This window comes from Erythrobacter sp. LQ02-29, assembly GCF_022576075.2.
Taxonomy (GTDB): Bacteria; Pseudomonadota; Alphaproteobacteria; order Sphingomonadales; family Sphingomonadaceae; genus Alteriqipengyuania.
Genome location: NZ_JANCNT010000001.1, coordinates 2247828 through 2363170 on the forward strand (window position 1 = coordinate 2247828; position 115343 = coordinate 2363170).

Here is a 115343-nt window from a genome sequence, read left to right on the forward strand (position 1 = left end):
ACTTGCTCGAAACCCAGGTTCGCCAGGGCGGCAATTCCGACAACTATCCCCCGTTCAACATCGAGAAGCGCAGCGAAGACGATTATCGCATCACGCTGGCGCTTGCGGGCTTTCGTCCCGGCGACATCGACATCACTGCCCAGCAGAACCTGCTGGTGGTCGCGGGCCGCAAGCGCGACGAAGAGAACGAGGGCGAAATGCTGCATGTCGGCATCGCCAATCGCGGGTTCGAACGTCGTTTCGAACTGGCCGATTTTGTGCGCGTCGATAGCGCCGACCTGGCCGACGGGCTCCTGACCATCGATCTGGTGCGCGAAGTGCCCGACGCGATGAAGCCGAAGAAGATTGCGGTGAACGGCCAGAAGCCGTTCGACGTCATCGACGGCTCGGGTGACAACGAAGCCGACGCCGCCTGATCTTTCTTACCTGGCTTCGATGAAGTCACCGATGCACCCGCTCCGTTCCGACGGGGCTGGCGTTTTACTTTTCGATCGGTAACAGATTTCGAGGAATTGGGGCGGCTCCCGAAAGAACCGCCCCGCGGCCGAAGCCGCCCTGATCGGGCAAGAGTCGTCCGGGTCGCAGAAGACGATTCTTGCCCGGATCAAGCCTTTAAGTCGAAATTGCCGCCCGGGCCCCAAGGGCTCGCGTCTTTCATGACCGGAAATGACAAAAAGATAAAGGGCCCCTTGTGCAGAAACGTCTCTTTACTCGGCAACTGCGTCCAAAAGTTCTTTCAGATCAACTAGTCATATCCAAGAGCTGGAATATTGTTGCGGGCGGTCTTGTTCAGACAAGACGCGACTGGTGCAACGCGGCGGCGATAAAGCCCGCGAACAGCGGATGGGGATCGAACGGTTTCGATTTCAGCTCCGGGTGGAACTGCACACCTACGAACCACGGATGGTCGGGTCGTTCCACGATTTCGGGCAAGAGCCCGTCGGGCGACATGCCCGAAAACACCAGCCCACCCTTTTCCAACGCGTCACGATAATGGGCGTTTACCTCGTAACGGTGCCGGTGCCGTTCGGAAATGGAGTGCGCACCGCCATAGATGGCGCTGACATGGCTGTTCCCGTCCAGCTTCGCCTCATAGGCTCCCAGCCGCATCGTGCCGCCCAGGTCGCCGCCCGCCTCGCGGGTCTGCAGGCCATCCTCGCTCATCCATTCGGTGATGATGCCGACCACCGGCTCGTCGGTCGCGCCGAATTCGGTCGAGGAAGCGGTAGGCAATCCGGCATCCCGGACGCCTTCGATACAGGCCATCTGCATGCCCAGGCAGATGCCGAAGAACGGCACCTTGCGCTGACGCGCGAACCGAACGGACGCGATCTTCCCCTCGCTGCCCCGCTCGCCGAAGCCGCCGGGCACCAGGATCGCGTGCAGGGGTTCGAGCTTCGCCGCGAGCTCCTCGTCGTCGCCTTCGAACAACTCGGCATCGATCCAGCGGATATTGACCTTGGTCCGATTGGCGAGCCCGCCATGCACCAGCGCCTCGTTCAGCGACTTGTAGGCATCGGGTAGGCCGACATACTTGCCGACCACGCCGACGGTCACCTCGCCTTCCGGGTTGAAATAGCGGTCGGTGACATCTTCCCAGGCCGACAGGTCCGGATCGCGCGCGTCGGTGATCCCGAAGCCGCGCAGCACCTCTGCATCCAGCCCCTCGCGATGGTATTGCAGCGGCACCGAGTAGATGGAAGGCGCGTCGAGGGCGGGAATGACCGCCTCCGCCCGGACGTTGCAGAACTGCGCGATCTTGCGCCGCTCGCTTTCGGGGAGCGGGTGCTCGCACCGGCATAGCAGGATATCGGGCTTAATGCCGAGACTGGCGAGTTCGCGGACCGAATGCTGCGTCGGCTTGGTCTTCAGTTCGCCCGCGGCGGAAATATAGGGCACCAGCGTGACGTGGACCGAGAGCGTCTGCATCGGCTCCAGCTCGTTCCGCAACTGGCGGATCGCCTCCATGAACGGCAGCGATTCGATGTCGCCCACCGTGCCGCCGATTTCGCACAGGATGAAATCGTGATCGCCCTGGTCGGCAAGCGCGAAGGCCTTGATCGCGTCGGTGACGTGCGGGATCACCTGTACTGTCGCGCCGAGATAATCGCCGCGCCGCTCGCGCGCGATGATGTCCTGATAGACCCGGCCCGAGGTGATGTTGTCGCTCTGCCGCGCGGATACGCCGGTGAAGCGCTCGTAATGGCCGAGGTCGAGATCGGTCTCGGCACCGTCGTCGGTAACGTAGACCTCGCCGTGCTGATAGGGGCTCATGGTGCCCGGATCGACGTTCAGATAGGGGTCGAACTTGCGGATGCGGACCTTGTAGCCGCGCGCCTGCAGCAACGCGCCGAGCGATGCCGCCATGAGACCTTTGCCGAGCGAGGAAACCACGCCGCCGGTGATGAAAATATACCGCGCCATGGGAGTTGGGCCTTAAGCCCCGCAATGGATTCGTGGCAAGCGCGAAGGCGCCTGCTCAGCCGGAAATCCACATCAGCGGGAGGAAATATCAGTTGGTGGCGTCGCCAAGCGGGTCGTTCGAAGCAGGCGTGCTCTGGTCCGCCGGAGCCGCCGGAACGCCTGCACCGGCCGACGGGGCCAGCGGATCGCTGCCGCGCACAGGCACGTTGCGGTCGAGAGTCGATTCGATCTCGTCGCCACCGCTCGTCTTCACCGCCACCGCCGCCAGGGCGATCGACAGGACCACGAACGCGATCGCCAGGGTACGCGTGGTTCGCGTCAAGAAATCAGCCGCGCCGCGCGCGCTCATCATCCCACCGGGCGAACCGCCCACGCCGAGGCCGCCGCCTTCGGAGCGCTGCATGAGGATGACGCCGACGAGAGCCGCGGCGACGATCGCCTGAACCACGGTGAGGAAGATAAATAGCGACATGTAAATTCTGCCCGGTATTTGGAACGGGATGGATATGCGCGCGATCTAGGCGCACGCACGGATGATGACAAGGTCGCTCGCCCCGCACGCGGGTCCGAGCTCGGGCGGGCTTATTCGCCTTCGGTCGCTGCCAGGGCGATGTTCATGAAGCTGTCCGCCGTCAGACTCGCCCCGCCGACCAGCGCGCCGCCCACTTCCGGCACGGACAGAATCTCGCGCGCATTGTCCGGTTTCACCGATCCGCCATACAGGATCCGGATCGCCGCCCCAGCCTCTTCGCCGAAACGCTCGATCAGGAACTGGCGGATGGAGGCGTGCATGGCCCCGATCTCCTCCATGGTCGGGGTTCGACCGGTGCCGATGGCCCAGACCGGTTCGTAGGCGATGGTCAGCCGCTCGCCCGGATTGTCGATCTCGTCGGGCAAGGAATTCTCGAGCTGGTGCAGCACATGGTCTTCCGCCCCGCCCGCGTCGCGGACGCTGTCGGTTTCGCCGCAGCACAGGATTACCTCCAGCCCGGCGCCCTGCGCCGCGACCAGCTTCTCGCGCACGATGGCGTCCTGTTCGCTATGCTCGGCACGGCGTTCGCTGTGGCCAAGGATAACGAACTTGGCCCCCGCATCGGCCAGCATGGTGGCCGAGACGTCGCCGGTATGCGCCCCGTCGGGATCGCGATGGCAATCCTGCGCGCCGACGGCGATCTGCTCCGCCTCGCGATGCACGGCATGGATCAGCGTGAACGGCGGGGCCAGAGCCACTTCCACCTTCATGTGCCGTTGCGCCGCGCGGTCGATCGCGCGCGCTTCCGACAGCATCGCGCGGGTGCCGTTCATCTTCCAGTTGCCAACGATGTAGGGTCGTGTCGTCATATCTTCACTTGCTTTTCGGATGGCTGCGAGCGCCAGCGGCTACAGCGCAGGGTCCGCTAGCCGCCCGCGGCGGCGAGGTCAAAACCCTTATCCACCTGTTGCGGGGATGTCGCAGCCTCTCTAATAGGTCCCCCGCCCGACCGGAACGACTTTCATTCGCGTTCCTCGCCGGTTTCGTCATCGTCCGCCTAACGGAGCGTTACGCCCGCCATGATCCACGCCATCCGTCGTATGTTCCAGTCCAAGCTGGGCGTCGCCATCACGCTCGGCTTCCTAGCACTGATCGCTCTGGCCTTCGCCAGCGCCGATGTGTCGAGCACCGGCACCTTCGGCGGTGTCGCAGGGGGCGACCGGGTCGCGGTCGTGGGCGACCAGAAGATCGGGACCGCGGAGCTGAGCGGCGCGGCGCAGAGCAATCTGCAGCGTGCGCGGCAGGAGAACCCCAACCTCTCGATGCAGGCTTTCCTGGCGCAGAACGGCCTGGCCCAGACACTGGACGTGCTGGTCGATCGCACCGCGCTGGCCGAGTTTGCGCGTAAGATCGGATTCACCGCGGGCGACAATCTCGTCAATAGCGAAATCCGCAAGATCCCCGCGTTCTCCGGCCCGGACGGCAATTTCGACGAGAGCGCCTATCGCGCGGCGATCGCGCAACAAGGGCTGACCGATCGCGAAGTGCGGGAAGATCTCAGCGCGGGTCTCCTCGCCCAGCAGGTGCTGGTGCCGGCGAGCTTCGGTACGAAGATGCCGCAGGCGCTGACGCAGCGCTATGGCGGGCTGTTCCGCGAACGGCGCAAGGGTTCGCTCGGTATCCTGCTGAGCCAGGCCTATGCGCCGGAAGGCGACCCGACCGACAAACAGTTGCAGGCGTTCTACAATGGCCACCGCGACGATTACATCCGGCCCGAACGCCGTGTGATCCGGTACGCCACCTTCGGACCCGATGCGGTCAAGGCCGATATCGAGCCGACCGATCAGGAAATCGCGGCGCGTTACAAGGAAAACGCCGCCAACTACGCGCCGAGCGAAGAGCGCACGCTGTCGCAGCTGATCGTCCCCAGCCAGGCCGCGGCAAAGGCGATCGCCGACAAGGTCCGTAATGGCGGCTCGTTCGAGCAGGCGGCGCAGGACGCCGGGCTGGAGCTGACGCAGGTCGGCCCGATCACCCGCCGGGACTTCGCCGGCCGGGCGTCGCCCGCCGTCGCGCAAGCCGTGTTCGAGGCCGATCGTGGTTCGGTCGCGCCGCCCACCCGCAGCAATCTCGGCTGGTACGTGGTACGGGTCGATTCCGTGGAGCAGAAGGGCGGGCGCTCGCTGGCCCAGATGCGCGACCAGATCGCGGATGCGATCCGCGCGGAGAAGAAGCGGGCGGCATTGGGCGACCTTGCGGCGAGCATCGAGGACCGCTTCTCCGATGGCGAGTCTCTCGCCGACGTTGCTAAGTCCCTCGGCGCGCAGGTTCAGGCGACGAGGCCGATCACCGGGTCAGGGCAGGTCTATGGCGCTGCCCCCAATGAAACCGCGCCCGAAGTCCTTGCGCCAGCGCTCCAGACCGCGTTCCAGATGCAGGAAGGTCAGCCGCAACTCGCCGAAGTCCGTCCGGGCGAGGAATTCCTGCTGTTCGAAGCGGGTGCGATCACGCCCTCGGCAAGCGCACCGCTGAAGGAAATTCGCGACGACGTGGTAGCCGATTGGCGCATGGCCGAAGGAGCCGCGGGTGCCAGGAAGGCGTCGGAGCGCGTGCTTGCCCGCATGAAGAAGGGGCAATCGCTGCAACAGGCGATGGCGGCCGAGAACAAGCGTCTGCCGCCGCCGGAAAATCTCAACGTGACGCGCGAGGAGCTGCTGCGCAACCAGCAGGGCGTCATTCCGCCGCTCGCCCTGTTCTTCAGCATGGCACAGAACACCACGAAACGCCTCGCTGCCCCGCGGGACGGGGGTTGGTTCATCGTCGATCTCGATTCGATCGAGCCCGGCAAGTTCTCGCAGGACGACCCCCTCTTCGCCCAGGTGAAGAGAGAGCTCGGTTCCACGCTGGGGCAGGAATACGCCCAGCAGCTGCGCACCGCGATCCGCAAGGATGTCGGCGTGAAGCGTAACGAGGATGCGATCGCGGCCGTCCGCAAGCAGCTCGCCGGCGAGAGCTGAGGCCGCTTGCCGTCTGCCGACCGTCTCGAGAATGCCGACGCGGCGCGCCGTGCGATGGCGGGTGGAGAACCCGCCCTCGTGTGGCGGCGCGTCGTCGCGGACACCGAAACGCCGGTAGGGGCGGCGCTCAAGCTGATCGAGCCCGAACGCGGCGACTTCCTTCTCGAATCGGTCGAAGGCGGCGAGGTCCGGGCGCGCTACAGCCTGCTGGGTCTCGATCCCGATCTGCTGTTTCGCGCCGATGCAACCGGTGCCGAGATCAATCGGGAATGGCGGCACGATCGCGCGGCCTTCACTCCGTGCGAGGCCAATGCCGCGGATGCCCTTCGCGACCTCGTGGCGGAGTGCCGCTTGCCGGTGCCGCCGGGCCTGCCGCCCGCCCTCGCCTTCCTGGTCGGCTATTTCGCCTATGAAACCATCGCCCGGATCGAGCGGTTGCCCCGCGCACCGACGAGCGAGCTCGAGTTGCCCGACATGGTCTTCGCGCGCCCGACGCTGCTGCTCGTATTCGATTCGCTCAGCGATGCGCTTTACCTGATCGCGCCGCTCTGGGCCGATGGGGGTGATCCCAATGCTCGGCTGGCGGCGGCCGGCGAACGGATCGACGAGGCCGAGCGGCGATTGGCCGGGCCGGTTCCACAGTCGGAAGCCGCTGCCGACCTGCCTGAGGCTGCGCTTACGCCGCGCCTGGCGAACGACGACTATCGGACGATGGTAGAACGGGCGAAGGATTACATCGTCGCGGGCGACATCTTTCAGGTGGTGCTGGCGCAGCGTTTCACCTGCCCCTTTCCCCTTGCGCCGATCGCGCTCTATCGCGCGCTACGCCGGGTCAATCCGTCGCCGTTCCTCTATTTCCTCGATCTGCCCGGTTTCGCGGTAGTGGGATCGAGTCCGGAAATCCTGGTTCGCCTGCGGGACGGCGAGGTCACCATCCGACCGATCGCCGGTACGCGTCCGCGCGGCGCAACCCCCGCTGCCGACAAGGCCGCGGAAGACAGCCTGCTGGCCGATCCCAAGGAGCGCGCCGAGCACCTGATGCTGCTCGACCTCGGCCGCAACGATGTCGGCCGCGTGGCGGATCGGGGGAGTGTCGAGGTCACCGACAGCTTCGGCATAGAGCGCTACAGCCATGTCATGCACATCGTCAGCAACGTCGTCGGCAGGCTTGCGCCCGGCAAGGACGCGCTCGACGCGCTGTTCGCCGGCTTCCCGGCGGGGACCGTCAGCGGCGCGCCGAAGATCCGCGCGTGCGAGATCATCGCCGAGCTGGAGCCCGAGACACGCGGACCCTACGCCGGCGGTGTGGGATATTTCGCGCCCGATGGCAGCTTCGATTCCTGCATCGTCCTGCGTACGGCGGTGGTGAAGGACGGGACGATGCATGCGCAGGCGGGTGCGGGCATCGTCGCCGACAGCGATCCCGCCTACGAACAGCGCGAATGCGAAGCGAAGGCGGGCGCGCTCCTCGCCGCCGCGCGCGAGGCGATCCGCATCGCCGCCGAGCCGGGGTACGCGCAATGAGGGGGCCTGAAATCCTGCTGCTCGCGGCGCTCGCGCTGACGGCTTGTGACCGGCAGCCCGAGGGCAAGCCGGTCCTGAGAACCGAGATCGGGAGCGGCAAGGCGCTGCCTGTCGGGGGCAAGGCGTCCGGGGCGGCCGCTTCGGCGTCGCCCACTCCGGCCGCGATCCCCGGCGATCCGTGCACCCGTAGCGAATTCGAAGGCGTCGCGATTACCGACTGCATCGCCGATCCGGCGAAGCACGTCATCCTCGCCGCGCTGGGCCAGCCTCCCTATCGCGGCTACGCGAAGCTCAAGGCCGCCATGGGCGATGAAGCGGCCAAGGTCGCCTTCGCGGTCAATGCCGGGATGTTCGACGGCGAGGGTAAGCCGATCGGCTATTTCGTGCGCAACGGCGACCGTCGTCAGGAACTCAACCGCGCTGACGGGTCGGGCAATTTCCACATGAAGCCCAACGGCGTGTTCTACGGTGCCAAGGGCAAGTGGCATGTGCGCACCAGCGCGGACTTCTACAGCAACGTAACCGATCGCCCCGATTTCGGCACGCAGAGCGGGCCGATGCTGGTGATCGCGGGCAAGCTGCATCCCGAATTTTCCGAAGACGGCCCGTCGCGCAATATCCGCAACGGGGTGGGTGTCGACGCGCAAGGCCGCGCGCATTTCGCGATTTCGGAAGGGCCGATCAGCTTCGGCAGCTTCGCCCGCTATTTCCGCGATGTGGCGAAAACGCCCGACGCGCTCTATCTCGACGGTAACGTGTCGTCCCTGTGGGACCCGGTGGCAAAGCGGATGGACGCGCGCGCACCGATCGGGCCGATGCTGGTCGTCGAGCGAAAGGATTGAACGCATGATCGAATACGCGCGCACCCTCTACCCGCCGATCGAACCCTATGACAGCGGCATGCTCGACGTCGGTGACGGCCACTCGCTCCATTACGAGCGCGTCGGCACCCCCGGGGCGAAGCCCGCTGTGTTCCTTCACGGCGGCCCGGGCGGCGGCTTCGGCCCCGACCACCGGCGGCAGTGGAATCCCGATCTCTACGATGTGCTGCTGTTCGATCAGCGCGGTTGCGGCAAGTCCACGCCCTTCGCCGAACTGGCGCATAACGACACCTGGACCATCGTCGCCGATATCGAGCGGCTGCGCGAGATGTGCGGGCATGAGAAATGGCAGGCGTTCGGGGGCAGCTGGGGCTCCACTCTCGCGCTCGCCTATGCCCAGAAGCATCCCGAGCGCGTCAGCGAGCTGGTACTGCGCGGCGTGTTCCTGGCGCGGCAGAAGGAGCTCGACTGGCTCTACCGCTATGGCGCGAGCGAGATCATGGCCGAGGCGTGGGACGATTTCGTCTCCGTTATCCCCGAGGAAGAGCGCGGCGAGCTGATCGAGGCCTATTACCGCCGCCTGTCAGGCGACGACGAGGATGCGAAGCAGGAAGCCGCTCGCGCCTGGTCGATCTGGGAGGGGCAGGTCGCGACCCTGCTGCCCAAACCCGCGCTGATCGAGGACTATGCCGATTCGGCCAAGGCGGTACCGATGGCGCGTATCTCCGCGCATTTCTTCCGCGAGGGGTTCTGGCTGGAGGATAACCAGCTCCTGCGCGACGTGCACAAGCTTCGCGGAATTCCCGGCATCATCGTGCAGGGCCGCCACGACATCTGCACCCCGCCCACCTCCGCCTGGGCGCTCAAGCAAGCCTGGCCCGAAGCGGACCTTCGCATCGTCCACGATGCGGGCCATTCCGCGAGCGAAGCGGGCATTATCGACGGATTGGTACGAGCGACGGACGAGCTGGCGGGCAAGACGCCGTGATCCTCGTCATCGACAATTACGACAGCTTCACCTTCAACCTGGTCCATTACCTCATGGAACTGGGGGCCGAGGTGCGCGTGGAGCGCAACGACGCGCTGTCCGCGCGCGAGGCGCTCGCGACAGGGGCGAAGGGCGTGCTGATCTCGCCCGGCCCCTGCACGCCGAACGAGGCGGGGGTCAGCCTCGAGCTGGTCTCGGCCTGCGCGGATGCGGCGATGCCTCTGCTCGGCGTATGTCTCGGCCATCAGGCGATCGGGCAGCATTTCGGCGGGCGCGTGGTGCGCGGCGGGTTGATGCATGGCAAGACCAGCCCGGTCGATCATGACGGTACGGGCGTGTTCGCCGATCTCCCCTCTCCCTTCACCGCGACGCGCTATCATTCGCTGGTGGTGGAGGACATTCCCGCGGTGCTGCGCGTCAACGCGACAAGCGAGACGCTGGGGCTCGACGGCACCAGTGTCATGGGTTTTTGCCACGCCGAGTTGCCGATCCACGGCGTCCAATTCCATCCCGAAAGCATCGCGACCGAACACGGCCACGCCCTTCTCGCCAATTTTCTCCACATTTGCGGGATAGAGACCGCGACCCCGACGGGCAAGGCGGCATGATTGCCCTCCCCGGCGCAGAGCCCCACCTGACCGAAGCGGAGGCGGAGCAGGTCTTCGGCGCGATCCTCGACGGCGAACCGTCGGAGGAAGAGATCGCCCGCTTCCTCACCGACCTCTCCAATCGCGGCGAAACCGCGGACGAAATCGCGGGCGCGGCGCTCGCGCTACGGGCGCGCCTTATCCCGATCGAGGCTCCGGAAGGGGCGATCGACGTGTGCGGGACCGGCGGCGACGGACACCACACCCTCAACGTTTCCACCGCAGTCAGCCTGGTCGTCGCGGCCTGCGGCGTGCCGGTGGCCAAGCACGGCAATCGCGCGGCGAGCAGCAAGTCGGGTGCGGCGGATACGCTGGAGGCGCTCGGGCTCGACATGGAGGCGGCCGGACGCACCGCGGAAAAGACGCTGACCGAAATCGGCATCTGCTTCCTCTTCGCGAAGAACCACCACCCGGCGATGGCGCGCATTCAACCCATCCGCCAGCGGCTCGGCCGGCGCACGATCTTCAACCTGATGGGGCCGCTGTCGAACCCCGCGCGCGTCACGCGCCAGCTGATCGGCATCGCCCGGCCCGCCTATGTTCCGATCTATGCCGGGGCCAAGGCACGGCTCGGCAGCGACTGGACCATGATCGTCAGCGGCGACGAGGGGCTCGACGAACTGAGCCTGGCGGGCGGCAACGAGGTCGCGATCGTGCGTGGCCACGATTACGAGATGAGCCGCGTCGATGCCGCGCATGCCGATCTGCCCCATGCCCCGATCGAGGCGATCCGCGGCGGCGATGCAATCCACAACGCGAAGGCGTTGAAGTCGCTGCTGGCAGGCGCGCCAGGCCCCTATCGCGACGCGGTGTGCCTGAACGCCGCCGGTGCGCTGCTCGTCGCCGGAGCGACATCGGACTGGCGCGAAGGCGCGACCCGCGCTGCCGAGGCGCTCGACAGCGGCGACGCCGAGGCGCTGCTCGACCGCTGGATCGCGATGGCGGCCTGAGATGAACAAGCTGATCGAGATATGCGACGCCAAGCGTGACGAAGTCGCACGGCGCAAGGGTGAAACTTCGCCCGACCAACTGCGCGAAAAGATCGCCATGCAATCAGCACCGCGCGGGTTCGAACTGGCGCTGCGGGAAAAGTCCACAACCGGCTTCGGCCTCATCGCGGAAATCAAGAAAGCTTCGCCGTCCAAGGGGTTGATCCGCCCCGATTTTCGCCCGGCTGATCATGCCCGCGCCTACGCCGCCGCAGGCGCGGGGTGCCTTTCCGTCCTCACCGACGAACCCTATTTTCAGGGGCACGCGGACTACCTCCTCGAGGCTCGCGCGGCTTGCGATCTGCCCGTGTTGCGCAAGGATTTCATGGTCGATCCGTGGCAATGCGTGGAGGCGCGCGCTATGGGGGCCGACGCGATCCTGATCATCGTCGCGGCCCTGTCCGATGGGCAGATGACCGAAATCGAGAATGCGGCCACCGAACTGGGAATGGACGTGCTGGTCGAGGTTCACGACGAGGATGAATTAAAGCGCGCGCAGCTGCTGAAAAGTCGCCTGATCGGGATCAACAACCGGGACCTGCGCACCTTCGAGACCGATCTTGCGGTTACCGAACGCCTCGCCGCCCAGGCACCCGAAGGTGCCGTGATCGTCGGGGAGAGCGGGATCGCTACCCACGCCGATTGCCAACGCCTTGGCGATGCCGGGGTGCGATGCTTCCTGGTCGGGGAAAGCCTGATGCGGCAGGACGATGTAGAGGCGGCCACGCGCACATTGCTGCATGGCTGAGCGCGCAAGCTGTCCTACTGTGGCGTCATGGAGCAATATCGCCGCCATGATCGCCCGTTCGATCCTGTCCGCACCGCGTCCGAATTGCGCAACCAGCGGTAGATTTTCCGAGCCCAGGACTGTGTTCCAAGTGTTCCATCCTGTAGGACTTGCCGGATCCGGAGAGACACTATGAAGTTACTCGGTACGCTCGTCGGCCTGCTGATGATGGCCATGGGGACGGTGTGGATCCTTCAGGGTCAGGGCATCGCCTTTCTTGGCAGCTTCATGGCCTACGATCGCCAGTGGACAATGTGGGGCGCGGTCCTGCTGCTGGCCGGTCTCGCAATCGCCATCTGGTCGAACAGGCGGAGGCGTTAGGAGGCCGATGGCCGAACTCACCCATCTCGATGAGCATGGCCACGCGCGCATGGTCGATGTTGGTGGCAAGTCCGCCACCGCGCGGGTCGCGGTCGCCACCGGTCGCATCCGCATGTCCCCCGAAGCGCTGGCGGCCGTTCGCAACGCCGACGCGCCCAAGGGCGACGTTCTCGCCGCGGCCCGGATTGCCGGGATCATGGCGGCGAAGCGGACCGGTGAGCTGATCCCGCTATGCCATCCGCTCGCGCTCGACGCGGTGGGCGTGGCGTTCGCGTTCGACGACGATGCGATCCGGGTGGACGCGACCGCTTCGCTGACGGGCAAGACCGGCGTGGAGATGGAGGCGATGACCGCCGTCTCCGTCGCGCTGCTGACGATTTACGACATGGCCAAGGCGATCGACAAGGCGATGGTGATAGAGGGCGTACGCCTGCTCTCGAAGCGCGGGGGAAAGTCGGGCGAGTGGCGCGCGCCGGAATGAAGACTCCGCCGATCCCATTGGAAGAAGCGCAGTCCCTCCTGCTCGAGCTGGTGAAGCCGCTCGGGACGGAAACGCTCGGCGTCGATGACGCGCTGGGGCGCTATCTGGCGAAACCGCTGGCCGCGCGCCGGACTCAACCTTCCGCCGACCTCTCCGCCATGGATGGCTACGCCGTCGCCGGAAACGGTCCATGGCGGATCGTCGGTGAAAGCCGGTGCGGCGCGCCGTTCGACGGCTCGCTGACCAGCGATCAGGCCGCGCGGATATCGACCGGTGCGATCATGCCGCGCGGCGCCGATGCCGTCCTGTTGCAGGAGGATGCGGCCCGCGAGGGCGATACCCTGTCGGCCAACGACCGACCCCATGCGCGCCATATCCGCCGGCGCGGGTTCGACTTCGCGGAAGGCGACACGCTGCTGCACGCCGGGTCGCGCATCGGTGCCGCCGCGATCGCCCTCGCGCGCTCCGGCGGTCACGCGACCCTCGAAGTCGGAACCATGCCGAGGCTCGCGCTGCTCGAAGGCGGCGACGAGCTTGCGAGCGATCCCTCGCAATGCACAGAGCACCAGATACCTGCCAGCAATGCCGCCATGCTGCGCGCCATGGCATCGCACGTTCCCTGCTCGGTCGCGGTCGAGGATCCGATCCCCGACCGCATCGATGCTCTGGTCGAAGCTTTCGAACGCCATTCCGATGCCGACCTGCTGGTGGTTTCGGGCGGTGCCTCGGTGGGCGACCACGACCTGGTGCGCCCCGCGCTGGAGCGAGCCGGGGCGCAGATCGCCTTCTGGCGCGTCGCCATGAAGCCGGGAAAGCCCCTGATGGTGGCGCAGCGCGATCGTCAGCTGGTGCTCGGCCTGCCAGGCAACCCCGTCTCCAGCTTCGTCACCGGCCTCCACTTCATGCTGCCTGCTGTGCGCAAGCTGGCCGGTGCGGCGCATCCGGTTGCCAAGCCGCTATTGCTGCCCCTCGCGGAAGAACTCGCCGGTGGCGGCCCGCGGCGCGAGTTCCTCCGGGCACGATGGGATGGCGAGGCGCTTCATCCGCTCGGTCAACAGGATAGCAGCGCGCTGGAGGCACTGGCCGGCGCCGACGCACTGATCGACCGCCCGATCGACGGCGAACGTCTGCGCGCCGGATCGCTGGTGCCCGCCTATTGGATCGGAAATGGCGCTTTTGCTTGACGGCGCTCTATCTGTTTCCTAATTGTTCCACATTCGTTCGCCGATAGGCGGATGATTGGAACAACGATGCAGGAGCCTGTCCATGCTCACCGCCAAGCAGCACGAGCTGATCCGCTTCATCCAGCAGCGGCTGGAGAAGACCGGGATTTCCCCGTCGTTCGAGGAGATGAAGGAAGCCCTCGACCTCAAGAGCAAGTCGGGCGTGCATCGCCTGATCTCCGCCTTGGAGGAACGCGGCTTCATCCGCCGCCTGCCCAATCGCGCGCGGGCGCTGGAAATTCTCAAGCAGCCCGAGGATGCGGTTGGCGGTGGTACCCCGCAGGCGGCGAACGATGTGGTCACTTCGGCGAAGGCCGCGTCCGCCAAGGCACCCGAACCTGCTAACGACGTCATCGAGATTCCGCTGCACGGGCGCATCGCGGCAGGTGCGCCGATCGAGGCACTGGAAGATTACCAGAGCCTGCCGGTCCCGGCGGCGCTGCTCGGCCCCGGCGATCACTACGCGCTTGAGGTATCGGGCGATTCGATGATCGAGGCGGGCATCTTCGACGGGGATTACGCGTTGATCCGGCGGACCGACACGGCCCGCGATGGAGAGATCGTGGTTGCACTGGTCGACAACGAGGAAGCGACGCTGAAGTATCTCCACAAGGACAGCGGCCGCATTCGGCTGGATCCGGCAAACTCCGCCTATCAATCGCAGGTTTACGATTCGGCCCAGGTCCAGGTGCAGGGTCGGCTCGCGGGGCTCCTGCGGCGCTATCACTGAGGGTTTCCGGCCGAGCGTGCGTCTACGCGGTACGCGCTCGGGATCAGTTGTCTCGCGGCGCGCGCCACCAGCCATGTTCGCCCTGCCCGTCGGCCACCGTGGCCACGCGGCGGTCGTCGAGATAGAGCGCCAGACCCCCGCTACGGCTGAGAAAGCGCCGATCGGCCAGCAACCAGCGGGGGCGGCAGGTATAGGGCAGGTAGCGGTCGGCCACGACGATATCGGCTCTCTCGCATGCGGCGGCCAGCGCTCTTTCGGACACCAGATCGCGACTGCGCGCCATGAGGATGCTCCAGTGCCGGTCCCCTCGGTCGAGCTCGACGGTGCAGAAATCGCGGCTGCATCGCGCCAGGGCCGAATGGTCGATGCCGACCGTCTCCGCTCCCCTGCCGCCGAGTTCCACCAGCGTGTCCCGCGCATACCCGGAGCGCCCCTCGCGCAGCATGACGAGCCTGCCCTCCTCGTCCGCGATGCCCACATTGCGGCCATCCCGCCCGATCAGGATATCGGGCGCAGGCGTCATCACAAGAAGACCGAGCGCCAGGGTCACGGGCAGGAGGCCAAGCAATCTGCCGCGACCGCTCCACAAGGCGAGCCACAAGCCGCCCAGCACGAACAGCGCGATCGTGAGACCGCTCATTTGCGGGGCAAGCTTGACCGCCCCCGGCTGCGAAGCGGCAAAGTTAGCAATCGCCAGCAGCAGGTCGAGCGACCAGCCCGCCAGCCACCACACCGGTCCGCCCAGCCCCACCAAGTCAAGCACGAGCGCGAGCGCGATCAGCGGCATGCTGACGAAAGTGGTCAGCGGTATGGCGAGAACATTGGCGAACGCCCCGTACAGACCGGCCCGATGGAAATGGAACAGCACGATCGGCATCAGCGCAATCTCGATGACGAAGCCCGTCAGCAGCAGCATGGCAAGGTGCCGCAGGAACCGCCTCGCCATGCCCTCGTCGCGCGGTGCGAGGAAGCGCCGGACCGGTCCCGTATTGTGAAGCGCGACGAGGGCAATCACCGCGCAGAAGCTCATCTGGAAGCTCGGCCCGACCAGCGCCTCCGGCCATGCCAACATGACCACACTCGCGGCGACCGCGACCATGCGCAGGCTCAGCGGTTCGCGCCCCAGCGCCAGCGCCAGCAGCACCAGCACTGCTCCGACGCAGCTGCGCACCGTGGGCACCTCGGCCCCGGTCAGCAGGGTGTAACCGATCCCGGCCGAGGCCCCCACGGCGGCAGCCATCACAGGGAGACGCACGCGCAAGACGAGCCACGGCCACAAGGCCAAGATGCGCAATGCGAGGAAATAGGCGGCAGCGATCACCGCGCTCACATGCAGACCGCTGATCGAGAGCAGGTGCGTCAACCCGGCATCGCGCATCGCGCTCTCGTCCCGCTCGGCGATCGCACCGCGATCACCGCTCGCGAAGGCCGCTGCGATCGCTCCTTCCGATCCGCTCAACTGCCCCCTCACATGCTGCGAAAGATGCCGCTGCGCGCGGCTGAACGGACCGGCCTCGCTTTGGCCCACCGACAAGATCTCGATCTCCCCTATCACCGAGCCCGTCGCGGCAAGCCCTTCGAACCAGGCCGTTCGCGCGAAATCGTAGGCTCCGGGCACGAGCGGTGGGGCAGGCGGCATGAGGCGCGAGCGAAGGCGAACGATATCTCCCTCGTCCGGCGGCGCATTGTCGGCGAGCAGCGGCACGTTCACCCGGACCTTGCGAGCGTGACCGTCCTGCGCGTCGCGATATGCCAGGGTAAGACGGCTTCGATCGCGGGCGGGCTGGTCTTCACGTTCCAGCACCCGGCCCTGTAAGGTCACCACCCGCGGGTAGGCGAGAGGCTCGGCGCCTACCGTTGCGGAACGCGCCCAGACCAGGCCGATACCCAATGCGAAGACCAGCGTAGCGATCATTACCGCCCGTCCGAGATACTCGCGCGTTTCGTTACGCGAAATCGCCCACCCCCACAGCGCCATCAGAAGAGCCGCTGCGATGGCCGCGCCCCATTCCCATCGGCTGTGAAGCGCAAACCAGCTCGCAATCCCACCGGCCAGAACGACGGCCAGCCACGGTGCACGATCGAAACCAGCATTGGCCAGGGCCGAATCGAGTCTCGTGGCGATGCTGGACAAGTGCACGCGCGAATGCCAAGGCACGTGCTGCGCTGCAGCATCCCCCGGGCCGGGGCCCGCCCCCATCGGCACATTCGGTACGTTGCTGCTGGCCATTACGTGATTTGAAAGGAAGGCTCGCCCCATGGCAAGCGACAGCAGCGCCTCAGCGAGCCCGGTGGTGACGCGGTTCGCCCCCTCACCGACCGGCTATCTGCATCTGGGCGGTGCCCGTACCGCGCTGTTCAACTGGCTGTTCGCCCGCCATCATGGCGGCAAGGCGTTGTTGCGGATCGAGGATACCGACCGCGCCCGATCCACCCCGGACGCGATCGAGAAGATCCTCGACGGGCTGGAGTGGCTCGGGCTCGATTACGACGAAGCGCCGGTGTTTCAGTCGGAGCGCGCCGAGCGTCATGCGCAGGTGGCGAACCAGCTTCTCGCTGCAGGGCACGCCTATAAATGCTTCGCGACGCCCGAGGAACTGGAGGCGATGCGCGCCGAGCAGCGCGCCAACAAGCAGCCCTTGCGCTATGACGGGCGCTGGCGGGACCGTGAGCCGGGCCCCGAGCAAGACGGCATGCCCTACACCATCCGCATCAAGACGCCGGTCGACGGAGAGACCGTGATCGAGGACGCAGTGCAGGGCACGGTGCGCGTCGCCAACAGCGAGATCGACGACTACATCATCCTGCGCGGCGACGGCACGCCGACCTATATGCTGGCCGTGGTCGTCGACGACGCCGATATGGGCTGTACGCACATCATCCGCGGCGACGATCATCTGAACAACGCGTTCCGCCAGCTGCCGATCATCCGCGCCATGCAGGAAATGGGAGAGGACTGGCGCGAGCCGGTCTATGCGCATGTGCCCCTGATCCATGGCAGCGACGGTGCCAAGCTGTCGAAGCGGCACGGGGCCGTCGGGGTCGAGGCGTACCGCGACGAGCTGGGCGTGCTGCCCGAAGCTTTGTTCAACTACCTCCTGCGGCTCGGTTGGGGCCACGGCGATCGCGAGGAGATCACGCGGCAGGAAGCGATCGAGCTGTTCACGCTCGAGGGCGTTGGCCGGAGCCCCTCCCGCTTCGATCTCAAGAAACTCCAGAACCTCAACGGGCACTATATCCGCGAGGCGGACGATGCCCGCCTCGCGAAACTGGTGGCCGAACGGATCGGACCTGAAGCCGATGCGGAGCTGCTTCGGCAGGCGATGCCGTTCCTCAAACCGCGAGCGAAGGACGTGAACGAACTGGCCGCCTCGGCCGCGTTCCTTTTCACCTCCCGACCGCTCGAAATGACCGAGAAGGCGGAAGGGTTGCTCGACGCCGAAGCGCGCGCCCGCCTGAGCGAGGTGTCGCAGGCCTTAGCAGCGGAAAACGACTGGACATCCGAGGCGCTGGAGGCCACGACCAAATCGCTTGCCGAACGGCTGGAAATCGGCCTGGGCAAGTTGGCGCAACCCATGCGCGCCGCTCTCACCGGCACGACCGTTTCGCCCGGAATTTTCGATGTGCTCATTCTGCTCGGCAAGGAAGAATCCCTTGCCCGGATCGACGCACAGGCCCGAGCGTTGAGCGAATAAACCAGACTAAGGAGGCCCAATATGGCGGACAAGACCGCAACACTGGAACTGGCAGGCGAAAATCATGACTTTCCCGTTCTGAAGGGGTCTTGCGGCCCCGACGTGGTCGATATCCGCAAGTTGTATGGCTCCACCGGCTGTTTCACCTTCGACCCGGGCTACAAGTCGACCGCGGCTTGCGAGAGCGCGCTGACCTTCATCGATGGTGAAGAGGGCGTGCTCCTTCATCGCGGCTATCCGATCGGCGAACTGGCCGAAGAATCCAGCTTCATGGAAACGGCCTATCTCCTGCTGAATGGCGAGCTGCCGGTGCAGGACGAGCTGGACGATTTCACCTACACCATCACGCGCCATACGATGCTGCACGATCAGCTGCGCCAGTTCTATCAGGGTTTCCGGCGCGATGCGCACCCGATGGCGATCATGTGCGGCGTGGTGGGTGCGCTGTCGGCGTTCTACCACGACAGCACCGATATCTCCGACCCGGAGCATCGCAAGATCAGCTCGCATCGCCTGATCGCGAAGATGCCGACCATCGCCGCTTGGGCATACAAGTATTCGATCGGGCAGCCGTTTATGCAGCCCCAGAACGACCTGTCCTATACCGGCAACTTCATGCGCATGACCTTCGGCGTGCCGGCGGAGGAATACGAGCTGCACCCGGCGGTGGAAAAGGCGATGGACCGAATCTTCATCCTCCACGCCGACCACGAACAGAACGCCTCGACCTCTACCGTCCGGCTCGCGGGCTCTTCGGGAGCTAATCCGTTCGCCTGTATCGCCGCGGGCATCGCCTGCCTGTGGGGTCCTGCGCATGGCGGCGCGAACGAGGCAGCACTCAACATGCTGCACGAAATCGGCACGCCCGACAAAATCCCGCATTATATCGAGCGGGCCAAGGACAAGAACGATCCGTTCCGCTTGATGGGCTTCGGCCACCGGGTCTACAAGAACTACGATCCGCGCGCGACGGTGATGCAGAAGACCGTGCGCGAGGTCTTCGACGCGCTGAAGGTCGACGATCCGGTTTTCGAAACCGCATTGCAGCTCGAGGAAATCGCGCTGAACGACGACTATTTCCGCGAAAAGAAGCTATTCCCGAACGTGGACTTCTATTCCGGGATCATATTGTCGGCGATCGGTTTCCCGACCACCATGTTCACGGCGCTGTTCGCCCTCGCCCGTACCGTTGGCTGGGTCGCACAGTGGAACGAAATGATCTCCGATCCAGGCCAGGTCATCGGTCGCCCCCGTCAGCTCTATACCGGTCCGACGCAACGCAAATACGTGCCGGTGGATCAGCGCAGCGGCGACTGATCGAGCATCTTGCCGCCGCCCCTGTTGGTTACTCTGGCGGGGCGGCGGTCAACGTCAGTGTGAAGATCGCGCCTTTGCCAGGCTCGCTTGCCACTTGCAGGGTACCGCCCATCGCCTGCGCAAGCTTGCGCGAGATGTATAAGCCCAGGCCTGAGCCGCCGTCTCCGCTGCGGCCAAGACGTTCGAACTTTCGGAAAACGCGCGCCTGCTGGTCGGCATTCAGACCCGGTCCGCTGTCGCGAACGGCGACGTAGGCGGTATCGCCCTTCGCACCAATCCCGATATCGACCGTTGCCCCCTCGGGGGAGTATTTGATCGCGTTGCCGACTACGTTCAGGAGTACCTGAAGCACCCGGCGAAATTCACCGACGGCATACTGGCTTTTCTCGGCTGGCGGCACCCGCAGCACGATCGCCCGCTCCTGCGCACGAACGCCCAGAATGCCCGCCGCGCGGCGCACCACGTCCGATAGTTCGATACGGTCGGGCGCGGTTTCGAAATCTGCGGATTCGACCACCTCCAGATCCGCGAGATCGTCGACCAGCGAAAGCAGGTGCTGTCCCGCCGCCGCTATGTCCGTCGCATAATCGGCGTACTCGTCGCGTAGCGGCCCCGCCAGACGGGACCGGATGGTCTCCGCATTGGCGATGATGCGGGAAATCGGCTGTCGGAGCACCGGCGCAAGGTCGCGCGCTATCGCCCGCTCGTCGATCGATCGCCTGTCCTTTTGCGGTTCCTGCCGCTTTACCCATGCCCGATCGGCAACCAGCAGGAGTTCGAAGCCGTCCGCTCCCGCAATCGGCGCGCCCAGTGGAAGCAGGCGCACCGTCCAGCTGCGCGGACTGTCTTCGATCCGCGCGGTCGTCCGGTCCAGCAACCGCCAATGAAGCGGCTGAACCTGGGGACTGCCGGGCAGTTCGACGAAATCCGTCCAGACGCGCCCCGGACCCTCTCGCATGCGCTCAGCCACGGGCGAGAGGTCGGGGGCGTCGGTTTGTACCGACAGAATTTTCTGTTCGTTGTCGAGCCGTGCCCGGAATTCCGCCAACGCCTCGTCGACGAGATCCCTGCGATTGGACGAGGCACCGGCGTCGCGGATGTCCTCCCCTCTCTTCTGCCAGCTCGAGACGGTCACGGCGCATCCCGGCTCGTCATCGTCGCGCGGACCGATCTCCACCCAAGCTACTACTTCCTCTTCGCCATCGAAGATGCGGATATGGCGGGCCGACCGCAGCTTCATTTCGCGCGCCTTGGCGATCGCTTCGCGTAATGCGGGCAGAGCGATCGCACCGGGCAATTCCCCGCCGCATCGCCTTTGCAGGCTGGCGAGCGGCTCTTCGGCACAGACCAGGCGATCGTCGCCATCGGTCACCGCGGCGGCCGCGACGAAAGAGGAATGCCCCGTCATCGGTGGTCGGCACCCGCGATCATCATCTTCGCTTCCTCGGGATCGACATTCTCCACTGCAGGGGGAAGCGATGCGGACGGCGCAACTAGCGCGCATTGGCGGCCGATATCGGCAATATCCATGCCGCTTGCCCGCATGGCGAGCGCAAGGCGGGTGAAGCTGGGCGACCCCCAGGCCAGGGAGATCGAGGTTCGGTCCAATCCGCTTCCATCGGCGAGCCTGGTGAGGAACAGGGCCAGTCCGCTTTGGCGGCAATCCATGGCAGGACGGTCGAAGGCAAGTCGGGACGTCGCGAGGCGGGACAACAGCGTCAGTCGCGTCTCGCCCTCTTCATAGCCTGCACGTAGCGGGCCTGCGGCATCGAAAACGTCCAACCTGGATACGAGGCGATCGAACATCTCGGCGGGCAGTTCCGCCAGCGGCAGCCTCATCGCTATCATGTCGCCTAGGTAGCGCGCCTGCGCGGCGATCGCCGAACTTGCCAGACGGGACGGCGCTGGAGAATCGCTGCTGCTCAGCGCCCGCAGTTCCGGTGGTGCCACCATGTCCAGCCCGGCATCGCGACTCAGCCGTGTGGCGGCCCGAAATTCCATCGCCAGCGAATGAAGGAAGGCAACCAGTTCGGTATCGAAGGCGAGTTCGGCCCGAATTTGCGCGGCAAACTCCTGCCGATCTTCGGCCCGCAGCGCATCTGCCAATTGATCGGCCAGCGATGCCACCATCCCTTCGACCCGGGCGACGATATCCTGGCCCAGCAGTTGATCGCCCCCGGCGACCAGGACTGGGAGCGCCTGCGCCGCCCATTCCGACGCACGCCTTTCCTCACGCAGCGCATCGCGCAGCGCGGCCTGCGGATTGCTAGCCGAAGAGTTGGAATCGTCCATGGGCGCGTAGCTTTCGAACATGCAAAGGCCATACCGCCGTGTGGTTAATCTCGTGTTATATACGACGTTACGCCGAGCGCCCTTGCGAGTGCGACGAGCGCCGCCAAGCTGGCAACGCTCGCCCCTATCAACCAGCGATCGAACAAGCCCGGCAACACCACTATCAGCCAGAGCCATTCCCGATCATGGAAAAATCGAAGCTGTCCAAGATTGGAAAAGGCTGCAAGATTCCACACCAGGACCGGAACGAGAGCGAGAAAGGCGGCGATAGCCATCCGCGAGTCCTCGATAAATCCTGCGCCCAGCGCCAACGTCGCGACTATATTCGGCAGCACTTCCAGTACGACCAGGGGATCCCGGCGCTTATCCGCCAGAGTGGCAGGATCGCCGGCACGGCGTAGCAGGATCGCCAATCTCGACAGGAATAGAGCCGCCAGGGCCGATACGATCGCAGCGACCGGATGGAGTGTGACCAGCGCCGCCACGGAGGCGAGACCCGCCGCGATCGCGCCAGCGAATGCGGGCTTCAGCGTTCCGGCGCTGCCGGCCAATCGCCGGGCCGCGGGGATCAGCGCCCTGCGCTGCAACGGGGACGCCGCCCCGTCCGCCATGATTTCGTTGAGCAGCGCCCCGTCTGGCGCCGGGGTTTCCGGCGTGATCCAGCGACGATCGGCGATCAGCTCTACGGGAACGTCTCTCTCGGCGATGCCGCCGGCGCGCGCGATACGCAGCAGCGCGGAACCCGGCTCGTAGCCTTCGCCAGCGTCCGACAGACGTTCCACCATCGCCCCGTTTGCGACCAGCACTCCGCCCCACCGATGATTGCCGTCCAGCCTTTCGAGCGCCCTGCCCCGACCGGCCTCGGTTTCGCCGCGACCGCCGGGTATGCGCCACAGGAGGGGTCCGCTCCCCAGCAGGTTGGCAGCCGCTGCCCCCACCGGCAATACGCCCTCGCCTAGGACGATAAGCTCGTCCTGGCGGGACAAGCGCCCCAGCAGGCCGTGCACGTGGTGGATCAGGCGAAAGGACGCTCCGCCCCGCTCCACCATCTTTTGCACGGAAAGCACGCCTTCCTCGGAAGGATCGCCATCCGGAGCGAACAGGATGACCGCCTCGCAACCCCAAGCGAGCGCGAGACCGGCCTGCCATTCGGTAAAGTCACGTCCCAACAGGCGCGAAGGATCGCTTTCCGATCCGAAACGCCTTTCGGGCAAAGAGAGCAGAGCGGCACGCACGCGAGATTGATTCCCCCATCGATCCTCCGCACACAGATAGAGGAGCGGCTGGGGCAAACCAAGGCGGTTACCGGGTGCCGAGAGCTTCCAGGAAAGCTTCCAGCCTCGTGACGATGACCGGATCGCCGGGCGCGGCTCTGCCGGCCTCTGCCGCGAGGTCCATCAACTCGTCCGCGCAAAAGCTGGCTGCCAGGCTGCGGATACGCTGGGCACTCGTCACCCAGTTGGCATCGCATCGCGACCGGCGCAGCAAATCGATGTGATGTTCGAGGCTGTCGCGAAACGCCTGCCGCAACTCTGCCCTCAGCACGGGATCATCACCGGCCGCCGCCGCCAGCGTGGCAGAAAAGGCACCGTCTTCGAAGGTCATGGCCGACGTTAGGACCGATACCGTTAATTCCCGGTTTCATCGCGGCGCTTTCCTGATAGCGTTCCGAGAATGAACAGGGGGCAGGTCATGGCGGCGACGGAAGCCAGTGCATTCGATGGCGAACTCGAACCGGAGGCCGAGTCGGCGACCACGACCCGTGATGCCGAACAATGGTATTCGGAGGTAGAGGACGAGGGCGAACCCCCTCGCCCCCACGGATGGCTGGCACCTGCCGTGGCATCGACCGCGATTCTGGCCTGGACCGCCTTTTTTCTCTGGTCGCATTATCCCGCGATGCGCGACGGCGCCGCGCCCGCAGCATGGAGCGACTGGATCGTTTCCTGGGCGGTTCCGTGCGTGCTGGTAATCAGCATCTGGCTCCTGGTGATGCGCAACAGCCGGCGGGAGGCGTCGCGCTTCGCCGACGTCGCCCATGCGCTGTCCCGCGAATCCGAGATGCTCGAAGCGCGCCTCTCGACGGTGAACCGCGAGTTGAGCCTCGCGCGTGAATTCCTCTCGGCCCAGTCGCGCGACCTCGAATCGCTTGGCCGCGTGGCGGGAGAGAACCTGTCCCGCCACGCCGAGCGGCTGCAGGAGCTGATCGTGGACAACGGCGAGCAGGTGGACCGCCTGGCCGGCGTAAGTGCCAAATCGGTCGAGAACATGGAACATCTGCGCAGCGACCTGCCCGTAGTCGCCAGTGCAGCCCGCGATGTCGCCAATCAGATCGGACAGGCGGGCGATGGGGCGGATCGCCAACTGGAACGGTTGGTTTCCGGGTTCGCGAAGCTGGAGGGTCAGGGCGCCAATAGCGAGAGGCGGGTCGCTGCCTTGCAGGATCGGATCGATGCCGCCCTCGCGGCTTTCGAGACCCAGATCGACAATCTCGAAGGACGAGTGGCGGCGCATTTCGCGGCCCTGCGACAGCGTTCCGAAGAGCAGGGCCGCGTGTTGCAGGAGGGGGCTTCCGCTTTCGAGGAGAATCTCGGGGCCCGTGAAAACCGCCTTGCCGAGGCGCATCGCGAAATGCTGCACGAGGTCGAAACCCGCACCACCGCCCTGGATGGCAATCTCGCCCACTTCCGCGAACTGCTGACCGAGACCAGCGCGCGAATGACCCGAGACGGCGAATCGGCCTCTCGATGGATGGCCGATCTAGCCGAGCGATTGCAGAACGCCCGCGAGAGCGGCGAATCCGCCAGCAGTGCCTTGGCCGAACATGGTCGGACCCTTTTGCGCACCCTTGGCGATAGCAACGAGCGGGTCGGCGAAACGCGGGAAGTCGTCGCTGGCCTGACCGACGAATGTGTGCGGCTGCTCGAACTGATCCAGGCAGCGGGGGAGCATAGCCGGGAGGCACTCCCGCAACCGATTGCCGATGCGGAGAACCGCCTCAAGCGGCTGCACGAGCTTGGTCGCGAAATCGAGAAGCTGCTCGCAGCGAACGTTTCGCACGCCGGGGAGCTGGCCGACCATATGGAGAGCGCGCACAAGGACGGCGAGACGATGCTGGGCCATGCCGATGGTGTGGCACAGCGCATCGACGCGCTTCGATCCGACATCGCTGCGCTGGGACTTGATAGCCGAGAGACGGTGGACGCCGTCGACGACCGTCTGTCACAGGCCATCGCAGGGCTCGAAGAGAAGCTCAGCCCTGCCATTGCCGCCGCCGGGGAGCGTGGTCACGAACGCATCGTGCAGCTTGCCGAGCGGTTGTCGCGCGAGAGCGGGGAAACGCTTCGCAATTCGCTTGAAAGGGATGCGCGCTCCGCGATCGATGCGCTGGCAGACGCGTCTCACTCGGCCGGCTCGCAGGCCCGCGACGCGGCGGACGCGCTTAAGGAACAGCTTGCCGAGGTCGAGCGGCTTACCGCCAACCTCGAGGCCCGCGTCGAACAGGCGCGTGCTCGCGCGCAGGATCAGGTCGATGCAGATTTCGGGCGCCGCGCCGCTATGATCGCGGAAAGCCTCAATTCCAACGCCATCGATATTGCGCGATCGCTATCGGCGGACGTGTCGGACACAGCCTGGACGCGCTATCTTCGCGGCGATCGTGGGGTGTTCACCCGGCGGGCGGTCACGCTGCTGGAGCCGGTAGAGGCACGGGAGATCGCCGAACTCTACGATTCCGACGGCGAGTTTCGCGATCACGTCGCGCGTTTCATCCACGATTTCGAGGCGATGCTGCGCACCATGCTCTCGGTGCGGGACGGCAACGCATTGGCCGTAACCCTGCTCGGGTCGGATATGGGCAAGCTCTACGTCGCTCTGGCGCAAGCTATCGAGCGTTTGCGCGACGCGTGAACCTCTGCGTCAGCGATCCCGGAATTGCTCGGGAATCGGAATGAAATTGATATCGTCCAGGCTGATCCAGCCGTGGTTCCAGTTGAGAACCCACAGCGCAGTCAGAACGGCGGCGATGATGCTCGCCCGGATCACCAGTCGCCAGGGGCGGAAATTGGCCGGTGCGCTGTCGGCCTGTCCACGTATCTTATCATGCCCCAGTTCGTCATGCGTGCGAACGCCGAACGGCAGCAGGAAGAACGCGGAGAAGACCCAGATGATCAGGTAGATCGCAACGATGGAGAACGGTGCCAAGGTGTCAGGCCCCGATCTCGAATACGCGAACCTGAGGCCGCTTGCCCGACCAGCGACCGGCCGCACGGCGGGCGGCAAGGCGGGCTGCCTCGCACTGCTGCGCCGAATCACCACGCTCGCGCCGCCCCAGCTTGGCGATGGCGGAGGCAATATCGCGCTCAGCCTCTTCCACAAATGCAGCTTGATCCTCGTCCAGCGGCAGGCCGAAGCTCTCCACTCGCGCCGAGCCATCGGCTTCGAGAAGCACGATCACGATGCCGTCGCGCGACAGGCGGCGGCGCATGACGATGCTATCCCCATCCGCCGGTACGATGATATCGCCATCCAGGACCAGACGGCCCGTTTCGACCTGCGCGATGCGGCCCGGCTTACCGGGAGCGAGCCGTACGATATCGCCGTTCGACTGCGCCACGGCGGACGGGATGCCATGCTCCAGACCGAGCCGCGCCTGTTCCTGCATATGCCGGACTTCGCCGTGAACCGGCACGAGAACATCGGGGCGGATCCACTCGTAAAGAGCAAGCAGTTCGGGACGCCCCGGATGGCCAGACACGTGGATCATGCTCTGCCGGTCGGTCACCATGACGATGCCGCGTTCCGCCAGGCGGTTCTGCACCCGACCGATGCTGATCTCGTTCCCGGGGATCTGCCGACTGGAAAACAGGACGACGTCGCCACGGGTGAGCTCCAGTGGATGGTTCTCTTCCGCGATGCGCGATAGCGCGGCGCGCGGCTCCCCCTGCCCGCCGGTCGCCATGATCAGCACCTCGCCCCGCGGCAGGCCCATGGCGGTATTCCAGTCCACGACGTCGGGAAAATCGTCGAGATAGCCATTGTCCCGCGCCACTTCGATAATCCGGTCGAGCGAGCGCCCGGCGATGCACAGCTGGCGACCGGTAGCCTTCGCCACTTCGCCCAGCGTATGCAGGCGTGCCACGTTGGATGCGAAGGTGGTCACCAGCACCCGCCTGCCCGACCAGCGCTTCACCTCGTCCAGGATACCGCGATAGACCGCGCCTTCGGATCCGCTCGGCTCGGGATTGAAGACGTTGGTGCTGTCGCACACCAGCGCCAGCACGCCCTCGTCTCCGATCGTACGCAGTTCCTCCTCCGTGGTCGGAGCGCCGATGATCGGATCCTCGTCCAGCTTCCAGTCGCCGGTGTGGAAAATGCGCCCATGCGGCGTGTCGATCAGGAGGGCGTTGCCTTCCGCGATCGAATGGGCAAGCGGAATGTAGGTGACGGTGAACGGGCCCAGGGCGATCTCGCCGTGATCCTCCTCGATCACGTTCAGTTCGACATCGCCGGCGATACCGGCCTCCTCCAGCTTTCGCCGGATCAGGTCCGCGGTGAAGGGCGTTGCGTATAGCGGCACGCCCAGGTCGGCGGCGAAATACGGCAGGGCACCGATGTGATCCTCATGCGCGTGGGTCAGCACGATGCCGAGCAGATCGTCGACCCGCTCCTCGATGAAATCGAGATCGGCGAAGACCAGCTCCGTCCCGGGATACTCGTTGGCACCGAAGGTCATGCCCAGATCGACCATCAGCCATTTGCCCTGACAGCCGTAGAGATTGACGTTCATGCCGATCTCTCCAGACCCGCCCAGGGCCAGGAACAGCAATTCGTCTTCGGGCGTGTAATTTTTCTTCAAGCGGCGCTCCGTTCGGCCAGGATGGCAAGGCCTTCGAGGGTAAGGTCGGCTTCGACGGCGTCGAAGATACTGGTGTGGCGATCGAACAGGATGGCGAGGCCGCCGGTCGCGATAACCTTCGCCGGACGGCCGATTTCGCTGCGCATGCGGGCGATCAGCCCTTCCATCATCGCAACGTAGCCCCAGAACACCCCGATCAGCATCTGGTCCTCCGTGTTGCGGCCGATGACACTGTCGCTCTCCGGCGAGGCGATGGCGATCCGTGGCAGTTTCGCGGTGTTGTTCACCAGCGCATCGAGCGAGAGATTGATCCCAGGCGCGATGATACCGCCCTTGTACGCCCCGTTGTAATCCACCGCGTCGAAGGTGGTCGCGGTGCCGAAATCGATCACGATCAGGTCGCCGTCATGTCTGGCATGGGCCGCGATTGCGTTGAGCGCGCGATCGGCACCTAGCGAGCGCGGCTCCTCCACATCGACGGCGATGCCCCAGTCGGCTGAACCCTGACCTGCGACGATGGGATCGATGCCGAAATACTTATCTGCCAGCACGGAGAGGTTGTGGACCGCTCGCGGGACGACCGACGCGAAGATGATCCGGTCGATATCGCTCTTCGACCAGCCCTCGATCGCTAGCAGTTGCAACAGCCACACCGCATACTCGTCGCCCGTGCGACGCGGATCGGTGGCGATGCGCCAGCGCGCCAGGATTTCGCGCCCCTTGAACAGGGCGAAGACGACATTGGTGTTGCCGACGTCTATGGCGAGCAGCATATCCGTTCAGTTCCTTCAGGCGAGGATCACGTCGCCCGCGTGAATGGCACGTTCTCGCCCGTCATCCAAACGCATCATCAATGTGCCGTCGCTATCGAGTCCGGCGAACTGCCCCGTCAGCTTGTCGCCGGACGGATCGTGTACCGTAATTCTCTGGCCGATCGGAGTGCCCACGGCCAACCAGCGCCGAATTTGCGGATCGAGCCCGTAATTGCGCCAGCGCCCAAGCTCCTGCGCGAACGCCTGCGCCAGGGTGGCGGCAAACGCATCCCTGTCGGGTGCCGGTCCGAATGCGGACAAGGCGACCGTCTCCCGATCGGGAAGAGCGGGAACAGCGGCCAGGTTCACCCCGATCCCCACAACGATCACGTCGCCCGTCCGCTCGAGAAGAATTCCCGCAAGCTTGGCGCCGCCCAGCAACACGTCGTTCGGCCATTTCAGGGTGCTGGGAATATGCGGCGGACATAGCGGTGCCACCGCCTCGTGCAAAGCGAGCCCCGCCATCAGCGAGAGCGAGTGCGCGGCTGGGTCGGTGGGGAGCAGGCGCACCACGGTGGAACCCATGAAGTTACCACGACTGTCGAACCATTCGCGGCCCTGCCGCCCCCTGCCCGCCTTCTGACAGTCGGCCAGGAGCCAGTCGCCTTCCCGGACCATTTCGCCTGCGGCGACCCGCGCTAGCAGATCGGCATTGGTCGAGCCGGTTTCGGCTACGACCTCAAGCAAGGAGGGCGTCGCTCGGCAGCATTCTCGTCACGCCGCAGGGAAGATGGCCGCCGCCGCACCATCCGCAAGACGCCCCAGCAGAACGGTGAGGAAATAGCCGAACGGCGAAATGAACAGCGTCGCGAGGATCAGCACGACCCATTCCGATACCAGCGCCTTCTCCTTAACGCGGTCGACCGGCTCATCGAAGAACATGACCTTCACGAACTTCAGGTAGTAGAACGCGCCGATCACGCTCGCCGCGATGCCGATTGCCGCCAGCGCGACCAGATCGGCCTCGACCGCTGCCTGGAATACCACGAACTTCGCCCAGAAGCCGAACAGCGGCGGAATGCCCGCAAGGCTGAACATGACCAGCAGCAGGCACCAGGCCACGGCTGGCTTCGTGGTTGAAAGCCCCGCGATGTCGTCAAACGTCTCCAGTTGCCTACCATCTGCGTCGCGCAGCATGAGGAGGGCCACGAAGCTGCCCAGCGACATCGCGACATAGATCACGAGATAGACTAACATCGCGCTCATGCCCGCTACCGTCGCCGCTGCGAGGCCGATCAGGATGAAGCCGACATTGTTGATCGAAGAATAGGCGAGCAGGCGCTTCAGGTTGTTCTGCCCGATCGCGCCCAGCGCGCCGACCACGATCGACGCCAGCGCGGCGAAGATCACGATCTGCCGCCATGCATCGACCTGGCTGCCGAACGCCTCCAGCGCCACACGGGCGGTCAGGGCGATGGCGGCCACTTTCGGCGCGGTGGCGAAGAAGGTGGTGACGGGCGTGGGCGCGCCTTCGTAAACGTCGGGCGTCCACATGTGGAACGGCACGGCGCTGATCTTGAACGCCAGGCCCGCCAGCACGAAGATCAGGCCGAACAGCGCACCGGTCGACAGGCCTGCCGCCTGAGCCGCACGGATCCCTTCGAAGGTGGTGGTGCCGGTGAAGCCGTAGGTCAGGCTCATACCGTAGAGCAGAATGCCCGAGGCGAGAGCGCCCAGCACGAAGTATTTCAGCCCGGCCTCGGCCGAGCGGCTGTCGGCACGCAGGATACTGGCGAGCACATAGGCCGACAGGCTGTTGAGCTCGAGCCCGATATAGAGCGTCAGCAGATCGCCCGCCGACACCATGATGCCCATGCCAAGCGTCGCGAACAGGATCAGGATCGGGTACTCCGCGCGCATCGTATCGACGCGGGCGAAGAAACGCGGCGCGATCATCAGACAGGCGATGCCCGACAGGTAGATCAGCAGCTTCGCGAACCCGGCGAAGGCATCCGCGCGGAACTGGCCGCCGAAAGCGATCGTGTCCGGCCCGGCGGCACCGGTCCACACCGTTGGAAAGACGATGACGAAGGCCGCGCCCAGCGCGGTTGCCGCCAGTATGCTGACGAGGCGGCTCGCGCCGTCACCCGCCCAGGCCGCGACGAGCAGCAACGCCAGGCCCGAAAGGCTCAGCAGCAGTTCCGGCACGATCAGCGACAGGGAAGAACCGAAATCCATCAGTGCGCCCCCTCGCCCGCAGCTTCACCGGCCGCTTCGCCTTCGCCATGCGCGGCGACGTAATTCGCATTGTGCGGTTTCGGAGGTCCCGCTGACAGTTCAGCATCGCCGGCCGGAGTCGTACGGGCAAGCCGCGCCTCGATCGCGGCAATGTCGTTCCGCATGGGCGCGATGAAGCTTTCGGGATAGATGCCCATCCACAGCACCGCCGCCGTAATCGGCGCCAGCATCACCCATTCACGCACATTCATGTCCTTCATTGCCGCCGCATCGGCGTTGACCTGTTCGCCGAACACCACGCGACGGTAGAGATAAAGCATATAGGCCGCGCCCAGAATGATGCCGGTCGTCAGCACCAGCGTGGTCGTGCTCGACATTTCGTAAACGCCCGCGAGGCTGACGAATTCCGCCACGAAGCCGCTGGTGCCCGGCAGGCCGATGCTCGCCATGGTGAAGAACAGGAAGAACGCGGCATAGCGCGGCATGTTGATCGCGAGGCCGCCATAGCGCGAAATCTCACGCGTATGCAGGCGGTCGTAGATCACGCCGACGCACAGGAACAGCGCGCCCGAAACCAGACCGTGGCTGAGCATCATGATCATGCCGCCTTCCAGCCCCTGCACGTTGAACGCGAACAGGCCCGCGGTGACGATCGCCATGTGCGCGACCGAGGAGTAGGCGATCAGCTTCTTCATGTCGGGCTGAACCAGCGCAACGAGGCTGGCATAGACCACCGCGACCATCGACAGCGCGAAGATCAGCCACATGAACTGCGCGCTCGCGTCCGGGAACATGGGCAGGCTGAACCGGATGAAGCCGTAGCCGCCCATCTTCAGCAGCACGCCTGCCAGGATGACCGAGCCAGCTGTCGGCGCCTGCACGTGCGCGGCGGGCAGCCAGGTGTGGACCGGGAACATCGGCATCTTCACCGCGAAGCTGGCGAAGAATGCCAGCCACAGCCAGGTCTGCGCCCCCGCTGGGAAGTCGTACTGCATGAGCGTGGGAATGTCGGTGGTACCCGCGACATTCGCCATCCACAGCATCGCGACCAGCATCAGCACCGATCCGAGCAGCGTGTAGAGGAAGAACTTGAAGCTCGCGTAGATGCGGTCGGTCCCGCCCCAGATACCGATGATCAGGTACATCGGGATCAGGCCGGCTTCGAAGAAGATGTAGAACAGGAACAGGTCCTGCGCCGCGAACACGCCGATCATCAGCAGTTCCATGACCAGGAACGCAGCCATGTATTCGCCGACCCGCTTCTGGATGCCATCCCAGCTGGCGAGGATGCAGATCGGCATCAGGAAGGCGCTCAGCACGATCAGCAGCAGCGCGATCCCGTCGATCCCGAGGGCGTAGGAGAAGCCCGCGAACATATCGTGCCGCTCCTGAAACTGCCACTGCGCGCCGCCGATATCGAAATTCGCCCACAGCGCGATAGCGAGCAGCAGATCGAGCGTCGTCGCGGCGAGAGCGACCCAACGCGCCGTACCCGCGGAAACGAAGAAACAGATGATCGCCCCGACCAGCGGGACCAACAGCATCAACGAGAGAATGGGAAACCCTTCCATTAGCGCAGCGCCCACGTCACCGCGGCAATGACGCCGAGCAGCATCACTAGCGCGTAGCTATAGAGGTAACCGGACTGGATCCTCTTCGCGTAGACCGAGCCACGCTGAACCACCCAGGCGGCACCGTCGGGGCCGAAGCGATCGATCGTGCCGATGTCGACCCAGTTCCACAGCTTGCGACCGATCCAGAACGCGGGGCGCACGAAGATCGCGTTGTAGAGCTCGTCGAAATACCACTTGTTGAGCAGGAAGCGATAAACCGGGCCGAGCTGGTCCGCCGCACGCTCCGGCAGCGAGGTGTTGCGGATGTAGCCGGTCCATGCAGCCAGCAGGCCGATCAGCATCGCGATCGTCGCCGACCATTTGATCAGCGTCGGCACGTTGTGTGCGGCATGGATCAGGGCTTCGTTGTAGAAGATCGACCCTGCCCAGAAGCCTTCTCCCTCCACGAAGGGATGCGTGAACACGAAGCCGGCGAATACCGCGCCGATGCTCAGCACGATCAGCGGGATCAGCATGACCCACGGGCTCTCGTGCGGAGAGTACCCAGCCGTACCGTCTCGCTCCTCGGGTTCGGGAACGTGGTGCTTGGGAGAGTCCCCGGCATCTTCCTGGATCGGCGGATTGCCGTGTTCCGGCTCGTCGTGTCCATGGTGGACGGCGTGCTGGATATGCTCGCTGTCCGCCCAGCGCGGCTTGCCCCAGAAGGTCAGGAACATCAGCCGCCAGCTATAGAAGCTGGTCAGCAGCGCAGCGACCGCGCCCGCCCAGAAGGCGAAGTTGGACACGCCGGTGCCGCGCGCGAAGGCGACCTCCAAAATCGCGTCCTTCGAATAGAAGCCCGCGAAGCCGAACACGCCCGCGATACCTACCCCGGTAATCGCCAGCGTACCGGCCATCATTGCCCAGAACGTGATCGGGATACGCTTACGCAGCGCGCCGTAGTAGCGCATGTCCTGCTCGTGGTGCATCGAATGGATGACCGAGCCTGCGCCCAGGAACAGCAGCGCCTTGAAGAAGGCGTGCGTGAACAGGTGGAACATCGCCACGCCATAAGCACCCACACCTGCGGCGAAGAACATGTAGCCCAGCTGCGAACACGTCGAATAGGCGATGACCCGCTTGATGTCCCACTGCGTCGTACCGATCGTGGCCGCGAACAGGCAGGTCGCGCCGCCGATGAAGGTGACGAAGGCAAGCGCGGTCGGCGCGGTCTCGAACATGGGAGACAGGCGGCACACCATGAAGACGCCTGCGGTCACCATAGTCGCGGCGTGGATCAGCGCGGAGACCGGGGTCGGGCCCTCCATCGCGTCGGGCAACCAGGTGTGCAGGCCGAGCTGAGCCGATTTGCCGATCGCGCCGATGAACAGGAGGATGCAGAGGATGTCCATCGTCTGCAGCCGCATCCCGGCAAAGGTTATGCTGCTCCCGCTCATACCCGGTGCGGCGGCGAGGATTTCAGGGATCGAAGTGGTCCCGAACACCAGGAAGGTGCCGAAGATACCGAGCATGAAGCCGAGGTCGCCCACGCGGTTGACCACGAACGCCTTGATCGCCGCGGCGCTGGCACTCGGCTTCCGGAACCAGAAACCGATCAGCAGATAGGACGCCAGGCCGACCCCTTCCCATCCGAAGAACATCTGGACGAGGTTGTTAGCCGTCACCAGCATCAGCATCGCAAAGGTGAACAGGCTGAGATAGGCGAAGAAGCGCGGCTGATCCGGGTCCTCCTCCATATAGCCCCAGCTATAGAGGTGAACGAGCGCCGAAACGCTGGTCACCACCACCAGCATCACCGCCGTCAGCGTGTCGACGCGCAGGGCCCAATCGAACGACAGGTCGCCGGACTGGACCCACGACAGCACCGGCACGACATGCGCGGTCATCGATCCGCCGAGGAAGCCCAGGAAGATCGGCCAGCTGAGGCCGCACGCCACGAACAGCGCGACGGTCGTCACCAGCTTGGCGAAGGCCGCGGGCAGAGCCTTGTTGGCCAGCCCGGCAGCGATCGCTGCCAGCAATGGCAGGAAGACGATGATCTCGATCACGGGCCCCTACCCCTTCATCTCGTTGACGTCGTCGACCGCGATGGTGCCCCGGTCACGGAAGAAGATGACGAGGATCGCCAGACCGATCGCCGCCTCGCCCGCGGCGACGGTCAGCACGAACATCGCGAACACCTGCCCGGTCAGATCGCCGAGGAAGCTGGAGAACGCAACGAGGTTGATGTTCACCGCCAGCAGGATCAGCTCGATCGCCATCAGGATGACGATCACGTTCTTGCGATTGAGGAAGATCCCCAGCACGCCGAGCACGAACAGGATCGCGCCGACGACGACATAGTGTTCGATCCCGATCATGCGCGGAGTGCTCCTGTATGGCGCTCGCCCTGAGCCTGTCGAAGGGTCACAGCTCGACTCCCTTGCCCACTTCGGGGTTCTTCATTTCGGTCGCGTCCTGCGGGCGGCGTGACACCTGGCGACCGATGTTCTGATGAGTCTCGCGGCGACCGTGGCGCGCCCGCTCGCGGTGGGTCAGCACGATCGCGCCGATCATCGCGACGAGCAGGATGATTCCCGCGCTTTCGAACAGGAACAGGTACTTGCCGTAGAGCAGCGCACCCATCGACTGGATGTTGCTCGCCCCGGCGATCGGCGCGGCTGTGCCGTCCGGCGTTCCGAGCTCAAGCGAGCCGGCCCGGTACGCGCCGATACCCAGCACCAGCTCGGCAAGCAGGACCAGCGCGATCGCAATCCCGATCGGGAAGTTCTTCACGAACCCGGCACGCAGCTCGGCGAAATCGATGTCGAGCATCATGACGACGAACAGGAACAGCACCGCGACCGCGCCGACATAGACGATCACCAGCAGCATCGCGATGAATTCGGCACCGAGCAGGATCATCAGGCCCGCCGCGTTGAAGAAGGCGAGGATGAGCCAGAGCACCGAATGCACGGGATTGCGGCTCATGATGGTGAGCACGCCGCTGGCGACAACCAGCACCGCAAACAGGTAAAAGGCGAGAACGTGAATCATGGGGCCCCGGTTCGGTCTGCGGCGCGGTTAACGATACGGCGCGTCGGCTTCAAGGTTCGCGGCGATCGCCCGCTCCCACTTGTCCCCGTTCGCCAGCAGTTTCGCCTTGTCGTAGAGGAGTTCCTCGCGCGTCTCGGTCGAATATTCGAAGTTCGGGCCTTCCACGATCGCATCGACCGGGCACGCCTCCTGACAGAAGCCGCAATAGATGCACTTCGTCATGTCGATGTCGTAGCGCGTGGTGCGGCGGCTGCCGTCGTCGCGCGGCTCGCTCTCGATCGTGATTGCCTGCGCCGGGCAGATCGCCTCGCACAGCTTGCACGCGATGCAGCGTTCCTCGCCATTGGGATAGCGGCGCAGCGCATGCTCGCCACGGAAACGCGGGCTCAGCGGGTTCTTCTCGTAAGGGTAGTTGATCGTCGCCTTGGGCTTGAAGAAATACTTCAGCGTGAGGGCATGCGCCTTCACGAATTCCCACAGGGTAAACGATTTTATGAGCTGGGCAGCAGTCATGCCGCGCCTCCATAACGGGTGAGCATCAGCCATCCACTGACGACGACGACGAAGAACAGGCTCAGCGGAAGGAACACCTTCCACCCCAGACGCATCAGCTGGTCGTAGCGATAGCGCGGAACGGTCGCCTTCACCCAGCTGAAGACGAAGAAGAAGAACAGGATCTTCGCGAACAGCCAGATCCAGCCCGGGATCCAGTAGAGCGGCGCCCAGTCGAACGGGGGCAGGTAGCCGCCGAAGAACAGCACCGCGTTGAGTGTGCACATCAGCAGCACGTTGGCGTACTCGCCGAGCCAGTAGAGCGCGAAGCTCATCGAGCTGTATTCGGTCTGGTACCCCGCGACGAGTTCGCTTTCCGCCTCGGTCAGGTCGAACGGCGCGCGCGCGGTCTCAGCCAGACTGGAGATGAGGAACATGACCCAGACCGGAAACAGCAGGATGTTGAAGAAGAACCCGTTGACGAAGCCGAGGCCATAGCCGCGCTGCGCCTCCACGATGCCGAGCATGCTGCTGGTATTGGCGTAGAGGATCACGCAGATCAGGATGAAGCCGATCGAGACCTCGTAGCTGATCATCTGCGCCGCGGCGCGCATCGCGGAGAAAAACGGGTATTTCGAGTTCGACGCCCAGCCCGCGATGACGACGCCGTAAACGCCCAGCGAACTGATCGCGAGCACGTACAGAAGGCCGACATTGATGTTCGCCAGCACCGCACCCGAATTGAACGGAATCACCGCCCACGCGGCCAGCGCAACGGTGAAAGTGATGATGGGTGCGAGCAGGAACAGGCCCTTGTTCGCCGCGCTCGGGATGATGGTTTCCTGCAGGAACACCTTCAACCCGTCGGCGAAGCTTTGCAGCAGGCCGAACGGCCCGACCACGTTGGGCCCCCGGCGCAGCGCCATGGCAGCCCAGATTTTGCGGTCGAAATAGATCACTATCGCCACCGCCAGCATCACCGGCAGCGCGATCAGCAGGATGCCGGCGATGGTCGCGACGAACCACGCCCATTCGTAGCTCATGCCCCAGCCCTGGAAGAACTCGGTCATTCCGCGGCCTCCAGCACTTCATCGCCATGGAGCAGTTCCGCGGAGCATTGCTGCATCACCGCGCTTGCCCGGGCGATCGGATTGGTCAGGTAGAAGTCGGCGATCGGGTAGGTGATCCGGCCCTTCGCCTTCGTCGCCTTCGCTTTCGGGAGTTTGCCGAGGTCGGCTAGGCCTTCCTCGCCCAAAGCTTGTACTTCGCGGATCATTGCGGCCTGCAATTCGGCGAAGCTGTCGAACCCGACGGAGACCTCCAGCGCGTCGGCCAGAGCGCGCAGGATCGTCCAGTCTTCCCGCGCGTCACCGGGCGCGAACACCGCTTTTTCCGCGAATTGCACGCGCCCTTCCAGGTTGACGTAGGTCCCGTCCTTCTCGGCGTAGGACGCAGCGGGGAGGATGATGTCCGCCGCATGCGCGCCTTTGTCGCCGTGGTGGCCGATATAGACCTTCAGGCTGTCGGCGAAGGGGGTGTAATCCATCTCATCCGCGCCCAGCGAAAGCAGGACCTTGGGTGCTGCTTTCGCAATATCCGCAATACCGCCCTTCTGCGCGTAGCCGAGCATCAGCCCGCCCATCCGCGCGGCGGAGGTGTGCAGGACGTTGAACCCGTTCCAGTCCTCGCGAACGAGGTTCCACTCCGCGACGAAGCCCAGCGCTGCCTGCAGCGCTCCCGCCGCAAGCCCGCCTGCCCCGACGATCACGGCCGGACGCTCCGCCTTGGCAAAAGCTTCGCCGACATGCGCGGGCAGATCGTGGAGCATGGCGGCATCGTCGCCGAGGAATTCCGCGTCGTAGGTCGTGTCCCAATGCGGACCGACCACGAACACCTTGGCCCCATGCTTGACCGCGCGGCGCAGCCGGACGTTCAGAAGCGCCGCTTCCCAGCGGACATGGCTGCCCACGATCAGCACGGCGTCGGCGGTTTCGATACCCTGCAGCGTCGAGTTGAAATTGACCGCCGCGAGGTTGTCGGTCGGGTAGTCCATTCCGGTCTGGCGACCTTCCAGCAGATCCGACCCCAATGCGCCGAGCAGCTTCTTTGCCGCGAACATCGTTTCGCAATCGAGCATGTCGCCAGCGACCGCCGCGATGCTGTTGCCCGGCTTCGCCTTGGCGATCGCTTTGAACGCCTCGTCCCAACCGGCGGGCTGCAGCTTGCCGCTCTTTCGAATCCAGACCTGGTCGAGCCGACGCCGGGTCAGGCCGTCGACCATGTAGCGGCCCTTGTCCGACAGCCACTCTTCGTTGACCTCGTCGTTCACGCGCGGAAGCGCCCGCATGACCTCGCGCCCGCGGCTGTCGAGGCGGATGTTCGCCCCGACCGCGTCGGACACATCGATGCTGAGGGTCTTCTTGAGCTCCCAGGGCCGCGCCTCGAACGCATAGGGCCGCGAAGTCAGCGCCCCAACCGGGCACAGATCGATCACGTTGGCCGAGAGTTCGTGCTTGGCCGCCTGCTCCAGATAGGTCGTGATCTGCATATCCTCGCCGCGATAGAGCGCGCCGATCTCGTCCACGCCCGCGATCTCTTCCGAGAAGCGCACGCAGCGGGTGCAGTGGATGCAGCGGGTCATGATCGTCTTGATCAGCGGGCCCATATATTTCTCGGTCACCGCGCGCTTGTTCTCGTGATAGCGCGAGCCGCCGCGGCCATACATCAGGCTCTGGTCCTGCAGGTCGCACTCGCCGCCCTGGTCGCAGATCGGGCAGTCGAGCGGGTGGTTGATGAGCAGGAATTCCATCACGCCTTCGCGCGCGGTCTTCACCATCTCGGTATCGGTGCGGATTTCCTGGCCGTCGGTCGCAGGCAACGCGCAGCTCGCCTGCGGCTTGGGCGGCCCGGGCTTCACTTCGACCAGGCACATGCGGCAATTTCCCGCGATGCTCAGCCGCTCGTGATAGCAGAAACGCGGGATTTCCTTGCCCGCCATCTCGCAGGCCTGCAGCACGGTCGCGCCGTCCGGAACCTCGATTTCCTGTCCGTCTACGGTAACTTTAGGCATTATTCGGCCGCCTCCGGCAAGTTCTCTTCGATCCGCCGCTCGAGCTCGGGGCGGAAGTGGCGGATCAGCCCCTGGATCGGCCAGGCCGCCGCGTCGCCCAGCGCGCAGATGGTGTGGCCTTCGACCTGTTTGGTAACCTGCTGCAGCATGTCGATTTCGTCGATCGCGGCGTCGCCGGTGCGCAGGCGCTCCATCACGCGCCACATCCAGCCCGTACCCTCGCGACACGGGGTGCACTGGCCGCAGCTCTCGTGCTTGTAGAAATAGCTGATGCGGCTGATGGCGCGCACGATGTCGGTGGACTTGTCCATCACGATCACCGCTGCAGTGCCCAGGCCGCTGCCCAGATCCTTCAGCCCATCGAAATCCATCGGCGCGTCCATGATCTGCTCGGCCGGGACGAGCGGGACGGAAGAGCCGCCCGGGATCACCGCCAGCAGGTTGTCCCACCCGCCGGTGATGCCACCCGCGTGGCGTTCGATCAGTTCGCGGAAGGGAATGCTCATCGCTTCCTCGACCACGCAGGGACGCTCGACATGACCGCTGATCTGGAACAGCTTGGTGCCCGAGTTCTTCTCGCGTCCGAAGCTGTCGAACCAGGTGCCGCCACGGCGCATGATGGTCGGCGCGACTGCGATCGATTCGACGTTGTTGACCGTCGTGGGGCAGCCGTAGAGGCCTGCGCCCGCCGGGAACGGCGGTTTGAGCCGCGGCTGGCCCTTCTTGCCCTCCAGGCTCTCGATCATCGCGGTCTCTTCGCCGCAGATGTAGGCGCCCGCCCCGCGGTGCAGGAACACATCGTAATCATAGCCCGAGCCGCACGCATCCTTGCCGATCAGCCCGGCGTCGTAGGCCTGGTCGATCGCGGCCTGCAGCACTTCCGCCTCGCGAATATATTCGCCGCGAATGTAGATATAGGCCGCGCGCGCGCGCATCGCGAAGCCCGCGACCAGCGCGCCTTCGATCAGCTTGTGCGGGTCGTGGCGGATGATCTCGCGGTCCTTGCACGATCCAGGCTCGGATTCGTCGGCATTGATGACGAGGAAGCTGGGGCGACCGTCCTTCGATTCCTTGGGCATGAAGGACCACTTCATGCCGGTCGGGAAGCCCGCACCGCCGCGCCCGCGCAGGCCCGATGCCTTGATCTCGTCGATGATGGCGTCCTGGCCACGCGCGAGGATGGCCTTGGTATCGTCCCAATCGCCCCGCTTGCGCGCGGCATCGAGGCCCCAATCCTGGAAGCCGTAGAGATTGGTAAAGATGCGATCCTTATCGGCCAGCATCAGGCGAAACCTCCGAACACGAAAACGGCCGCGACCACCAAGATCGCGAGCAGAGCGAGCGTCTTCACGACGCCGCTAAAAACCTTCCACGCGATGACCACCAGGATCAGCGCGACGATGAGCGTCAGGACCGAGGCGGGCATCAGTTACCACCTCCGGTCTTCCTGGAGCGGAAGATACCGAGCCCGCCGAACACGACCCCCAGGATCAGCCATACGATCCAGTTATCGCCCCGCAGCATATTAATGGCCGCCAGGACGAGAAAAACAACGCCGATCACGGGAAAGCCAGCCTTCGCCATCACCATTCACCCCGGTAATCGTGATTTTCCTCGACCATTTCCTTCAGTGTGGTCGGCCCACCGACCGGCTCGCTGGTGTGGCGGCCCGGCTCCTGCGTGCCGGTCTTGGGCTGCTCGCCCGCCGCCAGGGCGTCGAGAATGGCGTCGAGCCGCTCGGGCGTCAGGTCCTCGTAATTGTCGTCGTTAATCTGGGCCATCGGCGCGGTGGCGCAATTGCCCATGCACTCGACCTCGGTCAGCGTCCACAACCCGTCTTCCGAGACGTGCCCCTTCACCATCCCGCGCTTGCGGCAGGTTTCGAACAGGGCATCGGAGCCGCGCAACATGCACGGCGTCGTGCCGCAGACCTGCACGTGGTACTTACCGACCGGCGTCATGTTGTACATGAAGTAGAACGTCGCGACCTCGAGCACGCGGATCACCGGCATGTCGAGATAGGCGGCGACGTACTCGATCACCGGCAGCGGCAGCCACCCTTGCGTATTCGTCTCCTCGCCGACCTGCCGCTGAGCAAGATCGAGCAGCGGCATTACCGCCGACCGCTGCCGCCCCTCTGGATAGCGCGCGATCGCGGTGTCGGCCTTCGCCTTGTACGCATCGGTGAACGCGAACGAGCCCCAGCGTGCGCGCAGCTCGGGTGTGTCGGGTGCGGGTGTGCGGTCAGCCATTATCGATCACACTCCCCGAACACCACGTCGATCGCGCCGAGGATGGCGGTCGCGTCAGGCAGCATGTGGCCCTCGCACATGAAGTCCATCGCCTGCAGGTGCGAAAACGCGGTCGGGCGGATCTTGCAGCGATAGGGTTTGTTCGACCCGTCGCTGACGAGATAGACGCCGAACTCGCCCTTGGGGCTTTCGGTCGCGACGTAGACTTCGCCTGCGGGCACGTGGAAGCCCTCGGTGTAGAGCTTGAAGTGGTGAATGAGAGCTTCCATCGACTGCTTCATCTGCCCGCGCTTGGGTGGGACCACCTTGCCATCGTCCGCCGCGATCGGCCCTTCGGGCATTTCGGCGAGGCACTGCTTGATGATCTTCGCGCTTTCGTAAACTTCCTTCACGCGCACCATGAAACGGTCGTAGCAGTCCGAATTGGTGCCGACGGGGATGTCGAACTCCATCCGGTCGTAAACGTCGTAGGGCTGGCTCTTGCGCAGATCCCACGGAATGCCCGCGGCTCGGATCATCGGACCGGAGAAACCCCAGGCCAGCGCATCGGCCTTGCTCACCAGCGCGATATCGACATTGCGCTGCTTGAAGATGCGGTTGTCCATGACGAGGCTCATCGCATCGCCGAACAGTTCGGGCAGGCGATTGTCGACCCAGTCGCCGATATCGGTCAGCAGCTTTAGCGGCACGTCCTGATGCACGCCGCCGGGGCGGAACCATGCGCTGTGCATGCGCGCGCCACTCGCCCGCTCGAAGAAGTTCATGCAGTCTTCGCGCAGCTCGAACACCCAAAGGTTGGGCGTCATCGCGCCGACATCCATCACATGGCTGCCGATGTTGAGCATGTGATTGGAAATGCGCGTCAGCTCTGCGAACAGCACGCGCAGATATTGCGCGCGGATCGGCACCTTGAGATTAAGCAGTTTCTCGATCGCAAGGACGTAGCTGTGCTCCATGCACAGCGGGCTGCAATAGTCGAGGCGGTCGAAATATGGCAGCGCCTGGAGATAGGTCTTGTGCTCGATCAGCTTTTCGGTGCCGCGGTGGAGCAGCCCGACATGCGGATCGACGCGCTCGATGATCTCGCCGTCCAGCTCCATCACCATGCGCAGCACGCCGTGCGCCGCTGGATGCTGGGGACCGAAATTGATCGTGTAGTTGCCGATCTCCTCCCCTTCGGTGGTGGGGGATCGTTCCTGTACCAGTCCGCTCATACGCCGCACGTCCATGTTCCATCGGCATAGCGACGCTCGTTCGCCATGTCCTTGCGCACTATCAGGTCGGCCGGCCACTGGCTGGATTCGGCCCCGACCGATTTGCCGTCGCCAGATCCACGCTCGACCGTCACGGTGTATTCGCCATCGGTCATCGTCGGCCCCGCGTCGATCGCGGGTGGGCCGCCTGGCGTGGTCCCTGTCATCAGCCGATCGACGCCGCCGACCTTGATCACGCCCATGCCGCGCGCATTCGTATCGTCGGGCGCACCCGCGATCAGCAGCACCGCATCGTCCTTCTCGAACTTGCAGCCACCTAGGTTCGGACCGAGATCGACATCGACGTTCTTCCCGATCGGCTGCAACACGGCGACCGCCGGCTCCGAACCCGAAACCTTGGGCTCCACGCCGGGCACGACATTCGTGTCCTGCCCAGCCTCGGTCTGCGCCGGCTCGCCACCGGGCAGCTTACGGTCCGCGGTCGAATCGCCGCAAGCGACGAGGCCGGCCATCGCCAGACCGGCGAGCAACAGGGATGTGCGAGAAGCCAACCTCATTGGTCGCCTTCCTTCGGTTGAGTCGCCTGCTTCGTTTCCTGCGTCTTGCCCTTGCGCTTGGGCCGGTCTTCCCGGCTCTGCGTCGGCTCGGGCGCCTCCTCCTCGGTCGTGCCCCCGTTCTTCGCTGCGGGCGGATCGTCGCCGACCGGTTCCTTCGCTTCCGCGTCGGCCTTCGGTCCCGCGCCGGTCTTGCCGGGCTTGTCGGTGGTGGAAGGTTCGTCGACCGGCGGCGTGGCCGCCTTTTCATCACCCGGAAGCACGTAGTCGGCGCCTTCCCAAGGGCTCATGAAGTCGAATTGCCGCAGATCCTGTGCAAGCTCGACGGGCTCGTACACCACCCGCTGTTCTTCCTCGGAATACCGCAGCTCGATATAGCCCGTCAGCGGGAAGTCCTTGCGGAAGGGATGCCCTTCGAACCCGTAATCGGTCAGGATGCGGCGCAGGTCGGTATTGCCTTCGAACAGCACGCCGTAGAGGTCGAACACCTCGCGTTCCAGCCAGCCTGCATTCGGCCAGAGTGTGGTAACCGTGGGGACCGGGGTGCGTTCACCCGCGCGCACTTTCACCATGACGCGATGGTTCTTCGTTACCGAAAGCAGCATGTAGACGACTTCGAACCGCTCGGCCCGGCTGGGGTAGTCGACCCCGGCGATCTCCATCAATTGTTGGTATTCATGCTCGTCGCGAAGCAGCCGCAGCGCGTCCTCGATCCGGTCGCGGGCGACATGCAGCAGGATCTCGCCATGCTCTTCGCGCGCTTCGACGAGCATGTCGCCGAGCGCACCGGAAAGCGCATCGCGCACGCCTTCGTTCGAGGCGATCTTGGGGGCGGAATGAACCACGGTCATCCGATATCTCTCGCTACCAGCCGCTTCAGTGCGAACAGAGCCAATCCCCCAGCCACGGTCACGACGAGCAAAGCCAGCGCCGCCTCGGCCACGGCCGGTGCCGACCGCAGGAAAAACTCCCTCGTACTCGGGCGAGCGAGCGCATTGAGAACCGAAACCAGAGCTACCGCAAAAACGGCTATCCGCCCGGAGAAGGTCACACGCGCGCTCATCGTTCGATTGTCCCGACGCGGCGGATCTTCCGCTGGAGCTGCATCACGCCGTACAGAAGCGCCTCGGCCGTCGGAGGACATCCGGGAACGTAAATATCGACCGGCACGATCCGGTCGCAGCCGCGCACGACCGAATAGCTGTAATGGTAATACCCACCGCCATTGGCGCAGCTGCCCATGCTGATGACGTATTTCGGGTCCGACATCTGGTCGTAAACCTTGCGCAGCGCCGGGGCCATCTTGTTGCACAGGGTACCCGCCACGATCATCACGTCTGACTGGCGCGGGGATGCGCGCGGGGCGACGCCGAACCGCTCCATATCGTAACGCGGCATGTTGACGTGGATCATCTCGACCGCGCAGCAGGCCAGGCCGAAGGTCATCCACCAGAGCGAGCCGGTGCGCGCCCAGTTGAACAGGTCCTCGGTGCTGGTGACGAGGAAACCCTTGTCGTTCACCTCGGTCTGCAGCGCGTGGAAATAATCCTGGTCCGGATGGCGGACCTCGCCCGGCTGGGCGGCGGGGGGAAGCGTGGTTTGGTCGGTCATGTCATTCCCAGTCGAGCGCGCCCTTCTTCCACGCATAGGCGAGACCGATGGCGAGTTCGAACAGGAACACCATCATCGTTAGCCAGCCGGGCCAGCCGGTCAGGTTCAGGCTCACCGCCCAGGGGAAGAGAAACGCGGCCTCGAGATCGAACACGATGAAAAGGATAGCGATGAGATAGAAGCGCACGTCGAACTGGCTGCGCGGCTCCTCGAACGCAGGGAAGCCACACTCGTATTCGGAAAGCTTGGCGGCGGTCGGATTGTGCGCGCCGGTCAGGCGCGACACGCCCATCGGCAGGAACACGAACAGCGCCGAGATGCCGAGGGCGATGCCGAGGAAAAGCAGGATGGGAAGATATTGAGAGAGATCGACCAAGGACCGGACTCGCGCGGATAAGGAAAAAGGTTTCGGGCGCGCACTAGTCCCCTGCTCCCACGGGTGCAAGGGGCTGGGCCCTGCGAATCGCTCGCAATACGGCGGGATTCAAGCCTTTTTCATTTCCCGCGCGATCGCCTTCTTAGTGGCGCTGCCATAGGGTGGGCGCAGCCCGGCGAGCTTCGCGACATCGATCTTCGGCTGCGTATAGATCGCGCGCGCATGGCTGAATTCGCGAAAGCCCTCGGGCCCGTGATAGGACCCGATGCCGGAAGGCCCCACACCGCCGAACGGCAGATCCTCCATCGACACGTGCATGACCACGTCGTTGACGGTCACCCCGCCGGAGATCGTTCGCGAAAGCACCTGCTCACGCTCGCCCGAATCGCTACCGAAATAATACAGGCCGAGCGGACGGTCGTGCGCATTGATGTACCCGATCGCCTCGTCGACGGACTTGTAGGTCTTGACCGGCAGGACGGGGCCGAAGATTTCCTCGCGCATCGCCTGCATGTCGTCGGTGACGCCTCGCAGGATGGTGAGGGGCATCTTGCGCGCATTGGTGTTGGAAAAATCCTCTCCCGCGGGATTTACCTCGATGACTTCCGCGCCCTTTTCGCGCGCGTCTGCGACCATCGCCTGGAGCCGGTCGAAATGGCGGTCGGTCACCACCGATGCGTAATCCTCGTTCTCGAGCAGGGTGGGATACATCGCGTGCACGCCCAGTTCGACCGCCGCGATGGCCCCCTCTTCCTTGTCCTCGGGCACCAGCAGGTAATCGGGAGCCAGGCAAATCTGGCCGGCGTTCAGCATTTTCCCCAGCGCGACGCGTTCGCCCGCGCGGGTCAGGTCGGCGCTTTCCCCCAAGACCACGGGGCTCTTGCCGCCAAGCTCCAGGGTCACCGGAACGAGGTTTGCCGCCGCCGCCTGCATCACCTTGCGCCCGGTATCGGTCGAACCGGTGAACACGAGATGGTCGAACGGAAGCGAAGAAAAGGTCTGCGCCACCTCCGGCCCGCCCGTCACGACGGCAATCTCGTCGCTCGCGAAAGCGCCCGAGACCAGTTCGGCCAGCAGGTCGCTGGTGCGTTCGGTAAATTCGCTCGGCTTGATCATCGCGCGATTGCCCGCCGCGAGAACCTGCATCAGCGGACCGAAGGACAGGTTCACCGGGAAGTTCCACGGGCTTAAAATCCCCACGACCCCCTTCGGCTCGTAACGGACTTCTGCCTTGGCACCCAGGAGAGGCAGCGGGAAACGCAAAGACCGCTTGTCGGTCTTCGCCCAACCCTCGGCATGTTTCAGGCAGTATTTGCCAAAGCCGATCGTGCCGACGATGTCCGTCATCATGCTGGCATCGTGGCTGCGATTGCCGAAATCGGCGCTCATCGCTCGTGCGAGATCTTCACCATGATCGACGAGCAGCGCGATCGCCTTGCGAATCCGCTCCTTGCGAACCTCGATCGGTTCGGGCCGCGCGGCGATGAAGGCCGCGCGCTGCGTCTCGAGCGTGGATCGCAGGTCGGCTTCGCTCGTTCCGGTCATGTATCGCTCCATTGCTATCGCAGGGACAGAGTCCTAACTCGCCCCCAACCTAACCATTTCCGTAGCCAGTCGAAAGGTATCCTTACCCATGACCCAGTTCGCCGCATCCGATCCGATCGTCATCCTCTCCTATGCGCGCACCCCGATGGGCGGCATGCAAGGCGCACTGGCCGATGCGAGCGCGACGGATTTGGGTGCAACGGCGGTCAAGGCGGCGGTAGAGCGGTCAGGCGTCGCACCGGAAAGCTTCGACCGCACCTATATGGGCTGCGTCCTTCCCGCAGGGCTCGGCCAGGCACCCGCACGGCAGGCGTCGATCAAGGCGGGCTTGCCCAAATCGGTTCAGGCGACCACCGTCAACAAGGTGTGCGGCAGCGGCATGCAGACCGTGATCATGGGTGCCGAAGCACTCGCGAGCGGCAGCGTGAACTACGTGGTCGCTGGCGGGATGGAGAGCATGACCAATGCCCCCTACCTGCTGAAGAAGCACCGCTCGGGCGCGCGGCTCGGCCACGACACCGCCTACGACCACATGTTCCTCGACGGGCTGGAGGACGCCTACGAGGAAGGCCGGGCCATGGGCACCTTCGCGCAGGAAACGGCGAACGAATACCAGCTCACCCGCGAGCAGATGGATGATTATTCGATCGAGTCGCTGCGCCGCGCCAATGCGGCCATCGAGAGCGGAGCGTTCGCCGACGAGATCGTTCCGGTCACGGTGACGAGCCGCAAGGGCGAGACCGTGGTCGATACCGACGAGCAGCCGAGCCGTGGCAAGCCGGACAAGATCCCGACCCTGCGACCTGCCTTCGCCAAGGACGGCACCATCACCGCCGCGACCTCCAGCTCGATATCGGACGGTGCGGCGGCAGTCGTCCTCAGCCGGGAAAGCGTGGCGAACGACAACGGTCAGAAGCCGGTAGCGAAGATCGTGGGTCTCGCCGCCCATGCGCAGGAGCCTGCCAAGTTCACCGTCGCTCCGATCGGCGCGATCGAGAAGGTGCTGGAGCAGGCCGGGTGGTCGGCGGACGATGTCGATATCTGGGAGGTGAACGAAGCCTTCGCGTGCGTCGCCATGTTCGCAATGCGCGACATCGGCATCCCCCACGACAAAATCAACGTCAACGGCGGCGGCACTGCGCTCGGTCACCCCATCGGTGCCAGCGGCACGCGCATCCTCGTGACCCTGCTCAACGCTTTGAAGCAGCAGGGCAAGAAGCGTGGCGTCGCGAGCCTGTGCATCGGTGGTGGAGAGGCCACGGCGGTCGCGGTGGAGATGGCCTGATCGCCCGATCGCTTTCGGGCTATCGACAGGGAGTATTTGCGACAGCATGCGATGAGGCGTAGTCTGGGTTCACCAAGGGGAGAGGAACCCATGAAAATTACGATACTTTTCGCGGCAGGTCTGTCGCTGTCGGCCTGTTCGGCCACTCCGGATGCCGACGCGGAGGCGACCGACACGGCGCCAAGCGTCGAGCCGGCGGCCGTTCATGCACCGCAAGATCGGTCCGGGGCTTATGAAGTAACGGCGGCGGACGGTACGAAGTGGCGCACGACCATCGGCAAGGACGGCACGTACTCGGCCGACTATGACGATGGGAAACGGGAAGACGGCACGGTGGCCGATAGTGCCGGTCAAACTTGCTTCGACAAGGATGGCGATGGCGAGCCCCGTTGCTGGACACTGTCCGAGCCCGATGCCGCGGGCGCATTCAGCGCCACCGACCAGCGTGGCGAGAGGGTATCAGTGGTCCGATCCGGGGACTGAGAAGCCCCGTCGCACCGGATGTCTTACGGTGGGCCGGCGCCCCATAGCGCGTCGGCTCGCACGTATCCGCCACGATCGCCGATCATCATCCGGCACCAGCCTTCCTCGCAAGACCCCAGCCGCCCGATCACACCCGGTTCGAGCTGCCATTTCACGCGAGCGGTCGCCGCCGGCTCGCTTCGCATCGCCACGCTATCGTCGCCCACCACGATTGCGGAGCGATCGCGCGTCAGCAACCGCGAGACCATCCAGCCCTGTGCACCTTCCGCATCGCGCACCAGGCGCCATCCTTCGTGTTCCCTGACGACCTTCATCGGCAGGCCGGGCCGATGATAGACCCATAGGATGCGATAGGATTCGCTGGGCCCCACGCGCAGATTCGCCTCCGTCGCGCGCACGCTGACCCAGTACGGTGGGGCGTCGTCGTCCCGGTCCAGCAGGGAGCACCCGCCCAGGAGAGCAGCGAACAAGACAAGGGAAGCGATCGAAGCGCGCATCGCGAATCGTCATACGGCGATCCGGCCAGCACCGGCAACCGCCAAGCCGCGCTTGACCATATCGAGACGAATGGCCAATCAGCGTGGCACATGCAGAGCGATGATCCGAGAGGCAAACGGGAACCGGGCCGCCGGGTAGAGGGCACGCCACGCGTGGTGGTGACCCGCCATCTCATGCCGGGGATCGAGGCGCGCATGGCTGAGCTCTTCGACGCGAAGCTGAACCCGGAAGACCGGCCGCTTACGCGAGCCGAGCTGATCGCGGCGATGCGCGATTGCGATGTCCTGGTTCCGACCGTCACCGATCGCATCGACGCGGCGATGATCGAGGAGGCGAAGGGCCGTCTCGGGCTGATCGCCAGCTTCGGCGCGGGTACCGACCACATCGATCTCGCCGCGGCGGCGCGGCACGGGATAATGGTCACCAACACGCCGGGCGTGTTCACGGACGATACGGCGGATCTGGCGATGGCCCTCATCATCGGGGTTCCGCGGCGTCTGCGCGAAGGGGTGGCGCTGACGCGCGGGGGCGACTGGACCGGATGGGCTCCATCCGCGATGCTCGGCCGCCAGTTGGGCGGCAAGCAATTGGGAATCGTGGGCATGGGACGCATCGGGCAGGCCGTGGCGCACCGCGCCAAGGCGTTCGGCCTGCGCATTGCCTATCACAATCGCAAGCCTCTGCCCCGTGCGATCGAAAGCATGCTTTCCGCCGATTATGTTGCGGATCTCGACGAGCTCGTCGCCAGTTCCGATATTCTCTCGCTCCACTGCCCATCGACCGACGAAACCCGCCACATGATCGACGCGGCTCGGCTCGCGATGATGAAGGACGAGGCCGCGCTCATCAACACGGCTCGCGGCGATCTGGTCGATTACGACGCGCTGGTCCGCATGTTGGAGGAAGGCCGATTGATCGGTGCGGGACTGGATGTCTATCCCGACGAACCCGCGATTGATCCCCGCCTGCTCGCCCATCCCAACGTCATGACCCTTCCTCATATAGGTAGCGCCACGGTCGAGGGACGCGAGGCGTCCGGCGAGAAGGTCGTGGCGAACATCCGCTTCTGGGCCGACGGGCATCGGCCTCCCGACCAGGTACTCGACGCGCTGGTCTGAACGCCCCTCTATCCGAGCACAGGCATGTCTTAACGGCAGCCGCGTTATCAATGCTCACGCGGCCGGGGGCGCTCTTGGCCTGGTCGGCGCGATTGTTTGCCGCTCCGCGAACCGTATCAATCGCCCGTCAGGATGCGGTCGACCAATTGCTTTACCGTCGGGGTGAAGTTGTTCGAATAGAACGGGTCCTGCTTGAACCGATAGGCGGCATGGCCCGCGAACATAAGGTTCTCGTCGACCGGGCCACCGTGGGCGATGTCCTGCAACGTCTTCTGGATGCAGAAGCTGCGCGGATCGGCGAGACGGCCGGTGGTGAAATCGTCGTGATCCTTCCAGCTGGAGAACTGGCAGTGCGACAGGCACCCCATGCAATCCTTCTGGTCCTTCCGGATGATGTCGCGGCTTTCGGGGGTGACGTAGACGATGGTGTCGTCGGGCGTTTTCAACGCCTCCGTATAGCCTTCCCCGAACCAGCCCTTCGCCCGTTCGTAGTCCTTGGGCGCGACCCAGAAGTTCTTGCCGCGCACGCCTACGTCGAGCTGCTTGGTATGCTCGCCCGCCTCTACCTTGCTGTAAGGTATCTGGCGTTCGGACCGGTGAATCAGGTCGTAGAGGAAATCGTTCTTCACCGCGCTCGAATAGAAGCCCGTCGGGCTGAAGCGGTGAAGGAGGACATCGCCCTCATCCAGGTCGCGCAGATTGTCTTTCCAGTCCTGCGGAATCGGGCTTTCTTCCGTCAGCAGGGGGCGCGTACCGAACTGGAAGGCGATCCGCCCGAGTTCGGGATTGTCGATCCAGTGGTCCCATTCGCGCAGATACCAGACCCCGCCGGCCATCACGATCGGCACATCTTCCGACACGCCTTCGGCCCGCATCGTTTCGCGCAGCGCCTTGACCCGTGGATAGGGATCTTCCGGTTTGCGGGGATCTTCGGCATTGGAGAGCCCATTGTGCCCTCCGGCCAGCCACGGGTCCTCGTACACCACGGCGGCCATCAATTCGCCTACCTTGTGATAGCTGCGCTTCCATAGGGCGCGAAATGCCCGGGCCGAACTGATGATCGGCAAATAGCAGACCTCGAACCGGGCGGCGATCTCGGCCAGCTTGTACGGCATACCCGCCCCGCAGGTGACGCCGGTGACGAGGCCTCGGGTCTGTTCGAGAACGCCTTCCAGCACGGGCTGGGCCCCGCCCATTTCCCACAGCACGTTGATGTTGATCGCGCCGTTTCCATTGGCGATATCGTGAGCGCGGCGGACCTGCTCCACCGCCCCGTCGATCGCGTAGCGGATCAATTGCTCGTGCCGTTCCTTGCGGGTCAGCTGCTCGTAGACCTGGGGAATGATCTTCCCCTCGGCGTCGTAGCTATCGGCGTTTACCGCGCTGACGGTGCCGATACCGCCCGCTGCGGCCCATGCGCCGGAGCTGGCGTGATTGGTGGCCGAGACGCCTTTGCCGCCTTCTACCAGCGGCCAGACTTCGCGTCCGCCGTATAGGATCGGGCTGAGCCCCTTGAATGCCATTGATCAAAAATTCCGTTTCTAAAGCGACTTAGCTCGCCGCATCCGTACTCCCAGCGGCGAGTCCGCCCCGGCAGGGTTCGATATCCTGCGGTCGAGGTCTTCTAGCCGCTCTGCGGAACTGTGCATAGTACCCGGAAATTTCAGGTGCGTCGCGAAAGGCGTCGAGCTGGTAACCCGCCTGCCCGAACTCGCAGGCGAGGAGGAGCGGAGCGATCCCGTGCTGATCGGCGGGCCGATCGACATCGACGACGATGACTTGCCCGCCTTCCTTCAGCGACGGCCACATGCGCCACAGAAACGCGTAGGGCTGCGCGATCTCGTGGTACATGTGGATCATGAAGACCCGGTCGAAGCTCCCCTCCGGCAAGCGCGGATCGGACGGCTGACCTTGCTTGATCGAGACGTTGTCGAGACGTTCGCGCTCGATCCGCTTACCGAGGCGATCCAGCGCGTCGCGATCGATGTCCTGCGCCAGGACCCGCCCCCCCTGCCCGACCCGTTCGGCCAGGCGAACGGTGTAGTAGCCCTCCCCGGCTCCGATATCGGCGACGGTCATGCCGTTTTCGATGCCGGCAAGGTCCATGACCTTCTGCGCTTCGTTGACGCTGTCGCGCTTCACCTCGGTGCTGAACTGGTTGGACCCGAGCGCTGATACCGGACGATCCGGGTCCGGAAACGGGGATCGCTTGGTGTTGTGCGAATCCGCGTTCGATGCCCCGCACGCCGCGAGCACGCCGATCGACGATAGCAACGCCGTGCGAACGACCATTCCGAGACGCGGCGAAAGAAGGGAAGAGCAATGCAGCATGGGGTGGCAACCTCTCGGCCGCGCCCTAGCTGTGCCGCCGAAGCCGGTAAAGACCCGCAAGCGGTGTCTGCCCCGCGTTCTAAAGGAGATAGGCCCGGACGAAGCGCCCATTGGGCGACGGCTCCAGCCGCATCGTGCCTCCTTCGGGCAGGTGGAAATCCTTGATCTGCGATAGCGGGCCGTGATGCGCCAGATGCCCTAGAACACGCTGCGCCAGCCGGTCGGCCGTCGCTGGATCGGGGCTGAAGCCCCCCTCCAGCCGTAATTCCTGGCCATTGAAGAACGCCATCCCTTCGCTTTGCAGCGCTTCACCGAGCGAAGGCGTGAGGACGCTCACCACCGACGCGGGAAACATCCCTCCGCGAATCCAACGGCCGATGTGCGAGCAGAAATAGTCCCGGTCCATCAGCAGGCTGGCGGGGGTCCATCCCACTGCCGCCACTTGGGGCATCGATGCAACCAGACGCGCCGCCAGTCCCAACCATTCGCGGATCACGGGCATGCTCCGCTTACCGGAGGCGACATGCGGCGCGGGAACGAGAAACCGGGCCGATTGCGGCGTTACCCGTACCGCATTGGGCACTTCGATACGATGATTGAAGGCAACGTCTTCGTATCCCGCATCGGCCAATGCCGGCACCAGGTCGAAGGCCATGCCACCCAGGCGCAGTTCGATCCGAGAATCGGCGCAAACGGTAATGAAGATATCGTCATGCCGGTCGAGTTCAGCGGGGATGTCTTTCGTTTGCAGCGGACTGCGAGGATCGGAAACGAGGACCACGGCCGCGCCGGAGGACCCGTCGTCCCGAGCGGCTCTCTCAACGGAAATGGTCGTTCCCCCATGGCAGCGTGACAAGTGCTGTTCCGGCTCCATGCCAATTTCCGACAATATAGTCGAGTGCGTGCCGCGCGAATTGCTCCATTATGGAGAATTTTCTAGAATACTCCCAGTGCTATACCTTCGCTGAGGGCCTCACCCAATTCGGCAGCGTTCGCCAATTGCAGTTCGGTTGGTGCCTTCGGCGCCAGTATTTCTTCTGGACTTTGCGCATCGGTCTTGACGATCAACGGGTCGACCACACGTCGTAAGCGCCATCCCTTCGCGATCCGGTCGATCTGGCGCTGCGCCCCTTCGCCATCTGACCCCGCGGCGATTATCGTCGCATAGGGGCGCCCCTCGATCCTGCCCAGCACCGGGTAGTAGCAGCGGTCGAACATCTCCTTCATCATTCCGCTCATGGTGGCGAGGTTCTCCGGACAAACGAAGAGATACGCTGCGGCGTCCAGCAGGTCGGACGACTGAACATCGCTTGCCTTCATGAGCCGAGCTCGTTCGCCACCCGCGTCCGCGGCCGCCCGGGCCAGCGCTTCGCTCGCTCCGGTGCGGCTATGCCAGGCGATCAGTAGGGTCGATGTTGCACTCATCATGCAATCCGGCCTTCAATGCTGTCGAAAGTCAACCGGTACGCGATTGCGCAATAACCCCCAGCCATTAGATTCAGGGGCGATGCGTTCACCACCGGCCTCCCACGTCTTCGGCGTCTCCCGCTCGCTCGCCGGTCGCGCCTGGACCTGGCGCGGCGGCAATATGGATCTTTCGGGCGGCGCGATCGGGCTGGAGGACGATGTGGTCACCCAGTTGCTGCTCGCCCGCGGTGTCGCGCGCGAGGATGTGGAGCGGAACCTCGCACCGACCCTGCGCACCTTCCTCCCCGATCCCTCGATCTTCAACGACATGGACGTCGCGGCGGAACGGATCGCTCAGGCGGTCCTTTCGGGCGAAAAGGTTACGATCTACGGCGATTACGATGTGGATGGGGCGACCAGTGCCGCACTGATGATCCGCCTGCTCGGCATGCTGGGGCATCGGGCGGACTATTATATTCCCGACCGCCTGCTGGAAGGTTACGGCCCCAGCGGGGAAGCGCTGGTCAAGCTGGGAGAGGCGGGTTCGAGCCTGGTCATCACCGTGGATTGCGGTGCCATGGCGTACGACGCCCTGTCGATGGCGCGCGATGCCGGCGTCGACGTCATCGTCGTCGATCATCACAAATGCATGGCGGAACTGCCACCTGCGGTCGCCATGGTGAACCCCAACCGGCTGGACGAGAGCGACGAGGCGGCAGCCCACGGCCATCTCGCGGCGGTGGGTGTCGCGTTCCTCCTCGCCATTGCGACGGTGCGGACGTTGCGGCGGCGTGGGTACTTCGAAAATCGGCCCGAGCCCGACCTGATGAGCCTGCTCGATCTGGTCGCCCTGGGCACGGTAGCGGATGTCGCAGCGCTGCACGGTCTCAATCGCGCATTCGTGGCGCAAGGGCTGAAGGTGATGGCGCGCCGCGCGAACACCGGCATGAGCGCCCTGATCGATGCGAGCCGACTCAAGCGGGTGCCGGCCTGTAGCGATCTGGGCTTTGCACTGGGGCCACGGATAAACGCAGGCGGGCGGGTCGGCGAATCGAGCCTGGGCGTACGGCTCCTGACGACGGCGGACGATGCGGAAGCGAATGCGATCGCAGAACAGCTGTCGCGCCTCAACGAAGATCGCCGCGCGATCGAGGCAGCCGTACAAGAAGCGGCGGAGGAACAGCTCGCCGCGCAGCACAACCGCGCGGTCCAGGTTGTTTTCGGGGCCGGCTGGCACCCCGGGGTAATCGGCATCGTCGCCGGGCGAATCAAGGAGAAGACCGGGAAACCCGCGCTCGTCATCGCGACCGACACGGAAACGGGCGAAGGCAAGGGGTCGGGACGATCGATCGCCGGGGTGGACCTGGGGGCCGCGATCATCGCGGCTCGCGAGGCCGGGTTGCTGGTGGCCGGTGGCGGCCACGCGATGGCCGCGGGCCTCACCATTGCCGCCGACCGCGTGGAACAGTTCGCCTCCTGGCTCGACGAGCGCCTCGCGGCGTCCGTCGGCCGTGCCATCGCGGGGCAGGAGGCTGCGATCGATCTGGCGCTTGCGCCCGGTGGGTTGCAGCCGAGCCTGATCGAGACGCTCGACCGGGCTGGTCCATTTGGCATGGGCTGGCCCGGCCCCCGAGTCGCGATCGGTCCGGTATCGCTCGTGAAGGCAGACATCGTCGGGCACGACCACCTGCGTCTGATCGTGTCGGGCGGGGACGGGCAATCGCTCAAGGCGATCGCGTTCCGCGCGGCGGGCCAGGATTGGGGTCAGCAGCTGCTCCACGCGGAACGCGGTCGCCGCCTGTGGCTGCTGGGCCGGGCCAAGATCGACGATTGGGGGGCTCGTCCGCAGGCCGAACTTCACCTCGAAGACGCTGCCTGGGCGGATCGCTGAGGGTTTCCACGCTGGGGCTTGACCCGTTCGATTCGCACTTCTAAACGCGCGGCTCGCTTCCGGATGGCGTATCTCCGGCCCCTTCGTCTAGCGGTTAGGACGCGGCCCTTTCACGGCTGAAACACGGGTTCGATTCCCGTAGGGGTCACCATTCGAAAGCGCGATGCCTTGGGGCGCGAGCCCCCGCGCATGGCCCCTTCGTCTAGCGGTTAGGACGCGGCCCTCTCACGGCTGAAACACGGGTTCGATTCCCGTAGGGGTCACCATCTCTCTCTATCCTCGCCTCTCCCGAATGGCTGCGATACCGCGGCTGGTGGCCCAGACGGAAAGTCGCTAGTGGCGCTGCGATGGATTCGGAACACCGCATCCCCGTTGCCGGTCTGCTGCTGGCGGTGATCGGCTCTGCCGCGCTGTTCGCGGCGGGATTGTCGTGGGAGCTTTCCCTGGGTCTGCTGCTCGTGTGGGGCTGTTCTCTCTTCATCCTGCCGCGCCCGGAAACCCGCACCCAATCGACCGCGCCGACCGCCGAAGCCATGCGCGCCACGTTCGCCGAAATCATCGAACATTCCGCGACACCCCTGATGCTCACGGTCGGTAACCGGGTGGTCAATGCCAACAATGCCACCCGCACGACCCTGGGTGCGCACGTCATCGGTCAAGACGTCCGGGTCGCGTTGCGCCACCCCAATGCCGTGGAATTGCTCGACTCGGGACGTAACGGAGAAACGGTCGTGACCGGCCTCGTGCGGCGCCAGGACATATGGCGCATCAGTCAGGTGCAGAGCGACCTCGGCTTCAACGTGGTCGAACTGACCAATCGCACGGCCGAGGCGGATGTGAGCCGCGCGCATACCGATTTCGTCGCCAATGCCAGCCACGAACTGCGCACCCCCCTTGCCTCCATCCTAGGCTATATCGAGACGTTGCAGGAGGCGCCGGGGTCGATCGACAGCAAGACGTCGACCCGGTTCCTGGAAATCATCCACCGCGAAGCGCAGCGCATGCAGAACCTGGTGAGCGACCTGATGTCGCTATCTCGGGTCGAAGCGGAAAAGCACGACCTTCCGGAGACGAATGTGGATCTCGGTGCCTTGGTACGCCGCGCTGCGGTCGAAGGTGCAGGCCATGAACGCCGGAACCGGCTGACCATGCATTGCGAGCCTGACATCGTCGTGCGCGGCGATGCGCAGCAGCTCGAACAACTCGTTCGCAACCTCGTCGACAATGCGCTGAAATACGGTGCCGCCGATGGCCCGGTCACCGTCGAACTGACCCGGTACGGTGTCGGAAACGCGCAGTTGTCCGTGGCCGATACCGGCGACGGGATCCCGGCCGAACATATCCCGCTGTTGACGCGTCGGTTCTATCGCACCGATCCCGGGCGAAGCCGCGCCGCGGGTGGAACCGGGCTGGGACTGGCGATCGTGAAGCATATCGTCGAGCGTCATCAGGGACGACTGGATATCGAAAGCACACCCGGCGAGGGAACGCGCGTCTCGGCCCGCCTTCCGATGGTCGAAACCGATCCGTCGCAAGCGCTCCCGGAACAGGCGGGCACAACCGGGGGGCTTCCGCCGGAGGAGGACGTGGGGGTCCACGGGTAATAATGCTGTCACATTGCTCGAACACAGAACGGTCTATAGGCGGACGATTCTCCGCTGGCGGTGAACAGCCGCCTTTCTCTGCCGCCCACCCGTTTCGCCATTCTTGTTCTCCAGCCGCAGGGTTCTGCTGACCTTCATGTCGCCAGCTTTTCTCTTCATGCTCGTCGTCGGCCTGGCGCTGATCGGCTGGCTTTCCGCCCGGGCCAAGGCGAAGCGTTTCCTCGCCGAATCGCAGACCAAGCGGATCGTGGCGCGCCCGACCTATCACGCCTGGTTCGTCGCCCTGTGGATCGCCCTGCCTCTGGCCGTATTCGCCCTGGTCTGGGGGATCGTTTCCCCGATGCTGATAAACCGCTCGGTCCTGGCATCGCCGGCGGCGTCGGCCCTGCCCGCCTTCGGTTTCCAGCGCGACACCATGCTGGCGGAAGCGTATGCGGTGGCTACCGGCAATTCGCGGGCGGTGTTCAACCCCGATGCGCAGGCGCTGGTTCAACCGTTTCGGGAAGCGATTCAGTTCTACGGCACGGCCGGCGTCCTCCTCGCGCTCGCGATCGCGGTGATATGCGGGCTGTGGGCGTGGACCCGGCTCAACCCGCGCTTCCAGGCGCGCGTTCGCGTGGAACGGACCGTGATGCTGGTCTTGCTGCTCGCCTCGCTGGTGGCGATCCTCACGACCTTCGGCATTCTCGTCAGCCTGGTTTTCGAGACGGTGCGCTTCTTCGGGATGGTTTCCCCGATCGATTTCCTGTTCGGAACCCACTGGGCACCCGACCCGATGGCCTCGATTTCCGCCACCCAGCCCGACCGTTTCGGCGCGATCCCGCTATTTTGGGGCACAATCTTCATAGGCGCGATAATAGCGATGATAGTCGCCATTCCGCTCGGCCTGATGAGCGCGATATATTTGACTCAATATGCCAGCTCCACTTGGCGCAGATGGCTCAAACCCGCGCTCGAGATACTCGCGGGCGTGCCCACGGTGGTCTACGGCTATTTCGCCGCGCTGACGGTCGCCCCGCTCATTCGCGACGGGGCGCAGGCGGTCGGCATCGCGAATGCTTCGAGCGAAAGCGCGCTCGCCGCCGGGCTTGTGATGGGGGTGATGATCATCCCGTTCGTTTCCTCCATGGCGGACGACAGTATCGCCGCCGTGCCCGGCGCGATGCGCGACGGCAGTCTGGCGATGGGCGCGACCAAGTCGGAAACCATCAAGCGCGTTCTCATCCCCGCCGCCCTTCCGGGCATCGTCGCGGGTGTGATGCTGGCGGTGAGCCGCGCCATCGGGGAGACGATGATCGTCGTGATGGCTGCGTCCACCGCCGCCAACCTGACCGGCAATCCGCTGGAAGCGATGACCACCGTCACCGTTCAGATCGTCGCCCTGTTGACCGGCGAGGCGAGCTTCGACCATCCCGCCACGCTCAGCGCCTTCGCCCTCGGCTTCGTCCTGTTCATGGTGACGCTGGCGCTCAATTTCATTGCGCTGCGCGTCGTCAAGCGCTTCCGGGAGGCGTATGAATAGCACCACCGCCCCGCCGCCCCGGGCACCGACCCGCAGCGCCGCGTTCGAGAACCGGCTGAAGCGCCGCTACGCCGCGGAACGCCGCTTCAAATGGTTCGGCCTAGCCGCCATACTGTTCTCGATCCTGGTGCTCGGCCTGCTGCTGGGCAACATGATCTACAAGGGGGCGAGCGGCTTCCAGCGAGCCGAGCTGGAGGTCTCGATCGATTTCGCCAGTTCCGGCCTCGCCGCCGATCCGCGCACGCTCCAGCAACCCGGTGCCGTGCAATTGCTGGAGCTGCAGGGCCTCCCGCAGATCGTGGAAGCGGCGGCCGTGCAATCGCTGGGCGAGCAGGGTGCCGCACAGCTAAGCTCGGATGCCTGGCGCGAGGTCGCGAATGACATCGTCGACGATCCCGAGCTGCTGCAGCGTACCACCTCCGTCTGGCTGCCCGCCAATGGCGACCTCGCCGAAGCGATGACCGGTGAAGTTGCTCCCGAAATGCGCGCGCTGGCGAATCGACTGGAAAGCCGGGGGCTTCTGTCGGAGCGGTTCGATGGCGGGTTCCTTACCCGTTCGGACGCGACCGATCCGCAGCAGGTCGGCATCTGGGGCGCGTTGAAGGGCTCGATCCTGACGATGATCGTCACCCTGGCGCTGGCCTTCCCGGTAGGCGTCCTTTCTGCCCTCTATCTGGAAGAATACGCGCCCAAGAACCGGTGGACCGACCTCATCGAGGTTTCGATCAACAATCTCGCCGCGGTGCCATCGATCATCTTCGGCCTGCTCGGCCTCTCGGTCTTCCTATTCATTTTTCCGAACATGCGCTCGGCCCCGCTAATCGGGGGCATGACCCTGGCTCTGATGACCATGCCGGTGATCGTCATTTCGGGCCGTAACGCGATCAAGGCGGTGCCCCCGTCCATTCGCGACGGAGCGCTAGCGATCGGCGCGTCGCGGATGCAGGTGGTGTTCCACCATGTCCTGCCGCTCGCCCTGCCCGGCATTCTGACCGGCACCATCATCGGCATGGCCCGTGCACTGGGCGAGACCGCGCCGCTCCTGATGATCGGGATGCGCGCCTTCGTCGCGACGCCGCCCGATGGTTTCACTTCCCCGGCCACGGTGCTTCCGGTACAGATCTTCCTGTGGTCCGATGAAATCGACACGGGCTTCGTCGCCCGAACCAGCGCCGCGATCATCGTGCTGCTGTGCGTCCTCCTCCTGATGAACGGCCTCGCCATTTACCTCCGCAACAAATTCGAGAAGACCTGGTGACCCTAGTCCACGACAATCTCGAGCCGCTCGAGGCCAAGATCCGCACCCGCGACGTCGACGTCTATTACGGCGAGAAGCAGGCGATCGATTCGGTCTCGATCGATATTCCGACCGAATACGTCACCGCGTTCATCGGCCCGTCCGGGTGCGGTAAGTCGACTTTCCTGCGCTCGCTCAATCGCATGAACGACACCATTCCCTCCGCGCGGGTCGAGGGGTGTATCGAGCTGGACGGCGAGGATATCTACCGCACGAAAATGGACGTCGTACAGCTGCGCGCGCGCGTAGGCATGGTGTTCCAGAAGCCCAATCCCTTCCCCAAATCGATCTACGAGAACATCGCCTACGGCCCCAGGATCCATGGCCTTGCGGAAAGCAAGTCCGACCTCGACGAGATCGTGGAGCGCTCCCTGCAACGCGCCGGCCTGTGGAACGAGGTAAAGGATCGCCTCGGCGAATCCGGCACCGCGCTATCGGGCGGGCAGCAACAGCGGCTGTGCATCGCCCGCGCGATCGCGGTCGATCCCGAGGTTATCCTCATGGATGAGCCGTGCTCCGCGCTCGATCCGATCGCTACCGCGCGCGTGGAGGAGCTGATCGCCGACCTGACCGGGCGTTACGCGATCGTGATCGTGACCCATTCCATGCAGCAGGCGGCGCGCGTGTCGCAGCGAACCGCCTTTTTCCACCTCGGAAAGATGGTGGAATATGGTCGCACTAGTGACATATTCACCAATCCGCTCGAAGAGCGGACCAAGGACTACATTACGGGACGATACGGATGAGCACCGAACACACGGTCAAATCCTTCGACGAGGACATCACGCGGCTGCGCGGGCTCATCACGCAGATGGGCGGCCTCGCCGAATTGGCTACGCAGCAGGCGCTCGATGCGCTCGTCAACGGAGACGAGGAACTGGGCCACCGGGTCGTGGCCGGCGACAAGAAACTGGACGCACTGGAAGCGGATGTCGACCGGATGGCCGTTCGCATCATCGCGCTGCGCGCGCCGATGGCGGACGATCTGCGCGAAGTCATCGCGGCGCTGAAGATCGCGGGCGTGGTGGAGCGGATCGGCGATTATGCGAAGAATATCGCCAAGCGCGTGGGTCGCATCGAAGGCCGGACTCACTTCGAGCCCCTGACGCTGCTTCCCGCCATGGCGGAACTTGCGATCGAGATGGTCCACGATGTACTTTCCGCCTACGCGGCCCGCGATCCCGAGCTGGCGCGCGAAGTGATCAAGGCGGACGAGAAGGTCGACGCCTTCTACAACAGCATATTCCGCAACCTTGTCAGTCACATGGTGGAAAACCCTTCCACTATTTCGAGCGCGGCGCAGCTGCTCTTCATCGCGCGCAATCTGGAACGCATCGGCGACCACGCCACCAATGTGGCGGAGATGGTGCATTTCGCGGCCACCGGGTCCTATCCCACCGACGACGACTGACACGAAACGGTCTTGGAAGCGTCATAGAGGGCTCGGGTAGCCATAGCGAGTTTGCCAATGTCCCCCGCCAAGCTGATCCTGGTCGAAGACGACCCCGCCCTTGCCGAATTGCTGGAATACCGTTTCCAGAACGAAGGCTATCAGGTCCGCGCCACGTCCGACGGTGACGAAGCGCTGTTGATGGCACGCGAGGATGTGCCCGATCTGGTCATCCTCGACTGGATGATAGAGGGGACCAGCGGGATCGAGGTCTGTCGGCGGCTGCGCCGCGACAGCGAGACGGCCCATGTTCCCATCATCATGCTGACCGCGCGCGAAGCCGAGGACGATCGTATCCGCGGGCTGGAAACGGGGGCCGACGACTACCTGACGAAGCCCTTCTCCCCGCGCGAACTGCTCGCACGGGTGGCCGCGGTCATGCGCCGCATCCGGCCTGCCCTGGCCGGCGAGACGATCGAAGTCGGCGATATTCGCCTCGACCCGGTTGCGCACCGGGTCGAGCGCAAGGGACGCGAACTGCATCTGGGTCCGACCGAGTACCGGCTGCTGAAATTCCTGATGGAGAGCCCCGGCCGGGTTTTCAGTCGCAACCAGCTGCTCGACGGGGTCTGGGGTACCGAAAGCGACATCGAACTGCGTACGGTGGATGTGCATATCCGCCGCCTGCGCAAGGCGATCGACATAGAGGGCACGGAGGATCCGATCCGGACGGTGCGGAGTGCGGGCTACGCCATCCGCGGCTGACCCTTAGCGACAGACGCCGCCGAACCCGCGCGCTTCCTGATCCAGGTGGAAATGGTCGCGGTGAGCATCGTTGTAGTCCGGCGAGAGGACCGTCCCGAAGACGTCGCACGCGCGGTCGCGGGCGGCATGCAGGAACCGGTCGGCCCGATCCGGTTCGGAAGCGGTCGACTCCCAGTCGCGCAGCACACTGATGCGCGTTCCATCCTCCAGCACGAAGGCGGCGATATCGATCGCGTTGCCGGTGGCATGTTCGCTCCACGGGCCGCTGCCGCGTCCATAGAGCCGCCGGCAGCTATAGGTGCCATAATGCTCGATGCGCGCCACCTTCGACCCGTAGATTTCCTGTGCGGCGGGGTTCAGGCCGTCTCGCAACCATAGCTCCAGCGCCGCGGCGACGGCGCAAGTGGTGGGCGGCCGCGCCGGGCTGAGCGGGAAGTCGGTCAACTGCGTGCGATCCTCGCGGCGGCAAGCACCCTCACCCGCCGGTTCCAGCTGGCTGAAGGCTATCGCGCTGCGCTCCAGCACGGCGCGGCACTGGGCCGGATCGTCCCGAAGGGCGGTTATCTTGCGCGCGGTCGCCCAGCCCGGCTCCTCTCGCAGATCGAGCGGAGTCCAGGGGTCGTCCCCAGGATGGTCTGCCAGCCAGGCCCGACCGGCGACGAACAGCCCCAGCAACACCAACAGCCAGAACAGCGCCCGGTCGCGCCGGAAACGGCCCAGCCTGCGCGACAGGCGGGAACGGGAGCTCAATGGAAGTCGCGCGATTTGGGAATGACCCGCACGTTGCGCGGGTGCCCGCCCCCCTGCGGCCCATGATAGCCGCAGTCGCGATTGCCCGGCGGCGGCTCCTGCCACGGCTCGACCGGCTGCGCGCTGGTATAGGGATCGTCTGCCCCCTCGCGCAGATTGTCGCGCGGGTTGACCTTGTTGCCCGGCAGGGGGTTCTTCACATGGTCCGCCCTGGCAAGTGGTGCCTGCAGCAGATCGTCCGACAGTTTGGAAAGCTGGTGCGTCGCGTCGGTCATCTGATGGGCGATGACATGGATCACCTCGTCATCGTATTCGACCCTGCCGCGCACCTCCATCATCCGCGCACCCATCACCACCTTGCGCTGGCGCTCCTTCACGTCAGGCCAGACCACCAGGTTCACCACCCCCGTCTCGTCCTCCAGCGTGATGAAGCACACGCCCTTGGCCGATCCCGGCTGCTGGCGGATCAGCACGACGCCCGCGACCTGCACGATGGAACGGAACTTGCGCGACCTGAGGTCGCTGGCCCGCACGAAACCGCGCCCGTCCAACTCCTCTCGCAGGAAGGACATGGGATGCGCCTTCAGGCTCAGCCGTGTGGTCTGGTAATCGGCGACCACTTCTTCCGACAGGGGCATCACGGGAAGCATGGTAGCACGACGCTCCGCCCCCTCGTCGCGTTCCGCCGCCGCACGGAACAGCGGCAGGTCGGGCGCGGTCACCAGGCTGCGCGCATCCCACAACGCCTGCCGCCGCGACAGGCCCAGCGACCCGCACGCATCGGCGCTGGCGAGCCGCTCGATATGCGAAGCTGGGATGCGGGCACGGTCGTGCAGGTCGTGCAAATCGCGATAGGGACCTCTCGCCTGCCGCTCCCGCATCAGCTCGGCCGCCGCCCCCTCGGGCAGGCCATCGATCTGGCGCAGGCCGAGCCGCAGCGCGACGGCACCGTCTTCCTTCTGCAGCGTGCAGTCCCAATTGGACAGGTTCACATCGGGGGGCAGCACCTCCACCCCGTGCTCGCGCGCGTCGCGTACGATCTGGGCCGGTGCGTAAAAACCCATCGGCTGCGAATTGAGCAGACCGCAGGCGAAGGCGGCCGGATAATGGCATTTGAGCCAGCTCGAGACATAGACCAGGTGGGCGAAGCTCGCCGCGTGGCTCTCGGGAAACCCGTATTCGCCGAAGCCCTTGATCTGGTTGAAACAGCGCTCCGCGAATGCGGGATCATAGCCACGCGCGATCATCCGCCCGACCATCTTGTCCTGATGTTCGTTCACCATTCCCCGGCTGCGGAAAGTGGCCATCGCCTTCCGCAGCTGATTGGCCTCCTCGGGCGAGAACTTCGCCGCATCCAGCGCGATCTTCATCGCCTGTTCCTGAAAGATAGGAACGCCGTATGTCCGCCGAAGAATGGATGACAGCTCGTCCGGCGGACCGTGCTCAGGCGCGGGACTGGGCAGTGTGAAATCGGTCTTCCCTTCCCGCTTCAACCGCCGCTGCTTGAGGTAGGGGTGGACCATGTCACCCTGGATCGGACCGGGACGCACGATCGCCACCTGCACCACCAGATCGTAGAATTCCCGGGGCCGCAATCGCGGCAGCATGTTCATCTGCGCCCGGCTCTCGACCTGGAACACGCCCAGCGAATCGCCTTTGCACAGCATGTCGTAAACGGCCGAATCCTCCGCCGGCACATCCGCCAGCCCAAGCTCGCGGTCGTGATGATCGCGCAGCAGATGCAAGCACTTGCGGATGCAGGTGAGCATGCCGAGCGCGAGAACATCGACCTTCATAATCCCGAGCTCGTCGATATCGTCCTTGTCCCATTCGATGAAGCTGCGCTCTGGCATGGCGCCATTGCCGATCGGCACCGTCTCGGTCAGTGGTCCGTCCGTCAGGATGAAGCCGCCGACATGCTGGCTGAGGTGGCGCGGCATGCCGATCATCTGCTCGGTCAGCGCCAGTACGCGCCGCAGATGCGGATCGGTGAGGTCGAGACCGGTTTCCCGCCGGACATGCTCCGGGTCGATGGTGCGCCCGTGGCCACCCCACACAGTCCGCGCGAGCAGCGCGGTAACATCTTCCGTCAGCCCCATCGCCTTGCCGACCTCTCGCACGGCCATGCGCGGGCGGTAATGGATCACCGTGGCGCACAGCCCGGCCCGATCGCGCCCGTAATGTTCGTAGATGTGCTGGATCACCTCCTCGCGCCGCTCGTGCTCGAAATCGACGTCGATATCGGGTGGCTCGCGCCGCTCCTTCGAAATGAAGCGGTCGAAGAGCAGCTGGTGCCGGGCGGGATCGACACTGGTGATGCCGAGGCAGAAGCATACCGCCGAATTCGCCGCCGAACCGCGCCCCTGGCACAGGATGTCCCGACCGCGCGCGTAATCGACGATGTCCTTGATGGTGAGGAAATAGCGGGCGAGGTCGAGTTCGGCGATCAGCGCGAGCTCTCGCTCGAGGGTCTTCCTCACATTGGAAGGTAAGCCTTTGGGATAGCGCCACTCCTTCGCGCCCTTCCAGACCTGCTTTTCCAGGTGTCGTTGGGGCGAGATGCCGCCGGGATATGCTTCCTGCGGATACTCGTATTGCAATTCGTCGAGGCTGAAGGTGCACGCGTCGGCAACCGCGCGTGCTGCCGCGATCGCGTGCGGCCAGCGCTCGAACAGGCGGACCATCGTGTCGGGCGATTTCAGATACCGCTCCGCATTGCCGTGCAACAAAGGCCCGGCCCGCGCGACCGTGGTCTTGTGCCGGATAGCCGTCATCACGTCCTGCAACGGACGCTTGTCGGGCGTCGCGTAATGCACGTCGTTGGTGGCGAGGATGGAGAGACCACGCATCTGCGCCAGCGCATCGAGTCGCTCGATCCGGGCGATATCGTCGCCGAGATGGAGGAAGCTGGCGGCGATGTGGCGCAGGGTGGGAAATTGCACGGCGAGGTGCGGGAGGAGGTGGTCGAGCGATCCGGAAAGTTCGATTCTCTCGAAATCCTCACCCTGACCTCGGGAGGTGAAAGGGACCACCGTACTGGGAACGGCGATCGTGAACTGCGCCTCCAGATCGGGCGGCGGGATCAGGATGAGTTTCACGCCCTCGCTGTGCTCGGCCAGCATGGCGAGGTTTATCTCGCACACCCCCTTCTCCTGCCATTCGTCGTCGAGCGTGGCGCGGCGACCGGCCGATATGAGCCTGCACAACCTCCCGTAAGCGGCGCGGTCGCGCGGGTAGGCGAGGAAGGAGAGCCCTTCGACCGTCTCGATCCGGCAGCCGATGACCGGCCGCAGCCTGAGCTTCTTCGCCTCGGTATGGATCCGCACCACGCCTGCCATCGTGTTGGCATCGGCAATCCCGATCGCGTCGTAGCCGCGATGGTACGCCGTCTCGACCAGATCGACCGCATCCGATGCGCCCCGCAGGAAGGTGAAGCATGAGACGAGGCCGAGTTCGACGAATGGCGCGCGTTTGGGGGCAGCGATCGTGCCTGGATCGATGCACAGCGTACGGCGCGGGACACCTTCATTCTCGGGCATCCGAAGACGCTTGCCCCGTCATTCCCGCGCAGGGGGGAATCCAGCTGCGATCTTCGTAACATCGCTCTGGATCCCCGCCCGCGCAGGTACGACGATGTTCATGACGCCAGTTCCGCCAGTCGCTCGCGCACGGCAGCCAGATCGGCATCGAACAGGCGCGCCTGCTTTTCCGCCGCTTCGCCGTCGAGGCGCAGGAGGTAGGATGGGTGCGCGGTGATCCACAGCTCACTGCCCTCGTCGAGCGCAATCGGTTCGCCCCGCGCCTTGGAAATGCTGACCGTCTTGCCCAGTATGCCGCGCGCCGCGCTCGCTCCCATGGCGAGGATCAGTTTGGGTTGCACGATCGCGCGCTCGCTCTCGATCCACCAGCGACAGGTGTCGATTTCCTTCGCGGTCGGACTCTGGTGGAGCCGCCGCTTGCCACGCTGCACGTATTTGAAATGCTTGACCGTGTTGGTGACGTAGACGCTGGCGCGGTCGATCCCGGCGCGCTCCAGATGCCGATCGAGCAATTGCCCGGCAGGGCCGACGAAGGGGCGGCCCGCCTCGTCCTCCTGATCGCCCGGTTGCTCGCCCACGATCATCAGCCCTGAAAAACCCTGGGACGCGTCGTGTGGCCCCTCCCCCATCACCGCCCGGTTGTCGAGCGAGCCGATCGGGCATTTGCGACAGGCATGGATCGCCTTGTCGATCGCGTCGAGGGTCTCGGGCCGATCCTCGAATTCCAGCGTTCCCGCTTCCACCATCCGCGCCTCTCGCGATTGCGCCCCGGCGATCAGCTCGGGAATGAGCGCCGCCTCGGGCATGTTCTTCCAGTATTTCTTGGGCATTTCCGACAGCATCGACCCCACCTTCAACCGCGCGGGGTTAAAGATGGATGCGTAATAGCTGCGCCACAAATCCTCGACCGGATCGCCCTGCGGCGCATCGGATCGCTGCGCCGGCGGCCCCTCGCGCATGGTCTCGCCATCCCAGTGCAGCGTGCCGCGCGGGGTCAGGATCGACCAGCGTATGTTGGCGAACCGGCGCATGAAGAAGCCCGCATTGGCGCGTACGATATGATGATCCGGCTCGAACCAGGCGACGTAGTGCATCTCCCCATCCGCATCCTCGATCTCGCGAAAGCGGACGAAGGCGTGCATCTTGTGGCTGTCGCGGCGCACGTTCTTGTCGAGTTCCTCGACGCGGCGAACGTCGTCATCCGTCTTGTCCTCCATGATCCGTGGATTGGACTGGAGCCGCCACAACAGGCGATAGAGCAGCGCGAACCGTTGCGGGTCCGAATGAAGCGCGGCGTTCTTCGCCAATTGCACGAAGCGCCGGTTGGCGCGGACCGGCCGCGTATCGTCTTCTGGCACCGGCAGGCTTCGGCCCTGACCCGCGAACAGGTCGCCCGAACCCCCGGGTTCGACCCAGGCAATACGATCCGGCGCGATCCCGCATTGGACCAAGGCCCGCGCCCGTTCGCGCCAGAGGTCGAAATCGTCCGGTCGCTCCAGGTCGACGACGTAATAAGCGCTGGGTTCGATTTGCCGCTGCGCGCTCATGCCGCAAACAGCTCCAGCTGTTCCTGCCGGGGGGAAAGCAGCGTGCGCAGGTCGGCGCGGTCGGTCAGCAACGTCGGACGCCAGTCGAGCGTGCAGATGAAGGGACGCACCTTCGTGATGGAAACGGTCAGCTTCGCTACATCGTCGAGCCGTAGCGATCGATGCCGCCGCGCGACGACGATCCGGTTGACCGCCTTCACCCCCAGCCCCGGCACGCGAAGCAATAGCTCGCGGGTGGAGCGGTTGACGTCGACCGGAAAGTTCTCGCGAAACTTCAATGCCCAGGCGAGCTTCGGATCGATGTCGAGGGGCAGGTTTCCATCCGCCTCGGTCGCCTGCATCACGTCGGCGGGGCGATAGCCGTAGAAGCGCATCAGCCAGTCCGACTGGTAGAGCCGGTGTTCGCGGATCAGCGGCGGGCGCTTGAGCGGCAAAACCGCGCTGGCATCGGGAATGGGGCTGAAGGCGGAGTAATAGACCCGGCGCAAGCCGAAACTGTCGTAGAGACGGCTCGCCCGCCCCACGATATCGCTGTCGGTCGCGGCATCCGCGCCCACGATCATCTGGGTCGACTGGCCTGCGGGGGCGAAGCGGGGTGCGTGGCGGAACCGCTTTTTCGCATCCTTCGCCTCGACGATATCGTCCTTGGTCTTGCCCATCGCGCCTTCGATCTGGCGCGCGTCCTTGTCGGGAGCCAGACGGGTCAGTCCGCTATCGGTCGGCAGTTCGACATTGATCGAGACGCGGTCAGCGTAGAACCCCGCCTGATGCACCAGTTCCGGATCGGCCTCTGGAATGGTCTTCAAGTGGATGTAACCGCGAAAATCGTGCTCTTCGCGCAGGATGCGGGCGGTCTCCACCAGTTGCTCCATCGTGTGATTGGAACTCTTGATGATGCCCGAGGACAGGAACAGCCCCTCGATATAATTGCGCCGGTAGAAGGCGAGCGTCAGGTCCGCCACCTCCTGCGGCGTGAAGCGCGCCCGACGTACGTTGGAGCTCTTGCGGTTGATGCAGTAATGGCAATCGAACACGCAGTGATTGGTCAGCAGGACCTTGAGCAGGGAGATGCACCGTCCATCGGGCGCATAGGCGTGGCAGATGCCCATTCCCTCGGTCGAACCGATCCCGCGCCCGTTGGTGCTGGTCCGCTTCGCGGTGCCCGACGAGGCGCAGGACGCATCGTATTTCGCCGCATCGGCGAGTATTTCGAGCTTCTCCAGGATGGTTTGCGACGCCATATGTTCTTTATATGTTCCAGACCTCCCTTTGCCTAGCCCTTATCGTCAGCGCGGCGCAGGCCACCGAATATCATACCGGCGATCAATCCGGTGACGAAGAGCGCGGCCTCCAGCGCCCCGAAAACCGCGCGGAGTGGCACGCTCTCGTCCGCCAGGCGGAGCGTGGAGCCGGGGAACGCTTCTGCCAGCGCGGCCAGGCTGCCGCCCAAGAGAAGCCCCCCGGAAAGGATCAGCCCCGCGCCGATCCCCACCCCGATGATCGCACCGGGCAACAGCTGTTGCAGCAGGCCGCGTCGTCTCGTGCCAAGCCATACGCCGCAACCGCACGCGAGGCCTGCGATGGCGCCCTCCGTCGCGCCCGTAATGTCATGCGGACTGTGGCCGAGAAGGAGCGAGAACGCGTCCATCCCGATCAGGCGGCCGATCCCTCCGGTCAGCAACCCGCCCAGCGCTCCGCCCAGAGCCAGGGCCGCAAGCCCATCTGACAAATTGCGCCACGCAAGCCCGATCCCGCCCGCTATTCCCAGCCCGGCGACCAGACCCGCGAGCGCCCCGACGCAGATCATGACCAGCACCAGCGAGAGGCGTCCGCCCGATGACCCCGCAGAAGCCGTCGCCAGGGACAGGCCGTAGATCATCCCCACCAGCGCCCCGGCCGTTCCGGCACCCAGCGTTCCGCCGCCGACCGGACCAATAAGGGACGATGAAACGACAGGTTTTGCATTCGCGGCAGATGGTGCGGGGTCAGCCGCGACCTGGTGCGGATCCGCCACGAAGCGATAGCCGTGCTTGGGCACCGTCTCGATGAAGCGCGGCTGCGTCGCCGCATCGCCCAGCGCCTTGCGCAATGTCCGCACGCACTGGGTCAAAGCCTCGTCCGTTACCGGGACGCCGTGCCACACCTCGTCGAAGAACCGTTCCTTGGTGATGAGGGAGCCCGGGTGACGCGCCAGCAGGACCAGCGCATCGAAATAGCGTGCGCTGAGCTCCACCACTTCGCCCTCGCGCAGCAGCAACCGCGCCTCGGGATCGAGCGTGTAGCTTCCGAACTGCAGTCTTCCCGTCGATTTCAGCGATTGCTCAGCGATCGCTCATGCCCCTCATCTTCTTCGTCGCCATGGTTTGCCCGTCCAATACCGAGAAAGGCAAGCTCATGACTACCAAGGCAGGAAATTTCGACCGGGCCCGCGCCCTCTGGCGCATCGTCATCTGGGGCGGCGCGGCACTGTTGTTGCTGATCCCGGCGCTGGCGATGCAGGTAACGCAAGAGGTCGACTGGACTGCGGGGGACTTTGCGGTCGCCGCGGTATTGCTGGGAACGGTCGCCTTCGCCCTCGATCTGATCGTGCGGATACGCGGAAGCCTGTGGCGGCGCGCCGGGCTCGTCCTGGCGACGGGCGTCGCCTTCTTCACCGTGTGGAGCAACCTGGCGGTCGGCATCATCGGGAACGAGAACAACCCATTCAACCAGCTATATTTCATCGTGCTGCTGATCGCGATTGGGAGTGCGGGCGTGGTTCGCTTTCGGTCCCGTCCGATGGCGATCGTCTGTCTCGCGATGGCGGCATCGCATGTCGTGCTCGGTGCGATCGCGGCGGCGATGGGGGCGTATCCGGTATGGCCGATCGCGGCATTTTTCGCCGTGCTCTGGATCGCCGCCGCGCTGCCGCTGTGGCTCGGCTCCCGCTCAGGCGCATAACCCCTGCAGGAACCAGTCGGGCGCGCCGCCGCGTCCATCGCCGATCAGACCGTTGCGATAGATCCAATAGCGGCGGCCCTCGCGATCCTCGATCCGGTAGTAGTCGCGCAGCCGCGCGGTGGAGCGTTCGCGCCACCATTCGGGCGCGATCCGCTCCGGCCCCTCTACCCGGACCACATCGTGAACCGCGCCGCGCCAGCGAAAACGCTGGGGATAGCCATCGGGCGTCGCATACAGCACCGCGATGGGCTCCGCCCGGTCGAGCAGCTTCAGCGGGCGCGCGTGGAACCGCAGCTCGCCCTGGCTCGGCGGTTCGGGAGCAAGCGGCGGTTGCCAGCGCTGCGCGCGTTCAGGCAGGTGGCTGCCGTAAAGAACCGGCCGCGCCACCGCCTTCGCCCCGAGCCGGGTGGTCAGCCGATCGATACAGGCGGCGAGCGAGGTGCCGTGCGTCTCGGCCGTCGTCTCGATATCCCCCTGCGTCAGCGATCGGGTTTCGACCCAGCTGGCACGCAGGCGCATGGTCTCGATCCCGAAACCGGCATCGACATCGTCCAGCTTCTCGCCGAACAGCTTGCAAATATGCGCGGAATCGCGCGTCGCCGCGGCCAGTTCGAGCCGCCGCACCAGCACCTCTCCATCCACGCGCCACAGCCCGAGCTCGAGCCGTCGCGCACCCTCGCCCCGCCCCTCCAGCACTCGCGCCATGTCCGCAGCGAGATCGGCGAGGACATGGTCGAGCGGATGGCGATGGCGGATCGGCTCGGCCAGGCGACGCTGCACCAGCGGCATGTCGCGCGGGACCACCGGCAGCAGCGGCTCCGGTACGCGGCCCGCGATCTGGTCGAGCCGGAGCAGTGGATTGGCGCTGGGCGACTTGCGGTTGCGGAAGCGGCGCTGGAGCGCATCGCGCCCTTCGCCCCCGTCCTCCACCCCGGCAAGTTGCCCCACCGTCTTGAGCCCCAGCCGGCGCAACACCAGCAGGACATCGTCCTCGAGCCGGAGCGCCGCGACCGGCAGGCCGGAGAGGCGCGCGACGATATCGTCATCGGGCGAGAGGATGGCATCGTGCGGCGCCTTCGCCGCGCCATGATGCGCGAGCGCCCACGCGGCCCCCGCCGTCGGCGCGATCGCCGCGCGTACGCCCAGCCCTCGCCGGGCGAAAATAGCTCTCACATCGGCCAGCAATTTCGGCTCGCCGCCGAACAGATGCGCTACCGCGGTCACGTCCACCAGCAGTCCGTCCGGCAGGTCGAGCGCCGACCACGGGCCCCAGCGCCGCGCCCATATGGCAAGCTTTTCCAATGCGTCGCGATCGCCCGCAGGATCGACCGGAACCGCACGAAGCGACGGGCATAGCGTACGCGCATCGGCCAGCATCATGCCCGGCTGCGCACCTTGCGCGCTGCCCACAGCGTTCGCAGCCTCGATACGGGGCCCATGCGCGGTTTCCGCGATCAGCACGACAGGAGCCGCATCGGCCCCCTCGCCCAGGCGGCAGTTCTCAGCGAGCCGCCAGCGATCGATCGCCAGCTGCGCCAGCCACAGCGACAGGATTCGCCGCGGCGGCGGCCCCTGAAGGCTGCGCGGCGGGAGCGATGCGTCCCGTACCGTCATCGTACATTATCCATTGGCCCGGTGCATGGGAGCGAGAGCGGAAGAGAACGGCCCGCCAGGTCGGCAAGCCGGGCGCGGCGGCATTCCATGGTGGAGCGTCCGATGGAGCGCTGCCCACTTCCCACCGCATCCGGGCGGAAGACAGGTCGTGCGCGGCATCCAGCCGTACCAGCCATAATGCCACTCCGTGCCGCTCGGCCGCCAGTGTCAGACGACGCGAGGCCGTGAAGTCCAGTGCACGAGGATTGCCCGCTACCTCTCCGATGACGCAGGCCAGTTCGCGGCATCTCACCCCCTCTTCCAGCGCGAAGAGCGCATCCTGCGCGTTCTCGGTGAGAACATGGATCAGGCGATGGCGCAGGCTTTCGGGAAGGCCGGGACGATAGGGTCGTCCGGTCAGCTTCAACGCCGTGCGGTCCTGAACCCACAGCACCGCGCGGCGGTCATCTGTTTCCGCCCCCGCTTCTTCGGCGCGGGTGGCCAGATCGTCCAGCGCGAGCGCCAGTGCGAAGCCCGCCCCGCTCGCTTCGGCCCCACTGGCGAAAATCTCGCTATGGCGCGTGCCACGCAGCGTCTGACCCGGCTGCCAGGATCGGTGTCGGGCAGCCGATAACGAAGCGAGTTGCCCTGGCGAAAGCGTATGCGCGAAAGGTATGGGACGGGATGGGTTCATAGCGAATCGACTCAAGTGTTCTTATTATGTTCCTAAACTTCGCGATGCAACGCCCCCCTCCTTCCCGGAACCGCAACGCCGTCCAGCGCTTATGGGATAAAGGAAGGAGCACCACATGAATCACAAAGAAGGCGATCCCGAAGAGCTCAAGAAGAAATTCTGGAAGGCGCTGGCCGACAGCCCATTCCTCTTCCTCCAGCTCGATGGCGATCCCGAAACAGCGGTCCCCATGAGCCCACAGCTGGACAAGGACGCCAACAGCACGATCTGGTTCTTCACGCATAAGAACAGCAGTTTCGCCAAACTGGGCCAAGCCACGGCCACATTCCAGGGCAAGGGGCACGACATGTATTGTCGTTTCCACGGCCAGCTCTCGGTCGAGGAAAGCCGCGAACGGTTCGAGCAGTTCTGGAACAACTTTATCGAGGCCTGGTACGATGGCGGTAAGGACGATCCGAATCTGCTGTTCCTGCGTATGGACCTAGGCCACGCGGAAATCTGGGACGGCGACTTCGGCCTTCTGACCACCGCCAAGATGGCGCTGGGTAAGACGGTGCACGACGACAAAAACGTCCGTGAGAGCCACACCGAGGCCTCGCTCTAGACGCCAGATACCTTCAAACGAAAGGGCCGCCCTCCATCACGGAGAGCGGCCCTTTTTCGTTGCAAGCCGATCGCTTCAGTCTTTGGGTTCGTCGATCGGAAGCAGGTCCTCATCGCCTTCGATATCATCGACCACCTCGACGATACCCTGCCCCAGCAGGCTGTGACGGCGGCTGTAGAGGAAATAGACCACCAGCCCACCGATGCCCCACACGGGCAGGAACAGCATCGCTGCCGTCGGCAGGTTCACGAACAGGAACACGCAGCCCGCGATCGTGAGCGGTGCCACGATCCACACCGCGGGGGTACGGAAGCTGCGCTTGCGCTCCGGATCGGTGCGCCGCAGCACCATCACCGCGACCGCGACCATCAGAAACGCGTACAGCGTCCCAGCGTTGGAGATGTCAGCCAGCTGCCCGACGGGGAAGAACGCCGCACCCAATGCGACCGCCCCGCCCGTGATCATCGTCACGATGTGGGGGGTGCGATAGCGCGGATGCACCGTGCTCAGCACTTTGGGCAGCAGACCATCGCGGCTCATCACGAAGAAGATGCGAGTCTGTGCGAAGATCAGCACCAGGATCACCGAGGGCAACGCCAGGAATGCCGCGACGCCGATCAGATTACCGATGCCGGAGAAGCCGATCATGCGCAGGACGTGGGCCAGCGCCTCGTCGGAGCACACCAGCGCGTCGGCATATTGCGGCATCGCGCACTGACGCGCGAGCTCCGCCGAACCGGCCTCGATCGGAAGTCCGCCGCTCATGATCGGCTGACCACCGATAGTGCCGATCGCACCGGCGGCCACGAGAATGTAGAACACGGTGCAGAACAGCAGCGACCCGATCAGCCCGATAGGCACGTTGCGCTGCGGATTCTTGGTTTCCTCCGCCGCGGTAGAGACCGCGTCGAAGCCGACATAGGCGAAGAACATCGTCGCCGCCGCACCGACCGCGCCCGTGCCCGTGCCCCATTCGCCGAAGATCCCGGCGGGCAGGAAGGGATTGAAGCGATCGGCGTCGAAGTCCGGACTGGTCAGGGTGAGTGCCACGAACACTGTCAGCGCCGTCACCTTGATCGCGACGAGGATGGTGTTGACCTTTGCGCTCTCGCTGGTGCCGATCACCAGCAGGCCAGTCACGAGCAGCGCGATGATCGCGGCAGGCAGGTTGACGAAGCCACCCTCTTCACCGCCCAACGCAAGCGGGCCGTGGGCCAGCCAGGCCGGTAACTGTACGCCCAGGAATTCGTTGAGGATCGTCCCCGCGAAATAACCCGACCAGCCCACCGATACGGCGGCGGCGGATATTGCGTATTCCATGATGAGCGCCCAGCCGACGGTCCAGGCAAAGAATTCACCGATAGTCGCATAGCTGTAGGTATAGGCAGAACCCGCCACGGGTATCATTGCCGCGATCTCGGCATAGCAGAGGGCCGCGACGATACAGACCGCACCGGCGATAGCGAAGGCCAGCATGAGGCCCGGCCCCGCCTTCTGCGCCCCGACCGACGTCAGCACGAAAATGCCAGTGCCGATGATGCAGCCGATCCCGAACAACATCAGCTGGATTGGACCCAGCGTACGCTTGAGCGATTTCCTCTCCGCCGTTGCAAGAATGGCGTCGAGCGGTTTCACGCGACCGAATAGCATAGACTGTGATACTCCCCTCGGCCGTATCGCGGAAACCCTCCCGCGCGGTGGCCAGCAAACGCGGTGTCTACGCAGCAAATAGGGCAGCGGCAAATGGGAATTGACGAACGAGAGCCGCAGATCGTTGTCGATACGCGGCAGGTCGCTCCGGCAGGCAAGCAAGTCCAAGCGTCGCTTCCCCTGCGCTTTCCTGCTTGCTAGGCGTGCGCACATGTCAACGACCTTCCAGATCAATACCGCGACCAGTCGCGCAAATCCGACGCCGGCCCCCATGAAGCGGTTGACGGTACCGAAGATCCGCGCCCGCAAATCGGGGGGGAAGGTGGACGATCCTCTCGTCATGCTGACCGCATACACCGCCCGCCAAGCGCAACTGCTGGATGCGCACTGCGATCTGTTGCTGGTCGGCGATTCGCTGGGTCAGGTCATCTACGGCCTCCCGTCCACGCTCCCCGTCACGCTCGACATGATGGCCAACCATGCCGCCGCCGTGGTGCGGGGTAGCTATCACGCGGTAGTGATCGTCGACATGCCTTTCGGCAGCTACGAGCAATCGCCGCAGCAGGCCTTCGAAAGTGCGAGCCAACTTCTGAAGGCCAGCAACGCCGCCGGCGTGAAGCTGGAGGGCGGCGAAGCCATGGCGGAGACAGTCGCTTTCCTAACCCGGCGCGGCATTCCCGTTATGGGTCACATCGGTTTGACACCCCAGGCGGTGAATGTGCTCGGCGGCTATGGTGCGCGCGGGCGAAGCGATGCCGAAGCGGAGAAAATCCTTGCCGACGCGCGCGCGCTCGACGAGGCAGGAGCCTTCGCGATCGTTGTAGAGGGTGTGGTCGAACCTATCGCCATCTCCGTGACCGAGGCGGTCCAAGCGCCCACAATCGGGATCGGCGCCTCTGCAAAGTGCGACGGGCAGGTGCTGGTGACCGAAGATATGCTGGGGATGTTCGAACGTGTTCCGCGCTTCGTAAAGAAATACGGTGATATGGCTGCCATGATCACGCAAACGGCGGAAAGATACGCTGCGGAAGTCCGAGAGCGCAGCTTCCCAGGCGAAGCCCAGACCTACCAGCCCAAAGATTGAGCGGTCGGGGTAACATCATCATGTCGGGCTTCATTCGCTTCTACGGCTTCTCGATCGTATTCACCCTCGTCTGTCTGGCGCTGGGCGGATGGTACGGGTGGGAGAGCACCGGTTCGGTCCCGGGGGTGCTCGGGCTTCTCTGGATCATCGCCGTCCTGTCGGTGCTCGAGATCTCGCTCAGCTTCGACAATGCGGTCGTCAACGCCACCGTTTTGCGGAACATGGACGAGATCTGGCAACGGCGTTTCCTGACCTGGGGAATGTTGATCGCCGTGTTCGGCATGCGTATTGCCTTCCCGCTGGCAATCGTCGCGATCGCCGCGGGCATAGGCCCGGTCGAGGCGGTGCGGCTGTCCCTCGCGCATCCGCAGGATTACGAACGCATCGTCGCATCGGCGCATGTCGGCATCGCCGGGTTCGGCGGAGCATTCCTAACGCTGGTCGGTTCGCGCTTCTTCTTCGACAAGAACAAGGATGTCCACTGGATCCGACTGGTGGAACAGCGCCTCGCTTCGGTATCCCGCGTGCCCGCGATCGAAGTCGCATTCGTGCTTCTGCTACTGGTCGGGATATCCACCCTGATACCTGACGAGGAATCCTTGACCTTTCTCATGGCGGGCATATTCGGCATCGTCGCCTTCGTCGCTGTCGAAGGCATCAGCGCATGGCTGGAGCATCGCGAGGAACGGCAGCAACGCCTTGGCAAGGCGGTAAAGAGCGGCCTCGGCGGATTTCTCTACCTTCAGGTTCTCGACAGTTCGTTCAGCTTCGATGGCGTCATCGGTGCCTTCGCCCTGTCGAACAATATGATCGTCATTGCGCTCGGCCTGTCGATCGGCGCGATGTTCGTACGCTCCATGACCATCCATCTCGTGCAGCGCGGCACCCTGGCGGAATACCGGTTCCTCGAACATGGCGCGTTTTGGGCCATTATCGCGCTCGGCATAATCATGCTGCTGTCGGCCCGCTTCGCCATTCCGGAGGCGATCACCGGCCTGATCGGAGCCGTCTTGATCGGTCTGTCGCTATTATGGTCGGTGCGCTTCAACCGGCGCGAAGCGGCGGCTGCGATATAGTCGATCTGGCGAGCCGTCCGGCGATCGGTGCCGCGATCACCAGTTGCGCCAGATGATAGAGCAGGAGCGGCGCGATCACGAAGCCCGCCCGTTCCGGCGGAAAGATCAGCGCCGCAAGCGGCGCACCGATCGCGATGCTTTTCTGGGCGCCCGCAAACAGAAACGCCACCCGATCCGGTCGCGGGAGCCCCAGCAAGCCGCCGGCCAGCCAGGCTCCGGCATGTGCGCTGGCGAGATAGAGCGCCACCAGTCCTGCGAGCCAGACCCAGTCCTGCGCAGCCAAAGCGCCTATCCCTTCCTCCACCGCACCCGAGAATGCCACGTAGACGGCAATACCGATCACGGCGCGGTCTAGCCATTTGCTCGCATCCCGGTGCCGCGCGGCAATTCCTCCCAGCCAACCCTGGGCGATCTGGCCGAGCGCGAATGGCAGAATCAACAATTGGGCGATGCGCCAGATCGTGTCGGTACCGACCGCGACCGAGGCCCCACCCTCCAGGAGCGCGAACAAAGGCGCGCTGACGAAGACCCCGGCGATGTTGAGCACCGCCGCACCGATGACCGCGACCGCGATGCTACCACCTGCCAGCGTCGTATAAGTGGTCGCCGATTGCACGGTCGACGGCAGCGTGCCGAGGAACAGGAACCCCAGCGCGATCTCAGGCGGAATGCGTGTTCCGCATAACATCTGCAACATCATTCCCAAGGCTGGCATGACGAGGAAGACCCACGCGAACAACGGCAGAAAATAGCGCCAGTGGCGCAGGCCGCGCGCCACCTCCGAGCGGGAAACGCGGAGGCCGCTCACGAAGAACAGGACGAAGATCGCGCCGTTCGCCACATCCTGCCACACGTCGCGCGCGGGTCCTGCGGCGGGAACGATAAGGGAAAGGAAAACCGCCAGGGCCAGAACGCCGATCATGGGGTCGGCGAAGACGGAAAAGAGTTTGCGCATCGGCGCGCTCTTGCTGAAACCCGGCATTCTGTCGAGGTTCGGCGAGATCAAGAAGTGGGAGCGAGCAACTTCGCCTTTGGAGTCACGCGCGTCGATCGATCCAAAAGCTCCGCCAGTATCGCAAGCGCGGCACGATTGATTGGCTGAATATCCAGAGCGTCCAGCGCCTTTTCCTTCGGCGTCAGGGCATCAGGCGTGTCGCCGCAGGATGGGAGCGCGAAGGCGACAAAGTGTCACAATGACAAAGCCTGACCGGCGCACCAGCTCAAGCAGAAAGGTCGTATTGCCGCAACAAGTCGTAGAGGGTCGGCCTGCTGATACCCAGCAGTCGCGCGCTGCTCGATATATTCCCTTCGCACCGCGCCAGCGCATGCCGAATGACTCGCCGATCCGCCTGTTCGCGCGCCATTTTGAGGTTCAAGACGGTATCGGGCTCCAGCTCGACATCGTCGAAGTCGAGATCGGCCTTCGCAATGAGCTTGCCTTCCGCCATGATCGTCGCGCGCTTGATCCGGTTCTCGATCTCGCGGACATTGCCGGGCCAACTCCATGCATCGATCGCGGCCAGCGCATCTGGCGAGAAGCCCTTGACGGCAGGATTGAGATCCGGCCCGTGGCGGTTGAGGAACGATTTCGCCAATAGGGTAGCATCACCTGGCCGTTCGGACAGCGAGGGGATGCGAACGACGATCTCCGCCAGCCGGTAATAAAGGTCCTCACGAAAGGAGCCCTGGGCAGTCATAGCCTCGAGGTCCTGATGGGTCGCGCACACGATACGGGTATCGACCGCGATCGCCGTGCGTCCGCCGACCCGTTCGATGGTTCGTTCCTGAATGAAGCGAAGCAGCTTGACCTGAAGCGGGAGCGGGATGTCGCCTACTTCGTCGAGAAAAAGGGTGCCGCCATGCGCCAGCTCGATCTTGCCCTCGCTCGTTTTGACCGCGCCCGTGAATGCACCTTTCTCATGCCCGAACAGTTCGCTCTCCAGGAGCGTTTCAGGGATCGCGGCGCAGTTTATCGCCACGAACTTTCCCTCGCGACGCGGGCTCGCATCATGAAGCCCGCGGGCCAGCAGCTCCTTGCCGGTTCCGCTCGCACCCAGCAGCAGGACCGACACATTCGTGTGCGCGACCCGCTCGATCGTTCGGGCGACCTTTGCCATCTCCGGCGCGCCGGTAATCATCGCGCCGAGCACAGTCTTGTCTTTCGCGACCCGGCTGGCGAGAAGGCGATTTTCCGCTTCTATGGCATGAAGGCCGAAAGCGCGCTGGATGATTAACATCAGTGAATCGATGTCGAGAGGCTTCTGGTAGAAGTCGTAAGCGCCGCGCTCGATCGCCTGAAGCGCGCTGTCGCGGGCACCGTGTCCCGAGGCGACGATGACTTTCGTGTCGGGCTTAAGTGACATGATCGCATCGAGGACTGCGAAACCTTCTGTCGTACCGTCCGGATCGGGGGGCAGACCCAGGTCAAGGGTAACGACCGGCGGTTCATGCACACGCAGCGCGGCAATAGCGCTCTCGCGGTCGCCCGCAAGAACCACCTCGAAGCCCTCGAAGGCCCACTTCAACTGGGCCTGCAGGCCGGGATCGTCCTCGATGACCAGGAGAACAGGTTTTTCATCCTTGCTCATGCCGCTGCCGCCTCGTCGCGCTGGTTCGTGACTTCGTCCGCCTTCGCGAGAGGCAGAATTATGGAAAACCTGGTGCCGGTTCCGGTACGCGACTGAACCTCCAGCCGTCCGCCCATGGCCGCGACGAGTTCACGCGCCTCGAGCGCGCCAATACCAAAGCCTCCCTGTTTGGAGCTGACGAAAGGTTTGAACAGCCCGTCGCGAACGAATTCCGCAGTCATGCCGGAGCCTGCATCGACGATCTCCAGTATCCCGCCCCGGTCGTCGCGCTGGATATCGAGCAGTACGGGTTCCCCGGGCTCGCTGGCGTCGATCGCGTTCTGGCAGATGTGAACGATCGCTTGCTCCAGCGCCGCGCCATCGGCCATGACCGCACAGGATGCCTCTCCCGCAACCACCACCGGATGAATGGCGACAAACCGGCTTGCCACATTCCGGGCCACGGAGACCAGATCGAGCAGTTGGCATTCGGCCTGCCCACCGGTACCGTAGCGCCCGAGCCGGGCGAGCAGCAGCTCAAGGCGGTCCGACCCAGTACGCAGCGTTATCAGCATGTCCGTGCGAAACGCGGGATTGTCGGCGTGCCGTTCGGCATTACGCGCAAGCAGGGAAAGCTGGCTCGCCAAGTTCTTTATATCGTGCATCACAAATGCAATCCGGCGGCTGAAATCGTCGAACTGTGCTGCCTCTAGCAAGGCCCTCTGGCCCGCCTCCTCGGCCAGATAGCTTGCGAGCTGGCGACCCACAATCTTGAGAAGATCGAAATCTTCCCAATCCAACTTGCGGGGATAATCCGGGCGCGCCAACAGCACGGCCCCCGTGAGCCGGCCGAAATGCAGCAGCGGAACGACGGCCCAAGCGCGCTGCTCGCTGCGAAGCCAATCGGGCAGAACCATTGCTTCCGCGCCTTCGGTCTCACTGACGACGTCGATGATGAGATTACGCCGTTCCATGGTGTCGCACAGCGGCTCCGGTAACGTGGCGCCACCATCTGCCAGATTGCTCCAGCGCCAGTTCGCCGTCTCCGCCAGGCCCCCCTGATCGTTCGGGAGGAATAGCACGGAGGCCGGACTTTCGGTGATGTCGGCGAGCGCTTTCGCCACACGCTCGTGCAAGGAACGGCCCCCGCCTTCCCCCGCATTGCCGATCGTTTCGGTGAAGCGAAGCCATTCCGCACGGTAATCGTAGCGATGGCGGAAAAGATGCTTCAGCAGCATCACGCGTGTCCATCCGCGAAAACGGCGCGAAGGGAGCAAGGCAACAGACGCGGCAATCGCCGCCACCAGAGAACCAATCTGGACGATCCTGGCGATGTCCCCACCGAAGCGCGTGGCGAGCCAAGCCAATCCCACCATAGCGGCGAGGTAAAGCCCGATGAGCGTGAGCGACAGCAGCTGGAATGTTACCGCCCGCGACGTGCGGAGCCGCATATTTTCCGCCCCTGCCGTCGCTCCCACCCCTACGCAGACGGCGAGCGGGAGCAACACGATCCCGCGCAACACATTCAGCACCGGATCGGTCTGCGCCGACAGAGCGGCTGAGAGGAACAGGTTGAGCTCGAAGATCCAGTACATGCCGATGCCGGCGATCGTCCATTGGAGCGCGACGCGACTTCGCATCGCCGCACCCAGATAGAGGTTGTGCAACAGCACCAGTGCACCGATCGCCACGATCAGGTGGAACGACCACGACACCCGCAACGCCGTGGGCGAACTGGCCGCGAGGATGATTACGGCCGGCTGAAGCATGGTGACGAAGGCGAGAACGGCGGCAAGCATGGGAACGGCCACTTGCGTATGCGATCGCCCATCGTTGGCGAACAGTCGATAGATCACGAACAACCACGCCAGGTCGCGAAGTGTGCCGAGCAATCTTGCTTCGAGGGAATTGGGTCCCAGCGCGGCGCAGAGCGATGCCCAGCCCGCCGATAGAGCCAAAGCCAGCAGCATCGGTCGCTTGTCGCGCCGACCGGTTTCTCCGTTGCGGGCAATAAATACCGCACCGACACAGGCGGCGGCCGCCCCAATCAGGTAAGCGAGAAAGCTCAACAACTGCGCGGCGGGAAAGGCGAAGGTCACCGCGCGACTTCCGACCAGAGAACTACTCTGAGCGTTTGCACCAGAATCAGCAGATCAAGGAAGGGAGCGTAGTTCTTCGCGTAGTACAGGTCGTATTCCGGCTGTTGCCGCGCATCCTCGATGCTGGCACCGTGGGGATAACTGATCTGCGCCCATCCGGTTATGCCGGGCTTCACCATGTGCCGCTCGCCATAATAGGGGAGTTTGAGCTCGCGATCGGCGACAAAGCTCATTTCGCCTTTGCGCGGAAGGGCGATGCGCCGCCGGAAAGCCGCTTGGCCCAGCTCCGCTCCCAGCGCGACCCGGCCCGCAATCAGCGACAGGATGGCGAGGAGCATCGAGTAGAACAAGGTCGACCGCCAGAAGGTCGAACCTGGGACGACGAAGTCCAATACGAAGAGCGCGATGATCAAAAGGCTCATCGCCTTTAGCAGTCTTGCCTCGGCATAGCGCATCGATCGCAGCGATTGCGACCGATAGACACCGACCGATACCATCGCCAGCCATACGGTTATCGCGAAGCCTGCCACGGGGAGCACGTGCTCGCTCAGCGGCCCTGGGTTCATCCCGGTCTGGTTCGCGCGGATCGTCCAGACGAAATCGCCCGCAACCAAGAGGAGCCCGAGATCGCACAGGCCGAGAAAGATTACGGCATGGGGGACGTAGTGCTTGAACAGGCGTATCATGCGCTCGGGTCCGGCCATCCCCTCTGCGGGATGTCAGCGGCCTAGCACGCATAGATGAAATGTCGGTAAATCTTACAACTTGGGAACGGGCTTCAGGAGGGGGCGGCGCTCGGTCGCGCCCCCTCCCCATTGGGCCAATTCAGTTGCCCGAGCCGGTAGCTTCGTTCGCAGCGGATTCGGCAGCATTGCCGACCTGCTCCGCAGCGGTTCCGACCTGGTTGGCGGCATCGGCGATGGCGTTGTCCTTGGCCGCTTCCGAATTGGACATGCCCGAGAAGAAATAAAGCCCGGCGACCACCGCCAAAATCAATATGATGAGGAGCACCCAGGTGCCTGACCCGCCCCGTCGCCGTTCGCCATCGTCGATGACGGTGGTGTGGGTCGTGTGGGTGCGGCCATCGAGGTCTTCGGTGGTGGTGATGCGTTCTTCGGTCATTGGAGTTCCTCCTGCGAATGCCGCGAAAACATCGCACGCGTCGATCCGGTTCCCTCGAGCGTGGTTAACGCACGTCCGACCCGGGATCGGACAGGAGATATGGGGTGAGCGGGCGCGTGGTCCGATCCATCGCCAGCGTGGCACCTGCGGGCGGTAGCGATCGCTGTGTGCAGGAGGTGCGGTGACAGCGCGCACAGCCCGGGCCGATCGGTGTCGCGGAGGCCGGATCGAGCGACAGCGCGCGCGCGGGGGCAAGCGTTTCGCCGAAACGCGCCTCGATCCCCAGCACTATCGCGTACTCGCCCGTTCCAGGTTCCCCCGCCGAGCGGGCTGCATGGCTGAAGGTGATCCAGTGCGGCCCCGCCGAACCGCCCTCCTCCTGCATCACCGCTTGTGGCCACCAGGATAAGGGTCGTTCGAAAGCGTGGTGGACGTGCCACAACGGGCAGCCGAATGGACTGTCGAGCAGCGTCGTACCGCTCGCGCCGACGAGCCGGGCCGAAAACTGCCCCGCCCGGTCCACCTTCGCCATGAAGAACGGCAGGCCCCGCTGCCCCATCCGCTGCAGCGTCGTGAGGCGCCGGGCCAATTGCTCCACCCCGACGCCGAACCGCCGCTGCAAGATGGCGAAATCGTAGGACGTCGCCTCGCAGGCGCGCAAGAAGCGGCCATATGGCATGATCAACGCGTCGGCGAAGTAATCGGCCAGATGGCGACGGAAGAGCACCCGCACCGTTTCATCGTCCACGCGCGCGCCCTTGGCCACGCTGGTGAGTTCGTCGCCCTTTTCCAGTTCCACCAGCTGCAACGCCATCTCGAACTGCCGTGCCGCCGGATCGAGCATCTCCGACAGCTGAACCTGGCGAGCGTGCAGGTCGAGCCGCCGCGCCAGACCGGGCATCACGTTTTGCGGAAGAACCCGCAAGGTGAGCTGGTGCCGCTCGCGCAAGCGGTCGGTCAGAGCGGTCGCGATGTCGGCCCGCGAGAGCCGCATCTCGTCCGCCAGCTCCTCGGCGGCGAGGTCGAGATCGGCGAAGTGGTTGCGCCACCGTTCCACCTCCTGCCGCAGACCGTCTAGCGGAAGCGATCGCCCCGGCGTCGCGCCGCTGCCCTGCTCGCCCGCCTGATCGAACAGCCGCGCAAACGCCGCGGCGGCCTGCGGAGCGGCGGACAGGAACTCCACCGCCTCGTCCCGATCGATACCGAGGTCGGAGAACCGCTCGTCGGCCAATCGCCTGGCCAGGCCCTGGACACCACCGATCGATTCCGCCTCGCGCAGATGGAGCGGGTCGAACTCGAATTGATCGACCAGTTCGACCAGCACGCGCGCGGAGACGGGGCGTTGATTGCGTTCGAGCAGCGCGAGGTAACTCGGCGAGATACCTAGGCGTTGGGCCATGGCGGCCTGGGTCAGCCCCTCCCGCTTACGCAATCGACGTAGCGCCGGACCGGGTGACAGGGGGGCTTCGGGCATTTGTAAATATCCTTACATCTTTACAGCGTTAGTCACTTATCCCATCGCAGGATAACAAGAAAGTCTGTAAAGAATGATAGCACCGCCGGCCCCGTTCGCTATTTCAGTCCTGCGAACGGGAGAAACCGAAATGACTTTTCAAGATAACTTCACCGAACTGCAGCGCACCATCGAAGACAACGGCGCATCCTGGGCCTCCATCGATCCGCGCAGCGCAGCACGGATGCGGACCCAGAACCGCTTCCTGACCGGGCTCGACATCGCGCGCTACACCGCGAAGATCATGCGCGAGGACATGGCCGCATACGACGCGGACCCAGCCAATTACACGCAGTCGCTGGGCTGCTGGCACGGCTTCGTCGCGCAGCAGAAGATGATTTCCATCAAGAAGCATTTCGGCTCGACGAAGCGGCGCTACCTCTACCTCTCCGGCTGGATGGTCGCCGCCCTGCGCAGCGAGTTCGGTCCGCTACCCGATCAGTCGATGCACGAGAAGACGAGCGTGCCCGCCCTGATCAAGGAACTCTACACCTTCCTGAAGCAGGCCGACGCGCGCGAACTGGGAATGCTGTTCCGCGACCTCGACCGGGCGCGCGAGTCCGGCGACGAGGTCGAGGCGCAGCGAATCCAGCACACCATCGACAGCCACGAAACGCATGTCGTGCCGATCATCGCGGATATCGACGCCGGTTTCGGCAATGCGGAGGCGACGTACCTGCTTGCCAAGAAGATGATCGAGGCCGGCGCCTGCGCGCTTCAGATCGAGAATCAGGTTTCCGACGAGAAGCAGTGCGGCCACCAGGACGGCAAGGTCACCGTGCCGCACGAGGACTTCCTCCAGAAGATCCGCGCGATCCGCTATGCTTTCCTCGAAATGGGCGTTCCCGATGGGATCATCGTCGCACGCACGGACAGCCTGGGGGCCGGGCTTACCAAGCAGATCGCCTATTCCAAGGAGCCCGGCGATCTTGGCGACCAGTACAACGCCTATCTCGACTGCGAGGAGGTCGATCCCGCCGACATCGGCAATGGGCAGGTCTTCATCAGCCGCGACGGCAAGGTGATGGCGCCCAAGCGGCTGCCGAGCAATCTCTACCAGTTCCGGCCCGGAACGGGTGAGGACCGCTGTGTGCTCGACTGCATCACCGCGCTTCAGAACGGAGCCGACCTGCTGTGGATCGAAACCGAGAAGCCGCATATCGGCCAGATCGGCGGCATGGTCGACCGCATCCGCGAAGTGATCCCGAACGCGAAGCTGGTATACAACAACTCGCCCAGCTTCAACTGGACGCTGAACTTCCGCCAGCAAGTGTATGATGCATGGGCAGAAGAAGGTCGCGATCTGTCGCAATACGACCGCGACCGGTTGATGAGCATCGACTACGACGGGACCGAGCTGGCTCAGGATGCGGACGAGCGCATCCGGACCTTCCAGGCCGATGCGGCGCGGGAGGCGGGTATATTCCACCACCTCATCACCCTGCCGACTTACCACACCGCCGCGCTCAGCACCGACAATCTCGCCAAGCGCTATTTCGGCGAGGAAGGCATGCTGGGCTACGTCAAGCAGGTCCAGCGCGAGGAGATCCGCCAAGGTATCGCCTGCGTGAAGCACCAGAACATGGCCGGTTCCGATATCGGAGACGACCACAAGGAATATTTCGCCGGTGAAGCCGCGCTGAAGGCTGGCGGCACGGCGAATACGATGAACCAGTTCGCCGCCTGACCAAGGAGAAAGAGGATGACCACCATGACCGAAGAGAAGCCCCAGACCGAGCGGCCACGCGAACCGGGCCGCGCCCGCGCCCTGTTCTCGACCGCCGATTTCCGCCTGCTGCGCGCGGCGCTGACCAGCCATGCGCGCGCGACGGAAGATCGCGAGGAGCTGGCACGGATCAACGCCCTGCATCACCGCCTCGGCACCTACGTGCCGGACGCCGAGTAACCCACCGTCAGAGTTGGGAGAGGATGGCCGCCGGGAGCAATTCCGGCGGCCATTTCATGCGCTCGCGCGAAGCACTCGGTCAAATCAGACGCATGCCGTAGGTCAGAACCAGCAGGACGGACAATGTCGTCACCATCAGCAGCACCAGGGGCACGCCCGTGCGGATATAATCCGAAAACTCGTACGACCCTTCCGACATGATCAGCATGTTGGTCTGATATGCGATCGGGGTCGCGTAGCAGAGGTTGCAGCCGAACAGCACGGCGAGGACCAGCGGCTCTGCCGGCAGGCCGAGTTGCTGCGCGATGCTGAAGGCGATCGGCGTCCCGACCGTGGCCGCGGTCGCATTCGATGCGAAATTGGTGAGCACCGTCACACACAGCATGATCGCGGCGAGCACCAGCGCGGGGCTGAGATATTGCAGGCCGGAGGACATCACCTGTCCGATCCAGTCCGCCGCCCCGCTGTCGTCGATGATCCGCCCGATGGCGATGCTGGCCGCGACCAGCACGATCACCTTTGCCGACAGCGCTCGGCCGACGCGGTCGAACTTCACGCACCCGGTTACGAACATCACGATCGCGCCTGCCAGCGCCGAGATCGCGATCGGGAACAACCCGATCGAGGCGGTCCCGATCGCCCCGACCATGATCGCGGCGGCTAGCGTGGCCTTCGAACGGCGGGGCAATTCCCGCGCGCCTTCGAGCATCAGCAGGCTGTCGTCCCGAGCGAAGGCATCCAGCCCCTCCGGCAGGCCCATCACCAGCAGGACGTCCCCTTCCGCAATCCGCAGATCGCCGCCTTCGCTGTAAACCTCGCGTTCGCGCACCAGTCGTTCCGGCCGATGAATGCCGAGAATGACCACGCCATACAGATCCGCCACGCCGGACGTGGGCAGCGTGCGATTGATCAGCCGGGAATCGGCGGTGACCGACATTTCCCTGACCAGGATGGTCTCGTTTTTCTGGTCGGCCTGGCGCCGGATACGGTCGAGCACCCAGGTGGGCGCGATCGCACCCTTCAGCGTGCGCAGGGCCTCCTCCAGCGCCTCGTGCGTGCCCGACATGCGCAGGCGCTGCTGGGCTTGCAGCGGGCCACTTGGGGTGCCCTCGAACTCGATTTCCGACGGCATGCGCGACATGATCGTCGCAAGTTCCTGACCGCGCAGCCCGCTTTCCTCGTCGATCCGCAACCGTGTGTGAAACCGCCGCCGCTGCGCCACTTCCTCGACGCGGTTGTCACCGAGCAGGCGCGGCATCACCAACCACAGATAGGGCAGCGCGATCGCGCCCGCGAGCAGCACGATGGGCGTATAGTGGAACACCCCCATGCGCGGCATTCCCAGGTCGTTCGCGATCGAGACGACCAGGATGTTCGTCGAGGTGCCGATGGTCGTCGCCATTCCGCCAATCAGGACCGCGGCGTTCAGCGGGATGAGAGTCTTCGACGCCGGCATTGCGCCCCGCGCGGCCAGCTGGACGAATATGGGCAGGAGCAGGACGAGCACGGGGGTGTCGTTCACCGCCATGGACAGGAAGACTGCCATCAGCAGCGAAATGAGCAGGCCGAGTTGCAGGTTGTATTTGAACAACCGCTCCAGCGCTCTGGCGACCGGCTCGAGAGCGCCGGTGACGACTAGGCCGCGCCCCATGATCATCAAGGCGCAGATCGTAATGAGCGCGTAATGCCCGAAGCCGGAGAAGGCGAGTTGCAGCCCGTCGGTCTGCTGCGTGCCCGGCAGCGGGAAGAAATACAGGCCCACGGCAATGACCGCGATCGTGAGCAACGACACGATCTCGATCGACATCTTCCCGCGCGCGAACGCCACGAACATCGCGATGGTGACAGCCATCGCGGCAATTGCGTGAGGGGATGGGACCGGGATCATTGTGCGGGTTCCGAATTCCAGAAACCCGCGTCGATCACAAGCGGTTCGTGACTGGTAGTGCGTGTGTGGTGCCCAGAAGAGGACAAAGATGGGCACTCAAAACATTGGAGAATTTCGACTGACTTGCCTTAATTGGTTCCGCTTTGCGCTTCAGTCTCGGTCATTAGCTAAATCGCCCGCCACTCTCGAAATTCAGTCATGGGCTCAGACTTCGGTGACGTCCGCTTTCAGGAAGTTCCGAGCGGCCCCGGAATGTCCGAAGTTAGGGTGGATAATTGCCATCTATGTGACGCTGGAACAGAAAGAGTTTGTCCCGGTTTTTTCCGCATGGTTCGCAACAGTCGAGTTCGCGCAGTTTCTGTCATGGTAATGACGTGGCTCACGCTTGCCTGCTCCACGACCGATCAATTCAGGCCTCAATATGTCGATAACGGAGTGCGTTTGTCTGGTAAGCTCGCAGGTCACATCGAACTGAGAAACGGATGCTTTTCAGTCCAAGATCGGGGCCAATCTACTCTGCTCATTTTTCCGGCAGGGACCCAATTCGCAAAGGAGGGATTTACGTTACCGGCTCCGAACGGAGGCTTGTCTGTCAGAACCGGAGATAGAGTCTCAAGCACTGGTGGTTATCTGGTGTTGAACGGAGAAGGGCATGAAAAATTCCAGCATACAAAATGCCGCGGAGATGCCTTTCTGCTTAACTCCATGAAGCGGATTTCATCCGAATTGTCATAGCAAGATACTGTTCCGCTAACGGCGTGACCAATGCTCGGCCAGAATGGCGGGAATGGGGTGGAAAGCTTCCGGTCCGCTTTCAGGAGGCTAAGCCGCGAAAGCCGCCGTCGAGGCAAGTAGCAAGCCCCGGCAGCTACGCGCCCTCATTCCGGAAATTGAAGATACAGATCCAGATTTCGAAAGCCGACATTCTCCAAGGGCAAGGCAGACTGTTCGCGTAAGGCTTTTGACAACACCAGATCAATGATCTAGCAGTTTGACTTCGGGCACTTATTCCGGCGCCCGGTAAGGCAATGCGCCCAAGTCCGGCTCGATGAGCTGTGTGCGAAGGACGCGTTGATGAATTCTCCCGCTAATTCAGGTTCCGTAGAACAAACTCCGATCCCGTTTTCCGATGGGGTGCGTGTCTGGGCGCGCATAGCCGCGTTGAGCTTTGGTGGGCCAGCCGGCCAGATCGCGGTGATGCACCGCATTCTAGTCGATGAAAAGCGCTGGATCGGCGAGAACCGGTTCCTGCATGCGCTCAATTACTGCATGCTCCTGCCCGGACCGGAAGCCATGCAGCTTGCCACCTATATTGGCTGGTTGCTCCACGGCGTTCGCGGTGGCCTCGTCGCAGGATGCCTGTTCGTCCTTCCCGGCTTCCTCAGCATTATGGCGCTTAGCGTGCTCTATGCCAGTTTTCAGGAGGCCAGCTTCGTCCAGGCGATTTTCTTCGGCATTAAGGCGGCGGTGCTCGCCATAGTCATCGAGGCCCTGCTGCGCATCGGGAAAAGGGCATTGAAAACTTGGCCCATGTATCTGATTGCCGCCGCAGCCTTCGTGGCGATATTCGCATTCGATGCACCTTTCCCGCTGATTATCGCGGCCGCCGCGCTGGTCGGTTTTCTTGGAGGGCATTTCGATCCTGCACGGTTTCTGGTCATTCGCGCCCGTGAAACGACCGAGGACGGGGAGAGCGAGCCGGAAGCCGTGCTTCATACAGGTGGCATGGCGAAAGCGCAGCCTACATGGCGCGGAGCAGTCCGCACGGCCTTGATCTGGGGCAGCATCTGGGCAGCTCCCATAATTGCGCTGATCCTTCTTGTTGGCCCAAATCACGTGTTCACGGAACTGGCGGTTTTCTTCTCCAAGCTCGCGGTCGTGACATTCGGGGGCGCGTATGCCGTGCTGGCCTATATGGCGCAGGAAGCCGTGCAGACGCATGGCTGGCTTGCCCCCGGTGAAATACTCGATGGGTTGGGCATGGCGGAGACCACGCCGGGTCCACTGATCCAGGTCGTCCAATTCGTGGGGTTCATGGGGGGATATCGCGAAGCAGACATGTTAGGCCCGGTGGCTTCGGGCATCGCGGCTTCGGTCATCGTCACGTGGGTCACGTTCGTGCCGTGCTTCCTATGGATTTTCCTTGGTGCGCCATTTATCGAAAAACTGCGCGGCGTGAAGCTTCTGACAGCGGCGCTTTCGGCGGTGACGGCAGCAGTCGTCGGTGTGATCCTAAACCTTGCCATCTGGTTTGCGCTGCACGTTGCCTTCGCACGGCTTGACGAGGTTCGAGGTTACGGCGCACGCCTGCTCGTGCCGGACTTCGCCACGATCGACGTCGCCTCCGTCGTCATTGCCGCTGCGGCCCTGATCGCTATGCTGCGCTTCAAGATCGGGATGTTGCTCGTTCTCTTCGTGAGCGCACTCATTGGGTCGCTGTATTACCTCGCAACGATGGCTGGCACCTGAAATCACATCCAAGGAGAACTAAGATGAAGCAATTACGCAGAACATTGTTCGTCGGCGGCTTGGCTCTATCGCTATCAGCGATGTCGGCGGCTCTTCACGCGCAGGATAATCTCGGCAATCTCGAGGCGCTAATTTTCGAGGCATCGCACTCGGAGGTCACCATGACCGACGATGGGGTCGCACGCATCGGTTGGACGCGCGCCGACGTGCCGGTGATGGTCGACGGCATGCGCCTCGATCCCCCGGCAGGTCTCGGCTCATGGGCTGCCTTCAAACCCGTCGATGGCGGAGTGATGGTCATGGGCGACACGGTCGTATTCGAGGATGAGATAACAGCCGCGATGGACGCTGCCCTCGCCAACGGGTTGACCGTCACCGCGCTGCACAATCATTTCATATTCGACGATCCGCCGGTCTATTTTATGCATATCGGCGGGCATGGGGAAACCGCCAAGATGGCAGCGGGTGTAAAAGCCGTCTGGGATGCCATCAAGGAAGTGCGCGCCGCCTCGCCGACGCCGCAGCGCAGTTTCGGTGGCATGACGCCGGATGCAAACGGCACGATCGAAGCCCTGGCGCTGAGCGAAATCTTGGGCACCGAGCCAAGCATCGCCGATGGTGTCGTGAAATACACCTTCGCTCGCCAAGGCCGCATGCACGGCGTTGAGATCGGTGGTTCGATGGGGCTTACGACCTGGGCGGCGTTCTCGGGCACCAACGACCTTGCCGCCGTGGATGGTGACTTCATCATGACCGAGGACGAAGTCCAGCCCGTGCTCCGCGCACTGCGCGAGCGGGATATCCATATCGTAGCATTGCATAACCACATGATCGGCGGTGAACCGATGTTTTACTTCCTCCACTACTGGGGAGTGGGTCCAGCAAAAGAGCTTGCAGCGGCGATTGCTGCTGCCCGTAACGCACAGGCCGAAACCGGATAGGCGCAACCATTCCGATAAAAATCAGTAAGGCAGCGATCGCTTGCACCTCATTGCGACAGGCATTGTCTTCGAAATGGCCGGGACGTGAGTTATGTCGTTATCTTTACGGGGTTGCCTTTGAATGCGATTTGGGTTGCGAACGGATTGTCCGTTTCCTTAGGAAAACGCCCGAAACCAGACTGTCTCGAAGCGGCCCCAAAATGGCTGAAGCGCATAAGCTGAGTCGACGGCAGATATCGGGAAGCAGGAGGCTGTCTCACATGGCCGCTTTGGCGTCGTTAGCCGCCAGGCCGCTTTCTTGCATCCGAGTTCCAAAAGCAGACACAACGCTTACGGCCCCGAAAGCTTCTGACCAGCCCCCCTGATTTTCTACAAGTTGGATCAGAGTCATGCCCTACGATAGAGACGGACAGACTAGGCAAACAACACCACAGATATCTTTAACCAGGTTACCGCTCAGGCAGTCTATTCCGGATGGCCGAAGCAAGATCGAAAATGAACTGAGGAACACGACTCGAGGCGACAAGCCGTTCAGCTATAAAGCGCGCAATTAATGGTTTGCGGCCGTCCTGAATTTGAAGGCCCATTCTAGCGTCCGTTGTCAGTTGAGCATAGGTGCCAGCGCCCCATTCGGCATCCACATCAGTCGCCATCTGGTTTTCCCAATCGCCGTCCATCACGGCGTAATTCGCAGCGACGATGGCAAGTGGCAAATCGGTTTCGGGCAGACCGAGCATTCGACATAGCGTTTTGTTAAATGCTCGTTTGGCCGGCGGCTTCGCCTTATCGTTGTCGAAGATCGTGTAGACGGGAATCTCATGCGCGGAGTAGAGATGAACGAGCGTATCAACAACGGTCTTGCCGCCCGCAGACACAATGGAAATGCCTTCTTGATCGAGGTTCAGCCCCGCCTTTTGCAGTAAAACCGGAAGGGCCTCGCGCTCAGACGGCCCCTCCACGATAATGACCAGCCGCGCGAAGAACGGTTCAGCCATTTCAGAGCTTCGCACGTTGCGTAGGAAGGCCCTCACCGTTTCTTCGGTCATTTGGGAGTTGGGATAGAGACTTTGCCGCAAGCCGAGCAGCTTCGCCATAGAACTCGTCCGGACTGAGGTGCAGACTTCCTCTTCATCGTCTGCGCAGCGATCCACCACTACGATACGCTCGCTCATAGTGACATCAAGGAATGTAGAGCTGTGACTGGAGATGAAAATCTGGTTTCCGAGCGCGGCTAGCTCTTCAAACTGACCGATCAAGCTCCGTTGAGCGTGGGGATGAAGATAAAGCTCTGGCTCCTCAATCCCAAGGATTGCACCTCCGCGGAAGCTCTCGGCAAAAGCCTGAAAGAGGGCTAAGACGAGGAGATTACGGACGCCGCTACCCACTTCCTGCGGGGACTTCGCCTCTCCGTTCTCCACCAACATCGGATAAAGGCTCCGGTAGAGGTTGGTCTCGTCGATGGTTCGAAACTCGAAGGAGACGTCATAGCCGGACGATCGCAATTGAGCTGCGAAAGCATCGCGAAGCGAATTCTCGAATTTCACATATAAGTCGGTCTTGAGGATTTGGTGGGCTGAATTGAGTGCGGCTTTCAAGGGGCCGAGCTTATCTCCACTATCGTTCCGTTTCAGATCGTTGTGGAGATGCCGAACGGCTTGGCCAAACATAGTCCAACGTGAAACGCCGAATTGACGGTCAAAGCTGCGGGCCGCATCGACATATGCGAACGCAATCTCTTCTCTTTGGGCACCGGTAAAAGGGCGGATCGGAATTCCATTCTGATCGAAGCACGACAATGCGTATTGCGGTTTGCTCGTGTCGAATTCTAAGAATGAATAATTAGGGTCATCTAGATGAAGGCCGATATAAACGTCCCTTGTGCGGTCACCGGCATAGAAATCCTGATCGGCTAGGTTCGCGGGCATCGGCCAGCGGTCACCCATAATGAAGTTGATCGCGCTAAGGATATTGGTCTTCCCAGCGTTGTTGGGACCAACAAGCACCGTGATGTCCGAGGGATAGAAATCCACGTCCTTGATAGAACGCCAGTTTCGAATTTGAACTCGCGTGATCCGCATCTTGGTCTCTACTCCTTAAACCACCTGCGCCGCTGCCAGCGTATCTCAGTAGACGGCTACCACCAGTCTTGGCGATCGCGAGGGCAAATACTCTCCCGTGCCGAGATCATAGCCGTTGACACCATCTCGCAAAGCTCCCCGCACCCTCAGCGGGACTGTTCCATCATCAACTTCCTGCCGAAGCTGCAAGAGCGGTCAGAGGATATTGTCACCCGCTTGGCTTAACACCGTTCCCGATCTATTCCTTCTGGGGCATGCTTTTGAAACGCCGGTGATTCTTAGGGGGAAGTAATTGTTCATCGAGGAGTTCGTAGTCGATGATCCAGTGGCTTTGGGAAAGGGGCTCGAGGCTTTCCTAACCAGTCTCGACCTGAAGCACGAGTTTGCATGGTCGAGCGGTGCTCGCGACCTTCCTACCGGAGTGCCATCGCGTTTTCTTGACATTTATCCCGACGGCATCGTCGATAAGCATGACTCCTTCGGCATCGTCTACGTTCGCTTGTGGCTGGTGGGACAGAATCCCACAAAGTTGCTCATGGGCATATTTCTCGGGGCCGCACGTGCTGAACAAGCCGAACCTCGTCGCGCCGCAACCTACGTCCGGCACGAGCTCGAGAACTTGCTGAACCCGCTGGAGCGCGAACGTGGCTTTCAGTATAAGACGTGGGCCGACGCCGATATCTGGTGGCGTGAGCAAGAGATGTCGGTTCGCGCGGTCACGCGTCAATTCGAACAGTTCATGACTTACAAAGCTGTGACGCCAAACGCGGAGAACTACGATAGCATCGAATCGGACATAGGAAAGCTGATCGCGACGGTCGACCAGGCGATGGATGAACTTGAGCCGATCCGCGAGTTCGGCAAGAATATCCTTCTCCTCTATTATGGTGAGAATCTGCCCGCCGCTCCGGCTACAAGTGGCGATGGATTCGCGGCCGATGCCGCAGCTGGCGCCGCGCCTGCCGTCGCAGAGCAAGCGCAGCCTGAAATCGCCCAGGCGGACCCGGAGCCCGACTGGTTCGCGAACCTGCCCGAAGATCCCGATCTAGGTGACCTTCGCGGCATGGAGGACGCATACGAAAAGGTGGTCGCCGCGTTGGCGGCCGGCAAACACGTTCTGCTAATGGGTGCGCCCGGCGTAGGCAAGACCGAACTGGCCGAGGCCGTGTGCCGCTCTGTCCCCCAACCCTACGATGTCGTGACCGCGACCTCGGACTGGACATCGGTCCACACGATCGGCGGCTACATGCCGGTGCCGATAGCAGGCAGCGACGCAGAACCGCTCGACTTCATCCCTGGCGTCTTCACCGAGGCGATGGCGGCCAACAAGTGGTTGATCATTGACGAGATGAACCGCGCGGACATCGACAAGGCGTTTGGCGAGATGTTCACACTTCTGGGCGGCAAGCGGAAAAGCATTATGCTGCCTTACCGCAAGCGTCAGGACGACGGCGGCTACCGGCGCGTGGTCCTAGGCATGGCCAATGCTCAGGAGACCGACACACACGTCTATGGCCTTGATCCGTCCTGGCGGCTGATCGGCACGATGAATACTTTCGACAAGGCCAGCCTTTTCCAGATGTCATTCGCATTCTCGCGCCGAGTAGCGGTGATTGAAATAGCGATCCCGAACGAGGCCGATTACCGTGTGATTATCGAGGCGGCTGTTGCCGTCCTTGACGATCAGGCGCTGCGCGATGCAATCGTCGAGCTGCTCGTTGCCATCTTCGCTGTTGAGGGCGGCACTGGTCTCGGCGCGCTGGGCTTGCGGGTTGGTCCCGCCATCCCTCTCGACATCGTTCGCTTCATCGACCGCATGCGGCGATACGAGGACGATCCCGCGAAGCTAGTCTTGACGGCGCTTGAATCCTTCCTGTTCCCTCAATTCGAGGGCTTACACGAACAAACCGCCGACATCGCAGCCAGCATTGCTGCCGGACTTGGCATGCAGGAACTGCCTGTCGAGAGCATCGCGCGTCTGCGTACCTTTACCGGCGCGATGGAATAATCATTGGCGTCGCGGCGCGAGACTTGGGCGAGAGCAATCTGCGACACGGGCAGTGCGGGCCGCTATCTGCTGCCGGGGCGCGATCTCGAGTTCATGCCAGCGTTCAAGGACGGCAGCGAGGTCGACGTTCAGTTATTCCTCGAGCGGCTCGACGATCGCGGCGGCAGCGTCGAGCTTCTGGCTAGCGCGTATTGGCTGTCGCAGCCGGAGGTCGAGCAATTCATCTTTCGCGATCTTCCCGTGCTGCTCAAGAATCTCGGCCACGGATCGCGCTCCTCGCCGCCTTCGGTGGAGCCATCTTTTAAGGGCCGCGTGATGTGGCAGGATACCACCCTCGGTCGACTGTCGGGCGCAGTGCCGCGCGGTCGCTACTTGGTCCAGCACATCGAGAAGTCTGCCGACATCCCAGAGAACCGACTGCTGAAGCTGTTCCTGACGCGGGTGGTAAGGGCGTCGAACGAAATGTCACGGCGCGGCACAGGCGCTCTGCCACAGCGCTTCGCTGGCCTCCGCGACGCCGCGACGCGCGGCTTGGCGAACACATACTTGCAGAGCGTCGAGCTCGAGCACCGAATCAGCGCGCGTATGTTGTCGACCGCGGTGCGCCACCGCGACCATCGCTATTCGCGGCTTGCGCACTTGGCCCGCGACTTCGACCAGTCAGTGGTCCGCGGCAAGTGGGCGCAGGTCCTCGAGCTTCTCCGTAAGGGCTGGCTGGCGCCGGTGTCGAGCGAGGATCTGTTCGAGCTCTACTCGCTCATTCTGGTAATGCAGGCAGTTCAGGATGCCCTCGGTTTCGGAGAGCCCAAGGGATATGGCCTCATCCAGCGCGGCCGCCAAGCAGTGGCGACATATCAGCGCGCCGATGGCGTGAAGGCCGACGTCTTCTACAACCAGGTGCCCAGCACCATCTTTCCTGGCTGCGGATCCGAATACCTGCAGCTTGTTGGATCGCACGACGGAGTGACAGGCGGCGAACGGCGGCCGGACATCACGGTCCGCTTTCGCGCGGGTGTGATTGATCGAAGGGTGATCGTCGAGGTAAAAGAAACGGAGGATCCGACATATATCCGGGACAGCGTTTACAAGGTCCTCGGCTATATGCGCGACTTCAATGGGATTTGGGCGAATTTGGCAGACCAAATGCCGAAGGCCGTCCTTCTGTTACCGACCAACGTGGTGCCGAAAGGTGCACCGGGCGATGTCGTCATGGTGTCGTCGGACCGCACTGCAGACCTCGCATCAGCCTTGTCGACTGTGCTCGGCGATCTCGGCCAAGGGACTGCCGAGGACGGCGACCAGGCGGTCGCGTAACGCGGCTTCGTCGACGTTTCCTAGGCATCCACCTTCTTGCGGCCAGCAGACTTCGCCTTGACCCTGAGTGCGTCGACCTTGCCGAGCAGCTCGATCACCGCGCGGCCCAGGCCCTCACCCATCAGTGGCGGCACGGCATTGCCGACCTGGCTGCAACGGGCGACGTCGAACCGGCGACGCGGGCCATTGATCGTGTAACGGCCATGGAAAGTGAACAGGTCTGGGAAAGATTGTAGGCGCGCCATTTCGCGGACGGTTATGTTCCTGGGATGCTTGTAGTGGATGTATTCGTCTGGGTGTGTGGTAATCGTCGCGACCACCGCCGCCGGATCGAGCAACACCTTCTTGTCCTTCTTCGTGCCGTTTTCGAGCAAGAACTCTTTAGAGAGACGACCTGGCGGCTGAGTGCGGTGCGCTAGCTCGTATAGCGTGCGAACGCGCTCACCGTGAACCGACATACGATGTGAGTCCGGGATTGCGCCGTCGGCAACACCTTCCCTCATCAACTTGGCATAGGCGCTTTTAGCCGTCGTGTAGGTGCCAGATTTGAAGCGCGGGCTGTCCGGGCTCGGCACAAGGCGCGCTCCGGACAAGTCATCGATCGCCTCCTTCACGCTGATGAAGCCGTCCTCAGGCAGGCCATGTTCCATGCGCACAGCTTTTGCACCGCGCTCGACAGCGAGCGCCGTCAGGTCATGCAGCGCCTGACGCGTCATGCCGGCCGCCATTACCCCAATTATGGCGACACGCTTGCGGGCCTGCGGCACGCCGAATTCGGCCGAGTTAATGAGGTGATAGCTGGCGATGTAGCCGAGATCTTCGAGCTTAGCGATCACGTCTTCGGCGACCGACGTGCCAGCTGTTCCAGGCTTGGACACAAATCGGCGTGCCATGCCTTCGACGTTCTCGATCAACACCGCTCGCGGCTGCACCAACTCAACGAAATCCAGCATACGGTAAACCAAGCTGTTCCGCTCGTCCTCGCCGTCGCGCTTGCCGCCGACCGAAAAGCCTTGGCAGGGCGGGCCGCCGGCGATGAGGTCCACCGTGCCGCGAAGGGCCCGCAGATGGTCGCAGAAATCCTTGTCGCCAAGAAGCGCAACCAAGTCGGTGCTCTGGCGCGGCATCCAGTTCGGCCATTGTGCGAATGCGCGGAATGGCGCCTTTGCGTCGACAAGGTTAGCCTCGAGCGTCTCGAACGCCATCGGGTCCCGTTCGACAGCGAAAAGGCCGTTCCAGCCAGCACGGTGCATGCCGAGTGCAAGCCCGCCACATCCTGCGAACAGCTCGATCGACCTCAGTTTCGGCGCTTCGGCTACTTGGCTCATGCTCGCGTCCCATTCATTATCCGTTCGCGATCGACGCTGGGTGGATTCTTCCCGATCCGTGCGTCACGAGGACGCACGGGGAAATTCGACAATATGTAGGTCACGGGCGTTCTGGCGTTGTGCGTGTGGAGCCGATGGCGCTTACAGACTCAGGGGCGAGGCTGGCTTCGACTGAAAATCCCATTGTCAAGGCCGTTCTCCCGTTGTTCCTGTCTGTCTAGTGCTTGAGCGGGCGACCGATGTCAAGAATTCGGGGGCGCGACTAGGCGGCGCGCCCCACGAAAGTGACAGTCGTCAGGTTGGTATTGCCAACTCGCGCAAACCGGTCTCCAACTCCACCGAATAATCGGCCAGGATCGGCACCAGCGCATGATCCGGCCGTCGACGCAGGAAGCCTGAGATCAGACCAATCGCTGCGGCCTTAAACCGCAAGCCGTCGTGTCCTTGCGCAATAAGCCATCCAATCTTCGCAATCGCGAGCAGCAGGCAATCGAGTTCGACATGATCACGCAAAACCCGCCATTCGGCGCTTTGCCTTGGACGCGAGACGCTAGGCTTCGCAGCGATCAGCTCTTCCGGGATACCGAGGCGAAGAAGCACTTGGCTCAAATGCGACCATGTTCGTCCACCTCCCCTCAGCATCAAGCACAGGTCAAGATGAGGCCGCGGTCCCTTGCGCCCAGGCTGGTCGATCAGCTGCGGGGGTAGCCGCAAACCATGAGCCATACTTGCAAGCACGAGCACGGGAATATCGGTGGCCAAGCCACCAAAGGTGAGCACGGGCGTATCGGCCCGGGCGCGCAAGTAATCGAAAAGCTGCGCAACGACCGCTTGTTCGTCACCCCAATCATATTCGGTCCAGGATGCGACCTCGCCCGTGGCGACGCGGCCCTCGGCATCGACGGAGAACTCGAACACGGATGCCGCCATTACGCGTTTGACCGCGGTAGCCCGCCGGTCGGATTTCGGATCAATCGCGCGGTGAGCTTCAAAGAGGTGCTCGTCCCAATACATTTCGAGATCGAGCGCGAGGTAAGTATGCGTTTTCATGTGCCTTTTCCTTTCAATTCATCCTCGGCACTTTCAACTTCTTCAAAAAGGGAGCGGTCGTGCTCGCTCCAAGGCCCGCCAGGCTTCCCACGCAGCGTAGAGATAGGCTCGCTCCTCCTGATTGCGGACAAACCCAAGCGCCATCAGCCAGGCCGCCTGTGCGCGATCGGCTGCTTCGCGCTGGGCCTGCAGAAGGTGGGGAGGTCGGTCGCTAACCGTCAGGCCGTGGTCGCGGGCGAGCCTTGCCAGCGTCTTCTCGCGTGCGCGGATCACGTGGCGCTGGATGGAGGGTAGATGTGCTGTGCCCGGTAGCTCCTCGTAGGATGGGCATCGGTTACGCCGGTATGCCTCTCGATTGTTGTGCGAGAACGACCGGCATCCAATCGCAAACGTGTGACGGTGCAACAGGCAGCGAATATGTGCGCCCGGGAACCGCCAGTCCGCCCCCGGCTCGAAGGTTACATGGGTCGATGCGAACCGAGCTTCATCGTCATTGGTGCGCTCGACCGAGAATGTGGCGAGACAGACAATCGGTCCTGCGGGATATTCAAGTTCGGTGGCGCTGGCCGTCCGCACCGTTGAAATGGCCAGCACGTGGTTTGGGTGTTCCAGCATTGGTGTCTCCCCCGATGCGCCGCGGGCGGCATCTCCGAGGAGACACCGCCCGCAAGCGACTGGGTTTTCAGGATGGGGTTGTGGGTTACGCGGTCACGCTGGCGGGGCCGCGCTCGAAGATCACGACCTGCGGATCCCACCCGGCATGATTACCGAACGTGTCCGCCAGGGCAGCATCGTAACGCGCCTGTGCAGCCAAGATGGCCTTCGGAAGCTTCGCCGCCGATGGAACCCGTGTCTCCTGGAGAAGCCACCGGCTATCGAGGCGGAAGCAGCGCGTGCGATCCTTGGTGATCAGCTGCAGGGGCTTTGCCGCTCTGCGCTGGACGATCTCCACCGGCAGCAGCTCTGCCCCATTCGCTGTTCGCAGCACTAGGACGGTCAAGAAAGGATCTGTGGCTGCGATGTTGGGATAGCAATGGATCAGTGTATCCTGCCTTTCGGCGATCGCCTTCTGGGCGATGGCGCACAGAATTTCATCGTTGGGGTCGTCAATCGCTGCGAATGCCAGCCCGCTCGTAATAGGCGCCTCCTTGGGGAAGCCGAGCTCCTTGCGCAGCGCCATCATGCGACGCTTGCGTTGCTGTAGGCCGCGATCGTTCGTATTCGTCATTTCCGTAATCCTTCGCTTGAGGTTGCGGCCGTATTCGGCCGGAGCATTTTCCCTTCTCGGATCCTGCTCACCCTCTTCGACCCTTCCGAACCTGACGCCGCTGGTTGCCCAGCGACGCCAGCCGTCGGTCTCAGTCCTGCCCATGGCGCGTATGCCACGTCATGGTTTGCTGAACGGGCCGGGCACCTGGTGCGATGCGCAGCAGCAAGGCCAGCTCCGCGTGCACATCCGCCTTTGCGACTTCGGTCCACCACACCTTCTTGTGCGGGTTCCAGCGATAACCGAACCGCTTGAGTTCGTGCCGCGTCTCGTAGGGCGCGCGCTCGGCGAAGATACGGACGGTCGGCACCTGCGCGGTGCGCATTGCCTCGGCCAATACGGTTTCTCCGGTCGGTAATTCGCTGTCGAGCAATGCCAGCAGCGCTTCGACGTCGGCGATCGCATCATGAGCGGTAGGTGCGAATAGGCCCTGCTGCATCAGCAGGTGGCCGAGCTTCGCGCCGTCGAACCCGTGGCCCAACCAGTCGACGTCGCGGAAGGAGCAGATCCATGGCAGGTGCTCGATGCCAGGCAATAAGCGCCTGCAAAATCCAGCATCGAATCCGGCGTTGTGGGCGAGCGCCACGTCGGCCTGACAAATGAACTTGGTCAGCGCGGCATGCCTTATCTTTTTGCCGCGCACTGCGCCGTTATCAATGCCAGTAAGCTTGGCGATCCTCGGTGGAATTTGTCGTCCCGGGTCCGCGAGGGCTGTTCCGTGGTCTACCACGCGCAGGATCCGTCCGTCCTGTGATACATCGACGAGCGCGACGGCGATCTGGATCAAATTGTCCCGCGAAGGATCAAGACCATCAGTTTCGACATCGACGATGGCCAGCCGGGTTGCCACGGGTTGGCTGGCAGCCTTCGGCCAGTCATCGATGTGTGGTATCCTGCGAAGAGCGCGCACAGATGCGGCGCTGTCCGTGCGTGGCCGTTCGATCGGTATTGTATTCATATTCAATCCTCATCTTGATGATGAGGACAGCCGAAGGCATTTTCCCTCTCTTACTGTCCTCATGGGACAGCGATGCTCTTCAGCTCAGGGGCGCACCTGCCGGTGCGGAATTTTCCTGATGTGGATGCATACTCCGGGGGAATGTTCAACGACAGCGTTGAGGCTCAAGTTAACCCGGTTCCGATAAGGGATTCACTGGAGGTCGTTGCCGCCGTTTTCCCAAGGCCAGGACGGCGATCCCTTTGAGCGCTGCGATGTCTTGCTCGATTTCGTTTCGCTTTTTCGCTTCCGGCGTCTTTCACTCATGCCAGAGCCTTCGAGCCCAGTAGCGCCACTCGCACTGCGAACGGTCGGCGTTGAACGACCGCTTTTATCGGCTTTTTGGTCATCGGTCAGGTCGATGGGATATGCTGGCCTGTCTGGCTTTAGTCTACTAAAATGGCTTTCGAAATCTTGGTCCGGCGAAGTCCCTTCAGGCTGGCTGGGCCGGGAGACAGCTGGCTCGTGCAAACTTAAGCTATTAGCGTCCGAGTTCGGAAGTAACGCTTCAGGATATAGCGGCGCGCGGCGATGGAAGCTCCACGTAGCGCTTGAATTCGACGATACCTGCCCATCCGGGCCGAGCTGGGCGGGAAGCTGCGGCGCGCACTTGGCACTGGAAGACGTGTTGAACGCCCACGCTGGTGAACTCTCGGCACTTTTGGCCAGAGGCGCTGGCTGTCGCGGGGCTGTTTCTGCCAGTCGAGAATCAGGATCGGCCTCGGTTTTCGCATCTTCAATCGGTTCAGGCGTAATTGGCGTCGCTAGGGCACTGGTAGCGAGCCACCAAACGGAGGGTGTTTCTTCTTCGTCCTCGACCAAAGGCATGGGCAATGCGGGTGCCATCCACGGTGCCTTCCACATCGTGTCTGGCGGCACCACCTCGGTTAGGCTGTCCGGTAAAGCAGGTGCCCCTGCAATTATTGTTGCCGGCCGGAACTTTGGCTCGACCAGCTCCTCCGGCAGTGTCGGAGGTGATGTATGAGCAAAGCGGGATGTGCCAGGCCGTGCGCCGTCCAACGGGGCCGGTTGATCAGGAACTATCGTTCCGAAAGCAACTTGGGATGACGTTTCACCCCGATCCGGTGCTGCGATATCATCATTGGCTGGGTCGACGCCGTCTCGATGGTTGTCGTCTTCCAAGGTCGGCGGCAGCACCGGGATTGGGACACCACGAACATCGAATGCTCTGGTGCCCCCCGCCGATGTGGCAGGCTGGATCGCCATTGCCGCGAGAAGTGCATTGCGCTCCGTCCGGACGAAGTCAGCAACTGCGGCCACCCCTGCTCGCAAGACGCTGCGCATTTCCCGCACCGCCTGAAGAGCTGAATTACGTGCGACCACGGTCAGGTTATGCTCGTTCAGCTCTACCCTCTCTCCGCGCCTGACCTTCTCTGTGAGGCCTGCGCCAAGATGCTCCTGGGGGATGTAGTCGATTCCGGCCGCTGCATAAGATAGGTGCGTGTATCGCTTGTCGACGCCGTGCATTTCGGCTGTCCGATTGAGTTCCTCGGACAAAAGGAATCGCATCCGGGTCCATTGCTCCGGGCAGTCGAGGTCGGTCCGGATTGCTCGACCGATCTGCCACTCTGCCTCATCGGTGCGCACCATGGGCCGATAGGAAAATACGACATGAGCGTGCCAGTTACGCTGATCGCCTTGCTCCGACGGCGCGTGCAGACAGACGGAATAGGGGAGATCTTGGCTGCCGAATGCCTGGTCACAATAACGTAGCAGCATCGCCCATTGCTCTTCCGGCGGCAATTCGTGCATCGACTGGATGATCATGTGATGGACGACCTTTGCATTGGCAGCCGCCGACCGGTTCACGCGCTCAAGTTCGTCAAAAGCTTCGGCTGTCTCCTCGACTGACAGGCCGACGGAACTGAAGAACGCCAGGCCGCCGTCATCGAATTCATGCGCGCCATCGGCGCCGTAGAGAACCAAATCCTTTGCGGCGCCCTGCTTGCTCGATTTTGCGTTCCGGTAGACCGTGCGCTGGAAGGGGAAGAGCAGCCCCTGTGAGGTTCGTATCGGCGTCGTGTAACGTGGCATCCAGCCCCTCGTATTGCCGATACGGATCGCCCGTGAAGATGTGCTAGCCTTGTATCCTTGGCCCTTCTCTTCACCCCAGTTCTTCGCCTTGATCCGAAACCAGAAGAAGGCACGTTCACGCGCCCGATGCCGGATTTCAGCTTCCCTCTCCAACTTCTTCATCGACTTGATGTGCTGCGCTTCGCTCCAGGCCGCGCGTAACCTCGCTTGTTCAGCTTGCCATTCGATCCGCAGCCAAGGATCGCGCGAAGCCCGCACGAGACTCGCGCATTGCTTCGATCCCGCTTCGACATATTGGCATTTGCGATCTTGCTTGATCTTCATGGGGGCGGTCTTTGCAAACGGGGGCGGCGGAGCTGCATTAAGTGGCAAACATTATTTCGCGTACCGCCCCCACTTCATCCTTTAGTGCGCTAAACTTGTCTGCGTATTGTCCGCTGCTCCCACCTCCGCCGCAATCCCCATTTGCTTAAGTGGCAGCACAATCTGCCCCTTACCGCGCTGACCTGTTTGGATATTTCGGCCAACCGGAATATAACTGGTCGATGGAACACGACTTAAATCCCAGCTCGGGCACTGACCTTGAGCACCTAGCCTCTCAACTCGATCGGGCGATGGCATCGTTGGCCAGAACCGAGCAGCGATTGGCTGCACCCGAGATCACACCAGGTGAGACGGGGTTTCGCGATCCGAAGGATGTGTATCATCAAATCACGCTGGGCGCCGTTTTGGTCCAATATGGACTGAGCGCCCAGCACGCCCGCGCGCTCGATGGTCTGCTTTCACTCGCTTTCGATCAGGCGAGGACCGTTGTGGAGGAGGCTTCTCAGATTGTCGGCGAGGCAAGCGACGACGATAATGAGACCATAGGATCGGGGCTTCTCGAACTGCTGGAGCTGATACCAACGCGGCTCGAACAGTTCGGCCGGTATGCGGAGTGGCGGCGTGGCTTTGATCGCTACACGGACAGAACGAGGCCATATCTCGACGGACTGACCGATGAGGATCTTCATCGGCTCGCCGGACGGCCGCCTTCCAAAAAACAGATGCATCTGATCCGCGTAACCTGCGCCTATCACGGCATAGCCTTCCCCGCCGTGCCTGATCGTAGGGCTGCCTTCGAATGGCTGCGCGATATCGGTGCCAACCCCAAATACCGGGAGGTCCGGCCATGAAATTCCAATGGCGGATGCCTGATAAGACCGAGGTCACGATCGACCATCCAGACGAAATTGCGAGGACTATAAACGACCTGAAAGCGGAGCATGATACAGCCGTAAGCGACGGATCGATAAAGACAGCTGCAGCCATTAAACTGCAATACAACGATCAGCTCAAACAGTGGGGCGCGTGCATGGCCCACTTGTATTTGGACAAGCAAAAAGAGCTGAGCGCCCTCATCACTCGGACGAAACAGGCGCTCGCTTGGTGGGATGAATTGTCGTCGCACGACGCAGGCGCTGAGACGCTTTCCGAACTTCAAGAGGCGCTTTTGGCGGATGTTCCAGCCAATCGGATGCCAGAGTCATGGATAGCGGCCTCATGGGTCATCAATAGCGACCCGAACTTTCGACCGCCTTCCGACGATCTGGAAGCAGCTAGGGTCCTTCTGGCCGAGAAGCTTTCTATCGCGTCCACCTGCGTTCAAATGGCAAATAGCCTGAAAAACAAGTTCTGGAATGGCGAGAGACCGACCCAGGGCGAGATCGACGCCTTTCACGCAAAATTTGCCCAGCTTCAGGGGGCAGAGCATGACTCGGGCCTGTAATTGCAAGCCGTCCCCAACTCCGACGGTTGGGACCGTAAGTGAAAAGATCGTTGTCGAGTTTCTAGTATCTGCGTTCCAATGGATCGCTCAGAACATCCATCATGGATCTTTCAAGACACACGCAGTCCGATTTAACCAGAAGGTAGGGGAAGGCCAATGTTTCGGGCTCTCTGAGCCGAAGCGTCCGGCAGGGCTCCGGGACGTCTGGTTTCCCACCCATCCGGCCATCACTAAAATGCGTCAGAGGCTTCACGGGATGGGCATCGCCACCGCCCCTGACCAGATTCCGATACCAAGGTCTCGCGAGCAGATCAGACCTTACCTTGCGGCAAGGTATCCTTTTCTTTTTGACTGGGGTGGAGAGATGACAATGGCCTCCCAATCACACCAGTCCGCCAACGTCAGGGATGCCTATCTCCACGTCACAGGCTGGGCTTTCGAAGATGTCGAAGCGGTCTATCTGTGGGCTTGGGACAATCACCGCCATGGAGGAAGAGGAAAACCGGCTTTCGAACGTTTCTGGATCCGCGATCTCGAGGGCTTCTGCGCTCTCTACCCTGACGATAGCCCGCGTCCATTCCGATCAAACGAGGCTTTCGACAAATTGAGCGACCGCGTGAAGTCCTCGCCATCTCTGCCAATCAATTTGATCCGCTACGTTGCCGAGGATCTGTTCGAACTCGAGCGCGGGATGGATTGCCTTACGGGACTGGATAATGTGCGTGAGACGCAAAAACGAACGCGGCGCCAGAACCGCACTCGCCTCTTCGCATCGGTGAGTCCAATGCTTTTGTCGATCGCCAGAACCCATCCACATATCCTGACTCATGCAGATCACGAACAGCATGCTGACCTGGCAGCGAAGACTTCGGATTCTTTGCCAATCGCAAGTCGCAGCATCGAGCCCGACAAAGAGCGGATAGAAGCTCGCGTCGTCGGCTGGGATGACCTACAGTATATCCTGCATCTTTTCAGCGAGATCGGCCATCGCAAAGTTGCGAACTTTGGATACCATGCTGGCTCCGTTGAGCATGATGCGCTGCGTTCGAAAATCTTCCGCCTTGCCATCAATTTCGTTGCCCATCACGACCCTGGACGTGCGGCGACGCATCTAGCGAAACGGCTCAGCGAAGAGAATCACGGGTATGCTAGCTGTGAAGTCGAACGAAGGAAGGCGAAGGGCTGGTCAGTCTTTGATTGCCCGCCGGACACCGGAACAACAGCGACGGCTGACGCTGGTGGCGAACCGCTAGCAGCGGTGCTCGATCACTATTTCGTCGGCGCATCCTATGTCGAGAGTTTTCGCAGCGACACCAAGCGCCTGTCCAACGAGGGATTGTTCGATCCGGCTCGAAATCCAGCGGTCAAGGCGTTCTTCTTCCCTGATGCGTGGACACAGAGCTCGCCCATACCTGCTCTTCTAGCAGCCCGCGATGACTGGCACGACGAACTGGCTGTCCTCGACCAGCGCTATGTGTTGGAAGATCGAAAGCGGCATATCGAGACATCGGCGATCTTCGCGAGCCGACTAAGCGAATGCATAATCGCGCCTTTCACTCTCCGGGATTTTGGCGTGAAGCTTCCTGATTCGTCGGCGAATCCGCCTGCGGGCAAAAAGCCGCCCTCCAATAAACAGGCGAAATTTCCTGCTTGTATCGAGAGTGGCGCAGAAAAAGCCCAGAAATCTGCGGTTTCTATTCAAAATTCGCGCACCAGACAGCGCTCCAAACTCCTCCTGAATCACGCGTAGGCCCCGCGTAATTGGTGTGCCTCTCGAAAACGGAGGCACACCATGGACACCTTAAATCAGGCTTCACTGGCCTTTGAAGAAGGCCAAAATATCGAAGGCGTTGGCGACACAGATGAGGCTTCAACCTCAGGCCCTGGCGCTCTGGCATCGACAAGCAAATCCACAATTTCGGAAAGAATGGAAGCCGCTGCCGATTACGTATTGGCGCGGGACATCCAGATTGATCCGACGCTTCATGAGCGGAGGGCATACTCCGAAGACGATCTGGCGCAGGCCAAGACAGTAGCCGCGCAGAAGCATCTCATCGCGCCATTCAAAGTCGTCAAACGCGGGAACAGCCTATTCCTGATCGACGGGTTTGTCGCGCTTCAGGCGGTGATCGCGCTTGACCCTGATGCGATGGTCAAGACGGTTGCGGTCGACGAAAATAACGCACTCGCAATTCGGCTCGCCGATACCCGGCATCGCCGCAAACGTGAGCCGATGGTTCCGGCCCGCCAAGCGCTCGCGCGTCATCGGGCAGGCGTGTCGCAGGACGCGATCGCGAAAGAGCTATCTGTCAGTGCCGGAAATGTCTCGCAGATGATTTCGGCAGCAGAAGCCGAAGAGGAATTCGAAGATCTCGCAGACCTGCTGATCGATCGTTCGAAAATTTCCCGCAGTCTCTGGTTCGATCTTTACACGACGCTGGAGCGACTGAAGAAGGTCGATGCGACTGATGCCAACCAAAATTCGCGCCACTGCGATCGGTTCAGGAAGAAAGTCGAAGACCTGATCGCTTCTGATGAGCCGATCAGCGCCGACGAACTCCGCACGAAGCTCGGCATCAACCCCAGGCGTAGCGAGCCCAAGCGGCGCAATCGCGTGCTCGGGACACCGATCAAGCGGCCCGGCCTGAAAGCCAAGATCTGCGTCGACAAGAAGCGCCAGGGTGGGCCGGTGATCAATTTCCCGCCCGGCTATCCCGCCAAAGAATTCGACGCTGCGCTCGACGCGCTTCTCACATTCCTAACGAATCCGGATGCGGCTTCGCCGCCGCGGATCTGACTCGGATTGGGACGGTAGCGATGGATCGGATGCTGGCGAAAGCAGGGTATGATAGACCCCGTCGCGCGCGCACGACGTCGTTGCCGCTCGAGAATGCACATGCAGAAATCGAGTGGCTGACGCCTCCCTCGGAGGATGACCTCGCCCGCCTGTTGCTCGAACTTATTGGCGAGGACGCTCTCAAGGAGATATTTAATGACTAAGGCTTTTGGATATGTGCGCTGTTCTTCGAACTCTCAGAGCGCGGCGGCTTCTATCGCGACTCAGAACGACGCGATTACACGGGCAGCAGCTTCCTGTGGAGTGCATCTGCAGCGTGTGTTCGCCGACATTGGTCCGGCGCACTCCGGCCAGTCCGAGCTCGAGCATCTCGTGAAGACTGCGGAAAGCAGCGGCGTTCGTGCGATCGTAGTCGCGAACAAAACCCGTCTCTCGCGGTCTATTGCGGAACTGCGGAGGCTGGAGGAAAAGTTCAGTGCTGCTGGCATCGAGATTATCAGCTCGGAAGGATAGGATTGGTCTGACGCACGAGATTTTTGCTTGGTCCACAAGCGGATTTTGGTCCTATCTAGGAACGACGGCTGGACATGACGGAGATGCACAGAATGATCGCTGAAAATTCGAGGAAGAAGCGCGCATTCGGATATGTCCGCGTCAGCACGAGCGAGCAAGCGGAGCACAAAACCTCTCTGCGTCAGCAGAAAGTCGACCTGCAGAACTACTGTGACAAGCAGGGCATCGAGCTCATCGAAATCTTCGTTGAACCTGGCCTTTCCGGCTCGGACTGGAAAAGGCCTGAGTTCAACCGGATGATGCTCTTGGCCACGGGTGACGACCATCCGGTGGACTTTGTCGTTGCAGCCGACATGGCGCGCCTCGCACGCGATGTTGAATTGATTGTTACCACCCAAGGGCAACTGAAACGAGCCGGCGTTAAATGTCTGTTTGCCTACCAGACCTTCGAAGAAAGCCATTTTGGCATGCTCCACCAGCTGCTGACCGGTTGGCAGGACCAAGACGCGATTGTGAAGGCGTCAATGAATACTCGCCGGGGTCTCAGGGGCACTGCCGAAGAGGGGTTCTGGCCAGGCGGAACCGTTCCGCTCGGTTACGAATCTCGCACGGTGGAAATCAGAGGGAAGAAAGAAAAGAAGAAACTCTTTATCAACGAGGAAGAGGCGCTGATCGTTCGCAAGATCTTCGACCTCGCAAAGCTCGGTATCGACGGAACTCCGATGGGAGGCCGAGCGATTGCTGAATATCTGAATCAGCACGGCTATACGCGTCGTGGCGGCAAGTTCCACAACTCGAACATCGCGGGCATCCTCTCGCGGCCTCATTATTTGGGAGAGTTTCCGGGTAACAAGTTCGACGAGCGGGGAAATCTTCTGCCGGAAGATGAGTGGACGATGGTCAAGTGTCCTCAACTCATCTCGAAAGAGACATTCGATCACATTGCCGCCCTTCGTGCCACCCGAGCCCCGCGAAACACTGCTCCGCGCATTGTAAACGGTCCCACGCTGCTCATCGGCATAGCCCACTGCGGCATGCCCAATTGTGGTGCAGGAATGACCGTGGCGACCGGGGGGTCCGGCCGATATCGCTATTATAAGTGCAATGAGCGAACGAACCGTGGCGCTTCCTCCTGTCGCTGCCCGAATATGCGCACGGACAAGCTTGATCCGCTGGTCATGGAAAAAGTCGCCGAAAGGGTCTTCGATCAGGCCAACCTCGAAAGTCTCCTCAGCCGCGTTCTCGACACTTCGGACGAGGCCCGCAAATGCAAGCAGATCGAATTGCAACAGTGCGAAGAGAGGATCGTCGAAGCGCGTAAGCGGCTCTCCAATCTACACGATGGGATCGAGATCGGCACGATCTCGGCTCGTGATCCCGACATTGCATTTCGGATCAAGGCGAGAAAGGCAGAAATTGATGGTCTCAACAGCGCCGCGAAAGTGCTGCGCCAGCAACTGGATCGCGGACCAGCCCGGATAACGCCAACTGCTATTCGCAAGTTCGGAGAGATCGTCCGTCAGAACCTAGTCCACGGGGATAGCGACGTGCGGCAGCGCATTGCGCGAGCATTCATCAGCCGCATTCGGATTGGTTCAAACATCGAGATTGAGGGCGAGACAGCAGCGCTCGAACATGGAGTTGCCGCCGTCGCACGGTCGAAGGGTGGATTGCCCACCTTTGACCGGAAATGGTGCCCCTGGCCGGACTCGAACCGGCACTTCCGTGGAAATTCGATTTTGAGTCGAACGCGTCTACCAATTCCGCCACAGGGGCACTGCTGCGGGCGCGGCGGCGTTAGCCGGGGCCGCCCCAACTCGCAAGCGGGTTAGCGCAGCGAGCTCACCAGCAGCTTGTGCAATTTGGAATGCAAACTGTCGTTCGCCGCCAGCACTTGCGCGCTATGGATCGGCTGCGAGCGGCCGCGATAGTCGGAAACGAACCCGCCCGCCTCGCGCACCAGCAGGCATCCCGCGGCGGTATCCCAATCGCTCAGCCCGCTTTCCCAGAACCCGTCGAAGCGGCCCGCCGCGACCCATGCGAGGTCGAGCGACGCCGCGCCATAGCGGCGGATTCCTGCGACTTCCGGCCCGATGGCACCGAAGATGCGGCCCCACTCGCCAAAATCCCCATGGCCCTGAAAGGGGATACCGGTGGCGATCAGCGCATCCGGCAAACGCGCGCGTGCGCTTACCCGCAAGCGACCGTCGTGCAGCCACGCGCCGCGCGATTTCTCGGCCCAGAAGGTCTCGTCGGTGATCGGCTGGTACACGACACCGGCGACGACTTCGCCCCAGCCCCCGCCACCGAGCTTGGGCTCCTGCGCCGCGATGGAGACGGCGAAATGCGGAATGCCGTGAAGGAAATTGCTGGTCCCATCGAGCGGGTCGACGATCCAGCGCGGCTGATCGGGGTCGCCCTCGATCACGCCCGCTTCCTCCATCACGAAGCCCCAGTCGGGCCGCGCCTGACGCAGCTCGTCATAGAGAGTGCGTTCCGCGATGCGGTCCGCCTTCGATACGAAGTCGGCGGGCCCCTTGCGGCTCACCTGAAGGTGCTCGACCTCCCCGAAGTCGCGGCGCAAGCGACCGCCCGCCTTGCGCGCGGCGCGTTCCATGACGCGGATCAATCCTGAAATAGCAGCCATTTTACGTGCGCCTCAGTTGGCTTTCCCAACATAGGTCTGCTCATACACATCGACCACGATGCGCGTCCCGCTCTCGATATGCGGCGGCACCATGATGCGCACGCCGTTGTCGAGGATGGCAGGCTTGTAGCTGGAAGAGGCGGTCTGCCCCTTCACCACCGCGTCCGCTTCGACGATCTCGGCCTCGACCTGCTCGGGCAGCGCGACCGAAATCGGCTTTTCTTCCCACAGCTCCAGCGTCACGGTCATGCCGTCCTGCAGGAACGGGCGGGCGTCGCCGAGCAGATCGGATGGCAGCTGAATCTGCTCGAAGGTTTCCTGATCCATGAAGATCAGGTTGTCGCCGTCCTCGTACAGGAACTGGTATTCCTTCGTATCGAGCCGCACGCGCTCCACGGTGTCGGCGCTGCGGAAGCGGACATTGGTCTTGCGACCGTCCTGCAGGTTCTTCATCTCGACCTGCATGTAGGCACCGCCCTTGCCCGGCTGGGTATGCTGGATCTTGGCCACTTTCCAGATCCCGTTTTCGTATTCGATGATGTTGCCGGGACGGATATCGACGCCACTGATCTTCATGGGAAACTGCCTGCCTGCTGGGGGTCTGTGGCGGCTGTGGGCGCCGCCCTCGAAAGCCCGCCCCCTAGCCCACCGGTCAGGTACGGGCAAGCTTGCCTGTGCTATACAGCCCTAACTATGAGGATTACCAAGATGAGATCGTCAGTTCTTTCCGCCTTCGCGCTGGTTCCGCTCGCTTACGGGCTGATCGCCGCCGCACCGCCGGTCGATGGGCCGGTCGATACCCTGCCGCAGGGGCGCTACCACTGTTCGCTGCCCGGCGATGCAGGCGGGAAAGCGCGTGTCCCCGTACCGGCGCTGGACTTCACGATCGGCAATTCCTCCAGCTACCGTACCGAGGACGGATCGGGCGTATATCTGCTGCGCGGCAAGTCGCTGCAATTCACGCGCGGACCGCTCAAGGGCAAGACGTTCGAACGAACGGGTGAAAACACGGTGACCCTGAGAAATGGGGGCAGCGAAGTGGGCGACGTTCGTTGCGTGCGTTCGAACGCTCGCTAGCTACCGGAGCAGGCGAACCCTCACCCCGCTATTTACCCGACCCCGCGTTCTTCTTCCCGCCAAGCAGAGGGTAGGGATTGAGCGCGTTCGCGGGCTCCCACCACGCCGCATCGGGGGTGGTGCGCAGAAGCGCAAAATGGAGATGGGGCGCATCGGCTGAGGCATTTCCCGAACTGCCCACCGCGCCCAGTCGCTGCCCGCGCCGAACCTGCTGCCCTTCTTTCAATCCCTGGGCGTATTCCTTCAGGTGCGCGTAATAGTAGATCGCCTGTCCATCCGGCGAGCGAACATAGATCGTGTTGCCCCCCGCCTTCGACCGGAACAGCTTCTCGATCCTGCCCGCTGCGGCCGAGACAACCGTGGTGCCTTCGGGGGCCATGATGTCGATCGCTTCGTGCAGTCGGCCCCCGCCCTCACGCTCGTCGGCGAAGGTATCCGTCAGGTCCTCGGGCCGCACGTTCAGAACGGGGATCATCAGATTGCGCTGAGAATCTCCGGGAATTGCGGCCGCCGATTTGTCGTCCAGTCCGCTCGATACGATGTTCGAAGTCGCCTGCCCGCGCTCCGAGGTCAGGCTGTCGGTTTGCACCGCGGGGCTCGGCTGCGCGTCGGACGGGCGGGTGACCTCGCGCTGACCTTCGCCACTCGCCATCTCGATCAGACTGCCGCCCGCCACGATCCACACCGCGCTGGTCAGCGTGGCGGTCACTACTACGGTGAGGATGCGGTCGGCCCACTTCATGTCGGTGACCCTAGCGCGTCACGCCACGAATTCCACTTTCGTCTTTTGATCGACCATCTCGGACAATCGCGCCGCATCCCAGTTCGTCAGGCGAACGCAGCCATGGCTCTGGGCGCGACCGATCGTTTCGGGTTCCGAAGTGCCATGGATGCCGTAATGCTCTTTCGACAGGTCGATCCAGACGACGCCGACCGGGCCGTTCGGCCCCGGCGGCAAGCGATGCTCCGCCTCGTCGTCGGGGACGTCCCAGAACAGCGACGGGTCGAAGGAGAATTTCGGATTGTGCGAGATGCCGTTTATCTTCCAGTCGCCCAGCGGTAGCGGATCGTGGCTGGAACCTGATGTGACGGTGAAGGCGACGCGCAGATTGCCGTCGTCGTCATAGCCTAGCAGCGTATCCTTCGACTTGCTTACAACGATACGCGCGAGATGCGGCTGTTCGCTGCCGACGCCTAGTGAGGTCAGCGTACGCTGCCAGTCGGCATCCTCGATCGCGCCCGGCGCGATGCGATCTGCACCGATATTGGGCACGCGAACCAATTGGCCAGCGCGGAAAACGCTGGATGTCTTTTCGGCTGCGTCCGTGGACGTGGAAGAGGTCGCGGTAGGGGTTGGAGATGGAGACGCGGTTGCGCTGGGACTCACCGAAGGTCCCGCTGCCGCGCCCTTGCTCCCCGCCGGTTGGCCGCCGGGATTCAACGCCTTGAGCGTATCGACCGTGGTATGAAACCGCTCGGCCAGGCGCTCGTCGAGAGAAGTGTAGCCGAGCCGCTGCATCTCGGCTTGAGCGGATGGTTTGTCCGGAATGGGTTGATAGGTCGTATCGCCCCAATTGGCGGGAATGCGGACGACCCGGGTTGCGGGAATGGATTGCCATTGGGACAATGCCTGCCGCGTGGGCTGATCAAGCTTGCCGGTTTCATCCAGCTTGTTTGCCCGCTGGAAAGCATTCAGCGCATTCTCGGTCGACAGGCCCATCTTGCCATCGACCACGCCGGGGCCGAACCCCTGGCGGTCGAGTACAACCTGAGCCTGCATCATGGGGCGCTGTTCGGCGTCGGGAATGTCCGGCACGTCCTGCGACGACTGGTTCGTCCCGTCGTGCGACGCCATGCTGTCGGCGAGATTGTTGCTGGGGGCGGCAGGCGTGGTCGCTGCGCTATCCTGCGCGCCATCATCCCCGTCGGTGCCGTTCATTCCACAAGCTGCCAAGGCGAACAAAGCCGCGATCCCAATCGTTTGACGCATCTAAAACTCCTTCGTGGCATCCAACGCGTATTGCCTGCTTTGGCTCCTAATCGGTGGCGGCTCGCTCCATGGCTTGCGCGAACGCGGCCATCGCGGCCTGTTCGTCTCCGCTCCAGACGGCACCCGAGACGGCCAGGAAATCCGCACCCGCACTTACCAGCGGTCCGCAATTGGCAGGGGTAATACCCCCGATCGCGACGCAGGGGATCTCGAACACCCGGCTCCACCATTCGAGCAGGTCGGGTTCGGGCCGATGCTCGCTAGCCTTGGTCGTGCTGGGAAAAAACGATCCGAACGCGACGTAATCGGCCCCCGCCTCCCCCGCCTCCATCGCCAGATGGCGCGACGCGTGGCATGTGACGCCGATCTGCGCCTCGCGGCCCAGCTCTTCGCGTGCCTCCTTCGGGTCGCCGTCCCCTTGCCCGAGGTGAACTCCGTCCGCGCCCAATCGCTTCGCCAACGCTACGTCGTCGTTGACGATGAACGCGACGTCGCGCTGGGCGCAGATGCCTTGCAGCGGTTCGGCGAGACGAGCGGCTTCGTGCTGATCCACCCCCTTCACCCGGAATTGGAATGCGGTCG

The 115343-nt window shown here is 63.4% G+C and carries 104 protein-coding genes, 3 tRNA genes and 1 pseudogene (2 of these 108 cut by a window edge); 44 read left to right on the forward strand and 64 right to left on the reverse strand.

All coding sequences use genetic code 11. From position 1 onward, the window contains the following. Positions 1–416 carry the 3' portion of an Hsp20 family protein gene (locus MKP08_RS11110; protein WP_241553881.1) on the forward strand. 61 nt of this gene lie to the left of the window's left edge, so the window shows 416 of its 477 coding nt (coding positions 62–477); the start codon falls outside the window, past its left edge; its stop codon occupies positions 414–416. Between the two features lie 373 nt (positions 417–789). Here the strand turns inward: MKP08_RS11110 and MKP08_RS11115 are convergent, their stop codons facing one another. The 3 genes from MKP08_RS11115 to tpiA form a co-directional block, all read right to left on the reverse strand. Continuing rightward, complete coding sequence (locus MKP08_RS11115) at positions 790–2424, reverse strand: CTP synthase (RefSeq protein WP_241553882.1); 1635 nt, start codon at positions 2422–2424, stop codon at positions 790–792. 88 nt (positions 2425–2512) lie between these two features. Beyond that, positions 2513–2896 carry a preprotein translocase subunit SecG gene (gene secG / locus MKP08_RS11120; protein ID WP_241553883.1) on the reverse strand — a complete coding sequence of 128 codons (384 nt, stop codon included), beginning with the start codon at positions 2894–2896 and terminating at the stop codon, positions 2513–2515. Positions 2897–3006: 110 nt separating this feature from the next. Further along, positions 3007–3765, reverse strand: coding sequence for a triose-phosphate isomerase (gene tpiA / locus MKP08_RS11125; protein ID WP_241553884.1), 759 nt, complete (start codon positions 3763–3765; stop codon positions 3007–3009). Positions 3766–3975: 210 nt separating this feature from the next. Between tpiA and MKP08_RS11130 the strand changes: the two genes are divergently transcribed. From MKP08_RS11130 to lexA, 11 genes are all read left to right on the forward strand, one after another. Then, entirely contained in the window at positions 3976–5913 is a 1938-nt protein-coding gene (locus tag MKP08_RS11130) for a peptidyl-prolyl cis-trans isomerase (protein ID WP_241553885.1), read from the forward strand. 54 nt (positions 5914–5967) lie between these two features. Next, positions 5968–7437 carry an anthranilate synthase component I gene (trpE, locus tag MKP08_RS11135; protein ID WP_241555593.1) on the forward strand — a complete coding sequence of 490 codons (1470 nt, stop codon included), beginning with the start codon at positions 5968–5970 and terminating at the stop codon, positions 7435–7437. Then, on the forward strand, positions 7434–8279 hold the full coding sequence (locus MKP08_RS11140) for a phosphodiester glycosidase family protein (RefSeq protein WP_241553886.1): 846 nt from the start codon (positions 7434–7436) through the stop codon (positions 8277–8279). Before trpE ends, MKP08_RS11140 begins: the two co-directional genes overlap by 4 nt. 4 nt (positions 8280–8283) lie before the next feature. Beyond that, positions 8284–9246 (forward strand): prolyl aminopeptidase, encoded by a 963-nt coding sequence (gene pip / locus MKP08_RS11145; RefSeq protein WP_241553887.1) that lies wholly within the window; start codon positions 8284–8286, stop codon positions 9244–9246. Then, entirely contained in the window at positions 9243–9854 is a 612-nt protein-coding gene (locus MKP08_RS11150) for an aminodeoxychorismate/anthranilate synthase component II (protein ID WP_241553888.1), read from the forward strand. The genes pip and MKP08_RS11150 overlap by 4 nt, the downstream gene beginning before the upstream one ends. Further along, positions 9851–10843, forward strand: a complete 993-nt coding sequence (gene trpD, locus MKP08_RS11155; RefSeq protein ID WP_241553889.1) for an anthranilate phosphoribosyltransferase — start codon at positions 9851–9853, stop codon at positions 10841–10843. The genes MKP08_RS11150 and trpD overlap by 4 nt, the downstream gene beginning before the upstream one ends. 1 nt (position 10844) lies before the next feature. Continuing rightward, positions 10845–11630, forward strand: coding sequence for an indole-3-glycerol phosphate synthase TrpC (gene trpC, locus MKP08_RS11160; RefSeq protein ID WP_241553890.1), 786 nt, complete (start codon positions 10845–10847; stop codon positions 11628–11630). Positions 11631–11801: 171 nt separating this feature from the next. Further along, on the forward strand, positions 11802–11990 hold the full coding sequence (locus tag MKP08_RS11165; RefSeq protein WP_215228137.1) for a hypothetical protein: 189 nt from the start codon (positions 11802–11804) through the stop codon (positions 11988–11990). 7 nt (positions 11991–11997) lie between these two features. Further along, positions 11998–12471, forward strand: a complete 474-nt coding sequence (moaC, locus tag MKP08_RS11170; RefSeq protein WP_241553891.1) for a cyclic pyranopterin monophosphate synthase MoaC — start codon at positions 11998–12000, stop codon at positions 12469–12471. Beyond that, complete coding sequence (locus MKP08_RS11175; RefSeq protein WP_241553892.1) at positions 12468–13655, forward strand: molybdopterin molybdotransferase MoeA; 1188 nt, start codon at positions 12468–12470, stop codon at positions 13653–13655. The genes moaC and MKP08_RS11175 overlap by 4 nt, the downstream gene beginning before the upstream one ends. An 82-nt stretch (positions 13656–13737) precedes the next feature. Continuing rightward, positions 13738–14424, forward strand: a complete 687-nt coding sequence (lexA, locus tag MKP08_RS11180; protein WP_215228134.1) for a transcriptional repressor LexA — start codon at positions 13738–13740, stop codon at positions 14422–14424. Between the two features lie 43 nt (positions 14425–14467). Here the strand turns inward: lexA and MKP08_RS11185 are convergent, their stop codons facing one another. Then, a complete protein-coding gene (locus MKP08_RS11185) occupies positions 14468–16564 on the reverse strand; it encodes a ComEC/Rec2 family competence protein (protein ID WP_373418087.1) in 2097 nt (698 codons plus the stop codon). Between the two features lie 118 nt (positions 16565–16682). Here MKP08_RS11185 and gltX point away from each other — a divergent pair, with 118 nt between their 5' ends. Together gltX and MKP08_RS11195 are read left to right on the forward strand one after the other, a co-directional pair. Further along, positions 16683–18119, forward strand: coding sequence for a glutamate--tRNA ligase (gene gltX, locus MKP08_RS11190; RefSeq protein WP_241553894.1), 1437 nt, complete (start codon positions 16683–16685; stop codon positions 18117–18119). A 21-nt stretch (positions 18120–18140) separates the two neighbouring features. Next, positions 18141–19436, forward strand: coding sequence for a citrate synthase (locus MKP08_RS11195; RefSeq protein ID WP_215228131.1), 1296 nt, complete (start codon positions 18141–18143; stop codon positions 19434–19436). 28 nt (positions 19437–19464) lie between these two features. Here the strand turns inward: MKP08_RS11195 and MKP08_RS11200 are convergent, their stop codons facing one another. From MKP08_RS11200 to MKP08_RS11215, 4 genes are all read right to left on the reverse strand, one after another. After that, entirely contained in the window at positions 19465–20844 is a 1380-nt protein-coding gene (locus tag MKP08_RS11200; protein ID WP_241553895.1) for a sensor histidine kinase KdpD, read from the reverse strand. Next, positions 20841–21728, reverse strand: a complete 888-nt coding sequence (locus tag MKP08_RS11205; protein ID WP_241553896.1) for a hypothetical protein — start codon at positions 21726–21728, stop codon at positions 20841–20843. The genes MKP08_RS11200 and MKP08_RS11205 overlap by 4 nt, the downstream gene beginning before the upstream one ends. Positions 21729–21772: 44 nt before the next feature. After that, positions 21773–22963, reverse strand: a complete 1191-nt coding sequence (locus MKP08_RS11210) for a hypothetical protein (RefSeq protein ID WP_241553897.1) — start codon at positions 22961–22963, stop codon at positions 21773–21775. A gap of 67 nt (positions 22964–23030) precedes the next feature. Next, complete coding sequence (locus MKP08_RS11215) at positions 23031–23333, reverse strand: Hpt domain-containing protein (protein ID WP_241553898.1); 303 nt, start codon at positions 23331–23333, stop codon at positions 23031–23033. Positions 23334–23420: 87 nt separating this feature from the next. Between MKP08_RS11215 and MKP08_RS11220 the strand changes: the two genes are divergently transcribed. After that, entirely contained in the window at positions 23421–25637 is a 2217-nt protein-coding gene (locus MKP08_RS11220) for a hypothetical protein (RefSeq protein ID WP_241553899.1), read from the forward strand. A 9-nt stretch (positions 25638–25646) separates the two neighbouring features. On the opposite strand, the gene MKP08_RS11225 is transcribed toward MKP08_RS11220, so the two are convergent. The 23 genes from MKP08_RS11225 to MKP08_RS11335 form a co-directional block, all read right to left on the reverse strand. Continuing rightward, complete coding sequence (locus MKP08_RS11225; RefSeq protein WP_241553900.1) at positions 25647–25931, reverse strand: DUF1467 family protein; 285 nt, start codon at positions 25929–25931, stop codon at positions 25647–25649. A 4-nt stretch (positions 25932–25935) separates the two neighbouring features. Then, entirely contained in the window at positions 25936–27585 is a 1650-nt protein-coding gene (locus MKP08_RS11230) for a ribonuclease J (protein ID WP_241553901.1), read from the reverse strand. Next, entirely contained in the window at positions 27582–28358 is a 777-nt protein-coding gene (locus MKP08_RS11235) for a type III pantothenate kinase (protein WP_241553902.1), read from the reverse strand. Before MKP08_RS11235 ends, MKP08_RS11230 begins: the two co-directional genes overlap by 4 nt. 15 nt (positions 28359–28373) lie before the next feature. Continuing rightward, positions 28374–29084: a biotin--[acetyl-CoA-carboxylase] ligase gene (locus tag MKP08_RS11240; RefSeq protein ID WP_241553903.1), complete on the reverse strand. Its 711-nt coding sequence runs from the start codon at positions 29082–29084 to the stop codon at positions 28374–28376. A 27-nt stretch (positions 29085–29111) separates the two neighbouring features. Beyond that, positions 29112–30575, reverse strand: a complete 1464-nt coding sequence (nuoN, locus tag MKP08_RS11245) for an NADH-quinone oxidoreductase subunit NuoN (RefSeq protein WP_241553904.1) — start codon at positions 30573–30575, stop codon at positions 29112–29114. Continuing rightward, positions 30575–32146 (reverse strand): NADH-quinone oxidoreductase subunit M, encoded by a 1572-nt coding sequence (locus tag MKP08_RS11250; RefSeq protein WP_241553905.1) that lies wholly within the window; start codon positions 32144–32146, stop codon positions 30575–30577. The genes nuoN and MKP08_RS11250 overlap by 1 nt, the downstream gene beginning before the upstream one ends. Then, positions 32146–34197 carry an NADH-quinone oxidoreductase subunit L gene (nuoL, locus tag MKP08_RS11255; protein WP_241553906.1) on the reverse strand — a complete coding sequence of 684 codons (2052 nt, stop codon included), beginning with the start codon at positions 34195–34197 and terminating at the stop codon, positions 32146–32148. The genes MKP08_RS11250 and nuoL overlap by 1 nt, the downstream gene beginning before the upstream one ends. A gap of 6 nt (positions 34198–34203) precedes the next feature. Then, entirely contained in the window at positions 34204–34509 is a 306-nt protein-coding gene (nuoK, locus tag MKP08_RS11260) for an NADH-quinone oxidoreductase subunit NuoK (RefSeq protein WP_215228118.1), read from the reverse strand. 46 nt (positions 34510–34555) lie between these two features. Beyond that, a complete protein-coding gene (locus MKP08_RS11265) occupies positions 34556–35185 on the reverse strand; it encodes an NADH-quinone oxidoreductase subunit J (RefSeq protein WP_215228117.1) in 630 nt (209 codons plus the stop codon). 27 nt (positions 35186–35212) lie between these two features. Next, positions 35213–35698, reverse strand: coding sequence for an NADH-quinone oxidoreductase subunit NuoI (gene nuoI / locus MKP08_RS11270; protein WP_215228116.1), 486 nt, complete (start codon positions 35696–35698; stop codon positions 35213–35215). Next, positions 35695–36747, reverse strand: a complete 1053-nt coding sequence (nuoH, locus tag MKP08_RS11275; RefSeq protein ID WP_215228115.1) for an NADH-quinone oxidoreductase subunit NuoH — start codon at positions 36745–36747, stop codon at positions 35695–35697. The genes nuoI and nuoH overlap by 4 nt, the downstream gene beginning before the upstream one ends. Beyond that, on the reverse strand, positions 36744–38747 hold the full coding sequence (nuoG, locus tag MKP08_RS11280) for an NADH-quinone oxidoreductase subunit NuoG (RefSeq protein WP_241553907.1): 2004 nt from the start codon (positions 38745–38747) through the stop codon (positions 36744–36746). The genes nuoH and nuoG overlap by 4 nt, the downstream gene beginning before the upstream one ends. Beyond that, the gene (nuoF, locus tag MKP08_RS11285) at positions 38747–40030 is read right to left on the reverse strand and encodes an NADH-quinone oxidoreductase subunit NuoF (protein ID WP_241553908.1); all 1284 of its coding nucleotides are present in this window, start codon (positions 40028–40030) and stop codon (positions 38747–38749) included. The genes nuoG and nuoF overlap by 1 nt, the downstream gene beginning before the upstream one ends. Further along, positions 40030–40173: a hypothetical protein gene (locus MKP08_RS11290; RefSeq protein WP_241553909.1), complete on the reverse strand. Its 144-nt coding sequence runs from the start codon at positions 40171–40173 to the stop codon at positions 40030–40032. Before MKP08_RS11290 ends, nuoF begins: the two co-directional genes overlap by 1 nt. Further along, positions 40173–40337, reverse strand: a complete 165-nt coding sequence (locus tag MKP08_RS11295) for a hypothetical protein (protein ID WP_241553910.1) — start codon at positions 40335–40337, stop codon at positions 40173–40175. The genes MKP08_RS11290 and MKP08_RS11295 overlap by 1 nt, the downstream gene beginning before the upstream one ends. Continuing rightward, complete coding sequence (nuoE, locus tag MKP08_RS11300; protein ID WP_241553911.1) at positions 40331–40999, reverse strand: NADH-quinone oxidoreductase subunit NuoE; 669 nt, start codon at positions 40997–40999, stop codon at positions 40331–40333. The genes MKP08_RS11295 and nuoE overlap by 7 nt, the downstream gene beginning before the upstream one ends. After that, a complete protein-coding gene (locus MKP08_RS11305; RefSeq protein WP_241553912.1) occupies positions 40999–42213 on the reverse strand; it encodes an NADH-quinone oxidoreductase subunit D in 1215 nt (404 codons plus the stop codon). Before MKP08_RS11305 ends, nuoE begins: the two co-directional genes overlap by 1 nt. Next, entirely contained in the window at positions 42210–42770 is a 561-nt protein-coding gene (locus tag MKP08_RS11310; RefSeq protein ID WP_241553913.1) for a hypothetical protein, read from the reverse strand. Before MKP08_RS11310 ends, MKP08_RS11305 begins: the two co-directional genes overlap by 4 nt. Beyond that, positions 42767–43618, reverse strand: a complete 852-nt coding sequence (locus MKP08_RS11315) for an NADH-quinone oxidoreductase subunit C (protein WP_241553914.1) — start codon at positions 43616–43618, stop codon at positions 42767–42769. Before MKP08_RS11315 ends, MKP08_RS11310 begins: the two co-directional genes overlap by 4 nt. Next, complete coding sequence (locus MKP08_RS11320) at positions 43615–43830, reverse strand: hypothetical protein (protein ID WP_256970096.1); 216 nt, start codon at positions 43828–43830, stop codon at positions 43615–43617. Before MKP08_RS11320 ends, MKP08_RS11315 begins: the two co-directional genes overlap by 4 nt. Next, positions 43827–44378 (reverse strand): NADH-quinone oxidoreductase subunit B family protein, encoded by a 552-nt coding sequence (locus tag MKP08_RS11325; RefSeq protein WP_215228107.1) that lies wholly within the window; start codon positions 44376–44378, stop codon positions 43827–43829. Before MKP08_RS11325 ends, MKP08_RS11320 begins: the two co-directional genes overlap by 4 nt. Position 44379: 1 nt before the next feature. Continuing rightward, positions 44380–44754, reverse strand: a complete 375-nt coding sequence (gene ndhC / locus MKP08_RS11330) for an NADH-quinone oxidoreductase subunit A (protein ID WP_241553915.1) — start codon at positions 44752–44754, stop codon at positions 44380–44382. Positions 44755–44862: 108 nt separating this feature from the next. After that, positions 44863–46299 (reverse strand): coniferyl aldehyde dehydrogenase, encoded by a 1437-nt coding sequence (locus MKP08_RS11335; protein ID WP_241553916.1) that lies wholly within the window; start codon positions 46297–46299, stop codon positions 44863–44865. An 88-nt stretch (positions 46300–46387) separates the two neighbouring features. On the opposite strand from MKP08_RS11335, the gene MKP08_RS11340 reads away from it, so the two are divergent. Both MKP08_RS11340 and MKP08_RS11345 read left to right on the forward strand, forming a co-directional pair. Next, positions 46388–47584: an acetyl-CoA C-acyltransferase gene (locus MKP08_RS11340; protein WP_241553917.1), complete on the forward strand. Its 1197-nt coding sequence runs from the start codon at positions 46388–46390 to the stop codon at positions 47582–47584. A 90-nt stretch (positions 47585–47674) separates the two neighbouring features. After that, the gene (locus tag MKP08_RS11345) at positions 47675–48067 is read left to right on the forward strand and encodes a hypothetical protein (protein WP_241553918.1); all 393 of its coding nucleotides are present in this window, start codon (positions 47675–47677) and stop codon (positions 48065–48067) included. A 23-nt stretch (positions 48068–48090) separates the two neighbouring features. Here MKP08_RS11345 and MKP08_RS11350 read toward each other — a convergent pair whose 3' ends face one another. Further along, positions 48091–48564, reverse strand: a complete 474-nt coding sequence (locus MKP08_RS11350; RefSeq protein WP_241553919.1) for an SH3 domain-containing protein — start codon at positions 48562–48564, stop codon at positions 48091–48093. 90 nt (positions 48565–48654) lie between these two features. Here MKP08_RS11350 and MKP08_RS11355 point away from each other — a divergent pair, with 90 nt between their 5' ends. Then, positions 48655–49683 carry a D-glycerate dehydrogenase gene (locus tag MKP08_RS11355; protein ID WP_241553920.1) on the forward strand — a complete coding sequence of 343 codons (1029 nt, stop codon included), beginning with the start codon at positions 48655–48657 and terminating at the stop codon, positions 49681–49683. Positions 49684–49799: 116 nt separating this feature from the next. Here the strand turns inward: MKP08_RS11355 and MKP08_RS11360 are convergent, their stop codons facing one another. The 4 genes from MKP08_RS11360 to MKP08_RS11375 all read right to left on the reverse strand — a co-directional run bounded on the left by MKP08_RS11360 (position 49800) and on the right by MKP08_RS11375 (position 53439). After that, positions 49800–51206, reverse strand: a complete 1407-nt coding sequence (locus MKP08_RS11360) for a nitronate monooxygenase family protein (RefSeq protein ID WP_215228100.1) — start codon at positions 51204–51206, stop codon at positions 49800–49802. Between the two features lie 28 nt (positions 51207–51234). After that, positions 51235–51975, reverse strand: coding sequence for a class I SAM-dependent methyltransferase (locus MKP08_RS11365; protein ID WP_241553921.1), 741 nt, complete (start codon positions 51973–51975; stop codon positions 51235–51237). Positions 51976–52093: 118 nt separating this feature from the next. Next, on the reverse strand, positions 52094–52888 hold the full coding sequence (locus tag MKP08_RS11370; RefSeq protein ID WP_241553922.1) for a hypothetical protein: 795 nt from the start codon (positions 52886–52888) through the stop codon (positions 52094–52096). 62 nt (positions 52889–52950) lie between these two features. After that, positions 52951–53439, reverse strand: a complete 489-nt coding sequence (locus tag MKP08_RS11375; protein ID WP_241555594.1) for a flavodoxin family protein — start codon at positions 53437–53439, stop codon at positions 52951–52953. Between the two features lie 82 nt (positions 53440–53521). On the opposite strand from MKP08_RS11375, the gene recJ reads away from it, so the two are divergent. From recJ to phoB, 9 genes are all read left to right on the forward strand, one after another. Next, a complete protein-coding gene (gene recJ, locus MKP08_RS11380) occupies positions 53522–55312 on the forward strand; it encodes a single-stranded-DNA-specific exonuclease RecJ (protein ID WP_241553923.1) in 1791 nt (596 codons plus the stop codon). A 76-nt stretch (positions 55313–55388) separates the two neighbouring features. Beyond that, positions 55389–55463: transfer RNA gene (locus MKP08_RS11385), tRNA-Glu, on the forward strand. A 40-nt stretch (positions 55464–55503) separates the two neighbouring features. Next, positions 55504–55578, forward strand: a tRNA-Glu gene (locus MKP08_RS11390). 81 nt (positions 55579–55659) lie between these two features. Further along, complete coding sequence (locus MKP08_RS11395; protein ID WP_241553924.1) at positions 55660–56916, forward strand: ATP-binding protein; 1257 nt, start codon at positions 55660–55662, stop codon at positions 56914–56916. A 136-nt stretch (positions 56917–57052) separates the two neighbouring features. Further along, positions 57053–58438 carry a phosphate ABC transporter permease subunit PstC gene (pstC, locus tag MKP08_RS11400; protein ID WP_241553925.1) on the forward strand — a complete coding sequence of 462 codons (1386 nt, stop codon included), beginning with the start codon at positions 57053–57055 and terminating at the stop codon, positions 58436–58438. Further along, entirely contained in the window at positions 58431–59696 is a 1266-nt protein-coding gene (gene pstA / locus MKP08_RS11405; protein WP_241553926.1) for a phosphate ABC transporter permease PstA, read from the forward strand. Before pstC ends, pstA begins: the two co-directional genes overlap by 8 nt. After that, positions 59693–60481, forward strand: a complete 789-nt coding sequence (gene pstB / locus MKP08_RS11410; protein ID WP_241553927.1) for a phosphate ABC transporter ATP-binding protein PstB — start codon at positions 59693–59695, stop codon at positions 60479–60481. The genes pstA and pstB overlap by 4 nt, the downstream gene beginning before the upstream one ends. Beyond that, entirely contained in the window at positions 60478–61146 is a 669-nt protein-coding gene (gene phoU / locus MKP08_RS11415; RefSeq protein WP_215228093.1) for a phosphate signaling complex protein PhoU, read from the forward strand. The genes pstB and phoU overlap by 4 nt, the downstream gene beginning before the upstream one ends. A gap of 57 nt (positions 61147–61203) precedes the next feature. Continuing rightward, complete coding sequence (gene phoB, locus MKP08_RS11420; RefSeq protein WP_215228092.1) at positions 61204–61890, forward strand: phosphate regulon transcriptional regulator PhoB; 687 nt, start codon at positions 61204–61206, stop codon at positions 61888–61890. 3 nt (positions 61891–61893) lie between these two features. Here phoB and MKP08_RS11425 read toward each other — a convergent pair whose 3' ends face one another. From MKP08_RS11425 to MKP08_RS11445, 5 genes are all read right to left on the reverse strand, one after another. Next, positions 61894–62640, reverse strand: coding sequence for an extensin family protein (locus MKP08_RS11425; RefSeq protein WP_241553928.1), 747 nt, complete (start codon positions 62638–62640; stop codon positions 61894–61896). Then, positions 62637–66179: an error-prone DNA polymerase gene (locus MKP08_RS11430; protein WP_241553929.1), complete on the reverse strand. Its 3543-nt coding sequence runs from the start codon at positions 66177–66179 to the stop codon at positions 62637–62639. Before MKP08_RS11430 ends, MKP08_RS11425 begins: the two co-directional genes overlap by 4 nt. A gap of 98 nt (positions 66180–66277) precedes the next feature. Continuing rightward, positions 66278–67726, reverse strand: coding sequence for a UdgX family uracil-DNA binding protein (locus MKP08_RS11435; protein ID WP_241553930.1), 1449 nt, complete (start codon positions 67724–67726; stop codon positions 66278–66280). After that, positions 67723–68967, reverse strand: a complete 1245-nt coding sequence (locus MKP08_RS11440) for a putative DNA modification/repair radical SAM protein (protein WP_241553931.1) — start codon at positions 68965–68967, stop codon at positions 67723–67725. Before MKP08_RS11440 ends, MKP08_RS11435 begins: the two co-directional genes overlap by 4 nt. 32 nt (positions 68968–68999) lie before the next feature. Beyond that, complete coding sequence (locus MKP08_RS11445) at positions 69000–69983, reverse strand: transcriptional regulator (protein WP_241553932.1); 984 nt, start codon at positions 69981–69983, stop codon at positions 69000–69002. Between the two features lie 77 nt (positions 69984–70060). On the opposite strand from MKP08_RS11445, the gene MKP08_RS11450 reads away from it, so the two are divergent. Further along, positions 70061–70666 carry a hypothetical protein gene (locus MKP08_RS11450; RefSeq protein WP_241553933.1) on the forward strand — a complete coding sequence of 202 codons (606 nt, stop codon included), beginning with the start codon at positions 70061–70063 and terminating at the stop codon, positions 70664–70666. Here the strand turns inward: MKP08_RS11450 and MKP08_RS11455 are convergent. Together MKP08_RS11455 and MKP08_RS11460 are read right to left on the reverse strand one after the other, a co-directional pair. Beyond that, positions 70655–72280 carry a DNA polymerase Y family protein gene (locus tag MKP08_RS11455; RefSeq protein ID WP_241553934.1) on the reverse strand — a complete coding sequence of 542 codons (1626 nt, stop codon included), beginning with the start codon at positions 72278–72280 and terminating at the stop codon, positions 70655–70657. The genes MKP08_RS11450 and MKP08_RS11455 overlap by 12 nt on opposite strands. Next, complete coding sequence (locus tag MKP08_RS11460; protein ID WP_373418088.1) at positions 72168–72968, reverse strand: hypothetical protein; 801 nt, start codon at positions 72966–72968, stop codon at positions 72168–72170. The genes MKP08_RS11455 and MKP08_RS11460 overlap by 113 nt, the downstream gene beginning before the upstream one ends. A gap of 100 nt (positions 72969–73068) precedes the next feature. Here MKP08_RS11460 and MKP08_RS11465 point away from each other — a divergent pair, with 100 nt between their 5' ends. Further along, a complete protein-coding gene (locus MKP08_RS11465; protein ID WP_241553936.1) occupies positions 73069–73557 on the forward strand; it encodes a pyridoxamine 5'-phosphate oxidase family protein in 489 nt (162 codons plus the stop codon). 75 nt (positions 73558–73632) lie between these two features. Here MKP08_RS11465 and MKP08_RS11470 read toward each other — a convergent pair whose 3' ends face one another. Next, positions 73633–75207, reverse strand: coding sequence for an amino acid permease (locus MKP08_RS11470; RefSeq protein ID WP_215228082.1), 1575 nt, complete (start codon positions 75205–75207; stop codon positions 73633–73635). 211 nt (positions 75208–75418) lie between these two features. Between MKP08_RS11470 and panB the strand changes: the two genes are divergently transcribed. Next, positions 75419–76291, forward strand: coding sequence for a 3-methyl-2-oxobutanoate hydroxymethyltransferase (panB, locus tag MKP08_RS11475; protein WP_241553937.1), 873 nt, complete (start codon positions 75419–75421; stop codon positions 76289–76291). 20 nt (positions 76292–76311) lie between these two features. Further along, complete coding sequence (locus tag MKP08_RS11480) at positions 76312–77367, forward strand: DUF475 domain-containing protein (RefSeq protein WP_241553938.1); 1056 nt, start codon at positions 76312–76314, stop codon at positions 77365–77367. Here the strand turns inward: MKP08_RS11480 and MKP08_RS11485 are convergent. The 6 genes from MKP08_RS11485 to MKP08_RS11510 form a co-directional block, all read right to left on the reverse strand. Continuing rightward, on the reverse strand, positions 77336–78322 hold the full coding sequence (locus MKP08_RS11485) for a bile acid:sodium symporter family protein (RefSeq protein ID WP_241553939.1): 987 nt from the start codon (positions 78320–78322) through the stop codon (positions 77336–77338). The two genes, MKP08_RS11480 and MKP08_RS11485, sit on opposite strands and share 32 nt — an antisense overlap. 265 nt (positions 78323–78587) lie before the next feature. After that, complete coding sequence (prsR, locus tag MKP08_RS11490) at positions 78588–79955, reverse strand: PEP-CTERM-box response regulator transcription factor (RefSeq protein ID WP_241553940.1); 1368 nt, start codon at positions 79953–79955, stop codon at positions 78588–78590. Continuing rightward, positions 79952–82033 (reverse strand): XrtA/PEP-CTERM system histidine kinase PrsK, encoded by a 2082-nt coding sequence (prsK, locus tag MKP08_RS11495; protein WP_241553941.1) that lies wholly within the window; start codon positions 82031–82033, stop codon positions 79952–79954. Before prsK ends, prsR begins: the two co-directional genes overlap by 4 nt. Then, positions 82030–82719, reverse strand: coding sequence for a sugar transferase (locus MKP08_RS11500; RefSeq protein WP_241555595.1), 690 nt, complete (start codon positions 82717–82719; stop codon positions 82030–82032). Before MKP08_RS11500 ends, prsK begins: the two co-directional genes overlap by 4 nt. A gap of 139 nt (positions 82720–82858) precedes the next feature. Continuing rightward, positions 82859–83155: a hypothetical protein gene (locus MKP08_RS11505; protein WP_241553942.1), complete on the reverse strand. Its 297-nt coding sequence runs from the start codon at positions 83153–83155 to the stop codon at positions 82859–82861. Between the two features lie 64 nt (positions 83156–83219). Continuing rightward, entirely contained in the window at positions 83220–84629 is a 1410-nt protein-coding gene (locus MKP08_RS11510; RefSeq protein ID WP_241553943.1) for a short-chain fatty acyl-CoA regulator family protein, read from the reverse strand. Positions 84630–84759: 130 nt separating this feature from the next. Here MKP08_RS11510 and MKP08_RS11515 point away from each other — a divergent pair, with 130 nt between their 5' ends. Both MKP08_RS11515 and MKP08_RS11520 read left to right on the forward strand, forming a co-directional pair. Continuing rightward, positions 84760–86355, forward strand: a complete 1596-nt coding sequence (locus MKP08_RS11515) for an isocitrate lyase (RefSeq protein ID WP_241553944.1) — start codon at positions 84760–84762, stop codon at positions 86353–86355. A 15-nt stretch (positions 86356–86370) separates the two neighbouring features. Beyond that, positions 86371–86574 (forward strand): hypothetical protein, encoded by a 204-nt coding sequence (locus MKP08_RS11520; RefSeq protein ID WP_371819616.1) that lies wholly within the window; start codon positions 86371–86373, stop codon positions 86572–86574. A gap of 79 nt (positions 86575–86653) precedes the next feature. Here the strand turns inward: MKP08_RS11520 and MKP08_RS11525 are convergent, their stop codons facing one another. Beyond that, a complete protein-coding gene (locus tag MKP08_RS11525) occupies positions 86654–88462 on the reverse strand; it encodes an SLC13 family permease (RefSeq protein WP_241553945.1) in 1809 nt (602 codons plus the stop codon). Between the two features lie 1074 nt (positions 88463–89536). Here MKP08_RS11525 and chrA point away from each other — a divergent pair. Next, a complete protein-coding gene (gene chrA / locus MKP08_RS11530; RefSeq protein WP_067673225.1) occupies positions 89537–90931 on the forward strand; it encodes a chromate efflux transporter in 1395 nt (464 codons plus the stop codon). Between the two features lie 23 nt (positions 90932–90954). Beyond that, complete coding sequence (locus MKP08_RS11535; RefSeq protein WP_225081837.1) at positions 90955–91872, forward strand: DUF1259 domain-containing protein; 918 nt, start codon at positions 90955–90957, stop codon at positions 91870–91872. A 449-nt stretch (positions 91873–92321) separates the two neighbouring features. Here MKP08_RS11535 and MKP08_RS11540 read toward each other — a convergent pair whose 3' ends face one another. Beyond that, on the reverse strand, positions 92322–93950 hold the full coding sequence (locus tag MKP08_RS11540) for an ATP-dependent endonuclease (RefSeq protein ID WP_241553946.1): 1629 nt from the start codon (positions 93948–93950) through the stop codon (positions 92322–92324). Between the two features lie 292 nt (positions 93951–94242). Between MKP08_RS11540 and MKP08_RS11545 the strand changes: the two genes are divergently transcribed. Both MKP08_RS11545 and MKP08_RS11550 read left to right on the forward strand, forming a co-directional pair. Then, a complete protein-coding gene (locus MKP08_RS11545) occupies positions 94243–95958 on the forward strand; it encodes an AAA family ATPase (RefSeq protein WP_241553947.1) in 1716 nt (571 codons plus the stop codon). Between the two features lie 3 nt (positions 95959–95961). After that, entirely contained in the window at positions 95962–97272 is a 1311-nt protein-coding gene (locus MKP08_RS11550) for a hypothetical protein (RefSeq protein WP_241553948.1), read from the forward strand. Positions 97273–97292: 20 nt separating this feature from the next. Here the strand turns inward: MKP08_RS11550 and MKP08_RS11555 are convergent, their stop codons facing one another. The 6 genes from MKP08_RS11555 to MKP08_RS11580 all read right to left on the reverse strand — a co-directional run bounded on the left by MKP08_RS11555 (position 97293) and on the right by MKP08_RS11580 (position 104293). Continuing rightward, positions 97293–98600: a DNA cytosine methyltransferase gene (locus MKP08_RS11555; RefSeq protein WP_241553949.1), complete on the reverse strand. Its 1308-nt coding sequence runs from the start codon at positions 98598–98600 to the stop codon at positions 97293–97295. A gap of 294 nt (positions 98601–98894) precedes the next feature. Continuing rightward, positions 98895–99650 (reverse strand): hypothetical protein, encoded by a 756-nt coding sequence (locus MKP08_RS11560; protein WP_241553950.1) that lies wholly within the window; start codon positions 99648–99650, stop codon positions 98895–98897. A 42-nt stretch (positions 99651–99692) separates the two neighbouring features. Next, complete coding sequence (locus tag MKP08_RS11565; RefSeq protein ID WP_241553951.1) at positions 99693–100265, reverse strand: hypothetical protein; 573 nt, start codon at positions 100263–100265, stop codon at positions 99693–99695. Between the two features lie 85 nt (positions 100266–100350). After that, positions 100351–101022, reverse strand: coding sequence for a hypothetical protein (locus tag MKP08_RS11570; RefSeq protein WP_241553952.1), 672 nt, complete (start codon positions 101020–101022; stop codon positions 100351–100353). Further along, a complete protein-coding gene (locus MKP08_RS11575; protein ID WP_255750173.1) occupies positions 101009–101875 on the reverse strand; it encodes a 3'-5' exonuclease in 867 nt (288 codons plus the stop codon). The genes MKP08_RS11570 and MKP08_RS11575 overlap by 14 nt, the downstream gene beginning before the upstream one ends. 192 nt (positions 101876–102067) lie before the next feature. Then, complete coding sequence (locus MKP08_RS11580; protein ID WP_241553954.1) at positions 102068–104293, reverse strand: MobA/MobL family protein; 2226 nt, start codon at positions 104291–104293, stop codon at positions 102068–102070. A 290-nt stretch (positions 104294–104583) separates the two neighbouring features. Here MKP08_RS11580 and MKP08_RS11585 point away from each other — a divergent pair, with 290 nt between their 5' ends. The 6 genes and pseudogenes from MKP08_RS11585 to MKP08_RS14440 form a co-directional block, all read left to right on the forward strand. Beyond that, positions 104584–105144 carry a hypothetical protein gene (locus tag MKP08_RS11585; RefSeq protein WP_241553955.1) on the forward strand — a complete coding sequence of 187 codons (561 nt, stop codon included), beginning with the start codon at positions 104584–104586 and terminating at the stop codon, positions 105142–105144. Next, on the forward strand, positions 105141–105737 hold the full coding sequence (locus MKP08_RS11590) for a hypothetical protein (RefSeq protein ID WP_241553956.1): 597 nt from the start codon (positions 105141–105143) through the stop codon (positions 105735–105737). Before MKP08_RS11585 ends, MKP08_RS11590 begins: the two co-directional genes overlap by 4 nt. 256 nt (positions 105738–105993) lie before the next feature. After that, the gene (locus MKP08_RS11595; protein WP_241553957.1) at positions 105994–107487 is read left to right on the forward strand and encodes a hypothetical protein; all 1494 of its coding nucleotides are present in this window, start codon (positions 105994–105996) and stop codon (positions 107485–107487) included. A gap of 42 nt (positions 107488–107529) precedes the next feature. Continuing rightward, the gene (locus MKP08_RS11600; RefSeq protein WP_241553958.1) at positions 107530–108534 is read left to right on the forward strand and encodes a hypothetical protein; all 1005 of its coding nucleotides are present in this window, start codon (positions 107530–107532) and stop codon (positions 108532–108534) included. A 195-nt stretch (positions 108535–108729) separates the two neighbouring features. Further along, positions 108730–109047: a recombinase family protein gene (locus tag MKP08_RS14435; protein WP_373418089.1), complete on the forward strand. Its 318-nt coding sequence runs from the start codon at positions 108730–108732 to the stop codon at positions 109045–109047. A 92-nt stretch (positions 109048–109139) separates the two neighbouring features. Continuing rightward, positions 109140–110177, forward strand: a pseudogene (locus MKP08_RS14440) (recombinase family protein); the annotation flags it as partial. A 561-nt stretch (positions 110178–110738) separates the two neighbouring features. On the opposite strand, the gene MKP08_RS11615 reads toward MKP08_RS14440, so the two are convergent. From MKP08_RS11615 to efp, 3 genes are all read right to left on the reverse strand, one after another. Next, positions 110739–110823: transfer RNA gene (locus MKP08_RS11615), tRNA-Leu, on the reverse strand. A gap of 52 nt (positions 110824–110875) precedes the next feature. Then, a complete protein-coding gene (locus MKP08_RS11620; RefSeq protein ID WP_241553961.1) occupies positions 110876–111694 on the reverse strand; it encodes an inositol monophosphatase family protein in 819 nt (272 codons plus the stop codon). A gap of 12 nt (positions 111695–111706) precedes the next feature. Continuing rightward, positions 111707–112270, reverse strand: a complete 564-nt coding sequence (gene efp, locus MKP08_RS11625) for an elongation factor P (RefSeq protein ID WP_241553962.1) — start codon at positions 112268–112270, stop codon at positions 111707–111709. 132 nt (positions 112271–112402) lie between these two features. Here efp and MKP08_RS11630 point away from each other — a divergent pair, with 132 nt between their 5' ends. Then, complete coding sequence (locus MKP08_RS11630) at positions 112403–112771, forward strand: hypothetical protein (protein WP_241553963.1); 369 nt, start codon at positions 112403–112405, stop codon at positions 112769–112771. Between the two features lie 28 nt (positions 112772–112799). Here MKP08_RS11630 and MKP08_RS11635 read toward each other — a convergent pair whose 3' ends face one another. The 3 genes in view from MKP08_RS11635 to thiE are tightly spaced (at most 46 nt apart) and all read right to left on the reverse strand, a layout consistent with a single transcriptional unit that may run on beyond the window. Next, on the reverse strand, positions 112800–113513 hold the full coding sequence (locus MKP08_RS11635; RefSeq protein WP_241553964.1) for a M23 family metallopeptidase: 714 nt from the start codon (positions 113511–113513) through the stop codon (positions 112800–112802). Between the two features lie 18 nt (positions 113514–113531). Continuing rightward, the gene (locus tag MKP08_RS11640) at positions 113532–114761 is read right to left on the reverse strand and encodes a L,D-transpeptidase family protein (RefSeq protein WP_241553965.1); all 1230 of its coding nucleotides are present in this window, start codon (positions 114759–114761) and stop codon (positions 113532–113534) included. A gap of 46 nt (positions 114762–114807) precedes the next feature. Continuing rightward, positions 114808–115343 carry the 3' portion of a thiamine phosphate synthase gene (gene thiE / locus MKP08_RS11645; protein WP_241553966.1) on the reverse strand. It continues 97 nt past the right edge of the window, so the window shows 536 of its 633 coding nt (coding positions 98–633); the start codon falls outside the window, past its right edge; it ends in the stop codon at positions 114808–114810.

Coding starts and splice junctions, on each gene's coding strand:
- MKP08_RS11455 (WP_241553934.1), bottom strand. CDS start 72,280: ATGACGGTACGGGACGCATCGCTCCCGCCGCGCAGCCTTCAGGGGCCG.
- MKP08_RS11375 (WP_241555594.1), bottom strand. CDS start 53,439: ATGAGTGCAACATCGACCCTACTGATCGCCTGGCATAGCCGCACCGGA.
- MKP08_RS11580 (WP_241553954.1), bottom strand. CDS start 104,293: ATGAAGATCAAGCAAGATCGCAAATGCCAATATGTCGAAGCGGGATCG.
- phoB (WP_215228092.1), top strand. CDS start 61,204: ATGTCCCCCGCCAAGCTGATCCTGGTCGAAGACGACCCCGCCCTTGCC.
- MKP08_RS11345 (WP_241553918.1), top strand. CDS start 47,675: ATGAAAATTACGATACTTTTCGCGGCAGGTCTGTCGCTGTCGGCCTGT.
- pstC (WP_241553925.1), top strand. CDS start 57,053: ATGTCGCCAGCTTTTCTCTTCATGCTCGTCGTCGGCCTGGCGCTGATC.
- tpiA (WP_241553884.1), bottom strand. CDS start 3,765: ATGACGACACGACCCTACATCGTTGGCAACTGGAAGATGAACGGCACC.
- MKP08_RS11570 (WP_241553952.1), bottom strand. CDS start 101,022: ATGGGCAGGACTGAGACCGACGGCTGGCGTCGCTGGGCAACCAGCGGC.
- MKP08_RS11325 (WP_215228107.1), bottom strand. CDS start 44,378: ATGACCGACCAAACCACGCTTCCCCCCGCCGCCCAGCCGGGCGAGGTC.
- nuoN (WP_241553904.1), bottom strand. CDS start 30,575: ATGGATTTCGGTTCTTCCCTGTCGCTGATCGTGCCGGAACTGCTGCTG.
- trpE (WP_241555593.1), top strand. CDS start 5,968: ATGGCGGGTGGAGAACCCGCCCTCGTGTGGCGGCGCGTCGTCGCGGAC.
- MKP08_RS11305 (WP_241553912.1), bottom strand. CDS start 42,213: ATGAGCGGACTGGTACAGGAACGATCCCCCACCACCGAAGGGGAGGAG.
- MKP08_RS11250 (WP_241553905.1), bottom strand. CDS start 32,146: ATGGAAGGGTTTCCCATTCTCTCGTTGATGCTGTTGGTCCCGCTGGTC.
- trpD (WP_241553889.1), top strand. CDS start 9,851: ATGATTGCCCTCCCCGGCGCAGAGCCCCACCTGACCGAAGCGGAGGCG.
- MKP08_RS11535 (WP_225081837.1), top strand. CDS start 90,955: ATGAAGCAATTACGCAGAACATTGTTCGTCGGCGGCTTGGCTCTATCG.
- MKP08_RS11195 (WP_215228131.1), top strand. CDS start 18,141: ATGGCGGACAAGACCGCAACACTGGAACTGGCAGGCGAAAATCATGAC.
- MKP08_RS11165 (WP_215228137.1), top strand. CDS start 11,802: ATGAAGTTACTCGGTACGCTCGTCGGCCTGCTGATGATGGCCATGGGG.
- MKP08_RS11360 (WP_215228100.1), bottom strand. CDS start 51,206: ATGGCATTCAAGGGGCTCAGCCCGATCCTATACGGCGGACGCGAAGTC.
- MKP08_RS11600 (WP_241553958.1), top strand. CDS start 107,530: ATGGACACCTTAAATCAGGCTTCACTGGCCTTTGAAGAAGGCCAAAAT.
- MKP08_RS11500 (WP_241555595.1), bottom strand. CDS start 82,719: ATGATACGCCTGTTCAAGCACTACGTCCCCCATGCCGTAATCTTTCTC.
- MKP08_RS11115 (WP_241553882.1), bottom strand. CDS start 2,424: ATGGCGCGGTATATTTTCATCACCGGCGGCGTGGTTTCCTCGCTCGGC.
- MKP08_RS11505 (WP_241553942.1), bottom strand. CDS start 83,155: ATGACCGAAGAACGCATCACCACCACCGAAGACCTCGATGGCCGCACC.
- MKP08_RS11235 (WP_241553902.1), bottom strand. CDS start 28,358: ATGCTGCTCGCCATAGACGTCGGCAACACCAATGTCGTCTTCGCCCTG.
- MKP08_RS11450 (WP_241553933.1), top strand. CDS start 70,061: ATGCCCCTCATCTTCTTCGTCGCCATGGTTTGCCCGTCCAATACCGAG.
- pstA (WP_241553926.1), top strand. CDS start 58,431: ATGAATAGCACCACCGCCCCGCCGCCCCGGGCACCGACCCGCAGCGCC.
- MKP08_RS11295 (WP_241553910.1), bottom strand. CDS start 40,337: ATGGTGATGGCGAAGGCTGGCTTTCCCGTGATCGGCGTTGTTTTTCTC.
- MKP08_RS11220 (WP_241553899.1), top strand. CDS start 23,421: ATGGCGGCGACGGAAGCCAGTGCATTCGATGGCGAACTCGAACCGGAG.
- MKP08_RS11430 (WP_241553929.1), bottom strand. CDS start 66,179: ATGCCCGAGAATGAAGGTGTCCCGCGCCGTACGCTGTGCATCGATCCA.
- MKP08_RS11215 (WP_241553898.1), bottom strand. CDS start 23,333: ATGACCTTCGAAGACGGTGCCTTTTCTGCCACGCTGGCGGCGGCGGCC.
- nuoI (WP_215228116.1), bottom strand. CDS start 35,698: ATGACTGCTGCCCAGCTCATAAAATCGTTTACCCTGTGGGAATTCGTG.
- nuoG (WP_241553907.1), bottom strand. CDS start 38,747: ATGCCTAAAGTTACCGTAGACGGACAGGAAATCGAGGTTCCGGACGGC.
- nuoE (WP_241553911.1), bottom strand. CDS start 40,999: ATGGCTGACCGCACACCCGCACCCGACACACCCGAGCTGCGCGCACGC.
- MKP08_RS11555 (WP_241553949.1), bottom strand. CDS start 98,600: ATGAGCCAAGTAGCCGAAGCGCCGAAACTGAGGTCGATCGAGCTGTTC.
- MKP08_RS11480 (WP_241553938.1), top strand. CDS start 76,312: ATGTCGGGCTTCATTCGCTTCTACGGCTTCTCGATCGTATTCACCCTC.
- prsR (WP_241553940.1), bottom strand. CDS start 79,955: ATGAGCAAGGATGAAAAACCTGTTCTCCTGGTCATCGAGGACGATCCC.
- MKP08_RS11350 (WP_241553919.1), bottom strand. CDS start 48,564: ATGCGCGCTTCGATCGCTTCCCTTGTCTTGTTCGCTGCTCTCCTGGGC.
- MKP08_RS11440 (WP_241553931.1), bottom strand. CDS start 68,967: ATGGCGTCGCAAACCATCCTGGAGAAGCTCGAAATACTCGCCGATGCG.
- MKP08_RS11395 (WP_241553924.1), top strand. CDS start 55,660: ATGGATTCGGAACACCGCATCCCCGTTGCCGGTCTGCTGCTGGCGGTG.
- efp (WP_241553962.1), bottom strand. CDS start 112,270: ATGAAGATCAGTGGCGTCGATATCCGTCCCGGCAACATCATCGAATAC.
- MKP08_RS11175 (WP_241553892.1), top strand. CDS start 12,468: ATGAAGACTCCGCCGATCCCATTGGAAGAAGCGCAGTCCCTCCTGCTC.
- MKP08_RS11585 (WP_241553955.1), top strand. CDS start 104,584: ATGGCATCGTTGGCCAGAACCGAGCAGCGATTGGCTGCACCCGAGATC.
- MKP08_RS11200 (WP_241553895.1), bottom strand. CDS start 20,844: ATGACGGGGCATTCCTCTTTCGTCGCGGCCGCCGCGGTGACCGATGGC.
- MKP08_RS11525 (WP_241553945.1), bottom strand. CDS start 88,462: ATGATCCCGGTCCCATCCCCTCACGCAATTGCCGCGATGGCTGTCACC.
- MKP08_RS11265 (WP_215228117.1), bottom strand. CDS start 35,185: ATGATTCACGTTCTCGCCTTTTACCTGTTTGCGGTGCTGGTTGTCGCC.
- MKP08_RS11290 (WP_241553909.1), bottom strand. CDS start 40,173: ATGCCCGCCTCGGTCCTGACGCTCATCGTCGCGCTGATCCTGGTGGTC.
- MKP08_RS11470 (WP_215228082.1), bottom strand. CDS start 75,207: ATGCTATTCGGTCGCGTGAAACCGCTCGACGCCATTCTTGCAACGGCG.
- trpC (WP_241553890.1), top strand. CDS start 10,845: ATGAACAAGCTGATCGAGATATGCGACGCCAAGCGTGACGAAGTCGCA.
- nuoF (WP_241553908.1), bottom strand. CDS start 40,030: ATGCTGGCCGATAAGGATCGCATCTTTACCAATCTCTACGGCTTCCAG.
- MKP08_RS11560 (WP_241553950.1), bottom strand. CDS start 99,650: ATGAAAACGCATACTTACCTCGCGCTCGATCTCGAAATGTATTGGGAC.
- MKP08_RS11355 (WP_241553920.1), top strand. CDS start 48,655: ATGCAGAGCGATGATCCGAGAGGCAAACGGGAACCGGGCCGCCGGGTA.
- nuoH (WP_215228115.1), bottom strand. CDS start 36,747: ATGACCGAGTTCTTCCAGGGCTGGGGCATGAGCTACGAATGGGCGTGG.
- chrA (WP_067673225.1), top strand. CDS start 89,537: ATGAATTCTCCCGCTAATTCAGGTTCCGTAGAACAAACTCCGATCCCG.
- MKP08_RS11540 (WP_241553946.1), bottom strand. CDS start 93,950: ATGCGGATCACGCGAGTTCAAATTCGAAACTGGCGTTCTATCAAGGAC.
- lexA (WP_215228134.1), top strand. CDS start 13,738: ATGCTCACCGCCAAGCAGCACGAGCTGATCCGCTTCATCCAGCAGCGG.
- MKP08_RS11335 (WP_241553916.1), bottom strand. CDS start 46,299: ATGACCGGAACGAGCGAAGCCGACCTGCGATCCACGCTCGAGACGCAG.
- MKP08_RS11510 (WP_241553943.1), bottom strand. CDS start 84,629: ATGCCCGAAGCCCCCCTGTCACCCGGTCCGGCGCTACGTCGATTGCGT.
- MKP08_RS11315 (WP_241553914.1), bottom strand. CDS start 43,618: ATGACCGTGGTTCATTCCGCCCCCAAGATCGCCTCGAACGAAGGCGTG.
- MKP08_RS11370 (WP_241553922.1), bottom strand. CDS start 52,888: ATGGAGCCGGAACAGCACTTGTCACGCTGCCATGGGGGAACGACCATT.
- recJ (WP_241553923.1), top strand. CDS start 53,522: ATGCGTTCACCACCGGCCTCCCACGTCTTCGGCGTCTCCCGCTCGCTC.
- pip (WP_241553887.1), top strand. CDS start 8,284: ATGATCGAATACGCGCGCACCCTCTACCCGCCGATCGAACCCTATGAC.
- MKP08_RS11575 (WP_255750173.1), bottom strand. CDS start 101,875: ATGAATACAATACCGATCGAACGGCCACGCACGGACAGCGCCGCATCT.
- MKP08_RS11640 (WP_241553965.1), bottom strand. CDS start 114,761: ATGCGTCAAACGATTGGGATCGCGGCTTTGTTCGCCTTGGCAGCTTGT.
- MKP08_RS11565 (WP_241553951.1), bottom strand. CDS start 100,265: ATGCTGGAACACCCAAACCACGTGCTGGCCATTTCAACGGTGCGGACG.
- moaC (WP_241553891.1), top strand. CDS start 11,998: ATGGCCGAACTCACCCATCTCGATGAGCATGGCCACGCGCGCATGGTC.
- MKP08_RS11595 (WP_241553957.1), top strand. CDS start 105,994: ATGGGCATCGCCACCGCCCCTGACCAGATTCCGATACCAAGGTCTCGC.
- MKP08_RS11130 (WP_241553885.1), top strand. CDS start 3,976: ATGATCCACGCCATCCGTCGTATGTTCCAGTCCAAGCTGGGCGTCGCC.
- MKP08_RS11465 (WP_241553936.1), top strand. CDS start 73,069: ATGAATCACAAAGAAGGCGATCCCGAAGAGCTCAAGAAGAAATTCTGG.
- MKP08_RS11590 (WP_241553956.1), top strand. CDS start 105,141: ATGAAATTCCAATGGCGGATGCCTGATAAGACCGAGGTCACGATCGAC.
- MKP08_RS11630 (WP_241553963.1), top strand. CDS start 112,403: ATGAGATCGTCAGTTCTTTCCGCCTTCGCGCTGGTTCCGCTCGCTTAC.
- MKP08_RS14435 (WP_373418089.1), top strand. CDS start 108,730: ATGACTAAGGCTTTTGGATATGTGCGCTGTTCTTCGAACTCTCAGAGC.
- MKP08_RS11205 (WP_241553896.1), bottom strand. CDS start 21,728: ATGGACGATTCCAACTCTTCGGCTAGCAATCCGCAGGCCGCGCTGCGC.
- MKP08_RS11435 (WP_241553930.1), bottom strand. CDS start 67,726: ATGAGCGCGCAGCGGCAAATCGAACCCAGCGCTTATTACGTCGTCGAC.
- MKP08_RS11515 (WP_241553944.1), top strand. CDS start 84,760: ATGACTTTTCAAGATAACTTCACCGAACTGCAGCGCACCATCGAAGAC.
- nuoK (WP_215228118.1), bottom strand. CDS start 34,509: ATGATCGGGATCGAACACTATGTCGTCGTCGGCGCGATCCTGTTCGTG.
- MKP08_RS11485 (WP_241553939.1), bottom strand. CDS start 78,322: ATGCGCAAACTCTTTTCCGTCTTCGCCGACCCCATGATCGGCGTTCTG.
- MKP08_RS11620 (WP_241553961.1), bottom strand. CDS start 111,694: ATGGCTGCTATTTCAGGATTGATCCGCGTCATGGAACGCGCCGCGCGC.
- MKP08_RS11140 (WP_241553886.1), top strand. CDS start 7,434: ATGAGGGGGCCTGAAATCCTGCTGCTCGCGGCGCTCGCGCTGACGGCT.
- MKP08_RS11365 (WP_241553921.1), bottom strand. CDS start 51,975: ATGGTCGTTCGCACGGCGTTGCTATCGTCGATCGGCGTGCTCGCGGCG.
- MKP08_RS11320 (WP_256970096.1), bottom strand. CDS start 43,830: ATGAGCGCGCGTGTGACCTTCTCCGGGCGGATAGCCGTTTTTGCGGTA.
- MKP08_RS11340 (WP_241553917.1), top strand. CDS start 46,388: ATGACCCAGTTCGCCGCATCCGATCCGATCGTCATCCTCTCCTATGCG.
- phoU (WP_215228093.1), top strand. CDS start 60,478: ATGAGCACCGAACACACGGTCAAATCCTTCGACGAGGACATCACGCGG.
- panB (WP_241553937.1), top strand. CDS start 75,419: ATGTCAACGACCTTCCAGATCAATACCGCGACCAGTCGCGCAAATCCG.
- secG (WP_241553883.1), bottom strand. CDS start 2,896: ATGTCGCTATTTATCTTCCTCACCGTGGTTCAGGCGATCGTCGCCGCG.
- MKP08_RS11635 (WP_241553964.1), bottom strand. CDS start 113,513: ATGAAGTGGGCCGACCGCATCCTCACCGTAGTAGTGACCGCCACGCTG.
- gltX (WP_241553894.1), top strand. CDS start 16,683: ATGGCAAGCGACAGCAGCGCCTCAGCGAGCCCGGTGGTGACGCGGTTC.
- MKP08_RS11520 (WP_371819616.1), top strand. CDS start 86,371: ATGACCACCATGACCGAAGAGAAGCCCCAGACCGAGCGGCCACGCGAA.
- MKP08_RS11310 (WP_241553913.1), bottom strand. CDS start 42,770: ATGAGGTTGGCTTCTCGCACATCCCTGTTGCTCGCCGGTCTGGCGATG.